Genomic DNA, 111,344 nt, shown 5'->3' with positions numbered 1-111,344 from the left:
TGGAGCTCCCCCAAACTCCCCCCAGAGGTTTTACCGTAACGGGTGCCGTAAACGTAGATGAGGTCTATGTCAGAAGCGTAGTTGAGCTCAAAACCTCCGGCCTTTCCCATATCAACGACAACGAACGTTGAAGTGGGCTCACCGTAGCGTTTAACCAGCTGGGAGTAGGCAAACTGGTAGGCAGCTCTTATACAGGCGTCGTGAACAAGAGTAACGTCCCTTACGAGTTCCTGAAAAGGTGCAAGGCCTAAAAGGTCTCTAAGAACAATTCTTGCCATGTAAAAGTGTTTAAAGACGCGGAGCTCCTCCATAAAGGACTTTTTACTCTCAGAGGAAAAAGAGAAGGAGAAGTCTTCAGGGTTCAGCCTTTCCCTGTAAACCTGCTGAAGGCTGGGAAGAAGTTCTGTGTGCCTTATAAGGAAGTCTGAGAGGAATCGGGAAGCAGAGAAGAGCTCAACAAGATGGTAGAGGAAATCCCTCTCAAGCTCTGCAGGGAGCTCCCCCTTCAAAGCGCCGTAGAGCTTTTCAAGGTAGATGAGAGCTCTCTTAGGGTTTGGTAACCTCTCTTCGTTTTCTTTAACGTAGGAGAGGAGCTCCCTCCACTCTCCAGAAAACTCAGAACTTAACTTGTCAAATAGGTATTTCACTATGCCTTCCTCAGCCTCCCTGTAACTTTGTAGAAGTAGAAGATAAGAACAAAGAATAGGGCAGAAGCGAACGTAAGAACAAAGATAAGGTGGGCATTTTCAGGCTCAGGAGTGAGGAGTATGAGCTTTCTCGTAACAACGATAAAGCCTATCTCAAGGAGGGATAGGACGTAGTGAATCCTCTTCTGGTAGAACATTGCCAGTATGAAATCAATAACGATTAGAACAAAGAGGGCATCTGTTAAAAAATCCCTCATCTGGGTAAACGTTAAGAAGAAAGAATCCCCTTTCACTATCAGAAAAAGGTCGTTTATAAGGCTCAGGAGACAAAAGAAGAGGTAAACTGTAAGGGTAAGTATGAAAACAAACCTCATAAGCTGAACTACTTTCTGGAGGAGCTTATAACTCCTCGTTCCTATCAGCTCCATCTTATCGGGAGTTTCCAATTTCACCTTACCCTCCTCTTGAATGCCCCGGGAATTCCCATCTCCTCCCTATACTTGGCAACTGTTCTCCTTGCAACCTTAAAACCTCTCTTTTCTAATAAAGCAGCAATTTTACTGTCGCTGTAAGGTTTCTTCTTATCCTCACTCTCAACTATTTCTCTTATAGCCCTCTTTATCTGCTCTTGAAGTGATGACGAAACCTGTCTACTGAGGAAGAAGCTAACAGGGTAAACTCCAAAAGGAGTCTCTACCATTTTATCCTTTAAAGCCCTGCTTACGGTTGACTCGTGGATAGAGAGGGAAGATGCGATGTCTGAAAGGGTAACGGGCTTTAAGGTCTTTCCATCTTTTAAGAACTCTTTCTGCCTCTCAAAGAGCTCTCTCAAAACCCTCTCTAAAGTTTCCCTTCTCTGGTCAACGGCCTTTTTAAGGTAGAGAGCTCTCTGATACTTCTCGTAGATAAACTTTTTCAACTCCTCTCTGGAAGCGTGTTTCAGGTAGTAGCTGTTTATCCGAAACTTAAACCAAGAAGGCTGGAGAACTTCTATCTTCAACTCCCCTTCTCTATCAAGCCAAACTCTCACGTCGGGCTTTACGAAGGTGTTAAACTCCCCACCCTCTCCGGGACGGGTATCGCACCGCCTTAAGTATGAGAGGAGCTCCTCAAGCTCCTCATCTGTCAAGCCGGCCTTAGCCTTAAAAGTTGACGGAGACGATATGAACTCTAAAAAGAGAAGCGAATCAATCAGTTTTGGGGGAGCTCCCATCTCCTCAAGCTGTACCTGAAGGAGCTCTTTTAGCGAGTAGGAACCGCAGCCAACGGGAGTGAGTTTTTTAAAGAGCTCCCTAACCTTTCTAACCTTTTCAACAGGAACACCAAAATGAGAAGCTATCTCCTCTTCGGAAAGAAGGAGAAATCCTCTACCGTCAAGGTTTTCAAGTATATACAGGGCAACTTCTCTGTCTAAACCTTCAAACTCCACCAGAATCTGTTTCTTCAGCTTATCGTAAACACTCTCTTTAGACGGGTAGGTGCTACTCTCTTCCTCTTCTGGAACAAAGACGTTTCCTCCCTCAAAGATGAAGTCAAAGTTCTCTGATGGCTCTGCTTTCAAATCGGAAGGCTCCTCTCCCTCCGGCTCTATGAGGGGGTTGGTCTCTACCTCGTTCTTCAGGAACTCCTCCAACGAGACGAGGGGAAGCTGAAGGAGGTGGAGGCTCAGAACAACCGACGACGTAAGTTTTAACTGCTGAGTTAGAATAAGGTTAAACTCAAACTGCTGCTTCAAAACTCTCCCCGTAGTAAAATTCTCCTGCTATGAGAAGAATATATGTTTTACCGCTACTTTTTGTTTTAACGCTCTTTTCTTTTGCCTGTGGCGTCGTCAGAACCTCTCCCTTTGGGGAGAGGTCCCTAATTCTCATTCCGACATCAGAGGAAGTTGCACTAGGTAGAGAGGCAGCGAAGCAGGTTGAAAGCCACTCGAAACTGTGTAAAGACCCTGTAGTAAACAGCTACGTTAACTGGGTTGGTCAGAAGATTGCTGCAGTCTCCGGAAGATACGACATAACATACCACTACAAAGTAATAGAGAGCCCGGAGCTTAACGCTTTTTCACTGCCGGGTGGTTGGGTTTACATATACACAGGCCTTCTGAAACACTTAAAGAACGAGGCCGACTTGGCCTTTGTCTTAGGCCACGAAACAGGCCACATAGTAGGGAGACACGCCATCAGAAGGCTTCAAGTAATCTACGGTATCAACTTCCTCTTATCCCTTACCTTAGGAGAAAAAGAGCTATCTCAAGCGGAAGTTCAGGTGTTAAAAGTCCTATACCAGATAGTCCTTGCCGGATACAGCAGACAAGAGGAGATGGAAGCAGACGAGATGGGAGCCTACTTTACGGGAAAAGCAGGCTGGAACCCCGTTGCCTCAATTGAGACACTGGAGATATTAGACAGTCTGATGAAGTTTAAACCTTCAGGGGTAACGGAGCTCTTCATGGACCACCCTACAAACAAGAAAAGGATAGAGAACCTTAACCGTTGGATAAGAACGTTTCCAAAGAGCTGGCTTACAAACCCCTTTAACGAGGAAAGGTATAGGGAGAAAGTCCTCAGGAGGCTTAATGGAGATCCTGAAAGAGGGAAAGAGGGTAATAGAGGAGGAAGCAAAAGCCCTTCAGAGACTCTCAGAGCTGCTTGATGAAAACTTCGTTAAGGCGGTGGAGCTCCTCTCCAAAACAAAGGGCAGAGTAGTTCTTACAGGAGTAGGGAAGTCTGGACTTATCTGTAAGAAAATCGCCGCAACCCTTTCAAGCACAGGAACTCCGGCTTTTTTCCTCCATCCTACAGACGCAGCCCACGGAGACCTCGGAATGGTAAAGGGAGAGGATACGGTAATAGCCGTTTCAAACAGCGGAGAGACACAGGAGCTCCTCTCCATAATCCCCACAATAAAGAGCTTTGGAATACCGGTAATCGCAATAACTAGCAAACCAAAATCTTCTCTTGCAAGGCTTTCAGATGTTGTATTAAACCTTCACGTTGAAAGAGAAGCCTGCCCACTGAACCTTGCTCCAACAACCTCAACAACTGCCACGTTAGCCCTTGGAGATGCCATTGCAGCTGCACTTATGAAGTTAAAAGGCTTTACAGAAAAGGACTTTAAGAGATTTCATCCCGGCGGGAAGTTGGGTATAAGACTTTCTAAAGTGAAAGAGTTAATGAGAAAGGGTGAAGAAATACCGAAGGTAAGCCCCAACTCTTCCGTAAAGGACGTTATTTACGAGATCTCGTCAAAAAAATTAGGAGCAACCCTCGTTATTGATGAAAAGGGTAAACTAAAGGGAATAATAACCGATGGAGACCTAAGAAGGGCCTTTGAAAGGGGATTTGACCTTGAGTCTAAAGCAAAGGAAATTATGACGAAAAATCCCAAAGTTATTGACGGTAATCTGTTTGCAGAGGAAGCATTAAAAATTATGGAAGAGAACAAAATAACCGTTCTACCAATAGTCAACAAAAAAGGAGAAGTAGAAGGTATTATCCATCTGCACGATATTTTGGGCAGAAGAATTCTGTAAGAAAATTAAATCTTCTGAACAAATTTCAGTTTTTGATAAAATGTTCAAAATAAACAGTATTTTTGGAGGATAAAATGGCAAGAGGAAGAAAAGCAGGAAAGAGGGCAAACAGGATCGTTCGTCTCTCAATACCTAAAAGACTCTACTTTATACTGTTAGGTGTTGCAGGAAACAACGAACAGAAGCTCAACAGACTCATAAGACTCATTATTGAGGAGAAGTTAGAGAACTCCACAGTTGCAGAGTTAACCCAGCTCCTTGAACCGACAAAGAGAAAAGAGGAAGAAGAAGAAAATATTGAGCAGTAGTTAAAAGGCTATTCCGAGGGATTCAAGAAGGGCCCTTCCTTTGTGGAGGGTCTCCTTAAACTCCCTCTCAGGGACAGAGTCCCAGACAATTCCCGCTCCTACCTGTAAAGTTCCAAGGTTTCCTTTAAAAAGCAGCGTTCTGATAACAATGTTAAAGTCCATATTTCCATTAAAAGCCATATAACCAACCGAACCTGTGTAGAGAGCTCTCCTCGTCGGCTCAAGCTCTGCAATAATCTCCATAGTCCTTACTTTTGGAGCTCCCGTAATCGTTCCGCCGGGAAAGAGAGCTCTCAAAACGTCAACGTTCCTTACCCTTTCCATCAAAACTCCCCTAACGTTTGAGACGATATGGATTACGTGGGAATACCTCTCAGGAACCATAAGTTCATCAACCTCAACAGTTCCGTAGCGACATATCCTTCCGAGGTCGTTCCTCTCAAGATCAACAAGCATCACGTGTTCAGCTCTCTCTTTTTCAGATAAGAAGAGTTCTCTCTCTAAACTCAAGTCCTCCTCTTTCGTCCTTCCTCTCCTTCTCGTTCCGGCTATGGGACGGGTTTCAACGACATTTCCCTCAACTTTAACGAGCCTCTCGGGAGAGCAAGAAACGGCAGTAAACTCCCCGAGCTGAAAGAAGAAAGAAAAGGGAGAAGGGTTTAAAAGCCTGAGGCGTCTGTAGAGCTCCACAAAACTTCCCTTAAAGAGAACGTCTATCCTCTGAGAGAAGTTAACCTGAAACGAGTCTCCCGAAGCTATGTATTCCTTTATTCTCTCAACGGCGTAGGTAAAGTAATCCCTTTCCATGTTCGTCCTATAGAAAACTGAAGAATAGTTTTTTGGCCTATACTCCGGCAGTTTGTCAAGGTTTAAATTCCCTTCAAGGGAAACTAAAAAGAGCTCCCTCTTTAGGTTGTCAAAAATCAGAGTCTGTTTAGGCAGGAAGAAGTGAACGTCAGCCATTTTAAGATCGTCAACCCAAGGGGACGGAACGTTCTCTATAAACCTATTTGAATCGTATGAAACGTAGCCGTAAATTCCAAAGGGCAGATTCTCAAATCTGTATTTTTCGGCATACTTTGAGTAAAAGAGGTAGAGCTCCTCAAAAACTAACGGGTTATCCCTTAGAACAATATCATCTTCAACCCCTATACAGATAACTGAAAACCTACCGGTTTTCCCGTTAACGTTGGCAGAGTCAAGGAAGAGCTTAACGGGATGACCATATTCAGAAAGGGAGAGGAAAACCGACAACGGGTCTCTGTAGGGCAAACGCTCAATCCTCAAGGGTTATCCCTCCTCTACTGAGAGTGAGACTCAATATAGGAGCTGAAGTTCCTTTGTGCTATTATTCCCATTTACACGAAGTAGGAGGAGCGTAATGAAACTTTCCGGTGCAGAGATTCTCCTCAGAGCCCTAGAGCTTGAAGGAGTTGAGAAGATATTTGGATACCCCGGCGGAGCAGTTTTAGACATCTACGACAGGCTCCCCTTCTCCCCGCTGAAACACTACCTAACCCGACACGAACAGGGAGCAGCCCACGCAGCAGACGGCTACGCAAGGGTAACGGGAAAGGTTGGAGTCTGCTTTGCAACTTCAGGCCCCGGAGCAACAAACCTCGTAACTGGGCTTGCAACGGCGCAGATAGACTCAGTTCCCGTAGTTGCCTTTACAGGAAATGTCCCAACTTACATGATAGGAAACGACGCGTTCCAGGAAGTTGACACAGTTGGAATAACGAGGCCAATAACGAAACACAACTTCCTCGTGAAAGACGTAAAAGACCTTGTAGATACGGTTAAAAAGGCGTTTCACATAGCAAAAACTGGAAGGCCTGGAGTGGTTTTAGTTGATCTTCCAAAGGACGTTACGAGAGAGCTCGCAGACTTCTTTGAAGAAGAGTATAAAACCCCCGTTCAGATAAGGAGTTATAAGCCGGTTTTAAAGGGACATCCGGGACAGATAAAGAGGGCTGCAAAGGCCATAGCTTCAGCAGAAAGGCCTGTCCTCTACATTGGAGGCGGAGTCGTCTCCTCCGGCGCTTCAGAGTTAGTTGTAAAGATGGCCGAAGTTGCAAACATCCCTATGGTTGCAACCCTTATGGGGCTCACTGCCGTTCCCGGAAACCATCCGTTCTTCCTCGGAATGTTAGGAATGCACGGAACCTACGCAGCAAACATGGCAGTTCAGGAGAGCGACCTCTTAATTGCCGTCGGAGCAAGGTTTGACGACAGGGTAACTGGGAAACTTTCTGAGTTTGCCCCAAACGCCAAAGTAATCCACATAGACGTTGACAGCGCAGAGATAGGAAAGAACAGGCCTGTTGACATTCCAATAGTTGGAGACGCAAAGCTCGTAATGGAGGAGCTCCTTCCAGAAGTTGAGAAGCAGGTAGCAAAGAACAGGGAGTTCTACGCTGCAAGGGAAAGGTGGATACTGAAAGTTAAAAGCTGGGCTGAAAGGTATCCTCTCTGGTATGAACCCAGCGACAGGGTCATCAAGCCCCAGTTCGTTATCCAGAAGATATGGGAAGCAACAAAGGGAGAGGCCATAATTACGACTGACGTAGGGCAGCACCAGATGTGGGTCGCCCAGTATTACAAGTTCAAGTTCCCGAGGCAGCTCGTAACCTCCGGCGGGCTGGGAACTATGGGTTTCGGCGTTCCAGCCGCGATAGGAGCAAAGGTCGGAAGGCCAGACAAAACGGTATTCTGCGTCTCCGGAGACGGCTCATTCCAGATGAACATGCAGGAGATCGTTACAGCCGTCCACTACAACATTCCGATAAAGGTTGCAATCATAAACAACGGCTTCCTTGGAATGGTTCGCCAGTGGCAGGGAATCTTCTACCAGAAGAACTACTCACAAGTTCACTTAGACGTTCAGCCGGACTTTGTGAAGTTAGTTGAGGCTATGGGAGGAGTAGGACTGAGGGCAACGAAACCTGCAGAGGTTGAAGCCGTTCTCAAAGAGGCAATGGCCATAAACGATAGGCCTGTTGTAATAGACTTTATCGTTGACAGGGAAGAGGACGTCTTCCCGATGGTTCCGCCCGGGGGAGCTCTCCACGAGATGATACTCCCAAGCTACGGAAAGAAGGCAGAGAAGAAAGCCGTTTAAGAGGTAGAGATGGATAGAGGCGAGTACAGGAAGCACGTAATAAGCGTTTTAGTAGAGAACCAGCCAGGAGCTCTGGCAAGGATAATAGAGCTCTTCAGCTCAAGGGGTTACAACATAGAGAGTCTAAACGTTGGACATACTGAAGACCCTACAATCTCCCGTATAACGATGGTAGCAAGGGGAGACGAGCACACAATTGAGCAGATAGTTAAGCAGCTCAGAAGAATAATTGACGTTTTCAAGGTAAGGGACTTAACCGACAAGAAGAAGCTTGACAGGGAGCTCCTCATTGTCCGGGTAAACGTTGAAAACTCTGAGAAGAAAGACGAGGTTCTGAGGCTGGTTAACATCTTCGGAGCTCAAGTCGTTGACGTCTCTAAAGACACATACACAGTTGAGCTAACCGGAGACGAAGACCAGATTGACGCCTTTTTAGAGCTCATAAAACCCATAGGAATAAGGGAGATGGCAAGAACTGGAAGGGTTGCAATGGTGAGAGCTCTCCAGGGAGAGACATTTGGAGAACAGAAAGAATAATTGAGATGAGATAGGAGGTCGCCATGGCAAAGGTTTACTACGATTCAGATGCAAGCCTTGACTACTTAAAGGGCAAAACTGTAGCAATCCTCGGTTATGGAAGCCAGGGACACGCCCACGCATTAAACTTGAGGGACAGCGGAATTGAGGTAGTTATCGGCCTAAGGTCGGGCAGGTCTGCCGAGAAGGCAAAGGCAGACGGATTTGAGGTTCTGACCCCTGAAGAAGCTGCAAAGAAGGGAGACGTAATAATGTTCCTCCTTCCAGATCCCGTTCAGAAGAAAGTTTATGAAGAGGCAGTAAAACCGAACCTTGAACCCGGAAAGGCTTTAGCCTTTGCCCACGGGTTCAACATCCACTTCAACCAGATAGTCCCTCCTGAAGACGTTGACGTCTGCATGGTAGCTCCAAAAGGACCCGGCCATTTAGTTCGCTGGACTTACCTGGAGGGAGCAGGAGTTCCAGCCCTTGTTGCGGTTCACCAAGACGCAACTGGAAAGGCCTTTGACATCGCCCTTGCCTACGCTAAAGGAATCGGAGCGACAAGGGCAGGAGTTATAGAGACAACGTTCAAAGAGGAGACAGAGACCGACCTCTTTGGAGAGCAGGCAGTTCTCTGCGGTGGAACGGCAGCCCTTATAAAGGCAGGGTTTGAGACCCTCGTAGAGGCCGGTTACCAGCCAGAGGTTGCATACTTTGAGTGTCTCCACGAGCTAAAGCTCATCGTTGACCTCATCTACCAGCACGGACTTGCAGGAATGAGATACTCAATTTCAGACACCGCCGAATACGGAGACTACACGAGAGGCCCAAGGGTAATTGACGAAAGGGTTAAGGAAAACATGAAGAAAATTCTGAAAGAAATTCAGACTGGGGAGTTTGCAAGAGAGTTTGTCCTTGAGGCTCAAGCTAACTACCCGGTTCTCAACGCCCACAGAAAGATGGAAGCTGAACATCCAATTGAGAAGGTAGGTAAGAAACTAAGGGAGATGATGCCGTTCCTTAAACAGCAGAAGAAAGAACTGAAGTAAACTCCGGAGGGGGCTATCCCCTCCTTTTAAACTCCCTACCGTAAACTTCTTCAGCCTTTCTCTTAAAATCCTCCGATAGAACAGAAAGGCCTTTTTTGTCAAGTATTTCGGCTATCTCCTCATAAAGAGATGCAGCTTCAAGGAACTTACCCTGTTTTATAAAGCAGTCTGCAACGGCCTTTCTAAGAAAAGTATTAGCCGGTTGAGAGGGGAGAAGGGGTAGAACGGTTTCAAGGAGCTCCTCACACCTTCCCCCTTTAAAGAGTTCTGCAGTCAGTTTTTCAAGGTCTTTTGGTGAAGTCCCCTTCCTTCTTTTTAAGCCTATAAATACGAGTATCAGAAAAAGACCAATTCCACTTAAGATTAAGAAAGGAGAAGAACTTTTATTTAAAAATTTCCTACTCTTTTCTTTCGCCTGATTTTTTACTTCTTTATTTTTATTATTTGAGAAATAGACATGCCTCTTTCCAAGCTCCGTTCTATTTTTTTCTTTCTTTTCTTCAACAGTTACATTGCTTTTATTAATCCTTGACTCTTTTTTCTTTTTCTCTTTACTCAAATCACTATTTATCAAAGTCTCCGTTTTTTTAAGCTCCTCTTGAGCTTTTTTCATCACCTGATAGTCCGATTTCCCAACAGTAAGGCCTTCTTTTTTAGGTTCACTATTATTTACTTTTCCCCTTTCTGAAGCTTTCTCTCTAACTTCGTGTGATAAAGAACCTTTAATATTGGTAGTAGAATTCTTTTGAGGAGCAGAAATTTTAGGTTTGAGAACAGCTTGCTTGTTAACAAAGAAAACACCTTCCGGAGAAAACTTAATTTTAGTTATGTAGTAATCACTAACTTTTCCCTTTAGCTTCTCTTTTACAAACTTTTGAGCTTCTGAAAAAGATTTAAAAAAACCTAATCTTACTTTATACCTTCCGTTGCGATAAGAAATTCTAGCGTATGGCAAATCTTTTACTTTCTCTAAAACCTGACGTGCCTTCGAAATATCCTTAAAAGAGGCAACTTGAACTGTAAAAAAGACCTTTCCCGCTTCAGGTTCAACTCCAAAAGCGTTCAAACTAAAAATTAGAAATAGAACAGCTAAAAATCTCTCCATCACTCTCCAACTTTCTTTTTCAAACTCTTAACCTCAAGCTCCAAATCGTGAATAATCGTAAGCATCTGCTTCAGAGTCTCCATAACTGGGTCTGGCAGTTGGCCGTGTTCAAGGTCAACCTTTGTTGGTTTTATACCGTCTCTCTTAACCACTTTACCCGGTATTCCAACGACTGTAGAGTTTGGAGGAACGTCCCTTATAACAACTGAGTTCGCCCCTATTTTACAGTTATCACCAACTCTTACAGGTCCCAAAACTTTCGCTCCAGCACCTATTACAACATTATTTCCTATTGTAGGGTGACGCTTTCCCTTCTTAGTGCTCGTTCCTCCTAAAGTAACTTGGTGATAGATGGTTACGTCGTTTCCAATTTCCGCCGTTTCCCCTATTACAACTCCCATGCCGTGGTCTATGAAGAAACGGCGTCCAATCTTTGCCCCCGGGTGGATCTCTATTCCCGTAAGCCAGCGAGAGATGTGTGAAACCAAACGGGCGAAGGTCTTGAGTTTATGGTTCCAGAGCCAGTGGGCAACTCTGTGAAACCAGATAGCATGAAGGCCTGGATAACAGAGTAGAACCTCTACAACGCTTCTTGCTGCAGGGTCTCTCTCAAATACTGTCTGAATGTCTTCCCTTAACCGTTTCAGCATCTGGACAAACTCCTGTGCTAAAATTGAGTCGCTGGAGATAGGAGGTGTCAATGTCTGAAGCTTGCGAAAAAAAGTATAAAAAATATGAAGAATTCGCAAAGCTTTTTGAAATACTATCTAATCCAATAAGAATAGGAATAGTTGTTTCACTTGCAGAAGGGCCAAAAAAACCAAAAGAGATAAGACAAGAGCTGGGAGTTCCACAACCTTTACTATCACAACACGCAACCATTTTAAGAGAGATGGGAATAATAGAGAAAGTTGACAGGTTCAACGTAAAATCTCCCTGTAAACTTAAGGATAGATCTATTATAAAAATTCTCAAGGCTGCAGGCGTTCCAATTAACGAATCTTCAACATACTTAGAGCAAGAAGAGCAAGAATAACTGAAATAACCCAGAAACGAACGGTAATCTTAGGCTCTTCCCACCCCATCTTCTCAAAGTGGTGATGGAGCGGAGCCATTCTAAAGATTCTTTTTCCCTCTCCGTACTTCCTCTTTGTATACTTGAAGTAATAACGCTGAATAATCACCGAAACGGTCTCTAAAACGAAAATTCCTCCGGCAATTGCAAGAATGAACTCCTGCTTCGTTAAAACGGCAACGGTTCCAAGGAGAGCTCCCAGCGACAGCGACCCAACGTCTCCCATAAAGACTTCTGCAGGATAAGCGTTAAACCACAGAAACGCAAGGGACGCCCCTATGAGGGCTGAACAGACAATCGCAAGCTCTCCTGCCCCGGGAACGTAAGGAAGGTGAAGGTAGGTGGCAAGCTTTACGTTCCCAGCAACGTAAGAAAAAACGGTAAAGACCAAGGAAGTAGTTATAACAGGCCCAATAGCAAGGCCGTCCAAACCGTCTGTTATGTTCACGGCGTTTGAGGCCCCAACGATGACAAAAACTGCCCACGGGATAAAGAACCAACCGAGGTCAAAGTGGATGTTTTTAAAGACGGGAAAGTAGAGCTCCGTTGAAAAACCGGAGTAGTAAAGGTAGAGAGCAACAACCGTAGCAACGGCAAGTTGAGATAGGAACTTCGCCTTTTCAGAAATTCCTTCAGGTTTCTTTAACTTTGCCTTAACGTAGTCGTCAACAAAGCCTATAACCCCAAAGCCTATAACTACAAAAATAACTAACCAGACAAATCTGTTAAAGAGATTGTTCCACAGTAAAACCGAAAAGAGGAGGGCTGTTATTATGAGGAGCCCTCCCATCGTGGGAACTTGCTTCTTCTTGTGGGTTTCAGGTAAATACTCTTTAATGGTCTGTTTAAACTGTAAATCCTTAAGCTTTCTCTCAAAGTAGGGGTAGAGTAAAAAGCCTACAAACATAGCAGTAAGTGCTGCGTATATGCTTCTAAAAGTTATGTACTTAAAAAGGGTTATTCCTAAAGTTTTGTAGAAGACCAGGTAGAGCATCTCACCTCTCTAACTTTACGTCAAAGTAGTCCCTCAAACCGTCTCCAAGTAGGTTAAAAGCAATAATAACCAGTGAAATTGCCACTCCCGGGATTAGAACCCAAGGATGGGCAGAGAGAACGTGAACGTTACTGGCCTCCGAGAGCATGTTTCCCCAAGAAGGAAACGGTTCCTGAACTCCGAGACCAATAAGGCTAAGGGCTGCCTCCCCTAAGATGTAACCAGGAATACTCAGTGTAGCAGCAATTATAACGTAGGAGTAGGTAGAAGGTATAACGTGCTTCAAGATAACGTAGAGGTGATTCCCCCCTAAAACCCTTGCCGCCTTAACGTAGTCAAGCTCTCTAATAGAGAGAACCATTCCTCTTATAACCCTTGAAAGGCCAGCCCAACCGATGAGTGAGAGGATGGCAACGATAACTATGAAAACTAAAACGCTTGGCATGTCAACGGGGAACATTGACCTTAAGGCCAACATTAAGTAGAAGGCTGGAAAGGCCATCAGTATCTCAATAAGTCTCATTATGAGAGTATCTACAGCTCCCCCAAAGTAGCCAGCGACTCCACCGATTAAAAGCCCCAAAGTAAAAGAGATGGCGACTCCGACTAATCCAACGGTCAGCGAAATCCTCGTTCCGTAAACAAGCCTTGAAAATATATCCCTACCGAGCCTGTCTGTTCCAAAAATAAAGATGTGGCCACCTTTAGAAACGCCAAAGAGGTGAACGTTGGTCTTTATGAAACCAAAAAGGTAGTGAGGGTATCCTTTAACGAAGAACTTAACGGGGTATCTCTTTGAGTAGTCAACAGTGTAGAGCTTGTTAACGGGATCAATTAACTTATGGCCGTAAACGAAAGGCCTCAGGTGAAAGTTTCCCTTTTCGTCAAAGAAGTGTATGGGAGTAGGGGGCTGATAGGGATGGTGGCGGAACTGAACATCATAAGGGTATGGGGCTATAAAGTCGGCAAATAGTGCAACGAGGTAGAGGAAGAGGAGAAAAACGAGGGAGTAGGCGGCGAGGGAGCTCTTCCTGTAAAGGGAAGTTAGAAAAAGGAGGAATCTAATTACCAACCCTACCCTCCACTTCCCTTTCTCTAACCCTCGGGTCGTTGAGGGCTAAGAGAACATCTGCAATCAGGTTTCCAAGGACAAGCATTATTCCACCGATGTAAAGAGATCCCATAACTACAAACAAGTCTTGAGACATAACGGCATCAAACATAAGCCTTCCCATCCCCGGCCAGGCCGTAACTATCTCAATAAGGGCAGCTCCCGAAAGAAGGTTGGCTATGTCAAAACCTATAAGTGTAAAGAAAGGGTTAAGTGCGTTCCTAAAGGCGTGTTTAAGGACTACCCATCTGTATGGAAGCCCCTTTGCTATGGCTACTTTCACGTAGTCTTTATTGAGCTCGTCTAAAACGGTTGACCTTACGAGGCGCAAGAGTCCTGCAATACTTCCAATAACCAAAACGGTAAGAGGAATCGCCATGTGCCACAACCTGTCAAGAATCTTCCCAAAGAAAGAAAGAGTCTCATAGTTCTGTGAAACAACTCCTCCAATCGGGAAGAGCCCCGTCTTTGCCGCAAGATACATGAGGATGAAAGCGAGGAAAAAGTTGGGAACTGAAATTCCAAAGAGAGAGAAGAGAACAATAAGCCTATCAAGGAGTTTTCCTCTGTAAACGGCTGCAACAATCCCTAAAGGAACAGCAATGAGCCACGAGAGGAGAAAGGAGGTAACGGTTAACTCTAAGGTGTTTAAAAGCCTTTCTTTTATAAGGTCTAAAACGGGTTTATGGTAGGCAAAGGAGTAACCAAGGTTAAAGGTTAAGGCGTTCTTTAACCAGTGGAGATATTGAACAAAAATGTTCTGGTCTAAACCGTAAAGTCTGCGTAGCTCTTCTATCGTCTCCTTTGAGATCGAAGGATTCAGCTCAAGCTGTGTCAAGTAGTCCCCGGGAGCAAGTTTAATGACAACAAAGGAGACGAAAGTCATTCCAATAACTATTGGAACCATCTGAAGCAGACGCTTCAGAACATACTTAAACATACTAACTTCTCAGGTATTCCGTAATTACCTGATTACCGCACTGAAAGATTCTCTTTATCTTGAATTTTTTAACGGCTTCAAGGGTTTTAAAGCCCTCTCCAGAAGTAAGGGAAGGGACGTCGTCTCCTCCAACGACAACCGGAAGGTGAATGAGCCTTATCTCGTCAACCAAGTCATTCTTTATGAGCTCCCAGTTAACAGAGCTCCCCCCCTCAACCATCAGTTTATCTATTCCCATCTCCTTGAGTTTCTTGAGGAGCTCCACAAAATCAACCTTTTCTCTCCCAGCAACGACAACCTCAGCTCCTCTCTCTCTGAATGCCTTTACTCTCTCGGCGGGAGCTCTCTCTGAAACTGCAATGACAGTTGGAGCAACATCAGTGTTTAAAACGTTTGAATCTAAAGGGATGTCTCCGGTTGAAGTTGGAATAACTCTAACTGGATTCTCACCCTCAACGTAACGAACTGTAAGGTTCGGGTTATCTATCCGAACGGTATTTGCCCCAACCATTATCCCGTCACACTCTGCCCTTATCTGGTGGAGGTATCTGTTTGCCTCCTCGTCCATCAGTTTCATTATCTCCTTACTTGAAACCCCTTTAGCAAGGGTAAGCTTACCGTCTATGGTAACCTCTGAAACTATTAAAACGTAAGGTTTTTCCATTCTAAACCTCATATTCTTTTCCGTATCGTTTATAGAGGTAGTAAAGCCTGTGGAAAAGAGAAAGGAGAGACATAACAGCTATAAACTCAACAGCGTAAGTAAGAATTCTGTGGTCAAAAGGATAGAGAATAGAAGCGGCAAAGAGAACTATAAACGTCTCCGGCCTTCCGAAAAATCCCGTATTCTCGAGGGGATCTTTGATTTTCCCCGTATCCCTCTGCTGATATCCGATCTCAGCGTAGGCTACAGGTTTTATAAAAGTGTGAAGCATAGTTGAAACTACGGCAAGAAGGGCAACCCAAGGGTTTGCATACTTTAGAGCAACAGCCCCTAAAACGAAACCATCTACCCACTTATCGGCAATCCAGTCAAATACAGCACCGAACTTTGTAGCATTTCTGTTGTTAACGGCAACGTACCCATCACACAGGTCAAGAACTCCAGAGATAAACAGGAGAAATGCTCCAATAACGGGATGGCCGGAAAAGTAGAGAACGGCCGAAAGCGTTCCAAAAATAACGGCCATAAGGGTAATCATGTTCGGTGAAACGTTAGCTTTTGCAAGAACCCAACCAAAGGGTGAGTATAGCTTCTTTAAGGTATCCCTTTTACTGGTTATGTTCATTACGGTCTCCCAATACTTTCATACGTGCAGAACTGTTTCATAATGGAAGGCTCCCACAGATTCCTTCCGTCAACGACAACTTTGCCTTTAAGTTTATCAAAATCAACACCCTTAAACTCAGACCATTCTGTAACAAGAATCAAGGCGTCAGCACCTTTAAGAGCGTCATACTTGTTTTCAACAAACTTTAACCTGTCTCCAAACCTCTCAATCTCTCTACCAAAAACCCTTTTTGCGTTCTCTGTTGCAACGGGATCGTAGGCCTTTACGGTTGCTCCAAGTTCCAAGAGTTTCCTGACAATCGGAATTGACGGGGCTTCCCTCATGTCGTCCGTTTCAGGCTTAAAGGCAAGTCCCCAAACTGCAACGGTTTTACCCTTTAGGTCTGGAATGTGATTTAAAAGCTTCTCAACTGGTCTTAACTTCTGTCTCTCGTTTACCTCTATCACAGACTCCAAGAGCTTAGGCTCTTCTCCGGCCTGTTTTCCCGTGTGTATAAGGGCTTTAACGTCTTTAGGAAAACAGCTCCCTCCAAATCCGCAGCCTGCCCTCAAGAAGTAGGGGCTTATCCTGTGGTCAAGCCCCATTCCACGGGCAACTACCGTAACATCAGCTCCGAACTTCTCACAGATGTTTGCCACTTCGTTTATGAAGGAGATTTTTGTAGCCAAGAAAGCGTTTGAGGCGTATTTAATCATCTCTGCCGTAGGAAGATCTGTTATTAGGATCGCCGGTTGGAGCTTTTCGTAGAGGGAGGCAACCATACCGGCAACGTCCCTGTTGTCAGCTCCAACAACTACCCTGTCGGGGTGCATAAAGTCCTCTACTGCCTTCCCTTCCCTTAAAAACTCCGGGTTTGAGACAACTTCAAAGCACTCTTCCGGATTTTCAATTCCCTTATCCCTTAAAAGGTTTCCAATAAACTCCTTTGCCCATCTACCTGTTCCAACGGGAACTGTTGACTTATTGACTATTACTTTAAAGTCTCCGGGGTTTATGTATTCGGCTATGCTCCTGTAAGCACTCTCAACGTAGGAGAGGTCTGCAGAGCCGTCCTCCTTAGAGGGCGTTCCAACTGCAATGAAGATGAAATCTGAGTTCTTAACGGCGTGTTCGTAGTCTGTTGTAAATTCAATGTTCCCGTCGGCTAAGGCCTTCTCCAAAATTCTGTCCAAGCCCGGTTCGTATATGGGAACTTCTCCCTTTTTGAGCCTCTCTATCTTCTCTCTGTCTACGTCAAGGCCGATTACCTTGTGGCCTAAATAGGCAAAACAGGCTCCGGAAACAAGCCCAACGTATCCCGTTCCAATTACAGCTATCCTTTTTGACATTGTGCCTCCTTAAGAGCTAAACCGTAAAGTAGTCCAAGTTCACTTACAGTCAAATAGTCTTTTTCAAAGACTTCACAGAAAACCTTAAAGAAAGAAAGCCCCGGAACGATAACATCTGCCCTATTTTCCTCAAGACCCTTTACTCTCTTCCTCTCGTTAACTGTAAGCTCCGTAAGTCTTTTATACCATTTCTCTATAATTTCCCGTGAAATCCTAAAACCGTGAACAACTTCAGGCTTGTAAACCTCCATTTCTTTTTCCATTGCAACCACAGAGGTTATCGTTCCTCCAACGGCGTAAACCTCAAATGGAGACTTAACATATGATTTAACTTTAAGGAGCTCTCCCCTTACAAACCCTTCAAGTGCAGAGAGCTCCTCCCTTTTTGGCGGGTCAGACTTTAGAAATCTCTCTGCTAAGAAAACAACTCCAAACTTTAAACTCTCAAGGTATTCAATTTTCTCTTTAGTTCCGTAAACTACCTCTGTGCTTCCCCCTCCGAGGTCAACTGTCATGGCAAAACCTTCAGGTTTAAAGGCGGAAACGTTTGCCCAGAAAACAAGCTCCGCTTCTTCCCTGTCTGAGAGAACTGTAAGCTCTATTCCAAGCTCCTTTACCTTCTCTAAGAACTCATCAGCGTTTTCAGCAAGCCTTGCAGCTTCCGTCGTTACTGCAACGACTTTCTCAACTCCGTATTTATCAATAAGCTCCTTAAACTCCTTTAAAACCCTCAAAGTCCTCTCAATACTCCCTTGAGAGAGTCTCTTTGTTTTCCTTACGCCTTCCCCTAACTTAGTAACCCTACCAACCTTTAAAACCTGTTTGACACTTCCATTCTCAACGTCAGAAATCAGAAGTCTTGTTGAGTTAGTTCCTATGTCAATGGTAGCTATCCGCAAGCTTCCCTCCCAGCTATAATTGGATAGAAATTCTACCAACCGGAGAAAAGGTGTTTACTGGACTCGTTGAAGAGGTAGGAGAGGTAAAGGAGATAAAGAGGAGTTCAAAGGGAGCTCTCCTAACTGTAAAGTGCAGAACAGTTTTAGAGGGAACGAAAGTTGGAGACAGTATTTCAGTAAACGGCGTGTGTCTCACAGTTACAGAAATTTCAGGAGAAAGCCTCTCCTTCTTCGTTTCAAATGAGACTCTAAAGAGGAGTAATTTGGGAGAGCTCCGCCAAAAACAGTTCGCAAACTTGGAGAGAGCTCTAAGAGTTGGAGACCGTTTGGGGGGACACATCGTTCAGGGACACGTCGACACTGTTACAAAGGTAACTGGAATAAAGAGGGAAGGAGAGAGCTTTATCTTCTCCTTTAAGCTCCCCAAGGAGTATTCTCACCTAATAGTTGAAAAAGGTTCAATAGCAATAGATGGAATCAGCCTTACCGTTGCAAGGTTAAATCCAGACTCTTTTTCAGTAGCCGTTATTCCCCATACTTATGAGAACACAAACCTAAGGTGGAAAAAACCAGGAAACACGGTCAACCTTGAATTTGATTTGATAGGAAAGTACGTAGAGAGAATGTTAAGGAGCGCCCCAGGAAGGGACGCCGGGAAGATTACTCCTCAACTTCTACTGTAACCTCTTCGCTGTGCCAGAGGCCGTGAAGGTTACAGTAAGCGTGGGCTGTAAGGGTCGTAGTTTTCTCAAGCTTAACCTTGAAGACAACCTCAGAAGCAGCCCTTTCAGGCTCAAGGTCAGCCCTTCCTGCCAAGAAGTCTCCAGCCCACAAGGAGATGTGTGAAATCCAGTGCTCCTTAGTGTTTGGGTGAGGGATGTCCTTACCGACAACTACCCTTACCTCAAACCACTCTCCCTTCTTAACTTTTGCTGGAGCTTCAACTACAGGTGTGTGCTTCCTCTTTCCTACCGGTTCTGGTCCGTGAACTTTCATCGTTCCTCCTCCTATTAAAGTTTTTATCTGAGCATTCCTTGAACTATCACGTCTACAGCTTCGTCTTCGGTTAATCCCCTTGCCATAAGGGTTTCAAGCTGCTTCTTATCTATGCTACCGATTGCAGCTTCGTGGGTAACCTTTGCAGTCTCGTCATTAACAACAACTACCGGAACGGCCTTAACGGTTACATCCTTACCCCTTATTACCTCAGAACAATCTATGTGTCCCCTACACCTTGGAGCGTTTCCGTAGGTCTCTCCAACAAAAGTGGCCTTCGTCTCGTCAACTGCGATGATACGGCTCTTTGAGATGCCCCTTGATTCCTCACCGTTTAGGTGGATAACATCCTCTACGTAAATCTCGTCGTCCTTCTTCCCTATCATCTTCGTTTCAAAAATGGCAACTCCCTTTTTGTCAACGTGAGCCTTAAGAACAATTCTAACCTTACCTGCCCTTCCTCTGGTCTGTTTAAAGACAGATCTGAAGTAGGCGTTTTCGCCTATGTAAGCGTCTGTTTCTGTTTCAAGCTCAACGAAGGTCTCCTCACCGTTGTAGTGAAGGTCTAAAAATTCAAAACGGGCGTTCTTTTCAATCCTAACTTTCAGCTTGTTCTTATGTTTTAGTTTAATACCCTCAGCCATTGCACCGTAGACCTGAAACTTTACGTCTGCTCCTTCCCCTACAACTATCTCACCTTCAGTTGTCTGAACTTCCGTCGTCTCTGCAGCGCCAAAACAGAGAGTTACAGGCTCTTCAAGCTTCGTTCCAGGCTCAATGTAGACCTTTGTCTTAACTCCCGTAGGAGTTTCAACTACCTCAGACCTTACACCTGGAGCCGGATAGCGGACGATAACCTTGTTCCTGTCAACCAGCAGGTTAAACCTGTTCTTGTCAAACAGGTCTTTCGGAAGGCCTATCTGAACGAACTTCTTTGCAACAGTATCCAAAACATTCTTTGTAGCCATTACTCACCTCCAACGAGCTCAGGGTTACGAACTTCACACTTGACGCACATCGTCTTGAACTTCTGACCGACCTCTTTAGGATTACCGGTTTGAACAACCTTACCGTCGCACATGAGAGTCGCCCTGTCGGCAATTTCAGCTATCTCTTCCCTGTGGGTAATCATGATAACTGTCGTTCCCCTTTCTCTCATCGTCTTTATCATGTTGGCAATGTCTTCCATTGATGCAAAGTCTATTCCGGAATCGGGCTCGTCTAAGACAGCAAGCTTCGGCCTCATTGCAAGGATTGACGCAAGTTCAACCCTTTTCCTCTCACCACCAGAGAGGGTGTCATCAACGAACCTGTTAAGGTAGGAACAGTCTAAACCTACCAAGTTTAAACACTCAACGACGTCTAAGTCCGGGTTGTTCCTACCTGAAATCTTTAAGTACTCCTCAACAGTTATTCCCTCAAAACGGGCAGGCTCTTGCCAGGCAAGGGTAACTCCAAGTTTTGCCCTTTCTGTTATTTCAAGCCCGTTCAAGAGCTTATCCTTAAAGATAATCTCTCCAGAGTCTGGAGACTTGAGGTCGTTTATTCCCATTATTAAACTTGCAAGTGTAGACTTTCCTGCACCATTTGGACCAAGGACAGCGTGAATTTCCCCCTCACTTACTACTAAGTTAACTCCCCTTAGAATAGGCCTTTCGTCTATGGTAAGCTTAACGTCGTTAACTGTTAAAAGTGGAGTCATAACATCCTCCTACGCCGTTTATTTGAATCTTAATTCTCATTTCAAAGGTTGTCAAGGTTTTTCCCAATCTTAATGAGAATTCTTATCAATAAATTGACTTGACTTAGAACATCCTTAAATTTCTGAAACAAGAAAATAATAGGAGAAGAGCTTGAAACTGATAATCGTTGGAGCTGGAGAGGTAGGAAGAGAGCTGATAAAGAGGCTTCAGAAGGAGTGGAGGTTGGTCGTAATAGACCAAGACGAGGAGAAACTCCAAAAGGTAGTGGAGCTCCTCAACTCCGAATCCCTCAACAGAGTTGTTCTCCTTCAGGGAGACGGAACAAGTAAACTGCTTCTGAAGAAAGCGGGAATAGAAGAAGCTACTGCCTTTACGGCCTGCACAGGAGACGACGAGGTTAACCTTGAAGCCTGCAGATTAGCAAAAGAGTTCGGCGTTCCGACGATATACGCGGTTTCAAACAGCACGGAGAACGACGAAAAGTATGAAAAAGCCGGAATTAACTACGTAAATAAAGCAATAGCAACGGCTTCACTACTTGAAAGGCAGATTGAGTCGGGAGTAGTAACTCCAACTAACATAGGACTCGGACAGGGAGAGATAGTTGAGGTTTCCATTATGCCTACCTCTATCTTGGCAGGTTATCCGGTTGGAAAGTTCACCTCCCGCCGGTGGAGAATCGTTGCCATTTTTAGAGGGGACAAGCTGATACTTCCAAGGCCTAAAACAGTAATAAAACCCGGAGATAGAATTCTTATAGTGGGAGACCCTAAGATTCTCAAGTATATAACTGGTCTTATAAAGTCTGGAGAACCTCAGTTTCCTCTCCAGTTCGGAACAGAAGAAGTAATTTTCCTACCGGAACTTTCAGAAAAGGTATTAAAGGATGCCAAGTTCTTTTACCAGAATACAAAACTCTCAAAGGTTTCCTTTTATACCTGTAAAGATACAAAAGGCTTATTAACCCACTCTTTTGAAGAAATAAAGAAGTCTGAAGAAATAAAGAAAGAGGACATTAAAGTAAAGAGGCTTAAAAACTGCGAGAAGGAATTTCTACAGGAAATAGAAGACGAGAACTTTGGCTTAATCGTTATGCCGGACAAATATAAAGAGTTTCCACTTTTTCTCGGAATGAAAACGTTACCCATCATAGTAGGAGAAGAAACCCTATCTCCCGTAGCAGTAGCCAGAGGAACTACTCCAGTTGAAAAGATATTGGTTCCAGTTTCAGGCTCTTTCAGTAGCATAAGAGCCCTTGAGGTAGGAATAGAACTCTCCCTGATGCTCGGAGCTCAACTTACTACCCTCTACGTATCTCCATTTGAGAACAGCAACAAAGTAGAGACATTAAGAGAAAAGACAACAAAGCTTTCTACTATGTATAAAGTCCCCATTGAGTTCAAAGTAAGGGTAGGAAACCCTGTGAGGGAGTTTGCAGACGAAAGTAAGGACTACAACTTGGCTGTAATAGGGGCAAGGAATGGAAGGAAGACGAACTGGTTTAATCCCTATCCCCCTTATCACATGCTCCACAGGGCAAAGTGCACTTCAATACTTATATGCGTAGGTGAGTAGATGAAAGGCTCTCTTCTGTCAATAATCCTTATCTCAATAGGAATTCTTTTTGTTCCGTTCTTTAGCAGACTCCTTAAAATTCCGGTATCGGTTGGAGAGATACTCTACGGAATCGTTATAGGAAAGTCGTGTCTCAACCTCATTGAGCCTTCCCAGTGGCTTGAATTCTTATCAAGCTTTGGTTTTCTCCTTCTAATGTTCATAGCCGGTCTTGAGGTGAAGATTAAGGAAATTGCTCAACTTTCTCTAAAGAGTAAGGCCATCTATCCCTTAATTCCCCTAATGGTTATACTCCTTACACTGTTTTTAGGAGGAAAACTCTCATTCCATCCGCTTGTCTCCATAGCCCTTGGAGTTATATCTGTTGGAATCGTCGTTACAGTTTTAAGGGAAAAGAATCTCCTCTCCACAAACTACGGAAAGACTGTTTTCTTAGTTGGAATAGTGGGAGAAGTTATCAGTATTGCCGCTCTAACCCTCTTTACGCTCTACAGTGAGTTTGGTTTCAGCCTCTCTTTCTGGAAGGGAATACTTGAGCTCTTTATATACCTCTTAGTAGCAAGAGTTTTGCTGGTATTCCTTAAAAGCTTTGTCTGGTGGTATCCCAATCGGTTTAAGTTCTTTTTTGAGAAGAACCCTTCAGAAATCGGAGTAAGGATAAGTCTTGCAGTTATGTTCGTTCTCTCTGTTGCAGCCTCACTTATAAACGTTGAACCCATAATTGGGGCGTTCCTTGCAGGAGTGATATTTGCCACAGTTTTTGAGGATACGGAAAACATAGAGGAGAAGTTATCAGGAATCAGTTTCGGATTTTTAATCCCGATATTCTTCATAAGTGTGGGAATTAACTTCCAAATGCCCCACGCCTCACTACACTTAGTTGAACTTCTAACGGTAATGGTTACATTAAGCTTTATCTCTAAGCTGATACCTTCCCTACTGCTAAAGCTTGAAGGGTTTACTTTGAGGGAGTCTCTCGCTGCCGGATTTCTACTCTCCGCTCCCCTTACTCTCGTCATCGTTACTGCAGAGCTGGGAGTGAAACTAAAAGTGATAGACCACCATACTGAGAGCTCCCTCATCCTGTTGGCAATAGTTACAGGGATCCTTGCCCCAACTCTATTTAACGTTATCTATGGAAAGAGAGATGAGAGTAGTAATACTTGACGGCTACGTTGACGAACCTACGTGTCTTGGAGTTCCTCCTTACGTTTCAACTTACGTAAGGTACGTTGCAGGAGCTTTAGTCTTATCAGGAATCCCGGAGGAGAGTATAAACTACGTTGCGGTAGACGACTACAGGAAAAAAGAGGAGAAGAGGGAGCTCCTAAAAGACGCAGACGTCATCTTCCTCATAACAGGAATGACAGTTCCGGGAAGGTATTTAGGGGGAGCGCCTATAACGAAGAGGGAGATTGAGGAAGTTGGAAAACTTCCTGCTTACAAGGTAGTTGGAGGCCCAGTAAAGTTCGGGTTTACCCTAAAAGGGGGAAGCTGGGCAGAGAAGCTTGACTTTTCAGGCTACGACTTAATCTGCTTAGGTGATGTTGAGCTTGCAGCCTACCACATCGGAAGGACTCTCGTTGAGGGAGTGGAGCTCCCAACCGGAACCTTTACCCTAAAGAGAACTGCAAAAGAGGTTGACAGGTTTGCCCCTTTAGGAGCCTTTATCGTTAAAGAGCACTTCTACTACCCTTACGTTATCTGTGAAATTGAGACCTTTAGAGGCTGCGAGAGGAGGCATCACTGTTCCTACTGCACAGAAGGACTCTACGGAAGGCCAGATGAGAGGGAGCCTGAGAAGATAGTTGAAGAGGTGAGGGCTCTCTACAGGGAAGGAGTTAGGTATTTTAGAGTCGGAAGACAGCCGAACATACTGGGATACAAGGCAGTAAAGATGGAAGGAGAGTTTCCGAAACCAAACCCTGAGGTAATCTGCAACCTATTCAGGGAAATTAAGGAAGTTGGAGACATAAAGACTCTTCACATAGACAACGTAAACGCAGGAACGATTGCAGCTCATACGGAGGAGTCAAAGGAAGCCCTAAGGTGCATAGCCACATACGACACAGAGGGAGACATTGCCCCCTTCGGGCTTGAAAGCGCAGACCCGGAGGTAATAAGAAAGAACTACTTGAAGGTTGACCCTGAAGGAGTTAAAACCGCTATAAGAGTGGTAAACGAAGTAGGAGCTTTTAAGGAGAGGGAGAAAGGCCTCTACAAGCTCCTTCCGGGAATAAACTTCTTGGTCGGCCTTCCAGGAGAGACAAAGGAAACTTTTAAGAAGAACGTTGAGTTCCTAAAGTCCATCTTAGACGAAGGACTTTTAGTAAGGAGGGTAAACATCAGGCAGGTTATGGTCTTTGAGGAGACTCCAATTGCTGAAATGGTTAAGAGGCCAAAGACCAAATATAGGAAGGAGTTTAAGAAGTTTAAGGAGTGGGTGAGGGAGAACTTTGACCTTCCGATGATGAAGAGGGTCTTTCCCGTTGGAACTGTAATTAAGGAAGTCCTCTTAGAGGCCTACGACGGAGCCCACACGTTGGGAAGACAGATAGGAACCTACCCAATTTTGGTCAGGATTCCTGAAAGGTTGGAGCTCTTTAGAACTGTTGACGTTGTAGTTGTAGGCCACAGGGAGAGGTCTGTAATAGGAATTCCCGTTCCTATAAAGGTTAATGAAATTTCTCATAAACTCCTTTCTTACCTTCCGGGAATCTCTAAGAACTTAGCGTCAGAGATTGTTCTCAAAAGACCCTTTAAGGATAAAGAAGAGCTCCTCTCACTCTTTCCGCAGCTTGAGATGTTTGCAGAGGAGATAGAGGTGTAGGAGGGGAACTCCCCCTACCCTTCAAGTAGCTTAGCTGCCTCTTTGGCAGTTTTTCCTTCGTGAACTATTGCAGCAATTGCCCTTACAATCTTCTCAGGGTTATCGTGCTGGAACGCGTTCCTACCTATTGAAACCCCCTTAGCTCCAGCCTTCATAGCCCCTTCAACCATTTCAAGAATCTCTACGTCGTTACTCATCTTCGGACCGCCGGCTATCACAACAGGAATGGGGCAGCCTTCCGTAACCTTCCTAAACGTTTCAGGGTCTCCGGTGTAAGCAACCTTAACGATGTCCGCTCCGAGCTCTGCAGCGACCCTTGCACAGTGGGCAACGACTTCAGGGTCAAAGGGATTCTCTATGTGCTCTCCCCTTGCGTACATCATCGCAATTAAAGGCATTCCCCACTCAAGGCACTTCTCTGAAACCTTTCCAAAGTCCTCAAGCATCTTATCTTCGTTCATGTCTCCAAGGTTAACGTGAATAGAAACTCCATCTGCTCCGAGCTTAATCGCCTCTTCAACAGTGCAGACAAGAACCTTAGAGTTTGGTTTGGGAGAGAGATTAGTGCTCGCAGATAGGTGAACTATAAGGCCGACGTCCTTTCCCCTTTTCCTGTGGCCGTGTCTAACAAGCCCTTTATGGATGATTACAGCGTTTGCTCCGCCGTTTGCAACTTTATCAATAGATTTCCTAATGTTTATGATACCGGGAATAGGTCCCATTGAAACGCCGTGATCCATCGGAATAATAACGGTGTTTCCAGTCTCCCTGTTAATAATCCTCTCCATCCTAATAGCTTTTCCTATTTTCATAACGGAAACCTCCGAAAATATTTTCAGGATTTAAGAAATATTCGTGTGGGATTTTACGATATTTTTAAGTGGACTACGCCCTTCCCTCCCCAAAGGGAGGGAAGTAACCTTCGTAGGAGAAGAGGAACTTTTCTATAAAATCACAGAGAACGTGACCTAAAGTTATGTGAACTTCCTGAATCCTTGGCGTTGAAAAGCTCTTAACGATTAAAGGATGGTCAACTAACCCTGCTAACTTACCCCCGTCCCTACCTAAGAAACCTACTGTTAAAACTCCCATTTCCTTTGCCTTCTCAACTGCCCTTACAACGTTTTCTGAGTTCCCGCTGGTGCTTATCCCTATCAGAACGTCTCCTTCTCTCCCGAGTGCCTCAACCTGCCTCTCAAAGATTCTATCAAAAGAGTAGTCGTTTGCAACGGCAGTTAGGATTGAGGTATCGGTAGTAAGGGCAATTGCAGGGAGAGCTCTCCTCTCCATACCAAACCTGCCTACAAGTTCAGCAGCTATGTGCTGACAGTCGGCTGCAGAACCCCCGTTTCCACAGAGGAGTATCTTGTTCCCCTCTTTAACTCTCTCTGCAATCTCCTTGAAGACGGTAAATATCCTTTCACTGTTCTCCTCTATAAATTCCCTCTTTAGATCTGCACTCTCTAAGAAGCTGTAGTAGATAAGCTCCCTCATGCGTTCATCGCCTTAAGGAAGTCTTCGTTTGTCTTATACTTCCTGAGCTTCTCCAAGAGAAACTCCATAGCCTCAACAGGAGACATTGAAGTTAGAAGCCTCCTCAGTATCCAGATCCTGTTGAGCTCCCACTCTGGAAGGAGTAGTTCCTCCTTTCTCGTTCCAGACTTGTGGATGTTTATAGCAGGGAAGATCCTCCTCTCAACTAAGGACCTATCCAAAACAATCTCCATGTTACCGGTCCCCTTAAACTCCTCAAAAATAACGTCATCCATACGGCTTCCAGTCTCAACGAGGGCAGTCGCAAGTATTGTAAGACTTCCACCCTCTTCTATGTTCCTTGCAGCTCCAAAGAACCTCTTAGGCTTGTGGAAGGCGTGGGCGTCAATTCCTCCAGAGAGGATCTTTCCGCTTGGAGGAGTAAGGGTGTTGTAGGCCCTTGCAAGCCTCGTTAGAGAGTCTAAGAGGATAACAACGTCTTTTTTGTGCTCAACGAGCCTCTTCGCCTTCTCAATAACTATCTCTGCAACCTGGGCGTGCCTCTCTGGCGGCTCGTCAAAGGTTGAGGAGATAACCTCGTCGGCCAGTGTGTTCCTCTTCATGTCTGTAACTTCTTCCGGCCTTTCATCTATCAAGAGGATAATTAGATAGGTATCTGGATAGTTTGTTTTTATCGCGTTTGCAATTTTCTGGAGAAGAACTGTTTTACCAGCCCTTGGAGGAGCAACGATAAGACCCCTCTGTCCCTTTCCAACAGGAGTGATGAGGTCAACAACGCGAGTAGATAGCTCTGACGGATCGTGCTCAAGCCTGAACCTCTCCATAGGATGGAGGGGGGTTAACTGGTCAAACTGGGGCCTACTCTTTGCAACCTCAGGAGGTTCCCAGTTTATCGCGTGAACCTTCAAGAGAGCGTAGTACTTTTCCCCCTCTTTAGGTGGCCTTACCTCCCCAGCTATTGTATCTCCAGTTCTTAAGCCAAATTTCCTTATCTGAGAGGGAGAAACGTAAATGTCGTTAGAACTCGGCAGATAGTTGTTCTCCGGAGAACGTAAGAACCCAAATCCGTCGGGAAGAACCTCAAGAACGCCAACCCTAAAGTTGGATCCCCTTCTCTCTGCGTCCTTCTCTAAAATCTTCTTTATCAGCTCCTGCTTCTTTACAGATTTCACCTCAAGTCCTAAAGATTTGGCAATCTTCCTCAGGTCAAAAATGCTCATTTTTTGAAGTTGTTCTAAAGAAAGACCCTCAGCTACATTTTCAGCCATGAACGGCTCCCTCCAAGTAATTTGTTAATATGAAATCTCCTCTCCTTCCCTTCCTCTTCCTGCAACCTTTGAAACCCAAATACTAAGCTCGTAAAGAGCTAAAAGGGGAAGCGCCATCATTACCTGGGAAAAGGCATCAGGAGGCGTAAGAAGTGCTGCTACTATAAATATAACAAGAACGGCAAACTTTCTGTTCCTCTCTAACATCCTGTAATTTATTATTCCGAGTTTTGAAAGCAACCAAACAACGACGGGGAGTAAAAAGACGAAACCAAAGGCAAGTATCATTTGAATAACAAAGGAAACGTAACTACCGATCGTTATCTGCGGTGTAAGTAAATCCCCCATAAAACCTAACAGGAATCTTAAACCAAAAGGAAGGATAACAAAGTAAGCAAAAGAAGCCCCTGAAAAGAAGAAAAGAATAGAAAAGAACATAAACGGGAGAATAAACTTCTTTTCGTGCTCGTAGAGCCCCGGCTCTATGAACTTCCAAACCTGATACAGAACGTATGGAAGGGCTATAAGTATTCCGGCAAAGAACGAGATTTTAAGGGCAGTGAAGAAAGCTTCGGGAGGAGAGAGGAATATGAGTTTACCCTGAAGGTTGGGGGGAAGTGGCCTTTCTAAGAATAGAAGTATTTTCTTCTTAAAAGGCCAAGCAATCAAGAAACCAACAATTATGGCAATAAACGACTTAAAGAGCCTCTGTCGGAGCTCCTCTATATGTTCGGTAACGGGGAACTCCTCTTCAGGGGTCTGATAATTCTTTTCCGGCATTGTTTACTCTTTTTCCTATTCCTTAACTTTTATTTTCTCTACCTTCTCCTCTTCCTTTTTGACCTCAGACTTTGCTACGTTCTCCGTTTTCTTTTCCTCTTTTGACTCCTTCTTCTCCTCTTCCTCGTCAATTATTCCGGCAGAGGCCTTCCTAAACTCGTTTATGGCCTTACCGGTAGAGCGGGCAAGCTCTGGAAGTTTCTTGGGGCCGAATATGAGGAGAGCAATTACTAAAATAATTATAAGCTCTTGAGTTCCGAGACCAAACATCTTTCCTCCGAAAATTTAGGATTTGGTAGCCTCTTTGAGACTTGAAAGGAGTTCTTTTAACTCTGAGAGGTTCCAAGACTCAATCCTCTTTACGAGAGCACTTCCTACAACAAACCCATCTGGACTATTATACATCCGCCTTATGTGTTCCGGTTTAGATATTCCGAAACCAACAACAGTCCTCTTACCTGTTACCCTTTTTACCCTTTCAATATCCTTCTCTATCTCGCTGTAGGCAAGCTTTTCCCTCTCCCCGGTAATTCCTGTAACGGAGACGTAGTAGATAAATTCCCCCGTAGCCTCTCCTATCAGCTTGAGCCTCTCGTCTGTGCTGGTGGGAGCTGCAAGGAAGACGGGAGAGAGCTTTAAAGACTTAACCTTTCTTGAAAAGTCCATTCCCTCTTCTGGGGGAAGGTCTGGAACAATGAAGCCATCTGCCCCTGCAGACTTTGCGTCCCTTATAAACTTCTCCTCCCCATATACAAAAATCGGGTTGTAGTATCCCATCAAAATAACAGGTTTGTCCGTAAACTGTCTCAGCTTTGAAACGAGCTCTAAAACTTTATAGGTATTTGCTCCTGAAAAAAGAGCTCTCTCGTGGGCTTTCTGAATCGTAGGACCGTCGGCCAAAGGGTCAGAGAAGGGCATTCCGACTTCAACCATGTCGGCGTATTCAAGGATCAGTTTAAAGACGTCTAAAGACTTCTCACAGTTAGGGTCGCAGGCAGTGGCGTAGACTATCAGGGGTTTCTCTCCCCTCTTTTCAAGTTCCTCAAAGGTTCTTCTTATCCTTTCCATACCTTCTCCATAGGTAGTAGCATAGGAGAGTTCCAAAGATTAAAAGCAAGGAGGCCAACTTATGGCTAATAATAATTGAAATAGCCTTCTCTATCAAGTTACCCAAAAAAAGGTAGGAAACAGCCCAGAGGAGAGCCCCAATGCCGTTGTAGAGCGTAAACTTTAAGTAATTAGGCTCAAAGGCACCTATTACAACCGGTAGGGTCGGCCTTACAACGGGAAGGAACCTTCCGAAAACGAGGGAGAAGTCCCCCTTCTCCTCAACAAACCTCTTAACCTTCAAAAAGTCTTCCTCCGAAACTCCAAACCTTGATAGAACCTTAGCCAAGTAGTGCTCTCCAAAGTAGTAGCCCATAAAGTATGAAAGCTGATAGCCTAAAAAAGTCCCCAAGGAAACGCAGATAACAAAAGAGAAAGGAGATACAATTCCCTTGGCTACTAAAACAGAGGAGAGTATTAAAACCTTCTCTGCCGGAAGGATTAAACCCAAAAGGAAAGCAGTTTCAAGGAAAGACCAGGCAAAGAGAACAAAACAGGTAAAGTTTGGATGCTCCTCAATAAAGTGAACACTTGAGGTTACAAAGTGGTAGAGGTTAGAGAGCTCCACTTGACACCTTAAGACCTCTAAATTAAACTTCTCAATCGCACAACGGTCAATTATATCAGGAGGTTAAGGTAATGAAAAAGGGAATTCACCCGGAATACAGGGAAACGAGGGTAATTTGTGCCTGTGGAAACACCTGGGTAACAAGGTCAACCAAGTTCCCCGAGATAAGAGTAGAGGTCTGCAACGCCTGCCATCCGTTCTTTACAGGAACCCAGAAGCAAAAAGTTGTAAGGGGTAGGGTAGAGAAGTTCATGGCTAAGTACCAAGGTAAGTACTAAGATGGCAGTGGAGCTCCTCTCAACAACAAAAGACTACCTTAAAGTGATTGCAACGGCGGCCAGGGTTTGCTACTCCGGTCTGCCAGTTGAGGAGCTCCTCTCCCGCTACTCAGAAGAAGATGACAGGGCCCTCATTGAGAGGGTTGTCAGAATGGGGCACCTCTCAGTAGTTGAACACGCTGTCTTTACCTTTAGGGTAGACAAGTCCTTTAAAGAGGAACTCTTTAAAATCCTAATGGAAAAACCCTTTATAAGGGTAAGTGAAAGAGAAAATTCGTTCATAGTTTCATTGAACCTGAGGACTGCGGCAGAGCTCCTTTCAGAGATGCCCCACCTTAAGTTTACAAAGGCGATAGAACCCTTTATTCCAGATTTCGTCAAACCGAAAGGTTAACCGAGATTCCCTCTCCCTTTAAAAGTTCCCTTTTAAAATTCTCTATATCCTCTTTTTTAACCCTTCCTACGAGAAGCGGATTTAAACCAACTGCTTTAAGCCTCTCCTTCAGTTCTGCCTCGTCTAACCTCTTTAGAATCTCTTCACTTGCCCAGTACTCAACAGAAACGTTCTTCCCAAGAAGCTTAAAGAGAGCTCTAAACTCCCCGAGTCCAGTTTCAACCTCAACGAAAGCGGTAGAAACGCCTTCCTTCTCGGCCTTGTAGAAAACTTTTCCCTTGAAGCCATCGTCTATGTAAACGGGAACCTCAAGAACTCCGAGCAGTGAGTAAAGGGAGTAAAGCCCAATTAGTTGGTTAATGAGAGTCTTTAACTCCTCAGCAGAAGGCAGTTTAACTCCTCTATTCTCAAGTTCTGAACGAACTTCAGGCTTTGTCAGCAGGAGAAGTGACAGGAGAAGGTATGGAGAGTAAACCCTTTCAGACGATAAAAAGAGCTTAAACCCCGGCAAGAGCTCCGGATACTCTCTCTCAACTATTGGAAGGAGAGCACTTAAAACATCTTTACTTGGAAACTTTAAGACCTTTGCAAGTAGAGTAGAGAGTTCCCCCTTTAAAACCTCAGAGAGCTTCTTCCCTACCGGATGGACAATTGAGAGCTCTATACTCTCTCCAACCCCCTTTAACCTTAAGAGAACCTCCTCTCCCGGAGTAAATTCCCTGTCAACTTCAAGCCTTGCGGTAAACTCAGAGTTCCCGAGCTTAAACCTTCCTCTTCTTTTCCCCTCGTACCCTAAGAAAACAGCCCTTAAGAGGGTCTCAAACTCTGTAGTGGCCTTTCCTTTTTGCTCTCCTCCGGCTATCTGGGAGAGGAGCTTTTTCATCTCGTAGTAGGAAAAGTTCTCAAGCTTAAGGGGAAGGTCTCTGTGAATCCCCTCTATGGGGATTATTCCCTCTACCCTCCTTATTTCCACAATCCACCTACTTAAAAAGGTCTGTTGAAAGGTAGCGCTCTCCAGTATCGGGAAGGACTGTTACAACTCTTTCTTTAATACCCGTTTCCTTGGCAACCCTTAATGCTACAGCGACGTTTGCACCGGAAGAGATTCCGCAGAGAACACCAAAATCTCTTGCTAAGAGTCTTGAGTAATGCTTTGCTTCCTCGTAGTTAACTTTCTCAACCCTGTCTATCAGTGAAGTGTCTAAAACCTTCGGAACAAACCCTGCCCCTATTCCTTGAATCTTGTGGGAACAGCCACTCTCCCCCAAAAGGACGGCACACCCCTCAGGCTCAACGGCTACGCAGAGACACCTGGGATTCTCCTCCTTAAACCTCTTTGAAATCCCAGTAAACGTTCCTCCCGTCCCGATGCCTGCAACGAAGAGGTTCGGGAGAGTTCCCATCTCCTCAAGTATCTCCCTTGAAGTGGTCTCGTAGTGGACTTTAGGGTTTACAGGGTTCTCAAACTGCCTTGCAGGGAAGAACCTATCGGGCTCGCTCTCAACTAGCTCTCTAACCTTCTCAACCGCCCCCTTCACGCCCTCTGATGCTGGAGTTAAGAGGAGCTCCGTCCCGTAAGCCCTCAAAATCCTCTTCCTCTCATCACTCATGTTCTCAGGCATGGCTATCAGGCACCTGTAACCCTTTGCTGCACAAACAAGTGCAAGGCCAATACCTGTATTTCCGCTGGTTGCCTCAACTACCGTCTTTTCGGGAGTGAGCTCTCCGCTTCTCTCTCCCTCCTCAATAATTGCAAAGGCAACCCTGTCCTTTATAGAACCTCCAGGGTTAAACATCTCAAGCTTTAAAAAGAGCTCCACTCCTTCAATCTCAACTCTTAAGAGGGGAGTGTTTCCAATTGAGCTAAGGATACTTCGCAACAACATCTTCATCTGAAAGCTCCTTTAAGATTAATACCCTCTTTTTCCTCTTCTCAGCCTCCCCTATAACTTTACCAAAGAGACTCTCCTTGAAAACAAAGAAGCCGCTAACGTGTTTTGCCGCCTTCCTAAAGAAAAATTCCGTTAAGCCAAACTCCTCCTTCAGCCAAAGGTATTTCCTCTCAGGAAGTCCCCTTAAAATTTCGTCCCTATACAGAAACCTGATGATGTTCTCCTCAAGGAACTCCCTCAAAAACCTGAGTTTTGAATCCCTCGTTAAGTTCCTTTTAACTGCTGTGTAGAGGTCGTCTGAAGAGGTTAAGTAGTCTGCAACTATCTTTATTATCTCGTTTATCCTGTCTGGAACAACGGAAACGATTCCCCTGTAGGTAATTTTCCTGTGCTTAAACTCAGTTAGGATTTCCCTGGTTGAGCCTTTTAACCGTTGAGAGGAGTCAACAATCCCGCCAACCACGATTAGAGTGTTCTCATCAACTTCCTCGTGGTCAAACTCCTCTTCACCGTTTGGGTCTAAAACTATTACCTGAGAATAAACCGAGATGTCCTCCCTTACGAGAAATGGAACCCTTGGAGAGAAGAAATCCTCAATGAACTTTTTGGCTTCTGAAGTGGCGCTAAAAACAAAGAAGTTTTCGGGAGTAAAGAAGTCCTTAACAACTCCGTAAGCTATCTCAAGCTGAACCATAAGCGATTTCCTTTCTGGCGGAAGGAGCTCTCTAAAAAGAGAAAGGTCAACGGCAAAGTCGGGATATTTCAGCTCAATACCTGAAAAGTCAACAGAGCCCGGTCTTCTAACGACTGCCCCATCGGCCTCAACCTCACCGTTAAAGGCAAGGAGCTCCACCCCGCAACACTCAGTTAGAACCTTCCCCGGTTTTATCGGCTCATCAAAGGCTGAAGAGGGAAAAACGCCGTACTCCCCTTTTACCAGCTTGTAGGAAATCCTGTTAAAGAAGTCTCCCCTTCCCGGGTTAAAGAGGAGTTTCGGCCTTTCTATTCCTTCACACTTTAACTTCTCTGCAACGAAACACTTGGGGCTCTTAAACTTCATAACTCTCCGATTTGATAGAATTTGCTAAGCCTTAGCAGGAGTTTTCCTTAGAGAGTATACTACCCAAAGATTCCCTTTTAGACTACAAAGAGAAGTTTGTAAAACAGAGTAAAGATTTGAAGGAGGAAAAATTGAATAAAGGAATAGCTGAAGTTCCAGGAGTAAAGTGTGGAACTGCTTTTGCAGGTATAAAGAGAACAGAGAAGAGGATAAACAGGCCAGACCTCTTAGTTGTAGTAACCGAAGAGCCCTGCGAGTTTGCTGCAGTCTTTACAAGAAACGACGTTAAAGCTGCTCCAATAAAGGTAAGCATGGAGGTTAAAGGGAAAGTCTCAGGAATAGTTGCAAACAGTGGAAATGCAAACGCCTGCACAGGAGAAAGGGGTATAGCCGACGCTTTAGAGATGGCAAAGCTAACCTCCCAGCTCACCGGAAAGGGAAAGTTCTTAGTGGCCTCAACGGGAGTTATAGGAGAGCCTATGCCTATGGAAAAGGTAAGAAAGGGGATAGCAGAGGCAGTTAAGAACCTTGGAAGTGCTAAAGGAGAAGAGCCTGCAAAAGCGATAATGACGACGGACACTTTCCCAAAGCTCTCCTTCAGAGAGGGAGAAGGATTTGTAGTTGGGGGAATAGCGAAGGGAGCAGGAATGATAGATCCAGCAATGGCTACGATGCTCTCTTTCGTTGCAACAGATGCAAAGGTTCCAAAGGAGCTCCTAGAGAGAGCTCTAAAAGAGGCGGTAGAGGTTTCCTTTAACGCAATAACCGTTGACGGAGATATGAGCACCAACGACTGCGTATTTCTGCTCTCTACCGGTAAGAGCTCTGTTGAGATAACCGAAGAGAACTACTGGGAGTTTAAGGGCGTTCTAACGGAAGTTCTAAAAGAGCTTGCATACCAAATAGTTAAAGACGGAGAAGGAGCGACAAAGGTAGCAAGAATTGTTGTAGAGAAGGCAATGAGTAAGGAGCAGGCAATAGCAGTTTCAAGGAAAATCGCTCTATCTCCGCTTGTAAAGACAGCCATTTTCGGCTGCGATCCCAACTGGGGAAGGATCGCAGCCGCAGCTGGAGCGGCAATGGTCGGAGTTGAAGAGGAGAAAATGGAGATATACATCGGAAACTACCTTCTCTTTAAAGGTAAAAGAGTGGACTACAGAGAAGATGAAGTGGCTAACTACATGAAGGAGAGCGAGGAAATCTTCATAAGAGTCGTTCTAAATCAGGGAGAGAGCTCTTTTGAATACCTAACCTGCGATCTAACCTACGACTACGTGAGGATAAATGCAGAGTACAGAACCTAAACTCTTACTAGTTGATGCTGGGAACACGAGAGTAAAGGGAGCTCTCTACAGTGGCAGAAAGATAGAACCGGTTTTCTCAGTGAAAACGGAAGAGTTTGAGAAAAGGGCTGAGGAACTCTTAACAAAATATAACTTTAGCGATTTAGCCGTAGCCTCCGTCGTTCCGAAAGTCTCAGGAAAGATTAAGGATATCTTCCCAGGAGCTCTCTTCGTCTCGGAAGTTAAAAAACTTCCCTTTAAACACTCTTACAGGGAAAAACCGGGAGAAGATAGGATAGCAAACATCTGCGGCGGTCTTAATTACTCAGAGAGCTTTATAGTTGTAAGCTGCGGAACTGCAACGGTTATTGACGTAGTAGTAGATAGAGAGTTTATTGGGGGATACATACTTCCGGGTATCCAAACGATGGCAGAGTGCCTCTCTGTAAAGGGAGCTCTACTTCCGAATGTCAATCTAACCGAACTCTCAGAAAAAGTTGGGAGTTCAACGGTTGACTGTATAGTTTCGGGAATTACCGTCTCAACAGTTGGAGCAGTGGAGAGGGTAAAGAACCGGTTTAAGTTGCCTCTCCTTATAACCGGAGGATTCGGAGAGTTAATCTCTAAATTAACCGAAGGAAGATTCATCAGAACACTAACTTTTGAGGGACTTCTTAAACTGTGGAAGGCTAAAAAGGGGGAGCTCCCCCCTTAAAGAACCTATTTACCGAAGATCTCCTTAGCAGCAGCTTTAAGTGCAGCGTCGTTGTTTTTAACAGCAGCCATCATCGGGTTTGTTGACTTCTTAGCAGCTTCAACTAAAGCTTTAGAGTTTTTAAACTTAGCCTTTAACTGTTCTTTAGAAGGGGCTAATGAACCGTTGTGACATCCAGCACACTGGGTCTGCCAAACTCCGGCTGAAGCGGAAGCTACCATGAGAGTTACAACTGCGAGAGCTCCGAAAACTCTCCTCATTCTCTACCTCCTTAGTAAAGTTTCATTGATATCAAACTATTTTGATTTAGAGCTGTTGGCAACAATTAGAAAATTTTAATCATATTTGCTTCTCCTTCAGAGGAGAAACTCTAAGAACCCCTTTATCTCTCCAGACGAAGTTAAGAGCATTTGTAGGACAGGCATTAACGCACTCAGCACAGTTCCAGCAGTAGATAGATTGGCTTTCACCGACGCTCGGTTTAATTCCCATAGGACACCTTGTATCACACACCTTACAGCCAACACATCTGCTGGCATCATAGTGAATAACAAGCTGTCTCTTTTTGGCAATTAAGGCGAGAGTAGCCCCAAGTGGGCAGAAGTAACGGCAGAACATCCTTCTTGTAGGAAGGTTCATAAGGAGAACCAAAACAACAATTAAAATCTCAACTGTTATATGTTTGTAGAAAACGTAGAACATCGTCTCCCTACCTACTAACCCCGGAGGAGACCACCAAACGAAAAGAGGGTAGCCGATAATCATCGTTAAGAGGAGCTCTGTAACGAGGGTAAACCAGAGAAGCCTTTTTGGAAGCTTTATCAGGTCTGGCCTGTACTCCAGTTTCGTTCCCCATTTAGGAATAAGACCCAAAATTTTGTCGGTAAGGAGGGAAAGAAACTCAATAGGGCACATCCAACTACAGAAAACCCTTCCCATGAGAAAAGCAAGTGTTACAGGGACTACCATTCCGACCAAAGAGGGCATGTAGAAGGCTTTAGCAGTTAGAATTGATTCTATTCCTTCAAGAGGAGAAACTACCCAGAGGTTTCCAACTCCAAGGGACTGAAACCAACCTTGAATGAAGTTAATATCCCAGTAATAGTTTGTAAAAGGGTTCCCAACAACCGTAATGAAGCAGGCAGTTAAGAAAAGGTAACGCCAGAAAGTTATTCTTTTCCAGAAACTTTTTTTCAAACCTTTACCTGCCAACTTACCACCTCTTTAGGATTTCTTGATGTCCTCAAGCTTAATTTCTTTAATTTTCTTCCACTTAATCGGCATTATTGTTATGGCTTTTTTACCTTTATTTTCATACCAGGTATCTGCAATACAAGAGTAAGCACAGATACCGCAACCGGTGCAATACTCTTCAACTATGTAAGGTCTAAAGTCGTGGTCAATCTTTATCGCAACTCCAGAAAAGGGACAGACCGAGAAGCAGGTCTTACACATAAGCCCCGTTTTATCCTGCTGCCAGGTAACGCAGATCTGCCTATTTATTACTGCAACTCCCATTCTAACGTCTTCTTTAGCACAAGGAACTAAAGAACCAGTAGGGCAGACGTAAACACACTTCATACAGAGGTAGCAGGGCTTTTCCATAACGTTTATGTAGGGAGTACCTGAAAACACTCCACCTTCTTTAACGTCAAAATACTTTATACAGTGGTAAGGGCAGACTTCTCCACACCTTCCACACCTAATACACTTCTGAGCAAAGTGGTCCTCTGGAACTGCTCCCGGAGGGCGAAGGATGTTAGGACCAATTGGGGATTTCACCATCGTTTTCGGGTTTTTCAGTTTTGAAAGGTCACAGGAGGAGGAGAGAGCTCCAGATAGAAAAGCCCCAAGGGTAACCTTTATAAAGTTTCTTCTACTTTCAGTGGCTCTCTTTTTCCCCATTTTCATCTTCTCCAAGCCAGGCTTTTTCTGCCTCTTTTTCAGCTTTTCTTAAACCTCTAAACGGATTGATAGGATAGATTTCCCCTTTTCCAATCTTTTCAAACTCATCCAAAAAGTGAGCCTCGACAACTGCCATCTGCAAAACACCATCTATAGCTTTAATTTGTCTTTCAATCTGCTCAAGCTCAGAGTAACGTTCTGCATCAAGAACAACGATTATGTGGTAGGCGTTTTCCTCCTCTTTTAGCCCCCCGCCGTAAACCTCAACACCTGGAATTGAGAGGAGTTCCTTCTCAACCTCTTTTCCCCTCTCAGGAAGGGCCGTAACAACGCAGCTGACTATCGGCATAAAACACCTCTCTTAAGCTTTCATTATATTCGGGAAGTTAAATGTAGTGTAGAAAATAATAAGGGAGGGGCCTTAAAACCCCTCCCTAAATGATTACTTCTGGTTCGGATCAAGCTCAGCGTTGTGGAGGTAACCACCTTTAACCTTAACGAGCTTAACAAGGTACTGCTTGAGAGGTTGAGCAGGAGCGTACTTCTTGATGCGGCAAGCACAGATCTTAAACTCAGGCTGCTTGGAGCCTGGGTCAAAGGCATCAAGAGTACAGAAGTTGATCATCCTGCTCTTATCCTGGTCGTACCAGTAGACGAAGACCATTCCCTCCATCGGACCTTCGTCTGTAGAAATTCTTGCAGGGAGAATGTTTTTACCGCGGCGTGTTTCTACAAGGACAAGGTCACCTGGATTGATTCCAAGACGCTGAGCGTCTTTCGGGTTGATCTCAACCCAAGCGTACGGGTAGTCGGAAGCAAGCTCTGGAATACGACCGGTCATTGAGCCGGTGTGCCACATGTCAATAACCCTACCTGTTGAGAGAACAAACGGATACTCAGCATCTGGTGGCTCGGCAGGACCCTTGTAAGGCCTGAGCCAGATCCAGAACTTGTGATCCTTGTGTAGGTGACCGTAGTCAACAACTTTCCAACCTTCAAGATGGTGCTTCTTAACAAACTCAGTAGCAAGTGGGTCTTTTCCTACAACAAACCTTCTAAGTATTCCGCCCTTCCTTGCAATCTCAACCGTTGGAGCAGGCCACTGAACACCGTCTGGCCTTTCAAGTAGAACTTCGTACGTAGCACCTGCAAGCGTAGAGTCTCTACCCTTAGTTACGTGCTGAGCGTATTCTGTCCAAACAGCCTTAGCGAGCTCCCACCAAGGATCCTTCTTAGCAGCCTCAATGAACGGAGCTACACACTGATAAACGGTATGAGCCCTTGCACGGAGTTTAGGATCACGTTCCTTCTTAAGCTTCTTAGAAAGAACTTGTGCAAACTCAACGATGATCTGGAGTTCCGGCTTAGTCATACCTGGAGCCTTAACTGCAACAGGAGTTAGCTGTGAACGACGCTCTGTACAACCGTAAACTCCAGTTTTCTCAAAGTGGAACGGTGTTGGAAGGATAAGGTTGGCAAACTCCGTTGTCCTTGTCGGGAATATCTCGTTAACAACTACGAATACGTCGTCTCTTGCAAACCCTTCCCTGAACCTTCTCATGTTTGGAAGGGACTGAAGCGGAGAGGTTTCCTCAATCCAAATGAAGTGGATAGGCTTAAGGCCCGGGAACCTCTTCCTGTCCTGCTCGGTGTAGGAGATAGCAGAGAACATCTTAACTGTGTGGTATCCGGGCTTTGGAGGGATAGTTCCCTTAGGAACTCCCCAAATCTTCTCAAGGCTTTCTCTGTCCTTCGGATTCTTAACAACTCTGTGTCCTGGGAGAATGTGACACAGTCCACCACCTTCACGAACACCACCACAAGCGTTTGGCTGACCTGTAAGCGAAAGGGCGTCTGCACCGTCTTTACAGACGTTTCCTGTTAAGAGGTGGAGGTTTGTAACGAGGTTGTTAACCCAAACTCCACGAGTCCTTTGGTTTAGACCCATCGTCCAAATAGAAACTGTTCTCGTTGTAGCAAAACGCCTTGCAACCTGACGAATCATATCTGGAGTAATGTTTCCACCACAGATCTGAGCTGCATACTCAGGAGTGTATTTCTCTAAGAACTTCTTATACTCCTCAAAGGAAACCTCATGACCAATGAGGGGAACTTTATCCTTTCCTTTCGTATAAATGTGGAAGGAACAATACTTGTTTACGAACTCTTTATCGTAAAGTCCTTCGTTAACAATTACATGAGCAATAGCATTCAAAAGAGCAAGGTCTGTTCCCGGTTTAAACTGCATGTGGATGTCTGCAATTTTAGAGGTTGGTGAAACCCTTGGGTCAACGTTTATAACCATATAACCATTCGGGTTCTTAAGCTTGTTATGCATAATACGGCGGTAGAGAATTGGGTGACACTCAGCAGTGTTTGAACCGATGATGAATACAGTTTGAGCCTTATCAAAATCGGCATATCCACCTGCCGGCTCGTCTGTTCCATAGGAAGTTAAGTAACCACCAACTGCAGATGCCATACAGAGCCTTGGGTTACCTTCCACGTGGTTTGTCCCAATACACCTAAAGAGCTTCTGGAACAGGTAAGTTTCCTCTGTTAGAGCTTGACCGGAACCGTAGTAGGCAATTCCAGACCAACCAAACGGTGTCCACTCTCCCTTCTTAATAGCTTTAATCATTTCATCAGCAATAATTTCATAAGCCTTCTCCCACGAGATCGGCTTGAAAGGCTCCTTCTTGCTCTTTCTGTAAAGAGGTTGAGTAAGCCTGTCCGGATGCCTAAAGATCTTGTAGAAGAGCATTCCTTTCATGCAGAGGAAACCAAAGTTGATGGCAGAGTCCTTCTCTCCCCTAATAACTGCAGGTTTCCCATTTTTAAAACCGAGCCATACTTTACAACCTGTTCCACAGAAACGGCAAACCCCTCTTACCCAAGTGTAACCCCCTTCTTCCTTATAAGCAGGAGACTTCTTAACCTCTTCGGGAATCCTCATTAAGTTTTCACCAGCAGAAGCAGACTCTCCAAGGGTAACCCCGTCTGGATTTATCCTAAGATTTATTCCAACAAGAGATGCTGCCGTTAGAGCAGCGCTCCTCTTGAGGAAATCCCTCCTTCTAATTCCCATCGTACCCTCCTTTAATTAATACTGTTGTGGGTTAAAGTCTTTTGCAGTTTTAATGTTCTTTACACCGTTACCGTGAAACTCAAAGATGTGAGCTTCGTGGCAGTCCCAGCACTTAGCACCTGGTTTCTTCTGCTGCATAGTAACAACTTCCTGGTAGTGACAAGCCATACACTTTGTAATTGGAGGAACCTTGTGGAAGTCGTCAAAAGTTCCGTGACACTGGAAGCAACGAACATGGTTAATTGCGTGCTTAGAGTGTGCCCATTGCTGGTAAACCTTAGGTGTTACTTTCTGGTGACACACTCTGCACTGTTGCTGTTGAGGTGGTAAATTTGCAATCACGTTTGGCGGAACTGGGTGCTGGTCTGCCATTGCCAGCCCGCTTCCAGCCATCATTAGGCCGGCTAGCAGTGATAGTGTTTTAACCTTCACTTTGCACCTCCCCTATTAGAAAGTTCTATTCGTGCCCCTCTTTACTATTTGATCCTACTCCTTTTTTACTGAAGAATTCTTTCAACTTCTCCTCAAAGTTAAATCCGTGACCGACATACCAGTGGCAAGTTAAGCAATCTCCCTTAATCCTTCCAGACTTGAGTTTTTCGTGCATAACGTTGTCGGGAAGGTTAGTGTGGCAACGTTCACAGTTAGAAACGAAAACGTAGTGTTCCCTTTCTTTTCTCTTTTCAAGCCAATGCTCAAGGTCATCGGCATACCCGCCTTTAAAGTAGTGCCCAATTGCATCGTTCGTTCCAAACTTTGTTTTGTTGATTAAATAAGCCAAAACGCTTGTGTGGGGTAAGTGGCAGTCTGCACATCCCGCCCTGATTGCCCCTCCCTTATTTCCAAGGGGACCGTGAGGGCCTGTTTCCCAAGCCTCAAACATTGGCTTCATCTCGTGGCAGGAGCCGCAGAACTCAGGTTCCGCCGTGTTCTCAATCATCTGGGCAGAAATGAGAGCCCCCACTCCAGCAACTACAATACCTACAATTCCTCCCACTATGAAGGCTTTAGTTTTCTCCGTCACTTCCACCCCCTTCTCTCATAGTTTATAAGGAATTTCTTATGAATCAATATAATTTTACCTGAATTCTATTCAACTTTCAATAGTTGTCATCTTCAAAGTAAGACTTAAGTTCCTTCACTTCCTTGCCGTTTGGGTTTATAGAAACCATTTCTGAATAACACTTAAATGCGCTATCAAAGTCCTTTTTACTGATGTAACCTTTAGCTGCCTCATAGTAAAGTTTGTAAGCTTTTTCCTTATTTTCTTCTATGTCTGATACAACAGCTTCCATATAAAGAAGTCGGGGATCGTTAGGTTTACAGTACTTCTTAGCCTCTTTTACCTCATCAACAGCCTCAGAGTAATCCGAGGCTGTTATGTACTGGTCGGCAAAGAGAAGGTGGCGGGTGCAGAGGTCAAGCTTTTTCGGGTCAGTAGGGGAGGAAAGTGGGAGCTCCTGTGAACCCCCTCCAGAAATTTTCTGTTCTAGAGGGGAAGGTTGAGGTTGAAATGGAGAATTAAGCGAAATTTCCCTTTGAGCTGTTCCACATGAAGCAAGAGTAGATACTAAAAACAGGGAAAGAATACTTTTACGCATCTTTTCTATTTTTTCCTTGCAGAAGTTTTAAATACTTTGATTTGGGATTGAGTAACTTTAATCTCTTTACAACTTCCCTATAACCTGAAATATCTCCCTGCTTTTTTAACAGTAAAGCAGCCTTGTAGTAAGCCTCTTCAGCTGCAGAAGAATCCTTTGAAGCTCCTTCACTTAGAACGCCACTGTATAAGTTCCCCAACTGATAGTAAGCTATAGCGTTGTTTGGATCAATTTTAACTGCTTCTTGAAACTCTTCCACTGCTTTTCTCAGGTAAGCCAACCTTTCTTTATCCAACTTCTCTGAAGCCTTTTGAGCTTCAGCAGTTAGTTTATCTAAGTCTTTCTCCTCTAATCCCATTTTTTTAATGAGACTTTCATAGTTCTTCCTATCTTTTTCAGAAAAGTCATCGGGAAATAGTTTTTTCTTACTATAGAGGTTCATTAACTCACTTATTTGAAAAAAATCAAATCCTCTTTTTTCAAGCTTTTCATAAAATTCCTTATAAACCTTTTTAACCGAATCGTCTTTTAAGTTCAGTGATTTCTTAAAGTAAAGCATACCCAAAAGAAGATGGAGGTCTGATGCAACGGACTTTACGCGAGGATCTCTTAACTTTGCATCTTTTTGAACAGCATTAGGTATTACAGCGTTAGGGTTTTTCTTTAAAAAAGGCTCTATTTCCTTTAAAGCTTTTTGTGCTTTTTCTATTCCTGCATCATACTTATGATTGTGGTACTCCCTATAAATACAGTAAAAATAAACAGGAGGATTTTTTAGAAAACTTGAGGGACAAGTAATTTTCTTTTCTATGTTCTGATCAAAAGTTACTTCTTTTGCTTTTATAGAAGGAGAAACTGAAAGAAGAGCTACTAAAAGAGTAATTAATGCTTTTCTCAAGATAACCTCCATGGGGGATATTGAAGGAATGGGGGAAATAAAACTCCCCCACTATTGAACACAAGATATTACTGAGCAGATTCACCATAGCGCTTAACGTAGAACTCAGCAATCTTCCTGAGCTCAGACTTTGGCATACCCTTGAACCACTTGTGCTCAGGAGTGTTGAAGAGCTTCTTCTTGAATTTAGACCAGTCTCTTTTATCCTTACTACTTCCCTTCTCAGCAACGATCTTGTCTGCTTCAGGAAGGATCTTAAAGTAGAAGTTGTAAGCAACTTCAAAGAGACCGTGCCAGTGTGTCCAGTCTGGAGCCATCATAGCAGCACCGTGACGTGCCCTACGACCTTCGTGGTGCCATAAGAGGAAGTAATCCCACTCAATCTTATCGTTAAATGGTGTCGGATCAATGAGGTGCCTGCTCTTGAGGAATTTCATAACTTCAGCTGCAGGCTTAGCAAACTTGTTGTTATAGAGGTTTACGAGATTATCAAACTGGTAGTAAAAACCTTCTACCCAAGCCCTTTGGTGGCAAGCAGCACAAACCTTCTTCATCTCAGCACGCTTAGCCTGCCAGTTAGGCTTGTGCTTGGAGATTGGTGGACGGAGTGTCCAGGAGAGCCTTGCTCCAACGTCGTGTGTAGCCTTAGCTCCAGTTACAGAAGCTCCCATGTGGCAAGTTACACAGTTTGGAGCTTGATAGTAGTCTTCTCCGAGAACCCACTTAGCCCTGTCAAGGGTTTGTTCAATTTCAGAGAGGTGAGCTTTGTAAGTAATACCGTGCTTGGAAAGTTCCCAGATCTCAATCTGCGGATGGTCAGGTCCTTGGTGACACTTACCGCAAGTGTCAGGCTCACGAACTTGCTTCAGGCTGAAGCTGTGCCTGAAGTGGCAAGCAGCACAGTTACCCTTGGAACCGTCTGGGTTAATCCTTCCAACACCTTCGTTTGGCCACGGACCAAGAACAGGCATTCCGTTCTTAACAGGAATAACCCTACCGTGACACTGCGCACAACCGAGGTTAAAGAGAGGCTCACCCTCAACGATCCTACCAAGGACATTGTCAAGAGAACCTACGAAGTGAGCTGCATCTGCGTGGTAGGACTGTGTAACCTCTTTTGCTTCTGTTGGGTGACACTTACCACAGTCAAGGGGAGATACGATAGTGGAGATTGTGAACCCAAAGTGTTGGAATGCGTCCTTGTCGCCCTTGTTGGCCGTGTGACACTCGTAACATCCAACTCCTGCATCGGCGTGCTTGCTCGTCGACCACTGCTGAACGAGAGCAGGGTTCATTCCCTTGTGACATCCAAGACACGCCTGAGACTCTTTAGAGATGTTTCTCAGGGCTGCTTGAGAATCGGTAGTATTAAGACCAATTACTGCTGCTGCAGCAAAGGTTACAGCAAGCAGCCCTGTGCGAAGCTTGCTGAGCTTCCCCTTCATGCTCCCCTCCTTTTGCAAGATTAGTGTTCCATTCATTTTAAGATTTTAGTCACTAATATTTTATATGTCAAGTCAATTATTTGTTTGAAATATTCAGGTTTTATTATCGTTTTAAACCACGGAACGAATTAGAGGAAGTGTTACATCATCAGTAGTTATGTTTAGGAAACCAAGGTCTATACAGGGTTTGTTACTGCCGTGGAAGTCTGAACCTCCGGTGGTGTAGAGGGAGAGCTCTTTTACCATCTCCCTAAAGGCCCTTACCTGAGAAGGTTTATGCTTGTAGTGGTAAACCTCCACTCCGGTCAAACCTTCCTCCTTTGCCTTTTTGAAAAAGCAGAAAACTTCCTGAAGGGTTAACTTCATCGTAACTGGATGTGCTACTACCGAAAGCCCTCCTGCCTCCCTAATTAAGGAAAAGATTTCTCTGTAGTCCATTTTCTCTCTTTTTACTTTAAAGGAAGAGAGGAAGTCTATGGCCGTTTCCCTATCGTTAAAGTAGCCTGCGTCAATTAGAACTTTCGCTACGTTGGGCTTCCCAAAGTTCTCCCCAAACCGCTTAACCATATTATCATAGTTAACAGCGTAGCCTGCCTCCTCTAACTTAGCGCAGAGCTCCCTGTTTCTCTTAATCCGGGAGTTCCTAAAAAACTCCGTCAACTGCCTTATTGAGTCAGACTCTGGATCAAAGTGGTAGCCTAAGATGTGGAGCTCCCTTTTACCCCCTCCTAAGAAAGAGGTATCTGCAGTAACTTCAATTCCAGGAATAACTGTAACTCCTAACTCTTTTCCCTTTGAAATGGCTTCTTTAAGGCCTGAAACCGTGTCGTGGTCTGTTAAGGCGAGGTAGGTTATTTCCTTCTCTTTCGCAAGCTCAACAATTTCTGAAGGAGTCAGAGTTCCGTCTGAAGCCGTTGAGTGGCAGTGTAGATCTACTTTCTGCAAAGGAAAGCTATCCATTCTCCTTCTCCCTTTTCAGAAACCGGTTTAAACCCCACCCTCTCAAGCTCCTTTAAGAACTCCTCCCTCTGACTCTTTAGAATACCTGAAAGTATTGCCGTATCTTTCGTTTTAACGTAAATACCTTCAAGCAGCGGAACCAACAGGTGTTTCTCTATGTTCGCAACAACGACGTCAAAGTCTCCGTTTACCCTATCAACACTTCCCTGAACGAACTCTATTCCGGAAACGCCGCTTAAAGATGCGTTTCTCTCAACTTCCTCCTCTACCCCTTCCTGAACGTCACAGGCTACAACCTTTTCTGCTCCGAGCTTTTTAGAAAGGATTGAGAGGATTCCGCTTCCCGTTCCCACGTCTAAAAGTGAAGTCCCCGGTCTAACGACGTCCTCCATAAAGTTCATAACAAGCCTGGTTGTTTCGTGAGTTCCGGTTCCAAATCCCCTTCCCGGGTAGATGTAGATAACTACTGCCCCTTCAGGCTCTTTGAACTTTCCCTTCTTCCAAGAGGGAACGACCCAGACTCTCTCAGAAACCTTTACGGGTTTGTAATACTTTTTCCACTCAGAGTTCCAGTCCTTCTCTCTTAGCCTCGTTTCTGAAACGAGAAACTGCCTTAAATCCTCTGGAAGTTCAAAACTGGAAGGAGAGTAAACCTTAAAGAGAACCTCTTTCCCCTCCTCCAAAACTTCCGTTCCCAGAGCTCCCTCACTAAAAAGCCTCTCAACTAAAACGTCAAACAGCTCAACCGGAACTTTCAGAGTAAACTCTCTATACTCCAACGTAGACCCTCTTTACCCTTGGACTTATTGAACACATAAGCTCATAGGGAATCTTCCCAAGCTTCTCAGAAACCGATTTAAAAGTAATTCCTTCTCCGTATAGAGTGGCAATATCTCCCTTCTCTACAGAAAGTCCTTCAACCGATACAACCGTCATATCCATACAGACCCTTCCCCTTACAGGACACCTCTTCTCCTTTATGAGGACTTCTCCCCTGTTTGAGAGCTCCCTCGGATAGCCGTCTGCGTAACCAAAGCTGATAACGGCAACCTTTTCCCTTCTCTTAGTCCTGTAGGTTTTTGAGTAGGAAACCGGGAAGTTAGGGGGGAGCTCCTTAACAGTCAAAACCTTTGCCTTTACCTCCATAACTTGACGAAGTTCAGGGTAGTTTTGAAAGGAAGAAGCTCCGTAGAGGGAAAGGCCAACTCTACAGTGAGTAAGAACATCGTTTAAGCCAAGTAGAATGGCGGCGCTGTTTTCGGCGTGAACTTGAAGGTTCGGAAAGAGTTTTTTCAGCTCAAGAACAAAGGACTTAAACTCTTTAAGCTGAAAGAGTGTGAACTCCTTGTCTTCGTCTGCAGAGGAAAAGTGAGTCATTACCCCTTTAACCGGAAGGCCTTTTGCTTCCGAATAAAGCCTTTCCCAGTCGCCTTTCAAAAATCCTAGCCTTCCCATTCCAGTATCAACCTTTAAGTGGAAGGGAACTTTTAGCTCTCTTGCAAGGAAGAGCTCCCCAAAGTCGTAAACAACCGGTGTTAAGTCATAATCTTTCAGGTAGTTTCTACCTTCCTCTAAGGTTGAGGACATAACTAAAATTGGCCTCTTTACTCCTGCCTCCCGGAGCTCTGCCCCCTCCTCGTAGGTTGCAACGGCAAAGCCGTAAACGTCTGTGTTCTTTTCAAGGAAGGTTGCAACTTCCCTACTTCCGTGGCCGTAGGCGTTTGCCTTGACAACTGCATAAACCTTTTTCTTACAGAGGGACTTTACGGTTCTATAGTTAAAGAGGAGCCTTTCAAGGTAAACTTCAGCCCACCTAAGCATTTACCACCTTTTTAACTAAGAGCTTGTTGCCCTTAACGTCAACAACCTTTACCCTGTCTCCGTAGTGGAGCTCCTCTTCCGCATAGGCGTTCCAGACCTCCTCACCGGCAGCTCCAAGGGGAAACCGGACTTCATACGTAAAGTCGTCAATTTTTTTTATTACGACTCCTTCCTGAGAGCGGAGCTCCGACAGAACGTCCCGGGCACCTTTAACTCCCTTTATATACTTGAAAGAGACCCAGTATAAAGCGGCAGAAATTAGCACAAAAGTAATAAACGAGGCCAAAAACGACGGATAAAAAATGTATAGAACTCCAGAAACTATAAGGGCAACCCCTAAGGGAAATATGTAGGCCGTAAAGGTAAAAGCCTCTAAAACGAGAAGGAGAACTCCGACGATAACCGAGAGAGCTCCCAGATTAAGACTCACGTTTCCTCCCAAGGAGCTCCAGCAAACTCTCTACAGACGGCGGAAGGAGAACAACCTTACTGTTCTGTGAGTTTGCCACCTTCTCAACAGACTTCACAAAGTCGTTTCCGATTAAGAGCTTTCCTGCAAGCTCAGGGCTTCCGACGGCTTCTGAAACGCTCCTAATGGCGTTTGCCTGAGCCTGACCTATCCTCTCTATAGCCTCAGCCTCCTGCCACTTTGCAAGTTTGTAACCTTCTGCCTCAAGCTCCGCAGCCTTTTTCTTACCTTCAGCTTCCGTAATCATTGCCCTCTTCTTCCTGTCTGCCTCTATCAGCATACTCATCGCTTGAACGATGTTTGCAGGAGGCTCAATCTCCTTCACCTCAACCCTGTTAATGAGAATTCCCCAGGTAGAGGAAGCTCCCTGAAGGACCTCTTTAATCCTTGCGTTTATCTTCTCTCGAGAGGAGAGAATCTCGTCAAGCTCCATACTTCCAACAATGTCCCTCAAGTTCGTCTGAACAGTTTGGACAATTGCGTATTCAAGGTTTTCAATGTTGTAAACGGCATCTTCGGGCTTTATAACGGTGAAGTAGCAGACTGCGTCAATTCTGACAACAACGTTGTCTTTTGTAATTACTTCCTGCTTAGGTATATCAAGAACCTGTTCTTTAAGGCTTACCTTTGCCCTTATTCTGTCTATAAAAGGAACGATAAAGTGAAGTCCTGCCGTCAGCGTCCTGTGGTATTTTCCAAGCCTTTCAACTATCCAGGCCTCTTTCTGGGGAACAATTTTTACAGACGAGGCTATCAGGATAACCAAAAGAACTAATAGAACTATCAGAAGAGGAACTAAGTTCTCCAAAGACCACCTCCTCTGACCGTATTATACAATTGCCCCAGCCAAAAAGGATTAAAGGAGGAAAAGAGTATGAGACCTGTTAGAGCTCTCATCTCAGTTTCGGATAAAACGGGAATTGTTGAATTCGCAAAGGCCCTTTCAGAACTTGGAGTTGAGATAGTTTCAACTGGAGGAACTGCAAAACTTTTAAAGGAAAACGGAATTCCTGTAAGGGAGATTTCAGACCTGACAGGCTTTCCGGAGATAATGGAGGGAAGGGTAAAAACGCTCCACCCGAAAGTTCACGGTGGAATACTTGCCGACAGGTCTAAAAATGAACATTTAAAGGCGATGAAAGAGCTTGAGATAGAGCCGATAGACATGGTCGTTGTTAACCTTTACCCGTTTAAGGAGACGGTTGCAAAGGGCGCAGACCTTGACGAGATAATTGAGAACATAGACATCGGCGGCCCGACGATGGTAAGGGCTGCAGCAAAGAACTTTAAACACGTCGCAATAGTTACAGACCCTTCAGACTACGATAAAATAATTAAAGAACTGAAGGAAACGGGAGAAATTTCCCTTAAAACCCGATTCCACCTTGCAAGGAAGGCCTTCAACTTAACAGCCCACTACGATGCCTTAATATCAGACTACCTCTTCAGCATTGACGAGGAAGGGAAGCCCGTTTCCTGCAGGGAGCTCCGAAACCCACTTACGATAACCTTTGAGAAGGTTCAAGACTTAAGATACGGAGAAAACCCACACCAGAGAGGAGCTTTCTACAGAGAAATCTTCGTAAAGGAACCCTGCGTAACGAGAGCAGAAAAGCTCCACGGAGAGAAGGAGCTCTCATTCAACAACATCTACGACTTAGACGGAGCTCTCAACTTAGTCCTTGAGTTTGATCCTGAAAAAGAGGGAACCGCCTGTGCAATCATAAAACACGCAAACCCCTGCGGAGTAGCCCTCGGAAAGACTCCGGAAGAGGCCTACGAGAAGGCTCTAAAAGTTGATCCGGTTTCGGCCTTCGGCGGAATAATAGCCTTCAACTCTAAAGTAACGTCTGAAGCAGCAAAGCTTATAACTGAAAGGTTCTACGAGTGCATAATTGCTCCGGACTACGACGAAGAAGCTCTTGAGATACTGAAAACCAAGAAAAACCTGAGAGTCTTGACTACAAAAGGTTTAGAGGGAATAGAAAGAAGAGGTCAAGACTCCCACTTTGACTACAGAAGAGTCGTTGGAGGGCTTTTAGTTCAGGACAGAGACCTTATAACAGTTGACCCGGAGAAGCTAAAGGTTGTAACCGATAGAGAGCCAACGGAAAAGGAGTGGGAGGACCTCCTCTTTGCATTTAAGGTTGTTAAGTGGGTCAAGTCAAACTCCGTCGTTTACGCTAAAGACAGAGTTGCAGTTGGAATTGGAGTTGGGCAGACATCAAGAGTAGATTCAGCCCGCTGTGCCGCCGAGAAGGCAAGGCTGATGGGCTTAGACCTTTCAGGCTCAGTCCTTGCATCAGAGGCTTTCTTCCCCTTCAGGGACAGTATAGACAAAGCGGCAAAGGTCGGAGTAACGGCAGTTATCCAACCGGGAGGCTCAATCAGAGACAAAGAAGTTATAGAGGCAGCAAACGAACACGGAATGGCAATGGTATTTACAGGAATAAGACACTTTAGACACTAAAATGTAACTGGGAGCTCCTTAAACTTTCAAAGTTAAAACTGTTAGTTCTCAAACTTAAAAGGCAGGAGCTCCCTCCTATTCTGTTCAAAAACACCGTTTTTAAATAGTGATACCTTGATGTTTTTTGGTTTGTTTTTGGTTGTGTCAATAATTTTGTGTAAGCCACTTAGGAATACCTCCTGAGGAACATTTCCTGAATCTCCTCATTGACTCTAAGGTTTGCTTTACCACTTCTTTAACGAGGTCTGATAAAATCTTCTGTAGTTCCATTTTTGCCTCCTGGGGTTGGTATTTGTGGGGTATTTCCCAGGAGGTTATCCCTTTTCTCAAGCTTACACAAAATATCACGCTGGGTGAGAAAATAAAATAGGATAAAAGCAAAACCTTTTTAATCACCAAACATCTCTTCAACACTCAAATCTTTATAGTATTTATAGTTGTTAAATTGTGGATCCTTTCCCCGTTTCCATTCATCCCGTAAAAGCATTAAGAGTTTTCCCAGGTGGTTTTCGCCTCTTCGTAAGTTGAGATCATACCCCCAGTAGGTATCCCGCCAAGTATTAAATTCTGCCAAAGGCCCCTCAATTTGTAAAAGTTTTTTGAGGAGATAAGGGTGTTGAGAAAACTTAAGTTTTAATACATCAAACATCACTTTGAGCTTTATTTCATCCCAATCTTCCCTTACTGGGAGTTTCCTTGTCATTTTTTTTGCTTTAAATGGGTGCATTTTAGCAAATCTATCTATATATTCTTCCCGCAAATTATGGGGGAGTTTAGAAAATTGATAAAGATTTTCGCTTGCTCGAAACATTCTATTAAAAGCAAAAATAGGATATTGGCGCATATTGCTTAAAAATTCCAATCCTTTCTGATGTGTAAAAATAGTATATGGCTTTTGGCGCATAAAAAACCTCCTAAATGTATTTTTTAAATATAAAAATTACTCTGGGTGAGAAATTAGAGGTTAGCATAGGAAGCGACCCCCAAAGCGGTAAGAATAGTAAGCTTCTTTCTCCAACCGCTTAGCTCCATACATATACCTTACCTTTGCAAATAACCCCTCTATTACCTATCGTTTCTTCTTTTCCTCTTCCGTTGGCTTACAAGTATCAGCATTCCAAGTTAAATCTACTATTAATTGGAATAACTCTCCCTCCATTTTGGAGGGAGAAGTGCTTAATCCGGTAATTTATCTAACCCGGAAAGCTTCATTTCAAGCTCTTTTACGCCAATAGGAACGATTTTTCTAAAGGATTCCAAGAGAGCTCTATTCTCAAGAACCCTTGCTGCCGTGGAGCTCCTCGTAAACTTGTAGTGTTTTGAAAGTAGAGACTTGAGAACGTCGTAGTCCCTCGGCTCAAGCCTTCTAACCTCTACGTAGTCTCTGTTTATCTTCTCCTCAATCTCAGGGTCTAAAACGAAGGCCGTTCCGCCGGTCATTCCTGCACCGAAGTTCTTCCCTACTATTCCAAGGATTACAACGATTCCCCGAACCATGTATTCGCAGGCGTGCTGGCCTGCTCCCTCAACAACGGCTATGGCTCCGCTGTTCCTTACGGCAAACCTCTCCCCAACTACGCCGCTTGCAAAGAGAGCTCCGCCGGTAGCACCGTAGAGAATCGTATTTCCGGCAATGACGTTCTCCGTCGGCTTCCCTTTAAACTCTTCCGGGAATTTGAGAACTATCGTCCCGCCGCCTAAACCTTTTCCTACGTAGTCGTTTGCCTCTCCTACAACCTCAAGAAGGACTCCACTTGGTAGAAATGCCCCAAAGCTCTGACCGGCAACTCCTCTAAACTTTAAGTGAACGAGGTTTTCAGGAAGGCCATCCTTACCGAAGAGGTTAACGATGTGGTAGGCAAGGGAAACTCCAACGCTCCTGTCTGTGTTCTTAATCGGATATTCCTTAAAGAACTTTTCCCCTTTTTTGAGGTGTGGAAGAACATCTTTAACTATCTGCTCGTTCAGTTTAGATTCAACTGGATTGTAAGGGAGCTCCACCCTATTTAACCTGTAAACCGGATTTTTAACTATAGAGGAGAGGGCAAGCTTCCTTGCAAGGGGAAACTTATCTAAAACTTCTCTGTTCTCCTCCAAAAGGTCGTAGCGACCGATTATCTCTTCTAAACTCCTGTAGCCCATTTGTGCAAGTATTCTCCTAACGTCTTCTGCCACAAGCTTAAAGTAGTTAACGACGGTCTCAACAGCTCCTCTGAAACGCTTAATCCGGTTTTCATCTTGAGTTGCAATTCCTACAGGGCAGCGGTTGGTGTGGCAGTCCCTGTCCATAACGCAGCCTTCGGCAATCATTGCGGCAGTACCAAAACCAAACTCCTCAGCTCCCATAAGGGCCGCAATAACAACGTCTCTACCGACTTTAAACCCGCCGTCTACCCTTAGGGCAACCCTGTCTCTCAAGCCGTTGTTTATCAGTTCCCTCTGAGTTTCCGACAGACCAACCTCCCAAGGAAGGCCTGCCCCCTTTATAGAAGAGAGGGGAGAAGCTCCCGTTCCTCCAGATGCTCCACTTACCTGAACTATGTCTGCTTTTGCTTTTGCAACTCCACAGGCAACAGTTCCAATACCAACCTCAGAAACCAGTTTTACGGCAATTCTGGCCTTTGGATTGGCGAGCTTAAGGTCGTAGATGAGCTGGGCAAGGTCTTCTATTGAGTAGATGTCGTGGTGGGGAGGCGGGGAGATGAGGGCAACTCCGGGAACTGAAAACCTTAGGGAAGCAATGTAAGGAGTAACTTTGTGGCCGGGAAGGTGACCTCCCTCTCCGGGCTTTGCTCCTTGGGCGATTTTTATCTCTATCTCCTCGGCAGATGCAAGGTAGGCCGGAGTTACGCCAAACCTACCGGAAGCCACCTGCTTAATCTTACTGTTCCTTATGGTTCCATACCTCTCAGGGTCTTCTCCACCCTCACCGGAACAGCTCTTACTTCCGAGTATGTTCATGGCCTCGGCTATGACCTCGTGGGCAACTTTTGAGAGAGCTCCGACAGACATACCCGGAACCATCAGCCTCTTAACGATTGACTCAACAGGTTCAACCTCTTCAACGGGAATCGGTTCTCTGTCAGACTTTATCTTCAGTAAATCCCTTATGTAAACAGGTCTTGACTCTACGGCTTCAACAACCTCTTTAAAGTCTTCATACTTTCCGCTCCTTGCAGCCTTGAAGATTCCACGGACGACTTGAGGGCTCCAGGAGTGGTAGATACCTCCAGGGCGGAAGCGGAGCTCTCCGGAAGGCTCAGGCTCGCTTTTCTCCTTAGAGAGCTCTACCCTCTTTTTAACAATCTCTTCTATCTCCTCAAGGTCGATTCCTCCAACTGGAGAAGCTGTATGGGGAAAGAACTCCTCAATAACCTCTCTTCCTATTCCAACAACATCAAAGAGGTGTGAACGGTGGTAAGAGGAAATTACAGAAATTCCCATCTTTGACATTATCTTTAAAAGACCGGCGTTTATAGCCTCTTTATAGTTCCTCTCAAGCTCCTTATAGGGTTTGTTGAGCTCAACCTCGTTTGCCTTCAGGTACTCAAAAACCAAATACGGGTAAACCCCAGAAGCTCCAAAGGCTACTAGGGCGGCAGTTTGGTGTGTATCTCTAACCTCTCCCGTCTCTACGATAATTGAAACCCTGTGAAGGAGCTGCTCCCTCTCCAAAAAGGTACAGAGGCCTGAAACTGCAAGAAGCGAGGGAATAGGATACTCAACGTCTCTGTCTGAGAGAATAATTATCTCAACCCCTTCTTCCTCTATTGCCCTTTTAACTGAAGAAAAGAGTCTATTAAGGCCTTCTCTGAGGGAGCTCTCAAACTCCATCTTAAAAGACTTAACCCTAACAAAAGAGGTATTTTTAATCTCCTCAAACTCAGTGGGAGTAAGAAGGGGAGAGTCTATCTCTATCCTGCGCCTCAGTTTCCCTGAAAGGTCTAAGAAATTCACCTTTGAGCCGAGCCTCAGCTTGAGGCTCATTACGGCCTTTTCCCTTATCGGGTCAATAGGCGGGTTTGTAACCTGGGCAAACCTCTGTTTAAAGTGGCGGAAGAGAAGGTAAGGCCTATCTAAAAGGTTGGGAAGAGGAGTATCGTCTCCCATGGAGAAGACGGGCTCTTTTCCCATCTCTGCCATGTATTCAACAACTTCCTCTAAGTCCTCTTTTGAGTAGCAGAACTTAACCAGCTCTTTCAAAAGGTTCTCAGAAGGCTTTGGCTCTACAAATCTTTCCCTCTTCAGTCTGTAGATTTTTCTCCTTACCTCTCTCTCAACTAAGAACTTGTCTGCCATTTCCCTGAGAACTTCTGAGTTCTCCTTTATCTCTCCACTTTCAGTATCAACGACGAATATCTCTCCCGGCATCAGCCTTCCGAACCGGGAAACCTCACTCTCAGGAACGTCAACCATTCCAACTTCTGAACCGAAAATTACTAAACCGGTTTCTGTAATAACGTATCTGGCGGGGCGAAGGCCATTCCTGTCAAGTTTCCCACCTACCACCTTACCGTCTGTAAAGGCAACGGCGGCAGGGCCATCCCAAGGCTTCATTAAGAGGGATGTATACTCAAAGAAAGCCTTCTCTTCGTCGGTTATGCCGTCTAAAAGCTCGTAGGCCGGTGGAATCAGAAGGGTTATGGCGGTTGCCGGGTCAACGCCGCAAACCACCAAGAGTTCAAAGACCCTGTCTAAAGAGGCCGAGTCACTCTCGTTAAATTCAACGAGTGGAAGAACCTCTTTTATTTTTTCACCTAAAACGGGAGAAGAGAGTATGGGCTCAATGGCCTTTATAAAGTTCCTGTTTGCAGTTATCGTGTTGATTTCTCCGTTGTGAGCAATGAGCCTCAAAGGTTGAGCCAGCCTCCACTCGGGGTTTGTATTCGTTGAGTAGCGCTGGTGGAATATGACGATTGAAGAGGAGAGCTCTTCGTTCTGAAGGTCTAAGAAGAACCGTTTTAAATCTGGAGCCAAGAGCATTCCCTTGTAGGCTACAAGGTCAGATGAGAGGGAAACCACGTAGTTTTCCGGGTGGAACTCCGAGAGCTTCTTCTCAAGCCTTCTCCTTAAAAGGTAGGTTTCAACCCTGTCTCCCTCTGGAGCAATCACCTGATAGAAAACGGGCATTGACCTCCTTGCAATCTCACCGCACTGGGTAAGGTCAACAGGAACTTCCCTTAAAATGGCATCTCCCAAAGTCTCTTTAACCTCTTTTTCTATTAGGGAGAGAGACCCCTCAACGTTTCCTTTTAAAAAGAAAGAGCCAACTGCAACCCTTTCTGCCTCAAAATCTCCCCTTATCTTTTTTGCCTCTTTAATAAAGAAGGAATAGGGAACCTGAAAGAGAATTCCGGAACCGTCTCCGGTTCTGCCGTCTGAAAGGGCAGCTCCTCTGTGGGTGAGGTTTGAAACCGCCTTTAACCCTCTATCTATTATTTCGTAGCTCTTTTCTCCGTTAACAGAGGCTATAAAACCAACTCCGCAGGAATCCTTGTACTTATAAGCCATTGTCTCTCCTCTCTTAAAACTTGGTTATTGAGAACCAATTCTATCAAACCTGAAAACGTATTTACCTTTTGGAGAGGTTACGTCCTCAAGGCCTACAAAAACCGTATCCCCTACCTTCTCTTTCCTATACTCTAAAGAGGGGTAGAAAAGATAGCGGGGCTTCATTACCTCAAGAACCTCTTTAAAAACAGGCCTGTCTGGAAAGTCTGCAATAACGAGGAAATCAAGCCTATCTAAATCCAACCGTTTAAAGAGCTCCACTAAAGCCTCTACATCTTCCCTGAATATGGCGTTCTGCTTACTCTTGCCGATTTTTCCTCTAATCTTTAACCACTCAGCCCTCGTAAACTTGGACGTTGAAGGGTTGTAAACTCCGCTTATTCCGCTAAAGGTAAGTCCTTCTTTAGTCCTAAAGAGGCGAGAGAGGAAGTCGGTGCCGGAGCTCCTTCCCAAAACGTCTAAGTTATCAGAAGCTCCCCGACAGTAAAACCAAGTTTTCTCTATCTTTACAGGCTTTTCAAATCCGTGCGGTCCAATAGTTATAACGAGGTCCGGCTCAGAAACCTCAATAAGCCCCTTAAACCTTTCAACTGCACCTTTAATGGAACCTAAAATCAGTATCTCCATAATTTCTCCCTCTATTGGTTAGGGTGGAGAATTATATATGAACCACTTGACACCAATTCTTCGTCTCCTATATTATTCAACGTCCACGATGTGCCGGCTTAGCTCAGCTGGCTAGAGCGGGTGACTTGTAATCACCAGGTCGGGGGTTCGACTCCCTCAGCCGGCACCATACGTGGAGGGGTGGCCGAGTGGTCAAAGGCAGCGGACTGTAAATCCGCCGGCTTACGCCTACGCAGGTTCGAATCCTGCCCCCTCCACCACTGACGCGGGGTAGAGCAGTCTGGTAGCTCGCCGGGCTCATAACCCGGAGGTCGCGGGTTCAAATCCCGCCCCCGCAACCAATAATCCATTTTCGGAACAGTTGACATCTTTCTCAGATTGACTATATTTCCTATGCAACAAGGGCGGGCGTAGCTCAGCTGGCTAGAGCATCAGCCTTCCAAGCTGAGGGTCGCGGGTTCGAATCCCGTCGCCCGCTCCATTTTATTTTTTTCCACTAAACTTTTAATTCCGGCATTTCATTTAAAAAGCTTTCCTCCCTTCCCTTGAATAGCCCTTCCTAAGGATTTACAATTCCAGCAAACAAGTTTTCTACAAGGAGGAAGAATGGCAGAAGTGTTTAAAGGAAGGGCTTTCAAGTTTGGAGACGACATCAACACAGATGAGATAATTCCTGCAAGGTATCTTAATACGTCAGACCCGAAAGAGCTTGCAAAACACGTTATGGAAGATGCAGACCCCGAATTCCCTCAAAAAGTTAAACCCGGAGACATAATCGTTGCCGGTAAAAACTTCGGATGCGGTTCTTCAAGAGAGCACGCTCCAATAGCAATAAAAGCAGCAGGGGTTTCAGCCGTAATTGCAAAGTCCTTTGCGAGGATCTTCTACAGAAACGCAATAAACATAGGCCTTCCGATTTTTGAGTCTCCTGAAGCTGTTGAGGGAATTGAAGAGGGGGACATCGTTGAGATAAACCCCGAAACGGGAGTAATTAAGAATGTAACAAAAGGGAAAGAGTTTAAAGCGAACCCAATCCCTGAAGATATAAGGCAAATAATGGAAGCCGGCGGACTTATGGAATACGCAAAGAAGAAGTTGGGACTAAAGGAGGGTTAAAGTGAAAGAGTTTACGATAGCAGTCCTTCCCGGAGACGGAATAGGACCAGAAATAGTAAAGCAGGCAGTTAAGGTTTTAGACGCCGTTTCAGAAAAGTTCAACGTTAAGCTCAACTACAAATACGGGCTTATCGGCGGAGCCGCAATAGATGAGTTTGGAGTGCCTTTCCCAGATGAGACAAAAGAGATAATCCTCTCATCTGACGCCGTTCTCCTTGGAGCAGTTGGAGGACCTAAGTGGGACAATCTGCCTTTTGAGATAAGGCCGGAGAGAGCTCTCCTCGGAATGAGAAAACTCCTCAACGCCTTCGCAAACCTAAGGCCTGCAAAGCTCTACGATGAGCTGATTGACGCTTCAACCTTAAAGGCGGAAGTTGTTAAAGGCGTTGACATTATGGTTGTAAGGGAGCTTACAAGCGGAATCTACTTTGGAATTCCAAGAGGAATCTTCGTTGACGGAGACGAAAGGGTAGGAATAAACACTCTTCGCTACTACGAACACGAGGTTGAAAGAATTGCAAGGGTAGCCTTTGAAGTTGCAAGGAAGAGAAACAAGAAAGTTACAAGTGTAGATAAGGCAAACGTTTTAGAGGCAACAGTCCTCTGGAGAGAGGTAGTAGAGAAGGTTCACAAAGAGTATGAAGACGTTGAGCTTAACCACATGTATGTTGATAATGCAGCAATGCAGATAATTAGGTGGCCAAAGCAATTTGACGTTATAGTTACTACCAACATCTTTGGAGACATTCTCTCAGACGCCTGTGCAATGCTTACAGGCTCTTTAGGAATGCTTCCGTCTGCCTCAATCGGAGGGAAGATAGGGCTTTACGAACCTATCCACGGCTCTGCCCCAGACATTGCCGGGCAGAACATTGCCAACCCGATAGCAACAATAAACTCTGCTGCAATGATGTTTACATACTCCTTCAACATGCCTGAAGTTGAAGAAGCCATAGACAGAGCAGTTAGAAGCGTTCTTGCAAAGGGATACAGAACTAAAGACATCTACTCCGAAGGTTGTAAGTTGGTCTCAACGGAAGAGATGGGAGATCTGATAGCTGAAGAAATTAAGTCTATGTGAGGGAAGGTATGAAGGGCTACACAGTTGCCGTTGTAGGTGCTACAGGTGCAGTCGGTCAGGAGATGATGAAAGTTCTGGAACAGAGGAACTTTCCCGTTAAAAAACTTATTCCCCTTGCATCTAAAAGGTCTGCAGGGAAGAAGGTAAAGTTCAAAGGAGAGGAAATAACTGTAGAAGAACTGAAGCCTGAAAGTTTTGAGGGAGTTGACATAGCCCTCTTCTCTGCAGGGGGAGACAGGAGCAAACAGTTTGCTCCGGAAGCTGTTAAAAGAGGAGCAGTTGTTATTGACAACAGCTCTGCATTCAGAATGGAGCCTGACGTTCCTTTGGTAGTTCCCGAAGTAAACCCTGAAGACGTTGACTGGCACAAGGGAATTATTGCAAACCCAAACTGCTCAACGATTCAGATGGTTGTCGTTTTAAAACCCCTCCACGACATTGCAAAAATAAAGAGGGTTGTTGTTTCAACGTATCAGGCGGTTTCTGGAGCCGGAGCTCAGGCTATAGAGGAGTTAAAAGAACAGACAAAAGCAGTCCTTGAAGGTAAACCTGTTCCACCGCCTAAGAAGATTCCTAAGCAGATAGCATTTAACTGCGTTCCCCACATAGACAAGTTTTTTGACAGCGGCTACACGAGAGAAGAGATAAAGATGATTAACGAGACGAAGAAGATAATGCACGACGACTCTATAAAGGTTTCTCCAACCTGTGTTCGGGTTCCCGTTTTCATAGGGCACTCCGAGTCTGTTAACCTTGAATTTGAAAAGCCTATAACTGTTGAAGAGGCTAAGAGGGCTTTGGAAAAGGCCCCCGGCGTAACTGTAATGGACGACTTTGAGAACTTTATCTACCCGACTCCAATTGACGTTGCAGGGAAAGACGACGTTTTGGTAGGCAGAATAAGAAAAGATGATACAATAGAAAACGGTCTGAACCTTTGGATAGTTGGAGACAACTTAAGGAAGGGAGCGGCATTAAACGCCGTTCAAATAGCGGAGCTCCTCATTGAAAGGGGACTTATTTAGGAGGATATATGAGCGAGGAGATACTGAAATCCTTAGTTGAAGAGATTCCTGAACTTGAGTCTGCATTAATTATTGATGAAGATGGAATAGTCGTTTACAGGTATGATGGACAGGATGCATCCCTTGATTCAGAAGAACTTGCAACGCAGCTTGTAAACCCCGTAAAGAGCTGCGATGAAACTCTTCAAGACTTAACAGGAGAAAGTGAAAGTCTTGAAGAAACAGTAATTTTCTCTAAAAACTACGCAATATTTGTGTATAAGCTCGTAAACGACACGTTCCTGATAGCCGTTGCAAGGAAAACTCCCCTTTACGGTAGAACAAGGTTTAAGTTAAGGTCAAGGATTCCTAAACTGATAAAAGCTCTGTAGGAGGGGAGAGATGGCAAAGCTTTGGTATTTAGGTCATTCTGCATTCTACGTTGAAGGCGAAGGGATAAGAGCCCTTATTGACCCGTTTTTAAGCGGAAACCCGTGGAAGATAGCAAAACCCGAAGACTTTACAGACCTTAACTACATCTTCGTTACCCATGGCCACGGGGATCACTTGGGAGATGCTATAGAGATATCAAAGAGAACGGGAGCTACCGTCGTCAGCATCTTTGAGGTATGCCAGTACTGTAACCTCAAGGGAGTTGAAAACATCCACGCAATGCACATAGGAGGAAGCTACCATTTCCCCTTCGGAAGGGTAAAGTTGGTTCCGGCTGCCCACGGGAGCTCCGTCATAGAAAACGACCAAGTAGTAACCCTCGGAACCCCTTGCGGAATGCTGATTGAGGTTGAGGGAAGAACTATTTACCATGCAGGCGATACAGGCCTCATAGCAGACATGGAGTTCCTTGGAAGGTACGAGAAAGTCTTTGCAGCCCTTCTCCCCATAGGTGGAAACTTTACAATGGACGTAAGGGACGCAGCAATAGCTGCTGAGCTCATAAAACCACAAATCGCAATTCCAATGCACTTTAAAACGTGGCCCATAATTGACGCCGAGCCTGAAGAGTTCAAGAGGCTTGCAGAAGCAAGGGGAGTAAACGTTCAGATTCTCAACCCGGGAGACGAGTTAGAATTCTAAATGAAAAGAGTCGGAGTTACACTTTCGGGTGGCTTCGTAAAGGGAGCCGCCCACATCGGTTTTCTTAAAGCTCTTGAGTATAAAGGAATTAGCCCGTCGTTCATAGCCGGCTCAAGTGTGGGAGCTCTCATCGGTTTCCTCTACGCCTACGGACTCTCTCTCAAGGAAATTACAGAAATAGGAAAAACGCTCTCCTGGAGGAAACTGGCCAAACCCTGCTTTAAAGGGGGACTTTTCAAGCTTGAAGGACTCTACTCGCTCTTAGTAGAACTTACAGGAAACCCAGACCTTACAGAGCTTAAAATTCCCTTTGCTCCAGCAGTTGTTAACCTAAAAACTTTAAAGCTTGAAATAAAAAGAGAAGGACCATCTGCAGACTGGGTAGTAGCTTCCTGTTCTATTCCTCCTCTTTTCGCCCCCTGGAAAGTTGGAAACAACTCCTACATAGACGGCGGAGTTAGAAACTGCCTACCTGCTGAAGTAACAAAATCTTCCGGAGTTGAAGTTAACATCTGCTCAAACGTTAACACACTTCCAAGCGAGTTTAATCCCTCTTCTATAACCGACGTCCTTGAAAGGTCTTCAGTAGCCAGCATAATAGAAAATCAAAGCTGGAGGCTCCACTACTGTGATATCATAGTTAACCATCAAGTTCCGTTTAGTCCTTTTGATTTCTCCAAGCTTGAAGACTTAATAGATTTGGGGTTCAAGAAAACTCTTGAGGAGCTTGAGAAGTGGCTATAAAGGGCTTACACACGTTTGTATCCGGCAGAGTTCAAGGAGTAGGTTACAGAGCTTTTACGAAAAATATCGCCAACAAGTTAGGGCTTAGAGGTTTTGTTAGAAACCTACCCGATGGAAGGGTTGAAGTTTACGCTGAAGGCGAAGAAGAACTTTTAAAGGAGTTCCTCTCAAAACTCTGGGAGGGTCCTTTCTTCGCAAAGGTAACAGACATTGATTACAAGTTTACTGAACCACGGGGAGAGTATGAGAGCTTTACTATTCTTTATTAGCTTACTTCTAATCACGTATTCAGCAAACGCTGAAGTTTACTACAGGGTTAAAAAGGGAGATTCTCTCATTAAAATAGCGAAGAAGTTCAACGTATCTGTTAATGAGATAAAAAAGGCCAACAGGTTAAGAGGAAGCAGAATATACGTCGGCCAGAAGTTAAAAATTCCTGTAAAAACTAAAAGAAAAAGGAAAATAACAAGAAATTATACTATTTATAGAGTTAAGAGAGGAGACACTTTAGCAAAAATAGCAAAAAAATTCAAAACAACCGTCTCTGAAATAAAAAGGTTAAACAGATTAAAGAAAAACATTATCTATCCCGGTCAAAAGCTCAAAATACCGGTTAAAGGAAAGCTTACAACAAACAGAACCAACTATCAGAAAAAGAACAACCCGGTTTTTGTGCCTAACGGTTTAACAAAAGTTCCCGTCTACAAATACTACAGGGTAAGACGGGGAGACTCTGTCATAAAAATAGCGAAGAAGTTTAAAGTTTCACCGAGAACAATTATAAGGGTAAACGGACTAAAGAGACCCTACATACTCAGACCTGGAGAGAGACTCAAAATACTGGTTGGCTACAAAGACGTTCTAAAGCTTAACAGACCGATACAGTTTAAGTTTCCATTAGACGGAAAAGTAGACCCAACAATTAGAGAAGACGGATATCCGGGAATCTTTATAGTGAGCAGTCCGGGAGCTCCCGTAAAAGCCGCCGAAACGGGAATCGTAAAGTTCGCTGGAAAAGACAGCAAACTTCTAAAAGCCTTTGGAAACATGGTAATTATTCAGCATCCTAAAGGATACAGAACCGTTTACGGAAACCTTGACAAGTTATTTGTAAAGCCCAACCAGCTAGTAAAGAGAGGAGAAGTAATTGGAACTGCCGGGACTTCTGGCATTTGGGGAAAGAGCGGCCTCTATTTTGACATAAGCAGAGTTTACAACGGGAAAACTTACCACATTCAGCCCCTTGAAGTTCTTAAATAGTTGTTAACAATGGTTTATAATAAAACATTAAAAGTTTCAAAGGGGGGGTGTTAATTGTTCAGAATAGTAAAAAAGAGAGAACTTGCAGAGAACGTTGACGAGTTTGTCGTTGAAGCTCCTCTAATAGCTAAAAAGGCAAAACCGGGGCAGTTTGTAATAATCAGAATAAACGCAAAAGGTGAAAGAATTCCCCTAACAATAGCAGATAAAGACCCTGAAGCGGGAACCATAACTTTAATGGTTCAGAGGGTAGGAAAGAGCACTTACCACCTTTCCTGTTTTGACGAAGGAAATTCTATAAGAGACGTTGTAGGCCCCTTAGGAAAACCTACCCACATAAAGAAGTGGGGACACGTTGTTGCAGTGGGAGGAGGGTTAGGCCTTGCCCCCATTCACCACATAGCTCAAGGGGTTAAAGAGGTCGGTAACGAGCTAACAGTAATTATGGGTTTTAGAAGAAAGGAGCTGATATTTTGGGAAGATAGGATGGAGCTCCTTGCCGACAGGGTAATAGTAACAACAAATGACGGTTCATACGGAATGAAAGGTTTGGTTACAGATGCCCTTAAAAACCTTTTAGACTCTAAAACGAAAGTTGACATGGTTATCTGTGCCGGCCCTGTTCCTATGATGAAAGCAGTTGCAGACCTTACCAGAGAATACGGAATACCAACCGTAGCCTCACTAAACCCCATAATGGTCGACGGAACCGGAATGTGTGGAGCATGTAGAGTAACAGTCGGAGGGGAGGTAAAGTTTGCCTGTGTTGATGGACCGGAGTTTGATGCCCATCAGGTTAACTTTGAGGAGCTTATGAACAGGCTCAGAATGTTTAAAGAAAAAGAAGAAGAAGCTATGAGGGAATTCCAGAGAAAACACTGCAGCTGTCACGGGAGATAGGTATGGCAAAGAGGGAGATAATCAAAAAACGGGTCCCTGTTCCTGAAAGAGACCCGAAGGAGAGAGTAAAAGACTTTAAAGAGGTTAAGTTAGGGTATACACCTCAGCTGGCTATGGAAGAAGCGAAAAGGTGCCTTCAGTGTCCACACTCCCCGTGCGTTAAAGCGTGCCCCGTTAACGTTCCTATACCTCAGTTCATAAAACTGATAGAAGAAGGGAAGTTCGTTGAAGCTGCAAGGAAGATAAAAGAGGAGAACATTCTCCCTTCTGTCTGCGGAAGGGTTTGTCCACAGGAAATTCAGTGTGAGGGAGCCTGTGTCGTTGGAAAGGTAGGAGACCCGGTAGCAATCGGAGCTCTTGAAGCCTTTGCCGGCGACCACGAGGCTTCTGTTGGTTACGAGAAAATAGTTATAACGGAGAAGAGAAACAAAAAGGTTGCCATTGTAGGCTCTGGGCCGGCTGGAATAGCCTGTGCAGCCGATTTACTGAAGATGGGATACGAGGTAACGATATTTGAAGCTCTCCACGAACCTGGTGGAGTTTTAGTCTACGGAATACCTGAATTCAGGCTTCCTAACGAGATAGTGGAGAGGGAGCTCTCCTTCCTTAAAGACATGGGAGCCAAAATAGAGTTAAACTTCATAGTAGGAAAAACAAAAACAATCTACGAGCTTTTAGAGGAGTTTGACGCAGTTTTCATCGGCTCAGGGGCTGGACTTCCCTACATGCTAAACATAGAAGGCCTTAACTTAAACGGCGTCTACTCGGCAAACGAGTTCCTAACAAGGGTTCTGTTTATGGCAGCTTACAAATTCCCTGAATCGGATACTCCGGTATTTACCGGAAAACGTTTAGCCGTAATAGGGGGCGGAAACACTGCTATGGACGTGGCAAGAACAGCCCTTAGGCTTAAAGACGTTGAAGAAGTAATAGTTATCTACAGGCGTTCAAAAGAGGAGATGCCTGCAAGGGTTGAGGAGGTAAGACACGCAGAAGAGGAAGGAGTAATCTTTAAAACGCTAACCAATCCTGTAAGGTTTGTAGGTGAAAACGGCTGGATAAAGGCAGTTGAGTGTGTGAAGATGGAGTTAGGAGAGCCCGACGAGTCTGGAAGGAGAAAACCGATTCCCGTTCCCGGTTCAGAGTTCCTCATGGAAGTTGACTCTGTAGTAATGGCAATTGGACAGGGACCAAATCCGGTAGTTGTAGATGGAGTTAAAGAGATAAAGAGGGGTAAGAAGGGAGAAATAGTTGTTGATCCGGAAACCTTAATGACAGACCTTCCTGGAGTTTTCGCAGGAGGAGACGTTATAAGGGGAGGTTCTACCGTAATTGTTGCAATGGGAGACGGAAGAAGAGCAGCTAAAGGAATTCACAAGTACCTAAGTATGAAGAATTAAATTAAGCCGGCCCTTGGCCGGCTCAACTACTGGGCGTAACTGTGAAGACCGGGAATAATCAGGTTTACACCGTAATAGGTAAAGATAACGCTCAAGAAGCCAACTATTGTAAAGTAGGCAAGGGGTTTTCCTCTAAGCCCCTTAATGTAGCGGGCATGAAGGTATGCTGCATAAACGAGCCACGTAATTAAAGACCAAGTTTCCTTCGGATCCCAAGACCAATAACCACCCCAGGCGTACTTAGCCCAAACTGCCCCAAGGATGATTCCTATAGTCAGGAAAACAAAACCTACGGCAACAGACTGATACATCATCTGTTCCATAGCCTCAACTGAAGGGAGTATGTTTGCAATCCCTGTTCTTTTTATTACGTAAAGGAAGAGACAGAACAGAGCTGCCACTACAGCTGAAACGCCTAGGTAGAGAAGGAAGTTCTCTCTGAAGGCTGAATAGATGATAAAGAAGAAGATAAACCAAGTGGTTAAGAAGATAACTATCCAGTCTTTGGTGGTTGTATCGTCTCTCTTTGCAAAGTAAGCATAAGCAATCCCTGCACTCACAGCAGCCGCTGCATAGCCTATGAAGGTTGTTACAACGTGGAAGAGGAGCCAGTTACTCTGGAGAGCCGGAACTAAAGGCTGGGCTTCTTCGCTAAATCCTAAAATTTGGGTGGAGAGCTCTCCAACAAGGGCCAAGGGAACTACAAACATTCCAAAGGCTTTGTTTTTGTATTTCCACTCAAAAATAAGGTAGATAAGCACAGCCATCCATCCAAAGAGCATTAGGGATTCATACATGTTTGTAAATGGAGCATACTTGTAAAAAGCCGTCCAGTCAGAAACCATGTTTACTTTGGCCTTCTCTATTCCCCTAACGATGAACCCTGCTCCCTGAACAATAACTCCGAGCCAGGCGAAAAAGGTAGCAAGCTTTGAAGACCAGCTGCTCTTTGAAAACGTGTAAATGGTGTAGAAAAGGAACGCAAGGAAGTATGCAACCATTCCTGCGTTAAAGAGCGTTACAGAGTGAATCATGACTTTTCCTCCTTAGGGGTATTCTGACAGTATGAAGACTTAAGCACCCCTAAGACCTCCTCAAGCTCCCTGGCAAGGCTCTCTATTCCTTTGTTTGCAAGACCTCCTATTACGAGCCTTGTCTTATCCTCCCCTTTCTTCTCAAGCCTTGCCCATACCCGCTTATGGGGAATAAAGAAGGCAACTATAAGACCACCAATAAGAACTATACTTCCCAGCCAAACGATCCAAGTTCCGGGATCTTTTGAAACCTGAAGGCCGGTATAGAAGACAGGCTTAAAGTCAACCATAGCAAAGGACTTGTCCGTTCCCGGAACTTTGTAGAGAACAAAAGGTTTTATAGCTCCCTCTTGAACTTTTCCGTTCTGGATAAACTCTATTCCTACTGTCATAGTGTTTCCGTCAATGCTGACAATCCGAAGATAGGTACCTCTGCCGAGTTTTATAGGCTGACCGAAGGCGACTCCAACTATCTCCTCTCCTTTGGGAGAAACTACCCTGAGAAACGCCTCTCCCTGGCCGTAACTGGCCTGATAAAAGTAGATGCCTTCATACTTTAAGGGGTGGTTAACCTTAATCGTTCTCCTTAAAACCTCTTTGCCGTTCTCAATAATTGAAAGGTCTGAGATGTAAGCCTTAGGCATTCCTGACGGGTAGAAGTCTATCTTGAACTTGTTGCACTTTACGTAGAACGGAAGCTCTACTATTTTAGGCCCTGAGAAGAAACTTACTAAATTGCTGGAAGTTCCTTCAGCCAAGTTCATGTAACCCCTAAAACCGAAAATGGCTGTTGTAAGCCCTCCTATTAGAACGATTAAAACACCGAGGTGAACTATGTAAACGCCAAATCTCGCGAAGACGTTCTTGTCTGCAAAAATGTGAATTTCCAACTCTTCCTGTTTTGAAACCTCTACTTTATACCTAAGCTTTTTAAGAGCTTCTACTAATTTCTCTTTTATATCCCCAAGTTGTGCTTGAAGTGTTATTGAGTTAGAAATCCTAAGTCCTTTCTCATAACCCGGAGGAAGAGTTTTCCGAGGTTCCATTGCAACTTTCCAGATCTTCGGAAGGCGCTTAATTGAACAGACTATCAGGTTAAGAGCAAGGAGTGTTAAGAGGGCAATATACCACCAGGAGTGATAAACGTCTGTGAAACCTAAAAACTTGAGAATTTTATAGCTCGTTTCGCCATACTCTCTCAGATACTTTTCTGGATCCTGCTGCTGTTCAATAATCGTTCCTACGATTGAAGTTACAGCCAAGGTAAGAAGGAGAACGATGGCAAGTTTTACTGAACTGAAAATGTCGTAGAGGACTTTAAACATTGTGTCTCCTTGCTGTCTGTGTTTTTCGCACTCAAGTAATTAAATCAAAGGGCCCCTGTATAGTCAAGGAGTTTAAAACTTTTGGCTTTAAGAAGAGCAGAAAACGGGTCCAACTCCGGAGTTTCAGAAGGTAAGAAAGAGAAGAGAGCTTCTCTGCCGTAGTCTTCAAGCCCAAGAGCTTTTGCAGCAGAGGTAGTTATCAGGGGAAAGAGCTCCCTCACACTCACCTTTCCATGGAGTGAATAGTAAACAGCTTTAAGTTCATCAACGACAGAGAGATTTAGGTTTGAGCTCAGTCCGTCTGTTGCTAAAGAGAGCTTCTCGTAGCCTAAAAGGTGTTCAACCTTAGGAAAACCGACCTTCAGGTGGACGTTACTGCGGGGGCAGAGAACGATGGAAGCTCCGGCCTCTGTTAGTGAGTCAAGCTCTCTCTCTGAAAGGTTCGTACAATGAACAGCTATTAGGTTTTCGTTAAGAGCTCCCGTCTTTCTCAGGTAGTCAATCAAGTCCTCAGAGCAGACTCTGTCGTAGCGCTTCCTTCCTATAAACGGGTAGATAATATCCTCAAAAAGGTTCTGTTTACACCTAACAAAGAGCTGTTCCTGATAGGTCTCTCCAAGGTGGATCTGAAACTTGTATCCTCTTCTAAGGCTGTCTTCGGCTATTGTTTTTAAAGCCTCAAAGGAGACGGAGTAAACGGAGTGAGCCGAAACAGGTGGATTAAAGTCTTCTGGGTTGAAACTCTTTCCTATAAACTCTCTGAAGGCTTTTACTCTAACCTTTTTAAACTGAAAGTTTGAAGATAGACCGAAAGAGGATATATCACCTACGTAACCAACTCCTGAGGAGTTAAGTTCACTTTCAGCGACAGAGAGGGCTTTAACTACCTCATTTTCAGTAAAAAGGCCTCTCTTACCTATTATCCAAAGGAGCCAGTCAAAGAAAGAAGGGAAGGAGTCTGGGTTAAACGAAAGGAGGGACAGTTCAAGGTGAGTATGGGCATTTACAAAAGGCGGATACAGGTAACCGGAAAGGTATTCAACTCTGTTGAAGTTCCCTTCCGGAAGTTTCCTGTAGTAGCCTGAAACTAAACCGTTCTCAACTACAACCCAGCAGTTTTTTAAGACCTCCCCGTTAGGCTTAACAACCCAACTACTGTTTATGACTATTCTCACAACTGAAACCTCTAACGGCCTTTAAGGCCTCTTCTTTTGTCCTTATCTTACCGAGGGCCTGGAGCTCCAAAAGTTTCTCTTTGAAAACTCCCACGCATCGGTTGGGTTTCTTTATACCCTTTACTTCCATTATCTCCTCTCCTGTAAGAAGGGGCTTTAGGTTCTCAAGCCTTTCCCTGTAAAAGGAAACAAGTTTTCTCAGGAAAACCTCGTAAGAGGGGAGCTCCCTGTAACACTCATCAGAAGTCGCCCCAAAGTCTGCTACAGAGAGGAGTAGAAGGTGAAAGGCGTATGTCCCTACATCTTTAAAAAACCTGTAAACTGCCCTGTCTGAAAGCTCCCCCTTCTTAAACAGGTCGTAGAGGAAAAAGGGTCTCAAGTGGTGCCTCACGCAGGTGTAGGCCATTTTGGAAGCCTTTTTCCCGAAAGAGAGCCTTAAGAGAGCTCCCTTAACAATTTCTGCTCCTAACTTATCGTGACCGTAGAACGTGAGCTTACCATTCTTCTCCTCTACAGTCCCGGGTTTTCCAACGTCGTGGTAAAGGGCAGAAAGCTTTAAGCACTCCCTGTCAGTAAACCCCGGAAAAAACTCCTCACTTCCGACTTTTTCTCCATACTCTTCCAAAATCTCTTCTCTCTTAGGAAGAGCGTAGGTCTCAAGGAGTTCTACACACCTTAAAGTGTGCTCTTTAAGGTTAAACTGATGAAATCCTGAAGGAGGAATTTTCTCTACACCTTCAACCTCCTTAAAAACGGGGTAAAGGGCTCCCAAAGAGTCAAGCTCCCTGAGAAATACGTAAAAGTCGTCCCTTTTTAAAACTTCAACGAGCTCGTCCCTTACCCTTTCGGCGGGAGCTCCCTCTAAAAGCCGGCTACACTCTACAGCCTGAGCGACGAAAGAGGAGTGGTATTCAAACTCAAGCTCTAACTTAAACCTTGCCCCCCTTAAAATCCTTACAGGGTCGTCTGAGAGAGCTCTACTGTAAACAGGCCTGATAATTCCCTTCTGGAGGTCCTCAAAACCTCCGGTTGGGTCTATAAGGAGGGCATCGTCGTTGAAGGGTAGGAAGAGCTCCCTAACATCTACGGCAATGGCGTTTATAGTGAAGTCCCTCTTTTTCAGGTCTTCCTCTATGGAGCTCCCTGAAATTCCGGAGATATCAACCCTAAACCCCTTTCCAACAAAAGAATAAACCGTCTTTACCCTTTCAAAGGAGAAGGGTTTTACAGAGAGCTCCCTCTCTACGCACTCCACAACGGATTTAGGCTCTGGAACGGCAACATCTATATCAACGCTCTCCTTCCTAACACCTAAAAGCCTGTCTCTAACGAAGCCCCCTACAACGTATCCCCCTTCTAAACAGTCCGATATCCTCTCAAGCTTAGGATGGTAAAAGGTTAGCTTGTGAACCCTCTTTTCCATATTTTTCTCTCCAAAGGAGGTGGCATTTGGAAATCCTCAGGGCAGAAAAGGTAGTTAAAGTTTACAAAACTGAAAGCGACGAAGTTGTAGCCCTTAAAGGAGTTGACCTATCACTAAAGCAGGGCGAGTTCTCCCTCTTGATGGGAGCTTCAGGCTCTGGAAAGTCAACCCTCCTCCACATACTGGGAACCCTTGACAGACCTACAGAAGGAAGAGTTTTATACAGGGGAGAAGACGTTTTCAAGCTTAACGATAAGGAGTTGGCCATCCTTAGGAACAGGAAAGTTGGATTTGTCTTCCAGTTTCACTACCTTATAAACGAGTTAACAGTTGTTGAAAACGTGATGGTCCCCCTACTTATAAGGGGAACTCCTGAAAGAAAGGCAAGGAAAAGAGCCGAAAGGGTGTTGAAATCCGTCGGCTTAGAACATAGATTATCTCACAGACCGTTTGAGATTTCAGGAGGTGAGAAGCAGAGAACTGCAATCGCCAGAGCTCTTGTAACCGAACCTGAGATTGTCCTTGCAGATGAGCCTACCGGAAACCTGGATTCACAGAGCTCCCACTCAGTCATCTCAACGATGAAACGGCTAAACCGGGAAACCGGAACCACATTCCTGATAGCCACCCACAACAGCGAGCTGGAAACTTATGCAGATAACGTATACTTTATAAAGGACGGAGTTATCTTAAACAAAACCCAATAGAAGGAGCGTGTATGTTTGAAAGGTTTACCCAAAAGGCAAGACAAGTAATTATAAAGGCCAAAGAACAGGCAGTAGCACTGAGGTGTGAAAAGCTTGGAACGGAGCACATTCTCCTCTCACTCCTTAAAGAGGACGAAATTACTAACCAGATACTCTCAAAATACAACATTTCGAAACCGAGAATTCAAGAAATAATCATTTCCCAAGTTCAGCCTGCCCCTTACGAGGTTGACATAAACACAATTACGTTCTCTACAGAGGCAAGAAGAGTTCTTGAACACGCCCTTGAGGAGTCAAAGATATTAGGACACGCCTACGTTGGTCCTGAGCACCTGTTTATAGCACTTGCAAAGGAAAAACTCGGTCTTGCCGGCAGAATCCTCAGGAGCTACGGACTTGACCACTACACGCTTCGTAGAGAAGTTGCAAACCTCCTCAAAGGTATAAACAGCGAGAGAAAGTCTTCTAAGAAGAGCTCCACTCCCAACCTTGACAAGTTTGGCCGCGACCTAACGGAACTTGCAAGGGAAGAAAAGCTTGACCCGGTTATTGGAAGGGAGAAGGAGATAGAGAGGGTTACCCACATCCTCGCAAGGCGCAGGAAGAACAACCCAGTGCTGATTGGAGAGCCGGGAGTCGGAAAAACGGCAATCGTTGAGGGACTTGCTCTGAAAATAGCAAAAGGGGAAGTTCCTGAAAAGCTCAAGAACAAGAGAATCGTCTCCTTAGACATGGCGTCACTCATAGCTGGAACGAAGTATAGAGGTCAGTTTGAGGAGAGGTTAAAGGCCATAGTTAAAGAGCTTGAGAACAATAAAGACGTTATTCTGTTTATTGACGAAATACATACCCTCGTTGGAGCAGGAGCGGCAGAGGGCTCAATGGACGCTTCAAACATTCTTAAACCTTCCCTCTCAAGGGGAGAAATTCAGGTAATTGGAGCAACAACCATAGAGGAGTACAGGAAGTACATAGAAAAAGATGGAGCTCTTGAGAGGAGGTTTCAGCCTGTAATGGTTGAAGAGCCCTCCATTGAGGATACGATAGAGATCCTTAAAGGGCTCAAGAGCAAGTTTGAGGAGTTCCACAACGTTATTATCACAGACGAGGCCATAGAAAGGGCAGTAAAGCTTGCCGTAAGGTATATCAACGACAGGAAACTGCCAGACAAGGCCATAGACATAATAGACGAGGCTGGAGCAAAGGCTCAGCTCCAGTCTGCAGAGAAGAACGACAAGGTTAAAGCCCTTGAGGAAGAGATAGAGAAAGTTAAGGCTATGAAAGAAGAAGCCCTTGCAATGGCAGAATACGAAAAAGCCCACGAGTATAAGCAGAAAGAGCTGAGGCTGTTGACAGAGCTTGAGGAAATCCGTCGTCAGGAGAAGTTAAAACAGTCTTCAGAGAAGATAGTTATTGACGAAAAAAGAGTAGAAGAGATCGTAGCCCTCTGGACGGGCATTCCTGTTCAACAGCTTCAGGAGAAAGAGGCTGAGAAACTATTAAAGCTTGAAACGGAACTCCACAGAAGGGTTGTAGGTCAGGAAGAGGCCGTTAAAGCCGTTGCCAAGGCCATTAAGAGGTCAAGGCTCGGAATCAGGGCAAATGTAAATAGGCCTATAGGCAGCTTCCTCTTCTTGGGACCTACAGGAGTAGGTAAAACGGAACTTGCAAAAGCCCTTGCCGAATACCTGTTCGGCGACGAGAAGGCGATGGTAAGGCTTGACATGTCTGAGTACATGGAGAAACATGCCGTTTCAAGGCTGATTGGAGCTCCTCCAGGATACGTCGGATACGACGAAGGTGGACAACTCACAGAGGCCGTGAGGAGAAGGCCTTACACCGTTATCCTCCTTGACGAGATAGAAAAGGCTCACCCCGACGTTTTAAACATCCTCCTCCAAATAATGGAGGACGGAAGGCTTACAGATGGGCAGGGAAGAACTGTCTCATTTACAAACACAATCCTGATAATGACCAGCAACTTAGGTGCTAAACACCTACTCTCAGCCCAGAGGGGAATGGGATTTGAAGTCTCAGACGGAAAAGAGGAAGAGCGCTCCTTTGAAAGGATGAAGTCCCACGTTTTAGACGAGGTTAAGAGGTTCTTCAAACCTGAATTCCTCAACAGGTTAGATGGAATAATCGTCTTTCACCCACTTACAAAAGAGGACGTTAAAGAAATTGTCAGGAAACAGGTTGAAAGGCTTAACCAGGAGCTTAAAGAGAGAAACCTCAAAGTTCACGTTACAAACAAGTTCGTTGAATACGTTGTAGAGAAAGAGTTTAAGAAAGAGTACGGAGCAAGAACGATAAGGAGAGCTCTCCAGTCCCTCATAGAAGACAGACTGACAGACGAGATACTCATGGGACGCTTTACAGAAGGTGGAGAAGTCGTCTTTGACATAACTCCTAAAGGGAAAATCTCTGTTCGCGAGAAGAGGAAAAGGAAGAACAAGGAAACAACCGGAGTTAAGTAAATGAGGCGCTTCAAGATAGACGGCGTAAAGAACGGCGAGGCCTTCCTGAGGGGTCAGGAGGCCCGCCACGCCCTTAAAGTTCTTAGGCTCAAAAAGGGGGACGAGATAATCGTCTTTGACGGAGAAGGGAAGGAGTATTTAGCCGTTATAGACGCTGCCTCTCCCACCTCCGTTAAGGTAAAAATCTTAGAGGAGATAAACGTAAACAGGGACAGCCCTCTCCACTCAACCCTCTTTATGGGAATAACGAACAAACTCCAGAAGTTTGAGCTGGCACTCCAAAAGGCTACTGAGTTAGGAGTTACAGAAATCGTTCCCGTTATCTGTAACAGGTCTTCAAACGCCCAACTTGTAAAGAACTGGGAAGGAAAACTGAGGCGCTGGAGAGAGATAACTGTTAACGCAGCAAAACAGTGTGGAAGAAACGTTCTGCCTTACATTAAAGAACCTATAAAACTCCCTGAAATAGAGACCAACGCCGACCTTTCCTTCGTTCTGTGGGAAAAGGGAGGGAAATCCCTGAAAGACTACCAGAGCTACTCGGCAAACTCGGTATCTTTCGTCGTAGGCCCAGAAGGGGGACTTGAAAAGGAAGAGATAGAGCTCCTAAAAGAGAAAGGATTCAAGCCGATATACTTGGGAAAGAGGATCTTAAGGGCTGAAACGGCTGCAATAGCAGGAATGGCACTTATACAGTTCATCTGGGGAGATTTGGGGTAAGAAAGTCTCCGGGAAGAGTTCCCGGAGGGATGGGGAGGTGCCGAATTAGGAATTACTAATAATCTAATTCCCCATTGAAAGGAATTCAAGGAGGAGAGGGTGAAAATCCTTGCCGAACTGAAAATAAACGGAAAAACGGTTAAGGTTGTTCAGGAAGACATAACAGAAGAAGACACGGAAGCGATAGTAAACGCAGCGAACAGCCTCCTTAAACACGGTGGAGGAGTTGCAGGAGCGATAGTTAGGAAAGGGGGAAAGGTAATTCAAGAAGAGAGTGACAGGATAGTAAAGGAAAGGGGAGCCATCCCCGTTGGAAGTGCCGTGTGGACAACCGGAGGTAATCTTAAAGCCAAGTTCGTAATTCACGCCGTTGGTCCTGTTTGGGGAGAGAGAGACGAAGAGAGAAAACTGAGAAGTGCCGTAAGGTCGGCACTAAAAGTTGCAGAAGAGTTAGGCGTCAGTTCTGTTTCCTTGCCGGCAATAAGCACGGGCATATTCGGTTATCCGAAGGATGAAGGAACGAAAGTTATAGTTGACGAAGTGATTAATTTCTTGAAAGAGAGAGAAAAAACACCTCTTAAAGAGGTTCACCTAACGGCAATAGATGATGAGACAACGAATCTTTTTAAAAAACACTTGTTGAAGTTTCAGGAGGATTAGATGGCAACGCTTGTAACTGGAGGAGCTGGATTTATCGGGTCCCACCTTGTAGAGGAGCTCCTGAAAGAGGGAAGAAAAGTTATCGTAGTAGATGACCTCTCTACGGGAAAGGTTGAAAACCTGCCAGAGAGTGAGAACTTGACCTTTATAAAAGGCTCAATAACTGACAGGGAGCTCCTTAAAAACCTGTTTGACTCTTACAAGTTTGATACAGTTTTCCACCTTGCAGCCGTAGCCTCGGTATTTAAATCTGTAGAGGAGCCTGAAGCGACCCACAAAGTTAACTTTGACGGGACTCTATACCTTTTGGAGGAGTCAAAGAGAGCAAGAGTAGGTAAGTTTGTCTTCGCCTCGTCTGCCGCCGTTTACGGGGATCTGCCGGAGCTCCCCAAAAAAGAGGAGATGGCAGTTAAACCCTTAACGCCATACGGCGTTGACAAATACGCATCTGAACGCTACGTAGTCAACAGCTTTCACCTTTACGGTCTAAAAGCAACAGCCTTAAGGTTTTTCAACGTCTACGGAGAGAGACAAGACCCTTCATCTCCCTACTCCGGAGTGATATCTATCTTTATGGATAGGACTGCCCGTTACCTTAAAGGAGAGAAGGTAACCATAGACATATTTGGCGACGGGAGACAGACCAGAGACTTTGTCTATGTAAAAGACGTAGTTAAAGCCCTCCTCATCGCAGAGAAAGATGAAAGAACAAACGGAGAGGTATTCAACGTAGGAACAGGGAAAGAGACCTCCCTTTTAGATCTACTTAAAACACTAAAAGAGGTAGCCGGAAAAATACCGCCGGTTAGATACCTACCTTCCCGTGAGGGAGACATCAGAAGGTCTGTAGCGGACATATCAAAGATAGAGCAGTTAGGCTATTTTTCCGTCTTTTCCTTAAAGAAAGGCATTGAAAGAACATTCTATTGGTTTGTAAATTGCTACAATTCAGTGAATTAAAATTTCGTTTTTTTAGCAACCCAAGGAGGAACATAACTGGTCCTCCTGTGAGCATCAAAGAATATTTCATCTACATAGGCATAAAGAGCGTTCATCCTCAGAACAAATCCATAAATTGGGTAGAGAAGTGTGTAGGGAAGAAGTTTTACATCCCACTTTTTCCTTTCAGAAACTACAACAACAAAGAATAACATTAAGACAAAGGTATGAAGTGCGTATATAAGGTAGATAAAAGTGACTATTACTGAAACTTCAATGATGGTGAACTTCATAAAGAGAGCAGCGTAGTAGAGTATGACAAAGACAGGCAGTATGAACTGTTGGAAGATAGTTACGTAATAAAGGTAGATAGCCTCTTTCCATCCGGTAATTAGTGGATTAAAGACAAATGTATGCTTCTTGAAAAACAGGTAGACTAAATCCCCATCCCACCTTTGCCTCTGTTTAAGAATTCCTTTCCATGTCTCTGGGCCGTCTGTTAGCCCTATTGCATCCTCAGCAAATCCGAACCTTACCTTGGGATACACTGATTTATACTTCTTTATTCTAAGTGTAAGGTCTAAGTCCTCGGCAGTTCCAGCATCCCAACCGCCTATAGACTTTAAGAAGTCGGTTCTAAAGATACCAAATGCTCCGGAAACGTTGTTTAATAGACCAAATATATCCAGCAGCTGCTTAGCCATATATATAGATATAGCATACTCTATAGCCTGAAATCTCGTAACTAAGGTCTTGTTCCAGTTCCTTATTCTCAGGTTTCCAGACACAGCAACCACGTTCTTATTCCAAAAGTGAGAAACGGCCTTTCGGACCATATCAGTATCGTAGGAAGTATCTCCGTCTAAGGCCATTACAATCTCTCCTTCAGCATATTTAAGACCCAGGTTTAAAGAAGAAGCGCGTCCTCCTCTTTCCCACTTTGGAATTATTAGAACTTTCCTTCTTTTTTCTGGATAAACTCCCTCATATCTTTTTGCATATTCATAAGTTTCCTTATTCCTTTTTGCGCCGTCAACAACAATTATAATATCAATTTGCCCTTTGTAATCCTGATTAAGAATTGATTCTACAGACTTTCTTATATCCCTTCCCTCGGAGTAGGCAGTGATTATAGTTGTCACTCGCGGTATATAATTAGCAGTTCTCTTTTTAAAAAAACCAAAATAATACTTAAGAGTTAAAAAAACCACTATCCCTATAGCAAATGGAAAATCAAAAGTTAAGTAAGGTAAAACTAGTATTATTTTTTCAAGTAGAGTTGTGTTGTTAATAATGTTACTTAAATAGACATAAACTGCATGAAAATAAGATACTAAAATTCCCAACTTAAACCTCTAATTCCTCAACTAATGCCTTTAAGAGTTCCTGAGCAGTTGAGAACTTTTCTCCTGAAGGAACACATTTCAAATTCAAATTAAATTTAACAAAATCCGTAAGCTTATTCTTCTTTAGGAGGTTAGTTATCTGACTATAAATTCTATCTTTGACCTTCTCAGCCCCTTCTGGAGGAGTTTCTGGAAGAAGAATGAAGATATACTTTTCTTCAGAAGCTCCCAATATATCAGAACGCCTTATATTATCCTTAATAATAGATATTAAATCTTTCAGGAAAACTCTAACCTTAAGGGGAAGTTCTGTAATTGCTTCACTTGAAACGGAGAAAAATATACCGAGAACGCAGAAATTACTATTGTATCTTCCCGCAATATTCAAAAACTTATCAAGTACGTAGGTAAAAGCGTTGTAGTTTATAACTCCTAAAGAAACAGTTACTTCCTCAAATACGTTAAGGGGCAGTTTACCCTCAAAGGCTACAAGTTTTCCGAAAGAAGTTAAGAAAAACTTGTGAATAAACTCAGACTTTACTTCCTCCGGCGTAAAGTTCCTTTTGCAGTTGGCACAGAGAACGTCAATGTCTGGTTCAAGGAAGCGAGCCTTACAGTCTTCACATAAATACTTCTCCAAAGGTTTATCGTAGTCTACGCCTATATGCTTGAGTTCCTCGTGGCATTTTGGACAGACAAATTTATCTCCCTTTATAAACTCATCTACAGGACCTATGTAACCACACGAGTAGTGGTGAATAAACTCAACCAATTTAATCCTAACGGAGCCACAGGAAGGGCAAACTTCCCTAAATATTATGTTGTAGTGTTCACAGAAAGGACATAGTGAAGTCTTATTTGAAATCTCAGAGGTTAATATCTTATGGAGTTTCAAGTTTTCAAGTTCATCAAGCTCCATTCCCTTCTCTGCCGAAGAAAAGAGGTAAAAAGCCTTTGGATAGAAGAAACCTTTGATAGAATCTTTATGTAGAACTGGTCTTTCTTCCTCCCATTTCCTTGATACTAAGAATCTAATATAGTTTATCCTCTTGTTCTCTGGCAAGGTAAAAGCATAGGGATTGGGGTCAAACCTATTGAGGATTTCCCAGATTTCCAAACTCTTATTAACCATAACTTCTGAGAAACCCTTGAAGACACCATCAACAACTTCCGCAACATCGGTATAAAGATTAACATTGATAAAAAGAGGCGAAAGAACAGAAGAGGGATTTTTTCTCACCGATAAAACTTGCTCTTGTAAAAACTTGTCATTATCTGAAAATATGTAAAAAAAATGAGGTTTAGTAAACAAATCTTCCTTATCCATAGTGATTAACGCTTCTTCTACTGAAGGAGACAGAATTAGTTCGTCAAAGTTTTTAAAAAAGCCCTGAAGCTCAAATGGAGATTCTAAAATATTAAAAGATTCTTTAACTATCATACAGCTTGGAAAGCCATCATAAACTATTACAGGTAACATTTCTCCCATTTACTACCTCTCCAAGTAATTTTTCACGGCCATTGCCCTCAACTTAGCAAGAATTTCATTTGAAGAAACTTTTGATTTAACGATAGCTGTACCATCTGCATAACCGATAACCTTTACAGAGCAGTACCCACTCTTTAAAAAGTTCTTCAACTCATTTAAAACTAGTTTTTCCTTTTCTGACAGGGAGTATGAACCGGAGGAAAAAAATACAGGAATCTTTATTTTTAAGACCTTATGTTCTTTTTTTTCCTCAGCTTCAGATGAACCTATCAGTTCCACTTGAGGAGGAATCAACCTTTTCACAGCTGAGCCGTCTAAAACAGTGTATGAAAGCCGGTAAACGAACCTATCGTCTAAAGAGTTTACATATATTTTACCATTCCTAAACTTAATAGGTTGGTTCTCAACGGTTTCTCCCGTAAGGATATTTACCTTACTCAGCATTGCAGAATCAAGACTTTGTCCCTTCTTTAGCGGTTGATAAAGATGAATTCCTTTTCCACGGAAAGAGACGGTAACGTTTACTCCCTGTCCAGATCTGCTAACTTCTAATGTGTAGTTATTTATTTTTCTACTTCCCTCTACTGGGAAGTTACAGGAAACAACAACATCTGCCCTCCTGTAAATAGCTCCTTTATTTGGAATCAGTTTGTATGAAACCTCCACTTCTTGAGCAAAAGAACTACTTACCAAAAACAACAGTAACAGGCATATCCTCATAAACAAGTTTTCTCACCTCCTTTTCAGAAGAAATCCTTATCCGAACGGGAAGAACAAGTGTTCTCTTTTCTAATGGACCAACTAAAACAGCCGGTTTTAAGACCAATGTTGGTTCAAAGGACTCTACAGTTCCTTTCAGTTTGGCTCCGTTAGGAAGGACGATCTTAACTTCCTACCCTCTATACACACTCTTAGCTTCATCTGGCGGAAGGTAAGCAACAACGTAGAATTTTTCCATGTCCAATACCGACAGGAGCTGTGTACCCTTAACTACACGGGTTCCAGAGGGAAGAATTGAGGCGATCTTTACTCTGTGAGGGAAAGAAATAAACTCACTGGAAACCTTAGACTCTAAGACCTCTAACCTTGATTTAATAGATGCTATCTCACTGTCAATAGAAGCAATGTTTGGAAGCATAGGGTTAACGCCAGTAGATTCTTTAACCTTTCTTTCAAGAAGCTTGAACTCCTCTGCCTTCTTCAGCTTTTCTCTAAGTTCATTGATCTTAAAGTTTACAGCAGACAGGGAACTCTGAAGGCTGGCAAGCTTTGACTTGATTGAATCAACCTCCAGTTGGGTAGCTGCACCAACGCTTAAGAGCTCTTTAACCTGGTTCAACCTATGCGATAGGTTGGCAATGTTCTCCAAAATAACCGCTCTTTCCCTATATAGTGCTTTAAGCTGTTTCCTTATCGTTTCTGTATCAGAAAAGGTTAGGGAAGTTGATAACGTTGAAAGCTCCTGATTAAACTCTGTTAGCTCCTTACGGGCAAGATTTTCCTTTTTAAGTTTATCTCTCCAGGAAATCAAGAGCTCCAAAGTCTGTTTAAGCGATTTTATCTCGGCTTCTAAGTCTGGATTGTAGACCTTTGCAATTAGTCGGTTAGGCTCAACGATATCGCCTACTGAAACCATAGATATGAAGATACCGTCTGTATTGGACTGAACTACTATTTTCTCCGGCTTTACAAGTCCTTTTACTTCTGTAAACAAAATGTCTTTGAAAACGAAATAGGCCAACGCTATAACCAAGGCTACTAAAAAACCCCTTAAGACCCACTTCCTTAAAACAGGCTCCTTTTCCTGAACTGGCCTTTCAATCTCTGTAGGAACTGGAGCTTTAGCTTTCTGTTTTAACTTATTTGAAAAAGAGAACCTCTTCATATCCCCCTTACCTTAAAACGATCTCTTTTGGAGCAGTTGATAAAGAGTTAAATATAAGTTTATAACTTGGATTACCTATTGGAGGAATAGAAACTCGGTTTTCCCTTGCAGAAAAGCTTGCCAACCTCCTTATGCTGGAGGGAGAGACTTTACTGGCATAGTCAACAAGGTTCCTAAAGTCCTGAAAGGCTACAGAGCTAATTCCAGATTCTTTTACAACATCCATAGCTTTCAGGAGTTCTGACATAGGTTTCCTGTAGAAGGTCTCAAGATCTGAAAGGTCTTTCTCCACAGAGAAGGCTACAGTTACCGGTTTCCCGTAGTTTAAACCAAGCTTTGAAAAGAACAGTGCTACTTTTCTTATGTAGTTAAGGTTCGTTGAGTAGGCCATAACATTTACGCCATCTACTACTTGAAGAACTTTTTCAGCAAGACTTGCTCCCTGGAAGGGAGTCTTTAAATAAACAGGAGAAACATCTACGATTACCGGTTTATTAGAAAGTTTTTTAACTTCGTTCAATGTCTCAACGTAGAAAAACTCCAGTTTCTCTCGCTGATATTTCCAATCTGGTAGAGAGTGTGGTTCTACATCAAGGTGGAGACCGTCAAATCCACTGTTACCGGCAATTAGGTTGAACCTGTTAAAGAGTTTAACGATGGCTAATAGTTTCTCTCTGTTCTCAGGGTATACCCACGTATTCTCCCCTAAGAGGAGCTGAACAGTTAATCCTTGAGACTTCATAAAAGAGAGAAACTTCATCAGCTGTTGGTTTCCATTGAAAGTTCCAAGGAAATAGCGTATCTGGTCACCGTCTAAAGAAATGTAAACTCCAACTAGACCTAAAGACTTACAAGTTTCTACAAACCTACTCTGAACTGCCGGATTTGAAAGAAGATCTTTAGTATCCCATACATAAGAGAAGAGTAGTAAACCTGTTGAACCAAAGATCTCTCTTCCAACAGGTTCTCTGAGGGTTAAAGTAGGTTCAACTGTTGCTGTTCTCACTATCCAAGGTAGTTCCCGAACTCCCATAGCGTTTAGGAGAGAAAAATATTGGGTTAACATATTCTTAAAGCTCAACATCATAAGCTGATAACTTCCAACTTCCTGGTTAATTAGAGAGGCCAACTCCATAAGGCCATCTCCTCCTCCAACTATACCAGACGCAAACCTTTCCTCAAACACTTTCCTACTCTGCTCTGCTGTCTGGTATTCTCTTTTGTAAGCCAAATACTTGTTCTTGTAGATCTGGAAGTTACTAACGGCATTTTGAACGGCAGTAATAAGTTCAGTAGTCAGTAGAGAAACCCTAACAGAAGCCCTTTTAGCCCTCAAGAACCTCTCTTTTTCCAGAGCTCTTTCCGCCTGTCTCTTCTTCCAGGGAAACGTAAAGTCTAAAGCTATTCCCACTCCAGAGTCTACCCCATCCCTTTCGTAAGAGGTAGCAGAACCTATTAAGTTGACCCAAGCTTTTGGATACGTATCACCGTAGTTCTCAGCTGCCTTTGAAAACAAAGAGTAGGCTTTTTTCAAGAACTCAACGTCTTTCCTGTGCTCCTTTGCAAACTCTACTAACTCGTTAGATGGTGGAAGGTATAGATGTGTAAGTTCAGTTCCATAGTTTAACTGAGGAGAAAACTCTGGGAGGTAGGGATCTGAAACTAAAGACCTGATATTAGCAAGACTCTTTAACCTTTCTTCGTATATAGAGGCCAGAGAAGCCCTAAGTTTTGTTATCAGGGTATCTACAGTCAAAACATCAGTCCACAGTGAGTATTTCTTAATATAGCGCTGTTTTAATCGGGCTTTAATATCTTGGAGCTTAAGAATGGCATCTTTTATCTTATTCTCAACTAAGAAACTATAGTAGTAATCAACGTAAGCACTTCTAAGCTTGAAAAGAAGGCTATTTTTTAGTTGTTGAAGTTCTGCACTTTTGACCTCAATCAAGGCCTTAAGCTGATACTTCTTATACTGAACATCTCCGTACTCTCCCAAAATTGGATATCTGAACCTTCCAGAAATTCCATACGTATAGCCCATTATCTTCTCTGCATAGTAAGAAGAAGGATAATATTCTAAGCCAACAGTAAATGTTCCAGAGTTCTCTCCTTTAAAATTCTCAAGGCTTTTCTTTAGTATTTCAATTTCGGTCTCTTTCTCCTTTATTAATGGATTATTCTTTAGTAAACGCTCCTCCAAGTAGTAAAGTGAAACCTTGCCAAATCCGTAAGGCTGCCAGCGGGGATAAGGTGAGCTTCTGTATAAATCAGAAGCCAGTACACTTTTAACGGTAAATAACAAGAGGAAAAATAGTAGAACGAAATAACTTCTATTAATACGCATTATCCTTCCGGATCCCTCCGGCGCTGAGCATCCATCAGGACTTCTGGACAGATTGAAATAAAAAGTCTCCAGAGCGATAATATTCACAAAAACCCTCGAGACAAAATGTTTAACAAAACAATTGTATCAATACGGAGGGTTGCGTCAATAACTTTTTGTAAGCCGTTCAGGAATATCTCCTGAGGAACATTTCCTGAACCTCCTCTCTGGCTTCTAAAAAGCCATTCACTACTCTGTTAGACCATCTATCTTAGCGTTGCCACTCTTAAGTAAACAAACTTACATTACATAAAATAATCTATATTATTATATTACCTATAGGAAAGGAATTCAAGTGCAAGCTTTACAGCCTCTTTAAAGCTCCCCGTATCTGCCACTCCTTTGCCAGCTATGTCGTATGCTGTTCCGTGGTCAACTGAAGTTCTAACTATAGGCAAACCTAAAGTAACGTTGACGCTCTCTCCAAAACCGGTTAGCTTAACTGGGATTAATCCTTGGTCGTGATACATGGCAAGAACAACGTCAAACTGATCGGAGAGAGCTCTGTTAAAAACGGTATCGGCCGGGTAGGGACCGGAAGCTTTTATACCGAGCTCTTTCGCCTTCTCTACGGCAGGAGCTATCTCCTCTATCTCCTCTCTACCGAATAGGCCTCCTTCCCCTGCGTGGGGGTTAAGTCCACAAACGGCGATTCTGCTTCCGGGGAGAGCTCTCTCTATCAGAAGAAGCTTCTCCAAGACTGCATCCCTTTTTACCTCTTTAGGAACTTGGCTCAAGGGAAGGTGAGTAGTAAGGAGAACAACCTTCAACCTTATGTTTGCAAGCATCATTCCGAAACTGCTAACGCCGAAACTGTGGGCAAGGAACTCTGTATGACCGGGAAACTGAAAGCCGGCAAGCCTTATGGCTTCCTTGTTTATGGGAAGGGTGACTATTGCGTCTAACTTTCCCTCTTTGGCGTCTTTTACTGCCGACTTGAGGAACTCAAACTGAGCTTTCCCCGAAGGTTTTGAAACCCTGCCAACTTCAAATTCAACTTCTGGAACTACATCTTTAAGGTAAACCCCGGGCTTTTCCGGAACGGACTCAACGGTGGGTAAAGAGTAGGGGAGGTTGAGGAGTTCCCCGTAAAATCGAAGAACTCCCGACGAACCGTAAACGACAAACACCTTCTTTAAAGAACGGAGGTAGGGCAGGGACTTAAGGAGAACTTCAGCCCCTATACCTGCCGGGTCTCCTAAGGTTATACCTACTGCTGGTTCTCCTTTCTCCTTAATTCCTCACCCCCCTCAAAAACTGCTTCTGCCCGCTTTAGGAACTCTGAAGCTATCCTCTCACTAAGGTTCTTCAGGTCGTTGCTGAGCTGCCTCAGTTTATACTTCAGCTCAATGTTCTCCTGCTCAAGCTCTTCAATCCTCTGTTCAAGCTGAGAAATCCTCTCCTCATACTCCTTTACAGTTTCCTCAAAAAGGGAGCTAATTTGAGCCGTCAGCCCCATTATCCGGTTTTTTAGCTCCTGAGGAATCTCAAACTCTCTGTTCTCCATTTTCCTCCTCCAGGTCAATCAAGTGCCCCATTTTCTCTTTCTTCGTCCGAAGGTAGCCGATATTATACTCGCAAACCCCAGTAATAATTGGAACTCTCTCTACGATTTCAAGGTCATAACCTTCAAGGCCGATAAGCTTTTTCGGGTTATTAGTCATAAGGCGCATCTTCTTAACGCCTAAATCCCTCAAAATTTGAGCACCTATACCGAAATCTCTCATGTCTGGTGGAAGTCCAAGCTTTTTATTGGCCTCAACGGTATCAAAACCGTGGTCTTGAAGGTGGTAGGCTTTTATCTTGTTCACAAGACCAATACCTCTACCTTCCTGACGTAGGTAAACGATTACCCCTTTCCCTTCCTTAGCTATCATCTCCATCGCCCTGTGGAGCTGGGAGCGGCAGTCACACTTTAGCGAGCCAAACACGTCTCCCGTTAAGCACTCTGAGTGAACCCTAACTAAAACAGGCTCGTTCTCGTCTATATCTCCCATAACGAGGGCAACGTGTTCTTTGTTGTCAACTAAAGATGTATAGGCGTATATCTTCCAGTTTCCGTAAACAGTCGGAAGGTTCGCAACGGCCTCACGCCTTATTAGACTCTCACTCTTCATTCTATACTCAATAAGATCAGCTATGTTGATTACTTTAAGGCCGTGCTTTTTGGCATAGTCAAGGAGTTTTGGGAGTCGCATCATAGTTCCGTCTTCGTCCATAATCTCACATATAACCCCTGCTGGGTAGAGGCCTGCAAGCCTTGCAAGGTCAACGGCAGCTTCGGTGTGGCCAGACCTTTTAAGAACGCCTCCCTTTCTTGCCCTTAAGGGAAAAACGTGTCCCGGCTTTACAAAATCTTCAGGTTTTGCGTCGGGAGAGACTGCCCTTTTTATCGTTATGGCTCTGTCGTAGGCAGAGATTCCCGTAGTCGTTCCAAACCTCGGTTGGGCATCAACGGAGACGCAGAATGCGGTCTCTTTTGGGTCTGTAGGTTTCACCGTCATAGGCTCAAAGCCCAACTCTTCGCACCTTTCCTCAGGCAGGGCAAGGCATATTAACCCTCTTCCATACTTTGCCATGAAATTAATGGCCTCGGGAGTAACCTTTTCAGCTGCAATAACCAAGTCCCCCTCGTTCTCCCTGTTCGGATCGTCAACGACAATAACCATTTTCCCCTGTTTTATGTCCTCAATAGCCTCCTCTACCCTGTTAAGGGGGAACCTGCCTTTAACCAACTATTCGCCCCTCCTTGTAAGGACTTTGTCTATAAGGCCGTATTCCTTGGCCTCTTCTGCACTCATAAAGTAGTCTCTCTCCGTGTCCTGTTCAATCTTCCTTAGGGACTGACCTGTATGCTTGGAAAGTATTTCATTAAGCATCTGTTTGAGACGAAGTATCTCTTTTGCGTGTATCTCTATGTCTGTCGCCTGTCCTTGAAATCCTCCGAGGGGTTGGTGAATCATTATCCTTGCGTGGGGAAGGGCAAAGCGCTTGCCGGGAGCTCCTGCCGCCAGCAGAACCGCACCCATACTGGCCGCCTGTCCCATACAGATTGTTACAACGTCAGGCTTTATATACTGCATCGTGTCGTAGATGGCCAAGCCGGCGGTAACCACTCCTCCGGGGCTGTTTATGTAGAGGTAGATGTCTTTTTCAGGATCTTCAGCCTCTAAGAAGAGGAGCTGGGCAACTATGAGGTTTGCAATGTGGTCGTCTATGGGAGTTCCAAGCATTACAATTCTGTCTTTTAAAAGCCTTGAGTAGATGTCGTAAGCCCTTTCACCCCTTCCCGTTTGTTCAATAACTATGGGAACGTACTGGTTGAGAATTTCTTCCATTCCTTACCTCCTTTTGGTTTGCTAAATGAAAAGATATGCCTAACCGGTGAGCTGTTTTACCCTTTCCCTCTGTATCCTCTTTGCGGCAATTACCCCTTTAACGCCTCTTATTGCGTTGAGGAGGGACTGGAGCTCCTCCCTACTCCTAACCTCAACGATAAAGTCAAGGACTGCCCTTCCATTAACAGATCGTGTAGTTACAGACTTTATGTTTATATTCTGTTTAGAAATTACAGCTGAAACTTGTGCAAGCATTCCCGGCTGATCAACGGTAGAAACCCTTATTTTCGCAGGGTAAACCACCTCTGATGGAACGAAGTTGACTTTTACCAACTTACCGGGGGAGCTCTCCCTTATTTGCCTAACGACGACACAGTTGGCCGAGTGGATTATTACTCCCTTTCCGGTGTTTATAACTCCAACGACCCTGTCTCCGGGAAGGGGATGGCAGCAGGTAGCCAGTGAAACTGCTATGTTGTCAATCCCGTCAACGGTTATTGCAACCGCTCCCTTTTTAGGCTGTCTTTTCTTTTTCTTCTTTGCTTCAACGGGAAGGCCTAAAAGTTTCCTTGCGGCAACATCCGGATCAACCTTTCCAAAACCTACATCAACTAAAAGGGAATCAAGCTTTGAGTAGCCTAAACCCTTTATCCGCTCAAGGGCTTCACTATCTTCCTCTACAGAGCTCAGTGTTGAACCTATCTTTCTGAGAGCTTTATCAAGGAGACTCTCACCGAGCTTTTTAGCCCTCTCGTTCTCCTCCTTCCTGAGGAAGCTCTTAATGGCCTGCCGGGCTTTTGAGGTCTTTACAAAGTTAAGCCAATCCCTGTTAGGTTTTTCTTCATTTCCGGTTATGATTTCAACCCTGTCTCCGCTCTTTAGGACGTAGTTGAGAGGAACCAACTTACCGTTAACCTTTGCAGCCCTACACCTGTGACCAACTGAGGTGTGAATAGAGTAGGCAAAGTCAACGGGAGTTGCTCCAACAGGAAGAGTTTTAATGTCTCCTTTAGGGGTAAAAACATAGATGTCTTCGTTGTAGAGGTCTTTCCTTACAGAGTCTATAAACTCTCCCGGATCTTTCTCCTCTTTAACCCAATCCAACAGATTTCTGAGCCACAGGAACCTCTCTTTTTCAGACTCGGAGAGAACTCCCCCGCCCTCCTTATACTTCCAGTGGGCAGCTATACCTAACTCTGCAACCTGGTGCATCTCCCAAGTCCTAATCTGGAACTCAATGAACTGCCCCTTTGGGCCTACAACTGTCGTGTGGAGGGACTGATACATGTTGGGCTTTGGAACGGCTATGTAGTCCTTTATCCTTCCCGGAACGGGAGTCCAGAGGCCGTGGATTATCCCGAGTATCTGGTAACAGTTTCCAACGGTATCTGTTATCACTCTAATTCCCGCTACGTCGTAAACCTCTTCAAAAGGAATTCCCTTTGTAACCATCTTCCTGTATATTCCGTAGATGTGCTTTATCCTCCACTGAATGTCGACGTTTATACCGTTCTTCTGGAGCTCCTTCTTAACGGTCTCAATTACCTTTTCCAAATAGGGAAGGATTTTCTTCTTCTTTTCCCTGACCTTTTTCTCAATTGAGTAGTAAGATTCTGGGTCAAGGTATTTCAGAGAGAGGTCTTCAAGCTCGTTCTTTATCCTATACATACCCAGCCTGTTCGCCAGAGGGGCGTATATCGTAAGGGTCTCTTTTGCGTTTCTCAGCTGACTCTCCCGTTTCATATGCTCAAGTGTCCTCATATTGTGGAGCCTGTCGGCAAGCTTAACTATGAGAACCCTAATGTCCTCTGCCAGGGAAATGAGTAAGTTCCTGAAGCTTTCGGCCTCTTTCTCCTCTTTACTCTGAAAGGAGTAACCTTCAAGCTTTGTAACTCCTTTAACTATAAAGGCTATCTCCTTCCCGAACCCTTTCTCAATTTCCTCAATTGTAGTGTCTGTATCCTCAACGGTATCGTGGAGAAGCCCGGCAACTATGGTAGGAGTGTCCATTCGGAGCTCCGCCAGTATGTAGGCAACCTCAGCCGGATGGACGAAGTAAGGCTCACCAGACTTCCTAAACTGACCCTCATGTTTCTCCTTGGCAAACTCGTAGGCCTTCCTTATAAGCTCCTCGTCAAAGTTTGTTCTATACTCCTTTATTTTGTCTATAATTTCTTGGCAGCTCCTCATTTAGCTCACCTTCACCCAAGAAAAATTTTGCCTAACCTAATTAAATTAAATAGGACAAGACAGGAGATGCAATGCCGGAAAGCCCGATAGGCATATTTGACTCTGGGGTGGGAGGGCTTACAGTTCTGAAAGCTCTAAGGGAGCTCCTGCCTTCAGAGAACCTCATCTACTTCGGAGACACAGCCAGAGTTCCCTACGGGACTAAGTCCCACAGAACAATAATCAGGTATAGCCTTCAAAATACAAGACTCCTTGAAAGATTCAAGGTCAAATTAGTGGTTGTAGCCTGCAACACCTCGTCTGCCCACGCTCTGAAAATACTAAAGGAGGAGTTCCCTTTCCCAGTAATAGGAGTTGTTGAGCCAGGAGCCAGAGAGGCCGTAAAGAGCAGCAAAAAGGGAAAAATCGGGGTTATAGGAACAGAAGCAACAGTTAAAAGTGAAGCCTACAGGAAGGCTATAGTTTCCTTAGACCCGTTCTGTCAAGTATACCAGAAGGCCTGCCCTCTATTTGTTCCACTGATAGAAGAAGGGTGGCTTGACGACGAGATAACTGAAATGGTTGCGAAAAGATACCTAGGTGAGCTTCTCTCTAAAGGAATAGACACTTTGGTTTTAGGATGCACACACTACCCGTTAATCAAAAACGTCCTCTCTCGGGTCTGCCGAGGCGTTAAGCTCGTAGACTCGGCAGGGGTAGTTGCAAAAGAGGTTGAAAGGTTCCTTCCGGCAAGGAACAGAAGCAGTAGAGGAAGCGTTAGAATCTTGGTTAGCGACAAAACGGAACGGTTTGAGAGAATAGCTAAAATGATAATGGAAGAGGAAGTTGAAATAGAGGAGGTTGAGATTGACAAGGAGTGACGGGAGAGCTCCCGACCAGCTGAGAGAAGTCAAAATAACACTTGATTTCATAAAACACGCAGAGGGTTCATGCTTTATAGAGTTTGGAAACACGAAAGTTATCTGCACGGCTTCAGTTGAGGAGAAAGTTCCACCCTTTCTAAAGGGAACTGGACAGGGCTGGGTAACTGCCGAATATTCAATGCTTCCGAGGGCAACAGCCCAGAGAACAGTTAGAGAGGCTGCAAAGGGAAAGTTGACGGGAAGGACACAGGAAATCCAAAGGCTCATAGGCAGGTCTTTAAGGAGCGCAGTTGACCTTACTCAGCTCGGAGAAATGACCCTTTGGATAGACTGCGACGTAATTCAGGCAGACGGAGGAACAAGAACTGCCTCTATTACGGGAGCTTTTGTAGCCCTCTACAGGGCTTTAGAAAAAATAGAGAAGTTAAACGCCGTCAAGAACTTTGTCGCAGCAGTCAGTGTTGGAATAGTGGACAGGGAGCTCCTTTTAGACCTCAACTACCAAGAGGACTCTATGGCAGAAGTTGACATGAACGTAGTTATGAACGACAGCGGACTGCTGGTTGAAGTTCAGGGAACTGCAGAGGGCGCGCCTTTCTCAAGGGAGGAACTGAACAGACTGTTAGACCTCGGGGAGAAAGGGATAAGGGAACTCATATCTATTCAGAAGCAGGCTTTAGGAGTAAAGGGGTGAGAATAGTTTTCGCAACAAAAAATAGGGGAAAGGTAAAAGAAGCACAGGAGAAACTGAAAGAGTTCGGAATAGAGGTTGTCCCCCTTAATGGTGTGGCAGACTTAGAGTCTCCTGAAGAGACGGGAGAAACCTTCTGTGAGAACGCATACCAGAAGGCGACATACTACGCAGAGAAACTTAACCTGCCGGTTTTAGCCGAAGATTCAGGCCTTGAGGTTGAGGCCTTAGGGGGAAAGCCCGGAGTCTACTCCTCCCGCTTTGCAGGAGAGAATGCAACAGACGAGGAGAACAACAGAAAGTTAATAGAGGAGCTAAAGAGGAGAGGCCTTGAGAGCTCCCCCGCAAGATACGTCTCTTTCGTTTTTGTCGCCTTCCCCGAAGGCTTTGGGCTGTGGAGTGAAGGAGAGGTAAAGGGCAGAGTGATAACAGAGTCCCGGGGAACGGAAGGATTCGGATACGACCCTCTCTTTATTCCGGAGGGATACAGTGAAACTATGGCGGAGCTCCCGTTAAAAGAGAAAAACAGAATAAGCCACAGAGGAAAAGCTTTAGAGAAACTGATAAAGGTAATCAAAGAGGTTAAAAAACTCTAAAAGTTTAAGCAATTCTGCTGCTATAATCTAAGCTGAACACGAGCTTTAAGAGGACGAGAATGAAGAAAGAGAACAAAAGAAGACTCACTCCTCAGGAGATAAAGAACCAAGAGTTCAGCAAGAAGTTCTTCGGATACGATCCTGATGAGGTTGAGATATTCCTCTCAACGGTTGCAGGAGCATACGAGGAGCTCCTTAAAGAGGTTGAAAGGCTGAAGGCCAAAACCCCCGAGTATAAGGCCGAAGAGGTAATGGAAAAAGCCAGGAAAGAGATTGAGAAGTTGGTTGAGTTAAAGAAGAAGGAGCTTAAAGAGTTAGAGAAAAGGAAAGAAGAGGTTGAGCTTGAGTTAGAAAAGCTCAAGTTTACTCAGAAGAAGATGACAAACCGTTTAAAACTTGCACTCCTTGAGATGACGAGAATACTAAAGGAGCTTGAGGAAGATGTTAAAGGTAAGGCAGAGAGAGGGAGCTCTGGAGATAGAGGTGAAAGTCCAGCCGAAAGCATCAAGGAACAGGATAGATAAGGTGGAGGAAGGGAGGCTGAAGATAAAGGTAACAGTCCCTCCTGAAGGGGGAAAGGCTAACAAGGCAGTTGTTGAGCTCCTCTCAAAAACCTTAAAAGTTCCAAAGAGTTCCATTCAGATAACGAGAGGGGAAACCAGCAGGATTAAAACTGTTAGAATAGAGGGGATAACTTTGGCAAAATTGCAAGAAAAACTTGGGGTAGAAGAGGTAGAACTATCTTGACAAGATATCGGAATAATAGTATTTTCATTTTAAAGCCTTGAAATACTTAGTTTAAACAAACTTAATTAAGGAGGGAGCGGCATGACAAAGAGCGATTTGGTAGCCGCAATGGCCGAAAAGGCGGGAATCAGGAAAAAAGATGCAGAAGCAGCTCTCAACGCCTTCATTGAGGTGGTAACCGAAGCCCTTCAGAAAGGAGACAAGGTAGAGATAAGGGGCTTTGGAACCTTCCTCATGAAGGAAAGGGCTGCAAGGGTTGCAAGGAACCCCAAAACTGGAGAGAAGGTGGAAGTTCCTCCAAAACTCGTTCCTGCCTTCAAGCCAGGAAAAGACCTTAAGGAAGCTACAGAGAAAGAGCTTAAGAAGAAAAGGAAGAAGTAACCTTTCGGTTGGGGGAGGAGCTCCCTCCCCCTTTTGAACCGTCAGTTAATAAGCTTGAAAAACCTGTTAAACCTCGGCATGTGCTTCCCTGAATCCCAAGAGAAAAATATAATTCTGGCAATTCCGACTATTTTCTTTCTGTCAACAAATCCCCAGTAACGGCTATCGTAACTGTTGTTCCTGTTGTCCCCCATCATAAAGTATTTCCCTTTCGGAACTACAAAAACAGGAGTGTTATCTCCCTGAATCCCCGTCTTCAGGACGTAGTGCCTCTTAACCCCTCCTCTCTTTTTAGGAAGGAACTCGTAGTAGAGTTCCCCCGTATGCTCCGTCCCTTTTTCGTAGTAGGTATATTTACCAAGGGGCTGATACTTGCACGGCTTTCCGTTGACGTAGAGAACTCCATCCTTTACCTGAACCCTATCTCCTGGAAGGCCAATAACCCTCTTTATGTAGTAAACATCCTCGTTAAGGGGAAAGTGAAAAACTACAACGTCTCCCCTCTCTATTGGCCTAAAGTGGTATGTAACCTTATCGACGAGAATAAAGTCTCCTACTAAAAGAGTAGGAATCATTGAACCAGAAGGTATGTGGAAAGATTGAACGATAAACGCTCTTATAATTAGAGCAAGAACAAGAGCAATCGCTAAAGACTTAAGGTTTTCAACCAACTTCTCTCCCATTAAATTACTCCTGCGCAGTTTTCGGCAAATTATACTCCCGGAGAGGACTCAATGAGGAAACTCTCTCCTACCAGAAGGGTTGAATACCACACAGACAAACTCTTCTTAACGGGAGTGAGCTATAACTTCTAAAAAACCCTTCTACAGATCCTCATAGAGGTTGGAAAGAGAAAAGAGTTAATTGGCTACGGAGAGCTTGTAAAAGAGGTAAACAGAAGGTTAGGGATGAGAGTTCTTCCAGAAAGGCAGTTGGAAGAGCTCTCTCCATCCTCTACTTCTACTCCCACTTTAAAGTCTTCCCTGGCTCTGTTGTGTTCTTAAAGAATAGCAAAATTCCCTCAGAGGGCTATTTTAAGTTTTTAGAGACCTTAGGGTTTTCAGCTAAAGACAGGAGAGCCCTCTGGCTGAAGCTCCTTGAAGAGTTCTACTCTTTCTCGGATGTGTTAGATGGGAGTAATGGGTTTTCTGTTTATCTTCTTGATACTGATTCTCCTAGTATTTCCCCTACTGACTAAGAGAGGAACGATTTCAAGGGGAACGGCACTTGAAGTTAAAGGAGCTGACGGAACCGTTTTGGTCTTCTCAGACGAGGGAGTATCGGTCTTTAGAAACGGAGAGTTTCACTTTTTTAAGAAGGAAGAGATTACGGAGCTCTCTATAAAAAGGAAAGGTAAAATTTACCTGATAACCCTGAAGGCGGGGCAGAAATCCTTTGAAATTCCGGCAAAGCAGGAAGAGGTAGAGAAGCTCTTTGTAAGGAGAGGAGATAGTTTTGACTTTGCAGTTCCGTGGCTTCCGCTGATAGTCGGAACAACACTTCCCCTTCTTCTATTTGAGGAACTTGAGCATCTAAACGACAGAGAAGTAAGGGAATTAGACCTTGGAAACCCTCCAGAGAGTTCCCACGACTACTTTGACACGGGAGACTGGCCTGATGACGACGTTGAAGTCTAAGCTTTTTGGTAGGGAGCTCCTAAGGGAGTTGAACCGGATAAAGAAACCTGCTTCCTACCTCCCGCTGGAGTTAAACCTGAGAGCTCCCAAGTTCTCAAAGAGGGAGGTCAAGTTCGTCCTCTCATATCCAGATCTCTACGAGGTGGGCTCCTCACACATCGGAGGAAAAAACCTCTACTACGTAATAAACCAGCTAACAGACTTTGCCCTTATCCACAGGGCTTACCTTCCCCGACCGGACATGCAGGAACTTATGAAAGAGAGGGGTATTCCCCTCTACACGATAGAGGAACAGAGGCCTGTTAAAGATTACCACCTGTGGGGGCTTTCGTTCTCATCTGAACTTACCTACACAAACGCCCTTAAAATTTTAGAGTTGGCAGGCTTACCGGTTAAGTCGGAAGAGAGATTAGAGAGGGAAGATTTCCCTGTAGTTTTTGCTGGAGGCCCCTGCGTCTACAACCCAGTTCCCCTCTCCCCTTTCGTTGATTTCTTTTCAATAGGAGACGGAGAGGAGACCCTCGTTGAAGTTGCAAAGGTCTTCAGAGAGGTGAAGAGGCATGGAGGAAGCAAGTTTGACTTCCTCTCTGAAGTGAGGAGGGTTGAAGGAGTTTGGGTTCCCCTTTTCGGAAAGTATCCGGTTAAAAAGGCGGTATTTGTAGGAGTTTCCGAGGGTTTTTTCCCAACATCTCCACCTGTTCCGACGGTGGAAACCTCTCAGGACAGAATAGCCGTTGAGGCAGCAAGGGGATGTTTAAGAGGGTGTAGGTTTTGTCAGGCAGGATACATCTACAGACCTTACAGGGAGAGGAACGAGAAACTGATAAAGGGAATTGTTGAAGAGACTTTTAAAAATACAGGCTACGAGGAAGCTTCCCTCTCTGCCCTTTCAATCTCAGACCACAGCCGATTCAACTACTTAGTTCCAGAAGTTATGGAAGTGTGCCACAGGGAGCTCATATCCCTGTCCCTTCCGTCAATGAGGGTAAAGGGGTTTAACCCGGAACTTGCCTCTCAGATAATGCAGGTGAAAAAGACCGGATTCACCTTAGCGCCAGAGGTCGGTTCAGATAGGCTCAGGAGGATAATAAACAAGGACTTAACCAACGAAGACCTGTTTAAAGCAGTTGAGGGACTGTTTGAAAGGGGCTGGAACAGGCTAAAGCTCTACTTTATGATAGGTCTACCATTTGAGGTTCAGGAAGACGTAGATGCCCTTATTGAGATGCTCTGGACTGTCTACAGAATAGGAAAAATGTTCAAAGGGAAGAAACACCTTGCAGCCGGAATCTCAATATTCGTTCCAAAACCCTTTACCCCTTTCCAGTGGGAACCCTTTGCTGAAGAAAAGGAAGTTTCAGAGAAAGTAAACTACATAAAGAGGAAGTCTCCCAAAAGCTTTAAGCTGAGGTTCCACGACTACAGGCAGTCTTTAATAGAGGCGCTTCTAACACGGGGAGACGAGAAGGTATCAGAAGTTCTACTTGCAGCCTACAAAGAGGGGTGTCAGCTTGACGGCTGGGACGAGTTCTTCAACTACGAGGGCTGGCTCAAGGCATTTGAGAAAACCGGAATTGACCTTAAAGAGGCGCTCGGAAGGAGGAGTTTAGACCAGGAACTCCCCTGGGATTTCATAAAAGGAGTAGTTACAAAAGAGTTCTTAATAAGGGAGTTAAAAAAGGCGGAGAATCAGCAGTGGACTCCCGACTGCCGAATAGTAGGCTGCCACGCCTGTGGAGTCTGCACTCCCCAGCAGATAAAAGACCTTAAAAACTACCCCATCCCCGAAAAGATAGAGTTTAATGTCCCGCCAAAGCCGAAAAGGGAGTTTCCACTTAAAAGGAAAGTAGCACTTACTTTTAAAAAGGTTGGCTACGCCCGTTTCCTCTCCCTCTTAGACCTTACACGGGCTTTTACAAGAACGTTCAGGCGCTTCGGAGTTCCTCTAAGGTATTCCCAGGGCTTCAATCCCCACCCAAAGGTAAACATCGTTTTAGGCCTTCCCGTAGGAGTTGAGGGGTTGGGAGAGGTTGTTGAGGTAGAGCTCTCAGAAGAAAGTTTTGACTTTGACAAGTTCTTGAAAGAGTCAAAAGAGTTCCTACCGGAGGGGATTGAGTTTACAGGCTGGTTGGAGCTTGACCTAAAGGAAAAAGTTTTAGAGAGAATAAAGAGTTTAACATACAGGATAAGACCCTTTGCAGACTACACTCTTGAAAGGTTGAAAGGAGAGAGTGCAGTAGATAGAAAGGGAAGGGAAGTAAACCTTAAAGAGGAGATACTTGACTTAAGAGAGGAAAATGGAGAAGTTATACTAACTCTAAAGGTTAAAAACGGAAAAGCTTTAAACGTCGGAGACCTCCTTAACTGGATGGAATTAAACCTTGAGAGGGCAGAAGTTGTCAGAGAGGAGCTCCTTGGGTAAAAAACAGATCCTCATAAACGCCCTTACGAAAGAGGTAAGAATAGCCGTTTTAGAGGAGGGAGAGTTAGTTGAGTTCTACGTTGAAAGAAAAGAGAATAGGGGAATAGTAGGGAACATCTACAAAGGGAAAATCCTGAAAATCGTTCCGGCAGTTCAAGCAGCCTTCGTTGACATAGGAGAGGAGAGGAAGGCCTTCCTTTACGTAAAAGACGCTGTGAACTTGGAATTTGACGAGGACGAGTTCTTAGATGACGAGCCGCCGGAGGTAGAGCTCCCTTCCATAGAAGAAGTTCTGTCGGAAGGTCAGGAAATCTTAGTACAAGTCGCAAAGGAACCGATAGGAACTAAAGGACCAAGGGTTACAACAAACCTGACAATTCCCGGCCACTACTTAGTTCTCCTTCCTACGATAAACAAAGTAGGACTTTCAAGGCGAATAACAGACCAGGAGGAGAGGGAAAGGCTAAAGGAGATAGCAAAGAGGATAAAGCCTGAAAACTACGGGATAATCGTCAGGACTGCCGCAGAAAGAGCGAGGGAGGAAGATTTAAAGAGGGACTTAGACTACCTTCTAAAGGTGTGGGAAGGCCTCGTTGAAAAGGCTGAGAAGAAGCCCCCACCGTCGTGCCTCTACAGAGACCTTGAGATAGTTCCTAAAACGCTGAGAGACCTACTAACAGAAGAGGTTTCAGAAGTCCTCATAGACTCTCAGAGGGAGTTTGAGAGGGCCCTCTCGTTTGCTAAGGCCTTCATTCCAAAGCTCGTTCCCAGAATCAAGCTCTATAAAGGAGAAGTTCCTCTCTTTGAAAAGTTTCAGGTTGAAAGGGCTATAGAGAGAGCTCTCTCAAGGAAAGTCTACCTTCCCGGCGGCGGATACATTGTAATAGACGAAACGGAAGCTTTAGTGTCAATAGACGTGAACAGTGGAAAGTTTAAGAAGGCAAAAACCTTAGAGGAGACAGCCCTTGAAATAAACCTAAAAGCTGCCAAAGAGATAGCCCGCCAGCTGAGGCTCAGAGACATAGGCGGAATAATCGTAATTGACTTTATAGACATGAAACAGGATGAAAACAAGAGAAAGCTCCTTGAAACCTTAGAGGAAGAGCTGAAGAAGGACAGGGCGAAAACAAAGGTCGTCAGTATGTCTGACTTAGGCCTCGTTGAGATGACGAGGAAAAGGGTAAAGATGAGCTTGGGAAAGACGCTAACCACAACTTGTCCCTACTGTGAGGGAAGGGGAAGAGTAAAGTCTCCAGAAACCGTAGCATTTGAGATAGAGAGGGAGATACTCTCAAAGCTAAAGAAACAGAGGGTTAACACCTTAAGAGTTTACGCCAACCCCTTTGTAGCAGGGAAGTTGACAAACGAGGAGAAAGAGGTAATAGACCGAATCTCAGAAACCTTCGGAGTAGAGATAAAAGTTGTTCCCGTTGAACACTACCACATAGAGAAGTTTACACTCTCTCACGGCTGATATAATCGGTTTTGATAATCTGGAGGTGATATGAAAAAGCTGATTGCAGCCGTTTCCTTTATGGTTTTTATAACTTCCTGTGAAAAAATACCCCAAACGGCTCAGGAACAGTATAGAAAAGGAATAGAGGCAGCCGTTGAGGAAGACTGGGGAAAAAGCTCGTTCCTTTTAAAGAAGGCGTTAGAAGGGGAGCTCCCCCCTAAAGAGCAGGAGATAGCAAAGATAACCCTTGCAGACGCCTACTTTAACGACGGAAACTTTGAAGACGCCGCCCTCAACTACGAGGAGTTTTTGGAGCTCTACCCAGCATCTCAAAAGGCTAAAGACGCCTTCTTTAGGCTCGGAGTCTGTTACCTAAACTTGGTTAAAGGTCCACAGTGGGACGTTACCTTCGCAGAAAGGGCTTACAAAGACTTCTCAGAGTTCATCAAGAGATATCCAAACGACCCGAGAGTAGACAAAGCGAAGGAGTATATGAAAATAGCAAGGAAAATACTGGCAGAACACGAAGTTTACATAGCCGGAACCTACGACATGCTGAGAAAGTTCACCGCCTCAATTCACCGTTACAAAGAAATAGAGAAGAATTTCTCAGACGTTGAATCTCCGGACAGGCTCCAATACCTGTTGGGAAGGGCCTACTACTACACGCCCCTCCAGTCAAGAGACGAAATAGACAGGTTAAAGAGGGAGCTCTCTAAAGAGAGAGACAAGCTCCACTCAAAAGACCCTGAGGAAAGGAGAGTAGCAAAGAACAGGATTTCCCTAATAGAGTCGGATATAGAAAAGTGGAAAAAGACTGCAAAGGAAAACAGAAAGATAGGAAGAGAGATACTTGGAAAAGTGGCGAAAGAGTATCCAAACTCACCCTACGGAAGGAAGGCTGAAGAGATCCTGAAAGGGGAAAGACACCTTGAAGTTGAACCTGTTGAGAACCCGATTAAACGCTCAATCTGGTGGAAAATTAAAGAAACCCTTTAGGAGGAGGAAATTTGGATAGTAGCGAGAAGTTGAAAGTCATACTTACAAGTGCATTAAACAAAAAGGCAGAAGAACCGGTAATTTTAGACCTCAGAGGTTTGACTTCACTTGCAGACTACTTTGTAATACTAACGGCAACGTCAGAAACCCACGCAAGGACGATAGCAGACGAAATAAAGAAGAAGCTCAAAGAAAAAGGCGTTGTTCCCGTAAGCACGGAAGGTTACGACACGGCCAACTGGATACTCCTTGACTACGGAGACGTAATAGTTCACATCTTTAAGCCAGAAGTGAGGGAACTCTACAACCTTGAATCCCTCTGGATGGACGCCCCAAAACTGAGCGTTGAAGAGATAGTTAAAGAAACAGTTCAATGAAGCTGAAGTTAGTTGCAGTAGGGAAAATTGCTCCCTTCCTGAAAGAGGCTCAAGAGCACTACTTAAAGAGAATCCGAAACTTGGAGTTGATTGAAGTAAAAAAGGGAAAAAGCCTAAAAGAGGAGGGGGAAAAGTTACTCTCTAAAGCAAAAGGGACAGTCGTCGTTTTAGACGAGAGGGGAAGGGAGCTCTCCTCAAAGGAGTTTACCTCATTTATATCAAAACACCCCTTTATAACCTTCATAGTAGGGGGAGCCGACGGACTTGACGAAGAAGTTAAAAAGCAGGGAGACTTTATCCTTTCACTCTCAAAGATGACACTTCAACACGATGTTGCCAGAATCGTCCTGTTAGAACAGCTCTTCAGAGCTCAAGAGATTCTACGAGGTTCTCCATACCACAGAGATTAAAAGGAAAAATAGTAGATCAACCAAGGTTAAGTGTAATTTTAAGAAGTGGCGGGGACGACGGGACTCGAACCCGCGACCTCCGGCGTGACAGGCCGGCGTTCTAACCAGAGCTGAACTACGTCCCCGTAAGTGGTGGGCGGAACAGGGATCGAACCTGTGACCTCCAGCTTGTAAGGCTGGCGCTCTCCCAGCTGAGCTATCCGCCCAACCTGACGGGTGAAAATATAGGAAACGGTCAACTTGTTGTCAATAGAATGGCAGGAAAATCCCCACTTGACAAACAAAAAAGGTGAATGTAAATATTGGCTTGCTTTCCCGCAAAAAACTTTAGGAGGTAAAGATGAAGGTAGTAGAAGTAGAGGCTACCAAGAGGGAAAAGACTGGCAAACAGGTAGCCAAGAAGCTACGCAGGGAAGGCCTTCTACCTGCCGTTATCTACGGAGGTGGAAGACCAGAGGCGACACCTATCGCCATCCCTGCCAAAGAGGTGAGAAGGCTCAAGCACCACCACGGCCTTATCAAGGTTAAACTGGAAAACGAGGAGAGGATGTGTATTCTCAAGGACATCCAGTATAACTGGTTAGGGGATGTCCCTATCCACGTTGATTTCCAAGAGGTAACCTTCGGCGAAACCATTGAGGTAGTTGTGGAACTTGAGTTCGTAGGAACTCCCGTAGGAGTTACAGAAGAAGGAGGAGTACTTGAAATCCTCAAAAGGGAAGTAGCCATTGAGACTCTTCCAAGGGCTATTCCAGAGAAGATCGTTGTTGACATCTCAAACCTACATGCCGGAGACGCGCTACACGTTGGAGACCTTCCTCTACCTGAAGGGGCTAAGTTGGTTGACAGCCCAGAGGAAACTATTGCGGTTGTAGCTGAACCGGAGGAAACAGCAACAGAAGAAGGCGAAGAAACGGGAGAAGAGGAGAAGTAATTGATAAGGCTGGTCATTGGTCTGGGGAACCCGGGGAAAGAGTACGAGAAGACTCGCCACAACGTCGGCTGGTGGGTTCTTGACGAGCTCTCCAACAGTCTCGGCTTCTCCTTTAACAGGGAGAAGTTCAAGGGGCTTTATGGGGAAGCTTACATCAACGACCAAAAAGTGTTTTTCTTAAAGCCTTTAACCTATATGAACAGGAGCGGAGAGAGCGTCTCTCAGTTTGTAAGGTTCTTTAAGTTAAAGCCCTCTAAAGTTCTTCTCATCTACGACGATTTAGACCTTCCTTTAGGGAAGGTAAGGTTCAGGGAGAAGGGGAGCTCCGCCGGCCACAGAGGCGTCCAGTCTGTTATAGATGCCCTTGGAACTCAAGAGATACCGAGGATAAAGGTAGGCATCGGCAGGCCGGCAACGAAAGAGGAGGTTGTTGACTACGTTTTATCTCCCTTTAGGAAAGAGGAGCTCCCGGTAGTTGAAGAGGCAGTAAAGAGAGCTGCAAACTGTGTTGAGACCCTTTTAAGAGAGGGAACCTCACAGAAAACCACAAGTAAATGCAGTTAACGGAGGTAGAAATGAGGGAGTATTACTACGAGATGGTTTACATACTCAGGCCTACAATGTCTGACGATGAAACAAAGGCTGCAATTGAAAAGGTTAACTCCTACGTTGAAAGGTTCGGCGGAGAAGTTCTTTTAGTAGACAAGTGGGGTAAGAGGCAGCTTGCCTACCCCATAAACGACTACGACAAGGGCTATTACGTCCTTGAATACATAAGAACAAACGACAGGAACTTCGTAAAGAACATGGAAAACTTCTTCAGAATCAACGAAGATGTTATCAGGTTCCTCCTCTTTAGACTAAAACCATCTGAAGTAAAAGAACTGAAAGAGAAGCTCTCTCAGAAAAGTGAGGAAAAGGAACCTGTAACTACCGCTGAAGAAAATAAGGGAGAAGAGTAATGGCCAACCTTAACAAGGTTTTCCTGATTGGAAGGTTAGTTGCTGACCCTCAACTCCAGCATACAAATGACGGAATTCCCTTTACCCGTTTTAGGATTGCGGTAAACAGGCCTTACAAGGACAGGAACGGCAACTGGCAGGAGGATACGCTGTTTATAGATGTTGTTGTTTGGGGTAAAGCTGCCGACAGGGCAGTGAGCAGGTTCAACAAGGGAACCCGGATTTTGGTTGAAGGAAGTTTGAGACAGTCCAGCTGGGAAACCGAGTCTGGAGAGAGGAGAAGCCGGATTGAAGTTAGGGCAGAAAGGGTTGCTGCCCTTGACCCAAGAAGGGAAATTGAAGAACCTGAAGAAATTGACGACATAGAATTTTAAGGAGGTAGAAGATGGCTAATCCAATTCCTCAGAGAAGGTTTATAAGAAGGAAGAAATACTGTAAGTTCTGTGCAGAAAAGATAGAGAGAATTGACTATAAGAACGTTGACCTACTTAAGTCCTTTATCTCTGAAAGGGGAAGGATAATCCCAAGGAGAATATCTGGAGTCTGCTCAAAACACCAGAGACAGCTCGCAAGAGCAGTAAAAAGGGCAAGACACTTAGCCCTCTTACCTTTCGTTAAGATGGACTAAAGAGAATGAGAAACCTTAAGCCGCCTGTAGCACTGTTTTTTTTAACGGTAGCTTCCGGATTAATGATGGGGAGCTCCAGCCTCCTACCTTTAGGGCTGGGGCTTTCTCTGTTTATTCCTGCCCTCTTTATCTACAGCTACACAAACGGTGGAGCTCCGGTTACACTCCTTCTCTCGGTACTTGCAGTCTTAACCGTTTTTGTTCTGAGCAAAAGTGCCGTTTTAGACGTAATCTCTATGATACTGCTGGCTCCCGTTTACCTTCTCCTTAAAAGAACGGGGGCTTCGGCAGCCGTTTTAGGCGGAGCTCTCCTACTTACGCTATTTACCGCATTAGAGGAGACGCTAATCGGCCTCCCACCAGAGGTAAAGAGGGAGTTTGCGGAGGTATCAAAATACAGATACTCCATTTACTTTCTCTCTTCTACAATCTATTCAACCTTTACCTACGGGGTAGCAAACTGGATTGTAAAGGAGCTCCCCCCGGTTACGGAGATAAGGTTCGGTTTCTGGAACGTTCTCCTCTTCACCATATCAGCAATAGCCACCCTGTTAGGTAAAGGTGACCTAAAAGTAGCAGCTGTGAACGTTTTAGTTGTATCAATTACGCTCTTTATAGTTCAAGGAATATCGGTCTTTCTTTGGTTCTTCCCGAAACTATCAACAACCTGGAAGTTGATAACTGGACTTCTCATATTTATCTTTCCACCCGGCTTTTTTTTAACAACTCTCTTTTTGGGACTGCTTGACCAGAAACTAAACTTTAGAAAACTGAAAGGAGGTAAGGAAGATGGAAGTAATCCTTCTTAGGGATATGGAAAACCTCGGAAAGGTTGGAGACATTGTAAAGGTAAAGGACGGTTATGCAAGAAACTACCTGATACCTTCAGGCTTTGCCCTCCCGGCAACAGAGTCAAACATAAGAAGAGTTAAGAACGAGCTTCAGTCACTTAAGAAGAAGGCTGAAAGGCAACTCCAAAGGTTTAAAGAGCTTGCCGAGAAACTCAACGTCACAAGGATTACGATTGAGCACGAGGCCGGAGAAGAAGGAAAGCTCTTTGGTTCCGTTACGACTTCACAGATTGAGAAGGCACTTCACAAGGCAGGATTTGAAGACGTAGAGAAGAAGCAGATAATACTTGAAAAACCCATAAGGGAAACAGGGACTTACGAGGTTAAAGTTCACCTCTTTAAAGATATTGAAGCAACTGTAACAGTAGATGTTGTTCCTCTTAAAAAGTAATCCTTCTTTTAAGGAGGCCGCCATGGAATTTGTTGGAAGACACATTATGATGGACGCAGTTGTTTTAGACATAACAAGAATAAACACGATTCAACCTATTTACGACTACATGGAGGAACTCTCCCGGAAGATAGACATGACCCTTGTTTACCCTCCTATAGTTGCCCGTTTCCCTTTTGCCCAGTCAGAGCTTGAACAGTTTGTTAAGAGACTGTCTGAGGAAAACGTTAAGAGCAGGACTCTTGAGATTATGGAAGAGGTTTTAAAGAGAAGGGCAACGGAAGACAGCGGGGTTTCAGGCGTCTCTATCTGGCTTGAGAGCCACTGCACGATCCACACCTGGCCGGAAGAGAAATTCTTCAGCTTAGACGCTTACAGCTGTAAAGACTTTGACCCAATGGTAGCCTTTGAATTTACCGTCAAGTGGTTTAAAGTTAAGTATGCCTCCTTCGTTGACGTTGAACGCTACATAGGAGGTCCTTGTAAAATAAAGGCCTACGAGTATAAGGACGGAGAGCTAATTCCTTGTAAACCTTCAATTGCCGTTACCCAGTAGCTCAAGTGCCTTTCTGTATATTTCCCGCTTTGGGAGGCCTGTCTTTCTGGCGGCCTCCTTAGAGGCCTCCTTTACTGACAAACCTTGAGAGAGGAGCTCCCTTAAAATCCCCTTTAAATCAACCTCACCTTCAGGCTCGCTTTCAGAGGGAGGAATCAGAAGAACAAACTCCCCCTTAACCTTCCCCTCCGAAACGAGGTAATTGAGGAGCTTTCCTGCTTTTCCTTTTAAAAACTCCTCGTTAACTTTGGTAATCTCTCTGTAAACTCCCACCTCCCTGTCGGGGTATAGCTCTGAGATAACCTTCAGAGTTCTCTCAACCCTGTGGGGAGACTCGTAGTAAACGGAAGTATAAGGTCTTGTAAACGCTTCAGAAAGCTCTTGTTTAAGTGCCTTCTCCTTCCTTGGAAGAAACCCACCGAAGAAAAACCGGTCTGTAGGAAAGCCTGATCCGGAAAGAGCAGTAACGACGGCAGACGGGCCGGGAACGGGAACGACAGGGATCCCTTCCCCCCTTGCTAAACTGACGAGCCTGTAACCGGGGTCGCTAATGCAGGGAGTCCCGGCATCTGAAACCAGGGCAACGGAGCTCCCCTTCTTAATCAGAGAAATGAGTCTTTCAGCCTGTTTTCTCTCATTGTGCTCGTGGTAGGGAAGCAGTTTTTTACCCTCTACTCCCAAGTGCGAAAGGAGTTTTTTCGTTCTCCTTGTATCCTCACAGGCTATAAGGTCGGCCTCTTTGAGAACCCTAACGGCTCTGTAGGTTATGTCCTCAAGGTTCCCTATGGGAGTTGCAACAACGTAAAGGGTTCCTACCCCCTTATTGCTATACATTCCACCTCCACCTGAGCACCCAGAGGGAGCTCCTTAACTCCAACTGCAGATCTACACGGTTTAACGGGGCAGTCTTTAAAAAACCTACCGTAAACCTTGTTAAAAACGGAAAACTTAGAGATGTCTGTAAGGTAAACGGTAACTTTAACGATACTGCACCTGCTACCTCCTGCCGACTCAACGACGGCAACAAGGTTCTTAAGAGCCTGAAGGGATTGGTCTTCAAAGTCCTTTAAGAGTTCCCCAGTTTTGGGGTCAATGCCAAGCTGGCCGGAAGTAAATATGAAGTTTCCGTAGAGAATTCCCTGTGAATAGGGAGCTACCGGGAAGGGAGCTCTATCCGTCTTAAGTTCTTTCATTCACTACCTCCTAATTAATTAAATTACTTGAAAGTATAGGGCAATAATTCTATATTAAGCGCTAAACAATTTTAAGTTTCCATTCTATTTGTTTTATATTTTAAATTGTGTAAAATAGACATAAATACATTCCTTGGGAGGAGATATGGCCAAGCAGGAAAGAGAGAATATCATCCTTAACGACGAGAGAATTGAAGAAGGGGCAGAGAGCCTCAAAGCCCTTGCCTCACCGGTAAGGCTAAAGATACTCTTTACGTTGAAGGACAAGCCTATGTGCGTTACAGACCTTGAGCAGGAGCTGGGCATTTCTCAGTCCTCTCTGTCACAACACCTAAGAACCCTCAGGTATAAAGGAATAGTTGCAAAAACGAGGAAAGGGAACAAGGTTTACTATACAATATCCTCAGAGGCGTTCAGGGAGCTCCTGAACTTGCTCCCAGAAATTGCCTGCTTTAGAGGTTAATAGATGTTAGAAAAGCTCTTTAAGAGGAAAAAGACCCCTCAGGAGAAGGGCCAGCTGCAGCTTCCCAGCGGGCTGTGGCTCAAGTGTGAAGAGTGTAAAGCCTTTCTCTTTAGGGGGGAGCTTGAGAGCAACAGCTGGGTCTGTCCCAAGTGTGGATACCACTTCCCCGTCCCTGCCAAAGAAAGGCTATACATGCTCTTTGACAACGGAGATTATCAGGAGCTTGACGGGGAGCTCTCCCCAAAAGACCTTTTGGGTTTCAAGGACAGGAAAACTTACACCCAGAGGATTGAGGAAGCCCAGAAGAAGACAGGACTTAAAGACTCAGTTGTAAACGCAAAGGGAAGGATAGAGAGAAAAGAGGTTTTAGTTAGCTGTTTTGACTTTAGGTTCATGGGTGGAAGTATGGGCTCGGTGGCCGGCGAGAAGGTAACGCGGAACGCCGAAAGGGCTGCCGAGGAAGGTATCCCCTTCATCTGTATAACCGCTTCCGGCGGCGCCAGAATGCAGGAAGGGGTAGTTTCTCTAATGCAGATGGCAAAAACTTCGGCAGCCCTTGCACGCCTTGAGGAAAGGGGGGTGCCGTTTATTACAGTTTTGACCCACCCAACGATGGGTGGAGTGTCGGCAAGCTTCGCCTTTCTTGGAGACGTGATAATTGCAGAGCCCAAGGCTCTGATCGGTTTCGCCGGCCCCCGAGTCATTGAACAGACAATAAGGCAGAAACTTCCTAAAGGTTTTCAAAGGTCTGAGTTCTTAGTTGAACACGGCCTTATAGACATGGTCGTTGACAGGAGGAACTTAAAGAGCGTTCTCTCAAAGCTTCTATCCCACTTTGGAGGATAAGATGGCAACAGAGTCTAAGGTTGAAAGGCTTGCAAGAACCATCGTTGCAGACTTTTTCCTCTATAACCAAGATAAGATAGACAGAGGTCTTCTAAACGACGACCTCTTTGAGAGGTTTGAAGGGGAAATAGAGGACTCTATAGCCTTTTTCAGAGAGCACGCCGGCGGCAAGATGGAGGTCTTCTGGGATACACTCTTTAACAGGCTAATGCAAAGGGAAGCAAAGCTCCTTGAAATGAAAGAGAGTTAATGTTTGAGAGGAACGTTAAGCTAATCTCATCTCAGCTTAAAAAGGGTCAAGCAAAGGTAAGAGGAGCTCCCGGCGGCTCCAAAGCAATCCTTCTAAAAGAGCTCTTTAAACTCCTCTACCCTGCCGTCGTCGTCGTTCCTACCGAACAGCTGGGAGAAGGTTTAACAGAAGACTTAAAAAGGGTAGGGCTTAAAGCCCTATACCTTCCAAGGTGGGATACTCCACCCCTTGACATCTCGTCTCCCCTTTCAACTCTCCAGTATAAAAGGCTCAAAACGCTCTTTAAACTCATAGAAGAGGAGATTCACTACCTTATTGTAACCCCACAAGCCCTTCTTCAGAGGGTAATCTTTCCCGAAATACTGATAGAACTCTCTCTAACCTTAAAGAGAGGAAAAGAGGTAGAGAACCTTCCTGAAAGACTTACAGAGCTTGGGTACAGAAGAGTTGAGAGTGAACCTGAAAGGGGAGAGTTCTCCCTAAAGGGAAGCTACCTTGAGGTGGTAACTCCGGAGGACGAAAGGGTAGAGGCAGAACTCTTTGGAGACGAAGTTGAAACCCTAAAAGTGAACGGAAAGGAAACGGAGGAGTTTACGCTGGTTCCTACGCTGGAGCTCCCTCCAACAAAAGAAGTCCTAAAGAAACTCTCTGAGATAGACGAAGAACTGGCAGAGAGGCACGCCCTTTTGGGGGAGCTAAGCGGAGCTGACAAGTTCCTTCCGGAAGTTTTAGAGACCGTTTCGGTATCTGCCTACTTGGGAAAGTTTAAAGCCGTTTTTGTTGAGCCCGATCAGGTAAGGGCATCTGCCGAATCCTTCTTAAAACAGGTAGAGGAAAACTACCGGCTTTTAAGGCGGGAAGGTATAGACTCCTCAAGGCCGGAAAAATTTGTTGATAGGGAGCTCCCCCAACCCAAACTGCTCATATACGAAAAGCCCGTAAAAGACACTATAGACCTCTCAATATCTCCACTTCCATACGTTTCAGAGGAAAACATAAAAGAGATAGCAAAGACCCTTCAGGGGAAGAAAGTAAGGCTCATCTACACAAGCGAAACCTTCAGAGAAGAAGCAGAAAAGCTTTTCAAAGTTCTGGGAATTGAGTTTACACCTGAAAAGGGAAAGTCGTCTGGCGGATTTAGGTTCGATGAGAAGAAACTGGCGTGGGTAGTTGAAGGTGACGTTGAAATTCCTGTAGTAAAGAGAGAGGACATAACCACCTTTGAACCGGGAACGTTAGTCGTTCACAGAGACTACGGAATAGGAATATTTCAGGGAATTGTAAGCAGAGAGATAGGAGGAAAAACTTACGACTTCATTGAAATAGAGTATGCAGGTGGGGAGAAGCTATACGCTCCCTTTACGCAGATAGACAGGATATACAGATACTCAGGCTACAGGGGTAAAAAACCTAAACTTGACAAACTCGGTGGAACATCCTGGAAGAACCTTGAGAGGAGAATAAGGGCATCACTAATTAAGTTTGCAAAAGAGCTTGCGGAACTCTACAGGAAGAGAAAGAGCTCAAGAAAAGAGAAACTGATCGGAGATCCGCAACTTTTAAAGCTCTTTGAGAAAAAGTTTCCGTATAGGCTAACTTCCGACCAGCAGAGGGCAATAAAGGAAGTTTACAGGGACATGGAGTCTGAAAAACCTATGGACAGGCTCATCTGTGGAGACGTAGGGTTTGGAAAAACAGAAGTTGCAATGAGAGCTGCTATGAAGGCGGTCTCTGCAGGAAAGCAGGTTGCCCTTATAGCTCCAACAACAGTTTTGGCAGACCAACACTATAGAACCTTTAAAAAGCGGTTTGCCGGATTTCCCGTCAGGATAGAGCTCCTGTCCCGTTTCAAAACAAAGAGAGAGCAGATCGAAATTCTAAAAAGGTTGAAAAACGGAGAAATTGACATAGTAATCGGAACCCATAGGCTCACCCAAGACGACGTTGAGTTTAAAGATTTAGGCCTTCTAATAATTGACGAGGAGCACAGGTTTGGCGTTAAAACAAAAGAGAAACTGACAAAGATGAAGACAAACATAGACGTTCTTTACCTCTCTGCAACTCCCATTCCCAGAACCCTCTACTCGGCACTTTCAGGTTTCAGGGATATCTCACTCATAGAGACGCCTCCGGCAGGTAGAAGGGGAACAAAGGTCGTTGTAGGTAAGTTCTCAGACTCAATACTGAAGGCGGCAGTTGAGAGGGAGCTCTCCAGAAAGGGCCAGGTCTTTATAGTTCACAACGACATAGAAGAACTTCCACTTATAAAGGAGAAAATTGAAAGCTTCTTCCCGGAGGTAAAGGCTGAAGTAGTTCACGGCCAGATGAAACCTTCCCAGATAGAGAAGGTTATGCACCAGTTCTTTGAGGGAAAAGTTCAGGTTTTAGTTGCGACCTCAATCGTTGAGTCGGGACTTGACGTTCCGTCTGCAAACACGCTGATAGTTATAGGGGCAGAGAGGTTCGGACTATCCCAACTCTACCAGCTTAAAGGAAGGGTAGGAAGGGGAGTTGAGAAGGGATACTGCTACCTACTGACTACTCCGGGAGTAAAACTGAATCCAGAAGCGGCAAAGAGACTTGAAGCTATGAAGAAGCTCTCTCCTTTAGGAGGGGGATTCCAGCTTGCTCTGAAAGACCTTGAAATAAGAGGTGCCGGAACACTCTTAGGGCCAAAACAGAGCGGGTTTGTGGAGTCTGTAGGTTTGGATCTCTACATGAAGCTCTTTGAGGAGGTCATTAAAGAAAAGGAAGAGGAGGAAGACGTTAAACTGAACCTTCCATACGAAGCCTTCATACCGGAGGATTTCGTAGAGGACCCGAAAGAGAAAGTAAAGCTCTACTCACAGATAGCTTCATCAGAAAACCCACAGGAGCTTATGGAGAAACTAAAAGAGATAAGGGGCTACCTGCCAGACCCGATAATCAACATGTTTAAAGTGATGAGGGTTAAGAAACTCTCAAGGGAGTTGGGTATTAAGGAGATAACCGTTTCCCCTTCAGGAAAGGCTATGATCTCTTTCGGAAATGAGACTGCAGTTTCTCCCGAGAGGTTAGTTAAGTTTGTAAAAGAGAAAAACACAGTATTTACCCCGGAAAGGAAACTATACGTAGAAGTTAAAGACCTTGACGGCCTTGTATCAACACTTGAAGAGCTGAAGGAGAGAGAAGATGAGAAGAGCAGCACTTCTAACACTGGCACTGCTTCTAACCGCACCGACCCTAAATAGCTTCGCCGGTCAGACAACCGTTCAGATTGACAAAAAAACCGTCAGGGAGTTTTTCCTATCACTAAGGATTAACAACTTCAAAAAGGCCGAAGAGCTTATATCTTCGGGAAAAGTTCCCGTTGACTTTAGGAACAAGTTTGATCAGACTCCCCTCTACTACGCAGTTGATGCCAACAACACGGAGTTTGCAAAGTTCCTCATAGAGCACGGAGCAAAGGTAAACGCAAAGGATTACTTCGGGTTTACTCCCCTTCACGAGGCAGTCGTAAGGGGAAGCTACAACGTTGCAAAGCTCTTAATTGAGAAAGGAGCAGACGTTAACGCAAAGGATAAATACGGATACACACCTCTTCACCTTACGGCTATCTACAACAGACCTAAAATGGCAGAGCTCCTCATAAAACACGGAGCTCTCATCAACGCAAAAGACAACTACGGAAATACACCTCTTCACTACTGCGGAACAACACCGGGAACCGTTAGAGTTGCAAAAGTCCTGCTAGAAAACGGCGCCGACCCGACAGTTAAGAACGACAGAGGGAAAACGCCCTTAAACCTTGCCAACGAGACCAAGAACTTCCCTGTTTCAAGGTTAATAGCGAAATACCTATCCAAGAAGAAGTAGAGACTGATTTATAGTTAAACTCGTGCTCTTTGTTGTCTTCTTCTTCCCCCTCCGCCGTCCTTGAGCCTTCCAACTTTATTGAGAAGAAATTGGGAGAAACCATTTCAAAGCTGCTATTCAGCTTTTTTGAAGTAGTGGGTTTCTTCTTAACGGTTTCTACCCTCTACTTCCTTTCAGAGTCGGTCAAACTCCCAGCCTGACAACTACCTTCCCCTTTTCAATTTTAACGTCTTTTATGAGTTTTGCCTTCCCGCCTTCAAACCGGTAAACGGGAACTTTATTGAGAACGCTTCTGAAGATGAGTGAAAGGAGCTCTCCGGTATCCTTAGTTAAAAGGGGCTTGCCGTTAACGGTAACGCTCTTGGTTTCAAGGTTAACGAGGTAGAGTGTTTTTGTCTTTCTATCAAAAGTAAAGCTGCCTACAGCGTCAACCTTTCCCTTAATCTCTTTCCCTATCGGTGGGATAACGTCTAAGTCAAAAACAATTTCACCTTCGTTCTTGCCTATCAGCCTTAGCTTTGGGTTGTCAAGGATAACCCGGCTCAGGTATACCTCTTTTTTAATAGGAAAGGCCTCCTGAAGCCTCTTGTTAAGCTCAGACTCAGGAACGGTAAGTGTATAGGCACACGAAAAGAGAAAGAGCATCAGGGTAAGAATGAACTTCCTCAAAGTTAATACCCCCGAAATTTTTCATAGTTTAACACTTTCTTAACACTTTATGAAATAAACTCTCTTCGAACAAGGAGTTAAAGGAGGTAAGTATGAAGATAAGGAAAGCGATTTCTGTTGCCGCACTAACCGTCGTAGCAGCAGTTGGGAGCTCTAAGGCTGATACGATACTTATAAACGGAGCTCCTGTCAGCCACCTCTACGTAGACGATAAGGGTAGGCTCTACCTGACCCCCGGCCCCGGAAGAAAACCTGTAGAGATTAAAATCCCTGAAAGCAGGACAGAGGCAACCCCTGTAGTAAGTAAAGATAAGAAAATAAAGGTGGAAGGAACGGCCTACATACACTACGACGCCGACCTAAAGAACCCTAACCACAAAAATGCCTTCAAAGTCACGAGGAACTACGTGGAACTCCGAGGATATTTCAACGACAAAGACTACTTCAGAACAACATTAGACGTTCATCAAGTAAAAGACAAAAATGGAGATAAGGCTGGTGATTTAGACGGTTCATACGTTACAAGACTTAAGTACGCCTACGTTTACTTCCACAACGTGCTACCTTACACCGGAGTTGAGTTGGGACTTGCCCACAGGCCTTGGATAGACTGGGAAGAACACCACGGGTGGCTCCACAGGGACGTAGAGGAAACTCTCATTGAGAACCACGAAGGTGCAGGGCTTATCAACTCTGCAGATTTAGGAGCAAACTTTAAAGGGAAGTATGGAATAGCATCCTGGAGCTTTGGAATCTTCAACGGAGAGGGCTACCACGGAGAGGAGAACAGCAACCACTTCGGAAAGTCTTTAGAG

General features: G+C 44.6%; 120 protein-coding genes and 6 tRNA genes (2 of these 126 cut by a window edge). 61 read left to right on the top strand and 65 right to left on the bottom strand.

Annotated features, from left to right (window positions below):
- The 3 genes in view from ACZ424_RS07925 to rpoN are tightly spaced (each overlapping or abutting the next) and all read right to left on the bottom strand, a layout consistent with a single transcriptional unit that may run on beyond the window.
- A protein-coding gene (locus ACZ424_RS07925; protein ID WP_464904438.1) for a [protein-PII] uridylyltransferase family protein crosses the window boundary here: on the bottom strand, positions 1 to 647 show its start. 2,011 nt of this gene lie to the left of the window's left edge; the window shows 647 of its 2,658 coding nt (coding positions 1-647); the start codon lies at positions 645 to 647; its stop codon lies beyond the left edge, outside the window.
- Entirely contained in the window at positions 647 to 1,099 is a 453-nt protein-coding gene (locus ACZ424_RS07920) for a hypothetical protein (RefSeq protein ID WP_464904437.1), read from the bottom strand. Before ACZ424_RS07920 ends, ACZ424_RS07925 begins: the two co-directional genes overlap by 1 nt.
- Positions 1,096 to 2,382 carry an RNA polymerase factor sigma-54 gene (rpoN, locus tag ACZ424_RS07915; protein ID WP_464904436.1) on the bottom strand — a complete coding sequence of 429 codons (1,287 nt, stop codon included), beginning with the start codon at positions 2,380 to 2,382 and terminating at the stop codon, positions 1,096 to 1,098. Before rpoN ends, ACZ424_RS07920 begins: the two co-directional genes overlap by 4 nt.
- A 29-nt stretch (positions 2,383 to 2,411) precedes the next feature.
- Here rpoN and ACZ424_RS07910 point away from each other — a divergent pair, with 29 nt between their 5' ends.
- From ACZ424_RS07910 to ACZ424_RS07900, 3 genes are all read left to right on the top strand, one after another.
- A complete protein-coding gene (locus ACZ424_RS07910; protein WP_464904435.1) occupies positions 2,412 to 3,299 on the top strand; it encodes a M48 family metallopeptidase in 888 nt (295 codons plus the stop codon).
- Entirely contained in the window at positions 3,223 to 4,179 is a 957-nt protein-coding gene (locus ACZ424_RS07905; protein WP_464904434.1) for a KpsF/GutQ family sugar-phosphate isomerase, read from the top strand. The genes ACZ424_RS07910 and ACZ424_RS07905 overlap by 77 nt, the downstream gene beginning before the upstream one ends.
- Before the next feature lie 74 nt (positions 4,180 to 4,253).
- A complete protein-coding gene (locus tag ACZ424_RS07900; protein ID WP_464904433.1) occupies positions 4,254 to 4,487 on the top strand; it encodes a hypothetical protein in 234 nt (77 codons plus the stop codon).
- Here ACZ424_RS07900 and ACZ424_RS07895 read toward each other — a convergent pair whose 3' ends face one another.
- Positions 4,488 to 5,774, bottom strand: coding sequence for an anthranilate synthase component I family protein (locus tag ACZ424_RS07895; RefSeq protein ID WP_464904432.1), 1,287 nt, complete (start codon positions 5,772 to 5,774; stop codon positions 4,488 to 4,490).
- Positions 5,775 to 5,868: 94 nt separating this feature from the next.
- Between ACZ424_RS07895 and ilvB the strand changes: the two genes are divergently transcribed.
- Genes ilvB through ilvC form a run of 3 tightly spaced genes read left to right on the top strand, consistent with a single transcriptional unit; the run spans position 5,869 to position 9,176 of the window.
- On the top strand, positions 5,869 to 7,608 hold the full coding sequence (ilvB, locus tag ACZ424_RS07890) for a biosynthetic-type acetolactate synthase large subunit (protein WP_464904431.1): 1,740 nt from the start codon (positions 5,869 to 5,871) through the stop codon (positions 7,606 to 7,608).
- 9 nt (positions 7,609 to 7,617) lie between these two features.
- The gene (gene ilvN / locus ACZ424_RS07885; RefSeq protein WP_464904430.1) at positions 7,618 to 8,145 is read left to right on the top strand and encodes an acetolactate synthase small subunit; all 528 of its coding nucleotides are present in this window, start codon (positions 7,618 to 7,620) and stop codon (positions 8,143 to 8,145) included.
- Between the two features lie 23 nt (positions 8,146 to 8,168).
- The gene (gene ilvC / locus ACZ424_RS07880) at positions 8,169 to 9,176 is read left to right on the top strand and encodes a ketol-acid reductoisomerase (RefSeq protein ID WP_464904429.1); all 1,008 of its coding nucleotides are present in this window, start codon (positions 8,169 to 8,171) and stop codon (positions 9,174 to 9,176) included.
- Positions 9,177 to 9,189: 13 nt separating this feature from the next.
- On the opposite strand, the gene ACZ424_RS07875 is transcribed toward ilvC, so the two are convergent.
- Positions 9,190 to 10,281 carry an SPOR domain-containing protein gene (locus ACZ424_RS07875; RefSeq protein ID WP_464904428.1) on the bottom strand — a complete coding sequence of 364 codons (1,092 nt, stop codon included), beginning with the start codon at positions 10,279 to 10,281 and terminating at the stop codon, positions 9,190 to 9,192.
- Positions 10,281 to 10,931 (bottom strand): serine O-acetyltransferase, encoded by a 651-nt coding sequence (gene cysE / locus ACZ424_RS07870; RefSeq protein WP_464904427.1) that lies wholly within the window; start codon positions 10,929 to 10,931, stop codon positions 10,281 to 10,283. The genes ACZ424_RS07875 and cysE overlap by 1 nt, the downstream gene beginning before the upstream one ends.
- 50 nt (positions 10,932 to 10,981) lie before the next feature.
- Here cysE and ACZ424_RS07865 point away from each other — a divergent pair, with 50 nt between their 5' ends.
- Positions 10,982 to 11,317, top strand: coding sequence for an ArsR/SmtB family transcription factor (locus ACZ424_RS07865; protein WP_464904426.1), 336 nt, complete (start codon positions 10,982 to 10,984; stop codon positions 11,315 to 11,317).
- Here the strand turns inward: ACZ424_RS07865 and mraY are convergent.
- The 7 genes from mraY to ACZ424_RS07830 are packed head-to-tail and all read right to left on the bottom strand — an operon-like array spanning position 11,274 to position 17,920.
- Positions 11,274 to 12,350 (bottom strand): phospho-N-acetylmuramoyl-pentapeptide-transferase, encoded by a 1,077-nt coding sequence (mraY, locus tag ACZ424_RS07860; protein ID WP_464904425.1) that lies wholly within the window; start codon positions 12,348 to 12,350, stop codon positions 11,274 to 11,276. The genes ACZ424_RS07865 and mraY overlap by 44 nt on opposite strands.
- Position 12,351: 1 nt before the next feature.
- The gene (locus ACZ424_RS07855) at positions 12,352 to 13,422 is read right to left on the bottom strand and encodes an ABC transporter permease (RefSeq protein ID WP_464904424.1); all 1,071 of its coding nucleotides are present in this window, start codon (positions 13,420 to 13,422) and stop codon (positions 12,352 to 12,354) included.
- Entirely contained in the window at positions 13,412 to 14,401 is a 990-nt protein-coding gene (locus ACZ424_RS07850) for an ABC transporter permease (protein WP_464904423.1), read from the bottom strand. The genes ACZ424_RS07855 and ACZ424_RS07850 overlap by 11 nt, the downstream gene beginning before the upstream one ends.
- 1 nt (position 14,402) lies before the next feature.
- On the bottom strand, positions 14,403 to 15,065 hold the full coding sequence (locus tag ACZ424_RS07845) for a 2,5-diamino-6-(ribosylamino)-4(3H)-pyrimidinone 5'-phosphate reductase (RefSeq protein ID WP_464904422.1): 663 nt from the start codon (positions 15,063 to 15,065) through the stop codon (positions 14,403 to 14,405).
- A 1-nt stretch (position 15,066) separates the two neighbouring features.
- Entirely contained in the window at positions 15,067 to 15,690 is a 624-nt protein-coding gene (locus ACZ424_RS07840) for a CDP-alcohol phosphatidyltransferase family protein (protein WP_464904421.1), read from the bottom strand.
- Positions 15,690 to 17,021: a UDP-glucose dehydrogenase family protein gene (locus ACZ424_RS07835; RefSeq protein WP_464904420.1), complete on the bottom strand. Its 1,332-nt coding sequence runs from the start codon at positions 17,019 to 17,021 to the stop codon at positions 15,690 to 15,692. The genes ACZ424_RS07840 and ACZ424_RS07835 overlap by 1 nt, the downstream gene beginning before the upstream one ends.
- Positions 17,006 to 17,920, bottom strand: a complete 915-nt coding sequence (locus ACZ424_RS07830; RefSeq protein ID WP_464904419.1) for a Ppx/GppA phosphatase family protein — start codon at positions 17,918 to 17,920, stop codon at positions 17,006 to 17,008. Before ACZ424_RS07830 ends, ACZ424_RS07835 begins: the two co-directional genes overlap by 16 nt.
- 50 nt (positions 17,921 to 17,970) lie before the next feature.
- On the opposite strand from ACZ424_RS07830, the gene ACZ424_RS07825 reads away from it, so the two are divergent.
- Positions 17,971 to 18,603: a riboflavin synthase gene (locus ACZ424_RS07825; RefSeq protein WP_464904418.1), complete on the top strand. Its 633-nt coding sequence runs from the start codon at positions 17,971 to 17,973 to the stop codon at positions 18,601 to 18,603.
- Here the strand turns inward: ACZ424_RS07825 and ACZ424_RS07820 are convergent.
- From ACZ424_RS07820 to ACZ424_RS07810, 3 genes are read right to left on the bottom strand one after another with little or no spacing between them, the layout of a single operon-like run.
- Positions 18,581 to 18,916, bottom strand: a complete 336-nt coding sequence (locus ACZ424_RS07820; protein WP_464904417.1) for a class II SORL domain-containing protein — start codon at positions 18,914 to 18,916, stop codon at positions 18,581 to 18,583. The two genes, ACZ424_RS07825 and ACZ424_RS07820, sit on opposite strands and share 23 nt — an antisense overlap.
- A gap of 23 nt (positions 18,917 to 18,939) precedes the next feature.
- Entirely contained in the window at positions 18,940 to 19,884 is a 945-nt protein-coding gene (locus ACZ424_RS07815; protein WP_464904416.1) for a SufB/SufD family protein, read from the bottom strand.
- Entirely contained in the window at positions 19,884 to 20,618 is a 735-nt protein-coding gene (locus tag ACZ424_RS07810) for an ATP-binding cassette domain-containing protein (RefSeq protein WP_464904415.1), read from the bottom strand. The genes ACZ424_RS07815 and ACZ424_RS07810 overlap by 1 nt, the downstream gene beginning before the upstream one ends.
- 151 nt (positions 20,619 to 20,769) lie before the next feature.
- Here ACZ424_RS07810 and ACZ424_RS07805 point away from each other — a divergent pair, with 151 nt between their 5' ends.
- Genes ACZ424_RS07805 through ACZ424_RS07795 form a run of 3 tightly spaced genes read left to right on the top strand, consistent with a single transcriptional unit; the run spans position 20,770 to position 25,024 of the window.
- Complete coding sequence (locus ACZ424_RS07805; RefSeq protein WP_464904414.1) at positions 20,770 to 22,194, top strand: NAD-binding protein; 1,425 nt, start codon at positions 20,770 to 20,772, stop codon at positions 22,192 to 22,194.
- A complete protein-coding gene (locus ACZ424_RS07800) occupies positions 22,195 to 23,361 on the top strand; it encodes a cation:proton antiporter (protein WP_464904413.1) in 1,167 nt (388 codons plus the stop codon).
- A complete protein-coding gene (locus ACZ424_RS07795) occupies positions 23,342 to 25,024 on the top strand; it encodes a radical SAM protein (protein ID WP_464904412.1) in 1,683 nt (560 codons plus the stop codon). Before ACZ424_RS07800 ends, ACZ424_RS07795 begins: the two co-directional genes overlap by 20 nt.
- A gap of 14 nt (positions 25,025 to 25,038) precedes the next feature.
- On the opposite strand, the gene ACZ424_RS07790 is transcribed toward ACZ424_RS07795, so the two are convergent.
- The 7 genes from ACZ424_RS07790 to ACZ424_RS07760 all read right to left on the bottom strand — a co-directional run bounded on the left by ACZ424_RS07790 (position 25,039) and on the right by ACZ424_RS07760 (position 30,241).
- Positions 25,039 to 25,836 carry a 2-amino-3,7-dideoxy-D-threo-hept-6-ulosonate synthase gene (locus ACZ424_RS07790; protein ID WP_464904411.1) on the bottom strand — a complete coding sequence of 266 codons (798 nt, stop codon included), beginning with the start codon at positions 25,834 to 25,836 and terminating at the stop codon, positions 25,039 to 25,041.
- Between the two features lie 73 nt (positions 25,837 to 25,909).
- Positions 25,910 to 26,518, bottom strand: coding sequence for a D-sedoheptulose 7-phosphate isomerase (gene gmhA, locus ACZ424_RS07785; RefSeq protein ID WP_464904410.1), 609 nt, complete (start codon positions 26,516 to 26,518; stop codon positions 25,910 to 25,912).
- Entirely contained in the window at positions 26,515 to 27,786 is a 1,272-nt protein-coding gene (gene rho / locus ACZ424_RS07780) for a transcription termination factor Rho (protein WP_464904409.1), read from the bottom strand. The genes gmhA and rho overlap by 4 nt, the downstream gene beginning before the upstream one ends.
- Positions 27,787 to 27,810: 24 nt before the next feature.
- Positions 27,811 to 28,566: a twin-arginine translocase subunit TatC gene (gene tatC, locus ACZ424_RS07775; RefSeq protein WP_464904408.1), complete on the bottom strand. Its 756-nt coding sequence runs from the start codon at positions 28,564 to 28,566 to the stop codon at positions 27,811 to 27,813.
- Between the two features lie 15 nt (positions 28,567 to 28,581).
- A complete protein-coding gene (gene tatA, locus ACZ424_RS07770; RefSeq protein ID WP_464904407.1) occupies positions 28,582 to 28,836 on the bottom strand; it encodes a twin-arginine translocase TatA/TatE family subunit in 255 nt (84 codons plus the stop codon).
- Between the two features lie 15 nt (positions 28,837 to 28,851).
- A complete protein-coding gene (trpA, locus tag ACZ424_RS07765) occupies positions 28,852 to 29,634 on the bottom strand; it encodes a tryptophan synthase subunit alpha (RefSeq protein ID WP_464904406.1) in 783 nt (260 codons plus the stop codon).
- Entirely contained in the window at positions 29,609 to 30,241 is a 633-nt protein-coding gene (locus ACZ424_RS07760; RefSeq protein ID WP_464904405.1) for a DedA family protein, read from the bottom strand. Before ACZ424_RS07760 ends, trpA begins: the two co-directional genes overlap by 26 nt.
- Positions 30,242 to 30,312: 71 nt before the next feature.
- On the opposite strand from ACZ424_RS07760, the gene rpmE reads away from it, so the two are divergent.
- On the top strand, positions 30,313 to 30,519 hold the full coding sequence (rpmE, locus tag ACZ424_RS07755) for a 50S ribosomal protein L31 (RefSeq protein WP_464904404.1): 207 nt from the start codon (positions 30,313 to 30,315) through the stop codon (positions 30,517 to 30,519).
- A 1-nt stretch (position 30,520) separates the two neighbouring features.
- Entirely contained in the window at positions 30,521 to 30,913 is a 393-nt protein-coding gene (locus tag ACZ424_RS07750) for an FAD-dependent thymidylate synthase (protein ID WP_464904403.1), read from the top strand.
- Here ACZ424_RS07750 and ACZ424_RS07745 read toward each other — a convergent pair.
- Genes ACZ424_RS07745 through ACZ424_RS07735 form a run of 3 tightly spaced genes read right to left on the bottom strand, consistent with a single transcriptional unit; the run spans position 30,897 to position 33,865 of the window.
- Complete coding sequence (locus ACZ424_RS07745) at positions 30,897 to 31,886, bottom strand: hypothetical protein (protein WP_464904402.1); 990 nt, start codon at positions 31,884 to 31,886, stop codon at positions 30,897 to 30,899. The genes ACZ424_RS07750 and ACZ424_RS07745 overlap by 17 nt on opposite strands.
- A 7-nt stretch (positions 31,887 to 31,893) precedes the next feature.
- A complete protein-coding gene (gene cysK, locus ACZ424_RS07740; protein ID WP_464904401.1) occupies positions 31,894 to 32,805 on the bottom strand; it encodes a cysteine synthase A in 912 nt (303 codons plus the stop codon).
- Positions 32,777 to 33,865 (bottom strand): tRNA (guanine-N1)-methyltransferase, encoded by a 1,089-nt coding sequence (locus ACZ424_RS07735; protein ID WP_464904400.1) that lies wholly within the window; start codon positions 33,863 to 33,865, stop codon positions 32,777 to 32,779. Before ACZ424_RS07735 ends, cysK begins: the two co-directional genes overlap by 29 nt.
- Positions 33,866 to 33,996: 131 nt before the next feature.
- Here ACZ424_RS07735 and argJ point away from each other — a divergent pair, with 131 nt between their 5' ends.
- On the top strand, positions 33,997 to 35,169 hold the full coding sequence (gene argJ, locus ACZ424_RS07730; RefSeq protein ID WP_464904399.1) for a bifunctional glutamate N-acetyltransferase/amino-acid acetyltransferase ArgJ: 1,173 nt from the start codon (positions 33,997 to 33,999) through the stop codon (positions 35,167 to 35,169).
- The gene (locus tag ACZ424_RS07725; protein ID WP_464904398.1) at positions 35,150 to 35,863 is read left to right on the top strand and encodes a type III pantothenate kinase; all 714 of its coding nucleotides are present in this window, start codon (positions 35,150 to 35,152) and stop codon (positions 35,861 to 35,863) included. The genes argJ and ACZ424_RS07725 overlap by 20 nt, the downstream gene beginning before the upstream one ends.
- A 5-nt stretch (positions 35,864 to 35,868) precedes the next feature.
- Here the strand turns inward: ACZ424_RS07725 and ACZ424_RS07720 are convergent, their stop codons facing one another.
- The 15 genes from ACZ424_RS07720 to ACZ424_RS07650 form a co-directional block, all read right to left on the bottom strand.
- Positions 35,869 to 36,123 (bottom strand): hypothetical protein, encoded by a 255-nt coding sequence (locus ACZ424_RS07720; RefSeq protein WP_464904397.1) that lies wholly within the window; start codon positions 36,121 to 36,123, stop codon positions 35,869 to 35,871.
- A 79-nt stretch (positions 36,124 to 36,202) separates the two neighbouring features.
- Positions 36,203 to 37,075 (bottom strand): 4Fe-4S binding protein, encoded by an 873-nt coding sequence (locus tag ACZ424_RS07715; RefSeq protein WP_464904396.1) that lies wholly within the window; start codon positions 37,073 to 37,075, stop codon positions 36,203 to 36,205.
- 12 nt (positions 37,076 to 37,087) lie between these two features.
- Positions 37,088 to 37,768 (bottom strand): 4Fe-4S dicluster domain-containing protein, encoded by a 681-nt coding sequence (locus ACZ424_RS07710; RefSeq protein ID WP_464904395.1) that lies wholly within the window; start codon positions 37,766 to 37,768, stop codon positions 37,088 to 37,090.
- Positions 37,746 to 38,117, bottom strand: coding sequence for a chaperone NapD (locus ACZ424_RS07705; protein WP_464904394.1), 372 nt, complete (start codon positions 38,115 to 38,117; stop codon positions 37,746 to 37,748). Before ACZ424_RS07705 ends, ACZ424_RS07710 begins: the two co-directional genes overlap by 23 nt.
- A gap of 93 nt (positions 38,118 to 38,210) precedes the next feature.
- The gene (locus ACZ424_RS07700; protein WP_464904393.1) at positions 38,211 to 40,856 is read right to left on the bottom strand and encodes a molybdopterin oxidoreductase family protein; all 2,646 of its coding nucleotides are present in this window, start codon (positions 40,854 to 40,856) and stop codon (positions 38,211 to 38,213) included.
- Between the two features lie 15 nt (positions 40,857 to 40,871).
- Complete coding sequence (locus tag ACZ424_RS07695; RefSeq protein ID WP_464904392.1) at positions 40,872 to 41,288, bottom strand: hypothetical protein; 417 nt, start codon at positions 41,286 to 41,288, stop codon at positions 40,872 to 40,874.
- A gap of 25 nt (positions 41,289 to 41,313) precedes the next feature.
- On the bottom strand, positions 41,314 to 41,880 hold the full coding sequence (locus ACZ424_RS07690; RefSeq protein ID WP_464904391.1) for a cytochrome c3 family protein: 567 nt from the start codon (positions 41,878 to 41,880) through the stop codon (positions 41,314 to 41,316).
- 76 nt (positions 41,881 to 41,956) lie between these two features.
- Positions 41,957 to 42,457 (bottom strand): hypothetical protein, encoded by a 501-nt coding sequence (locus ACZ424_RS07685; RefSeq protein WP_464904390.1) that lies wholly within the window; start codon positions 42,455 to 42,457, stop codon positions 41,957 to 41,959.
- The gene (locus ACZ424_RS07680; protein ID WP_464904389.1) at positions 42,450 to 43,355 is read right to left on the bottom strand and encodes a tetratricopeptide repeat protein; all 906 of its coding nucleotides are present in this window, start codon (positions 43,353 to 43,355) and stop codon (positions 42,450 to 42,452) included. Before ACZ424_RS07680 ends, ACZ424_RS07685 begins: the two co-directional genes overlap by 8 nt.
- Positions 43,356 to 43,423: 68 nt before the next feature.
- The gene (locus ACZ424_RS07675; protein ID WP_464904388.1) at positions 43,424 to 44,800 is read right to left on the bottom strand and encodes a multiheme c-type cytochrome; all 1,377 of its coding nucleotides are present in this window, start codon (positions 44,798 to 44,800) and stop codon (positions 43,424 to 43,426) included.
- Positions 44,801 to 44,911: 111 nt separating this feature from the next.
- On the bottom strand, positions 44,912 to 45,760 hold the full coding sequence (locus tag ACZ424_RS07670; RefSeq protein WP_464904387.1) for a PHP domain-containing protein: 849 nt from the start codon (positions 45,758 to 45,760) through the stop codon (positions 44,912 to 44,914).
- Complete coding sequence (locus ACZ424_RS07665) at positions 45,733 to 46,539, bottom strand: 50S ribosomal protein L11 methyltransferase (RefSeq protein WP_464904386.1); 807 nt, start codon at positions 46,537 to 46,539, stop codon at positions 45,733 to 45,735. Before ACZ424_RS07665 ends, ACZ424_RS07670 begins: the two co-directional genes overlap by 28 nt.
- Entirely contained in the window at positions 46,529 to 47,581 is a 1,053-nt protein-coding gene (gene alr / locus ACZ424_RS07660) for an alanine racemase (RefSeq protein ID WP_464904385.1), read from the bottom strand. Before alr ends, ACZ424_RS07665 begins: the two co-directional genes overlap by 11 nt.
- Positions 47,574 to 48,011 carry an NfeD family protein gene (locus ACZ424_RS07655; RefSeq protein WP_464904384.1) on the bottom strand — a complete coding sequence of 146 codons (438 nt, stop codon included), beginning with the start codon at positions 48,009 to 48,011 and terminating at the stop codon, positions 47,574 to 47,576. The genes alr and ACZ424_RS07655 overlap by 8 nt, the downstream gene beginning before the upstream one ends.
- Positions 48,001 to 48,858 carry an SPFH domain-containing protein gene (locus ACZ424_RS07650; protein ID WP_464904383.1) on the bottom strand — a complete coding sequence of 286 codons (858 nt, stop codon included), beginning with the start codon at positions 48,856 to 48,858 and terminating at the stop codon, positions 48,001 to 48,003. The genes ACZ424_RS07655 and ACZ424_RS07650 overlap by 11 nt, the downstream gene beginning before the upstream one ends.
- Before the next feature lie 66 nt (positions 48,859 to 48,924).
- On the opposite strand from ACZ424_RS07650, the gene purH reads away from it, so the two are divergent.
- Complete coding sequence (purH, locus tag ACZ424_RS07645; RefSeq protein ID WP_464904382.1) at positions 48,925 to 50,520, top strand: bifunctional phosphoribosylaminoimidazolecarboxamide formyltransferase/IMP cyclohydrolase; 1,596 nt, start codon at positions 48,925 to 48,927, stop codon at positions 50,518 to 50,520.
- 144 nt (positions 50,521 to 50,664) lie between these two features.
- On the opposite strand, the gene ACZ424_RS07640 is transcribed toward purH, so the two are convergent.
- From ACZ424_RS07640 to ACZ424_RS07625, 4 genes are all read right to left on the bottom strand, one after another.
- Positions 50,665 to 50,790 carry a hypothetical protein gene (locus tag ACZ424_RS07640; RefSeq protein WP_464904381.1) on the bottom strand — a complete coding sequence of 42 codons (126 nt, stop codon included), beginning with the start codon at positions 50,788 to 50,790 and terminating at the stop codon, positions 50,665 to 50,667.
- A gap of 118 nt (positions 50,791 to 50,908) precedes the next feature.
- The gene (locus tag ACZ424_RS07635) at positions 50,909 to 51,424 is read right to left on the bottom strand and encodes an NADAR family protein (RefSeq protein ID WP_464904380.1); all 516 of its coding nucleotides are present in this window, start codon (positions 51,422 to 51,424) and stop codon (positions 50,909 to 50,911) included.
- A 272-nt stretch (positions 51,425 to 51,696) separates the two neighbouring features.
- Entirely contained in the window at positions 51,697 to 56,031 is a 4,335-nt protein-coding gene (gltB, locus tag ACZ424_RS07630; RefSeq protein ID WP_464904379.1) for a glutamate synthase large subunit, read from the bottom strand.
- A gap of 24 nt (positions 56,032 to 56,055) precedes the next feature.
- The gene (locus ACZ424_RS07625; RefSeq protein ID WP_464904378.1) at positions 56,056 to 56,658 is read right to left on the bottom strand and encodes a hypothetical protein; all 603 of its coding nucleotides are present in this window, start codon (positions 56,656 to 56,658) and stop codon (positions 56,056 to 56,058) included.
- A gap of 92 nt (positions 56,659 to 56,750) precedes the next feature.
- Here ACZ424_RS07625 and ACZ424_RS07620 point away from each other — a divergent pair.
- The 14 genes from ACZ424_RS07620 (at position 56,751) to gltA (ending at position 65,258) form a co-directional block, all read left to right on the top strand.
- Positions 56,751 to 56,827 (top strand) — tRNA-Thr (locus tag ACZ424_RS07620).
- A gap of 5 nt (positions 56,828 to 56,832) precedes the next feature.
- A tRNA-Tyr gene (locus ACZ424_RS07615) sits at positions 56,833 to 56,918 on the top strand.
- 4 nt (positions 56,919 to 56,922) lie between these two features.
- A tRNA-Met gene (locus ACZ424_RS07610) sits at positions 56,923 to 56,999 on the top strand.
- Positions 57,000 to 57,062: 63 nt separating this feature from the next.
- Positions 57,063 to 57,139, top strand: a tRNA-Gly gene (locus ACZ424_RS07605).
- A gap of 125 nt (positions 57,140 to 57,264) precedes the next feature.
- A complete protein-coding gene (leuD, locus tag ACZ424_RS07600) occupies positions 57,265 to 57,774 on the top strand; it encodes a 3-isopropylmalate dehydratase small subunit (protein WP_464904377.1) in 510 nt (169 codons plus the stop codon).
- Position 57,775: 1 nt separating this feature from the next.
- Positions 57,776 to 58,855, top strand: a complete 1,080-nt coding sequence (gene leuB / locus ACZ424_RS07595) for a 3-isopropylmalate dehydrogenase (protein ID WP_464904376.1) — start codon at positions 57,776 to 57,778, stop codon at positions 58,853 to 58,855.
- 8 nt (positions 58,856 to 58,863) lie between these two features.
- Positions 58,864 to 59,880 (top strand): aspartate-semialdehyde dehydrogenase, encoded by a 1,017-nt coding sequence (locus ACZ424_RS07590; protein WP_464904375.1) that lies wholly within the window; start codon positions 58,864 to 58,866, stop codon positions 59,878 to 59,880.
- An 8-nt stretch (positions 59,881 to 59,888) separates the two neighbouring features.
- Entirely contained in the window at positions 59,889 to 60,251 is a 363-nt protein-coding gene (locus tag ACZ424_RS07585) for a roadblock/LC7 domain-containing protein (RefSeq protein ID WP_464904374.1), read from the top strand.
- A 10-nt stretch (positions 60,252 to 60,261) separates the two neighbouring features.
- The gene (locus ACZ424_RS07580) at positions 60,262 to 60,954 is read left to right on the top strand and encodes a metal-dependent hydrolase (protein WP_464904373.1); all 693 of its coding nucleotides are present in this window, start codon (positions 60,262 to 60,264) and stop codon (positions 60,952 to 60,954) included.
- Positions 60,955 to 61,698: a patatin-like phospholipase family protein gene (locus tag ACZ424_RS07575; protein ID WP_464904372.1), complete on the top strand. Its 744-nt coding sequence runs from the start codon at positions 60,955 to 60,957 to the stop codon at positions 61,696 to 61,698.
- Positions 61,689 to 61,967, top strand: coding sequence for an acylphosphatase (locus ACZ424_RS07570; RefSeq protein ID WP_464904371.1), 279 nt, complete (start codon positions 61,689 to 61,691; stop codon positions 61,965 to 61,967). Before ACZ424_RS07575 ends, ACZ424_RS07570 begins: the two co-directional genes overlap by 10 nt.
- Positions 61,942 to 62,958, top strand: a complete 1,017-nt coding sequence (locus tag ACZ424_RS07565) for a murein hydrolase activator EnvC family protein (RefSeq protein ID WP_464904370.1) — start codon at positions 61,942 to 61,944, stop codon at positions 62,956 to 62,958. The genes ACZ424_RS07570 and ACZ424_RS07565 overlap by 26 nt, the downstream gene beginning before the upstream one ends.
- 54 nt (positions 62,959 to 63,012) lie before the next feature.
- Positions 63,013 to 63,858, top strand: a complete 846-nt coding sequence (locus ACZ424_RS07560; protein WP_464904369.1) for a sulfide/dihydroorotate dehydrogenase-like FAD/NAD-binding protein — start codon at positions 63,013 to 63,015, stop codon at positions 63,856 to 63,858.
- 2 nt (positions 63,859 to 63,860) lie between these two features.
- Positions 63,861 to 65,258 carry an NADPH-dependent glutamate synthase gene (gltA, locus tag ACZ424_RS07555; RefSeq protein WP_464904368.1) on the top strand — a complete coding sequence of 466 codons (1,398 nt, stop codon included), beginning with the start codon at positions 63,861 to 63,863 and terminating at the stop codon, positions 65,256 to 65,258.
- A 26-nt stretch (positions 65,259 to 65,284) separates the two neighbouring features.
- Here gltA and ccsB read toward each other — a convergent pair whose 3' ends face one another.
- Genes ccsB through ACZ424_RS07535 form a run of 4 tightly spaced genes read right to left on the bottom strand, consistent with a single transcriptional unit; the run spans position 65,285 to position 70,215 of the window.
- Positions 65,285 to 66,292: a c-type cytochrome biogenesis protein CcsB gene (gene ccsB, locus ACZ424_RS07550; RefSeq protein WP_464904367.1), complete on the bottom strand. Its 1,008-nt coding sequence runs from the start codon at positions 66,290 to 66,292 to the stop codon at positions 65,285 to 65,287.
- Positions 66,289 to 67,617, bottom strand: a complete 1,329-nt coding sequence (gene resB, locus ACZ424_RS07545) for a cytochrome c biogenesis protein ResB (protein ID WP_464904366.1) — start codon at positions 67,615 to 67,617, stop codon at positions 66,289 to 66,291. Before resB ends, ccsB begins: the two co-directional genes overlap by 4 nt.
- A 44-nt stretch (positions 67,618 to 67,661) precedes the next feature.
- A complete protein-coding gene (locus ACZ424_RS07540; protein ID WP_464904365.1) occupies positions 67,662 to 68,792 on the bottom strand; it encodes an amidohydrolase family protein in 1,131 nt (376 codons plus the stop codon).
- The gene (locus ACZ424_RS07535) at positions 68,770 to 70,215 is read right to left on the bottom strand and encodes an HD domain-containing protein (RefSeq protein WP_464904364.1); all 1,446 of its coding nucleotides are present in this window, start codon (positions 70,213 to 70,215) and stop codon (positions 68,770 to 68,772) included. Before ACZ424_RS07535 ends, ACZ424_RS07540 begins: the two co-directional genes overlap by 23 nt.
- A gap of 26 nt (positions 70,216 to 70,241) precedes the next feature.
- On the opposite strand from ACZ424_RS07535, the gene ACZ424_RS07530 reads away from it, so the two are divergent.
- From ACZ424_RS07530 to ACZ424_RS07510, 5 genes are all read left to right on the top strand, one after another.
- Positions 70,242 to 70,922: an ABC transporter ATP-binding protein gene (locus ACZ424_RS07530; protein WP_464904363.1), complete on the top strand. Its 681-nt coding sequence runs from the start codon at positions 70,242 to 70,244 to the stop codon at positions 70,920 to 70,922.
- Between the two features lie 11 nt (positions 70,923 to 70,933).
- On the top strand, positions 70,934 to 73,399 hold the full coding sequence (locus tag ACZ424_RS07525; RefSeq protein ID WP_464904362.1) for an ATP-dependent Clp protease ATP-binding subunit: 2,466 nt from the start codon (positions 70,934 to 70,936) through the stop codon (positions 73,397 to 73,399).
- Positions 73,400 to 74,119: a 16S rRNA (uracil(1498)-N(3))-methyltransferase gene (locus ACZ424_RS07520; protein ID WP_464904361.1), complete on the top strand. Its 720-nt coding sequence runs from the start codon at positions 73,400 to 73,402 to the stop codon at positions 74,117 to 74,119. It abuts the gene before it with no gap.
- Between the two features lie 99 nt (positions 74,120 to 74,218).
- On the top strand, positions 74,219 to 74,779 hold the full coding sequence (locus ACZ424_RS07515) for a macro domain-containing protein (RefSeq protein ID WP_464904360.1): 561 nt from the start codon (positions 74,219 to 74,221) through the stop codon (positions 74,777 to 74,779).
- A complete protein-coding gene (locus tag ACZ424_RS07510) occupies positions 74,780 to 75,739 on the top strand; it encodes an SDR family NAD(P)-dependent oxidoreductase (protein WP_464904359.1) in 960 nt (319 codons plus the stop codon).
- On the opposite strand, the gene ACZ424_RS07505 is transcribed toward ACZ424_RS07510, so the two are convergent.
- The 10 genes from ACZ424_RS07505 to ACZ424_RS07460 all read right to left on the bottom strand — a co-directional run bounded on the left by ACZ424_RS07505 (position 75,736) and on the right by ACZ424_RS07460 (position 88,352).
- A complete protein-coding gene (locus tag ACZ424_RS07505) occupies positions 75,736 to 77,064 on the bottom strand; it encodes a glycosyltransferase family 2 protein (protein ID WP_464904358.1) in 1,329 nt (442 codons plus the stop codon). The two genes, ACZ424_RS07510 and ACZ424_RS07505, sit on opposite strands and share 4 nt — an antisense overlap.
- A 1-nt stretch (position 77,065) precedes the next feature.
- A complete protein-coding gene (locus tag ACZ424_RS07500; RefSeq protein ID WP_464904357.1) occupies positions 77,066 to 78,553 on the bottom strand; it encodes a TackOD1 domain-containing metal-binding protein in 1,488 nt (495 codons plus the stop codon).
- A 3-nt stretch (positions 78,554 to 78,556) separates the two neighbouring features.
- Positions 78,557 to 79,273, bottom strand: coding sequence for an OmpA family protein (locus ACZ424_RS07495; RefSeq protein WP_464905226.1), 717 nt, complete (start codon positions 79,271 to 79,273; stop codon positions 78,557 to 78,559).
- 172 nt (positions 79,274 to 79,445) lie between these two features.
- Entirely contained in the window at positions 79,446 to 80,438 is a 993-nt protein-coding gene (locus ACZ424_RS07490) for an HlyD family secretion protein (RefSeq protein ID WP_464904356.1), read from the bottom strand.
- 7 nt (positions 80,439 to 80,445) lie between these two features.
- A complete protein-coding gene (locus ACZ424_RS07485) occupies positions 80,446 to 82,785 on the bottom strand; it encodes a TolC family protein (protein ID WP_464904355.1) in 2,340 nt (779 codons plus the stop codon).
- 311 nt (positions 82,786 to 83,096) lie between these two features.
- Entirely contained in the window at positions 83,097 to 84,008 is a 912-nt protein-coding gene (pdxA, locus tag ACZ424_RS07480) for a 4-hydroxythreonine-4-phosphate dehydrogenase PdxA (RefSeq protein ID WP_464905225.1), read from the bottom strand.
- Between the two features lie 26 nt (positions 84,009 to 84,034).
- A complete protein-coding gene (locus ACZ424_RS07475; RefSeq protein ID WP_464904354.1) occupies positions 84,035 to 84,331 on the bottom strand; it encodes a hypothetical protein in 297 nt (98 codons plus the stop codon).
- Entirely contained in the window at positions 84,312 to 85,493 is a 1,182-nt protein-coding gene (locus ACZ424_RS07470; RefSeq protein ID WP_464905224.1) for a bifunctional 3,4-dihydroxy-2-butanone-4-phosphate synthase/GTP cyclohydrolase II, read from the bottom strand. Before ACZ424_RS07470 ends, ACZ424_RS07475 begins: the two co-directional genes overlap by 20 nt.
- A 66-nt stretch (positions 85,494 to 85,559) precedes the next feature.
- On the bottom strand, positions 85,560 to 86,162 hold the full coding sequence (gene clpP, locus ACZ424_RS07465; protein ID WP_464904353.1) for an ATP-dependent Clp endopeptidase proteolytic subunit ClpP: 603 nt from the start codon (positions 86,160 to 86,162) through the stop codon (positions 85,560 to 85,562).
- A 39-nt stretch (positions 86,163 to 86,201) separates the two neighbouring features.
- Entirely contained in the window at positions 86,202 to 88,352 is a 2,151-nt protein-coding gene (locus ACZ424_RS07460) for a RelA/SpoT family protein (protein WP_464904352.1), read from the bottom strand.
- Between the two features lie 71 nt (positions 88,353 to 88,423).
- Between ACZ424_RS07460 and murI the strand changes: the two genes are divergently transcribed.
- From murI to ACZ424_RS07430, 6 genes are all read left to right on the top strand, one after another.
- Positions 88,424 to 89,212 (top strand): glutamate racemase, encoded by a 789-nt coding sequence (gene murI / locus ACZ424_RS07455; RefSeq protein WP_464904351.1) that lies wholly within the window; start codon positions 88,424 to 88,426, stop codon positions 89,210 to 89,212.
- Positions 89,199 to 89,909 (top strand): ribonuclease PH, encoded by a 711-nt coding sequence (gene rph, locus ACZ424_RS07450; protein WP_464904350.1) that lies wholly within the window; start codon positions 89,199 to 89,201, stop codon positions 89,907 to 89,909. Before murI ends, rph begins: the two co-directional genes overlap by 14 nt.
- Positions 89,906 to 90,502: an RdgB/HAM1 family non-canonical purine NTP pyrophosphatase gene (gene rdgB / locus ACZ424_RS07445; protein WP_464904349.1), complete on the top strand. Its 597-nt coding sequence runs from the start codon at positions 89,906 to 89,908 to the stop codon at positions 90,500 to 90,502. The genes rph and rdgB overlap by 4 nt, the downstream gene beginning before the upstream one ends.
- A gap of 59 nt (positions 90,503 to 90,561) precedes the next feature.
- Positions 90,562 to 91,026, top strand: a complete 465-nt coding sequence (locus ACZ424_RS07440) for a DivIVA domain-containing protein (RefSeq protein WP_464904348.1) — start codon at positions 90,562 to 90,564, stop codon at positions 91,024 to 91,026.
- A complete protein-coding gene (locus ACZ424_RS07435; RefSeq protein WP_464904347.1) occupies positions 90,986 to 91,249 on the top strand; it encodes a DUF167 domain-containing protein in 264 nt (87 codons plus the stop codon). The genes ACZ424_RS07440 and ACZ424_RS07435 overlap by 41 nt, the downstream gene beginning before the upstream one ends.
- 81 nt (positions 91,250 to 91,330) lie before the next feature.
- Positions 91,331 to 91,630, top strand: a complete 300-nt coding sequence (locus ACZ424_RS07430) for an HU family DNA-binding protein (protein WP_464904346.1) — start codon at positions 91,331 to 91,333, stop codon at positions 91,628 to 91,630.
- 41 nt (positions 91,631 to 91,671) lie between these two features.
- Here the strand turns inward: ACZ424_RS07430 and lepB are convergent, their stop codons facing one another.
- Positions 91,672 to 92,313, bottom strand: a complete 642-nt coding sequence (gene lepB, locus ACZ424_RS07425) for a signal peptidase I (RefSeq protein WP_464904345.1) — start codon at positions 92,311 to 92,313, stop codon at positions 91,672 to 91,674.
- A gap of 447 nt (positions 92,314 to 92,760) precedes the next feature.
- Between lepB and ACZ424_RS07420 the strand changes: the two genes are divergently transcribed.
- The 6 genes from ACZ424_RS07420 to ACZ424_RS07395 are packed head-to-tail and all read left to right on the top strand — an operon-like array spanning position 92,761 to position 98,931.
- On the top strand, positions 92,761 to 93,267 hold the full coding sequence (locus tag ACZ424_RS07420) for a hypothetical protein (RefSeq protein WP_464904344.1): 507 nt from the start codon (positions 92,761 to 92,763) through the stop codon (positions 93,265 to 93,267).
- Complete coding sequence (locus ACZ424_RS07415) at positions 93,248 to 95,689, top strand: TIGR03936 family radical SAM-associated protein (protein WP_464904343.1); 2,442 nt, start codon at positions 93,248 to 93,250, stop codon at positions 95,687 to 95,689. Before ACZ424_RS07420 ends, ACZ424_RS07415 begins: the two co-directional genes overlap by 20 nt.
- A complete protein-coding gene (locus ACZ424_RS07410; protein WP_464904342.1) occupies positions 95,682 to 97,163 on the top strand; it encodes an Rne/Rng family ribonuclease in 1,482 nt (493 codons plus the stop codon). The genes ACZ424_RS07415 and ACZ424_RS07410 overlap by 8 nt, the downstream gene beginning before the upstream one ends.
- A gap of 30 nt (positions 97,164 to 97,193) precedes the next feature.
- Positions 97,194 to 98,144 carry an outer membrane protein assembly factor BamD gene (locus ACZ424_RS07405; protein ID WP_464904341.1) on the top strand — a complete coding sequence of 317 codons (951 nt, stop codon included), beginning with the start codon at positions 97,194 to 97,196 and terminating at the stop codon, positions 98,142 to 98,144.
- 11 nt (positions 98,145 to 98,155) lie between these two features.
- Positions 98,156 to 98,521, top strand: a complete 366-nt coding sequence (gene rsfS / locus ACZ424_RS07400) for a ribosome silencing factor (RefSeq protein ID WP_464904340.1) — start codon at positions 98,156 to 98,158, stop codon at positions 98,519 to 98,521.
- Positions 98,518 to 98,931, top strand: a complete 414-nt coding sequence (locus ACZ424_RS07395; protein ID WP_464904339.1) for a 23S rRNA (pseudouridine(1915)-N(3))-methyltransferase RlmH — start codon at positions 98,518 to 98,520, stop codon at positions 98,929 to 98,931. Before rsfS ends, ACZ424_RS07395 begins: the two co-directional genes overlap by 4 nt.
- A 46-nt stretch (positions 98,932 to 98,977) precedes the next feature.
- Here the strand turns inward: ACZ424_RS07395 and ACZ424_RS07390 are convergent.
- Positions 98,978 to 99,056, bottom strand: a tRNA-Asp gene (locus ACZ424_RS07390).
- A 5-nt stretch (positions 99,057 to 99,061) separates the two neighbouring features.
- Positions 99,062 to 99,137 (bottom strand) — tRNA-Val (locus ACZ424_RS07385).
- Between the two features lie 134 nt (positions 99,138 to 99,271).
- Between ACZ424_RS07385 and ACZ424_RS07380 the strand changes: the two genes are divergently transcribed.
- The 8 genes from ACZ424_RS07380 to ACZ424_RS07345 are packed head-to-tail and all read left to right on the top strand — an operon-like array spanning position 99,272 to position 103,253.
- On the top strand, positions 99,272 to 99,865 hold the full coding sequence (locus tag ACZ424_RS07380) for a 50S ribosomal protein L25 (protein ID WP_464904338.1): 594 nt from the start codon (positions 99,272 to 99,274) through the stop codon (positions 99,863 to 99,865).
- A gap of 3 nt (positions 99,866 to 99,868) precedes the next feature.
- Positions 99,869 to 100,429 carry an aminoacyl-tRNA hydrolase gene (gene pth, locus ACZ424_RS07375; protein WP_464905223.1) on the top strand — a complete coding sequence of 187 codons (561 nt, stop codon included), beginning with the start codon at positions 99,869 to 99,871 and terminating at the stop codon, positions 100,427 to 100,429.
- Positions 100,430 to 100,440: 11 nt separating this feature from the next.
- Complete coding sequence (gene rpsF / locus ACZ424_RS07370) at positions 100,441 to 100,827, top strand: 30S ribosomal protein S6 (RefSeq protein WP_464904337.1); 387 nt, start codon at positions 100,441 to 100,443, stop codon at positions 100,825 to 100,827.
- Positions 100,827 to 101,201, top strand: a complete 375-nt coding sequence (locus ACZ424_RS07365; protein WP_464904336.1) for a single-stranded DNA-binding protein — start codon at positions 100,827 to 100,829, stop codon at positions 101,199 to 101,201. Before rpsF ends, ACZ424_RS07365 begins: the two co-directional genes overlap by 1 nt.
- Positions 101,202 to 101,212: 11 nt before the next feature.
- Positions 101,213 to 101,455: a 30S ribosomal protein S18 gene (gene rpsR, locus ACZ424_RS07360; RefSeq protein WP_464904335.1), complete on the top strand. Its 243-nt coding sequence runs from the start codon at positions 101,213 to 101,215 to the stop codon at positions 101,453 to 101,455.
- A gap of 5 nt (positions 101,456 to 101,460) precedes the next feature.
- The gene (locus tag ACZ424_RS07355; RefSeq protein WP_464904334.1) at positions 101,461 to 102,264 is read left to right on the top strand and encodes a YybS family protein; all 804 of its coding nucleotides are present in this window, start codon (positions 101,461 to 101,463) and stop codon (positions 102,262 to 102,264) included.
- On the top strand, positions 102,245 to 102,697 hold the full coding sequence (gene rplI, locus ACZ424_RS07350; protein WP_464904333.1) for a 50S ribosomal protein L9: 453 nt from the start codon (positions 102,245 to 102,247) through the stop codon (positions 102,695 to 102,697). The genes ACZ424_RS07355 and rplI overlap by 20 nt, the downstream gene beginning before the upstream one ends.
- 22 nt (positions 102,698 to 102,719) lie before the next feature.
- Positions 102,720 to 103,253, top strand: coding sequence for an S-adenosylmethionine decarboxylase family protein (locus ACZ424_RS07345; RefSeq protein WP_464904332.1), 534 nt, complete (start codon positions 102,720 to 102,722; stop codon positions 103,251 to 103,253).
- On the opposite strand, the gene rsmI is transcribed toward ACZ424_RS07345, so the two are convergent.
- The gene (gene rsmI, locus ACZ424_RS07340) at positions 103,233 to 104,087 is read right to left on the bottom strand and encodes a 16S rRNA (cytidine(1402)-2'-O)-methyltransferase (protein ID WP_464904331.1); all 855 of its coding nucleotides are present in this window, start codon (positions 104,085 to 104,087) and stop codon (positions 103,233 to 103,235) included. The genes ACZ424_RS07345 and rsmI overlap by 21 nt on opposite strands.
- Positions 104,066 to 104,446, bottom strand: a complete 381-nt coding sequence (locus tag ACZ424_RS07335) for a Rid family detoxifying hydrolase (protein WP_464904330.1) — start codon at positions 104,444 to 104,446, stop codon at positions 104,066 to 104,068. The genes rsmI and ACZ424_RS07335 overlap by 22 nt, the downstream gene beginning before the upstream one ends.
- Before the next feature lie 145 nt (positions 104,447 to 104,591).
- Between ACZ424_RS07335 and ACZ424_RS07330 the strand changes: the two genes are divergently transcribed.
- Genes ACZ424_RS07330 through ACZ424_RS07310 form a run of 5 tightly spaced genes read left to right on the top strand, consistent with a single transcriptional unit; the run spans position 104,592 to position 109,860 of the window.
- Positions 104,592 to 104,909 carry an ArsR/SmtB family transcription factor gene (locus ACZ424_RS07330; protein ID WP_464904329.1) on the top strand — a complete coding sequence of 106 codons (318 nt, stop codon included), beginning with the start codon at positions 104,592 to 104,594 and terminating at the stop codon, positions 104,907 to 104,909.
- Between the two features lie 3 nt (positions 104,910 to 104,912).
- Positions 104,913 to 105,755 (top strand): acetyl-CoA carboxylase, carboxyltransferase subunit beta, encoded by an 843-nt coding sequence (accD, locus tag ACZ424_RS07325; protein WP_464904328.1) that lies wholly within the window; start codon positions 104,913 to 104,915, stop codon positions 105,753 to 105,755.
- 1 nt (position 105,756) lies between these two features.
- Positions 105,757 to 106,005: a hypothetical protein gene (locus ACZ424_RS07320; RefSeq protein WP_464904327.1), complete on the top strand. Its 249-nt coding sequence runs from the start codon at positions 105,757 to 105,759 to the stop codon at positions 106,003 to 106,005.
- Complete coding sequence (gene mfd / locus ACZ424_RS07315; protein WP_464904326.1) at positions 106,005 to 109,235, top strand: transcription-repair coupling factor; 3,231 nt, start codon at positions 106,005 to 106,007, stop codon at positions 109,233 to 109,235. Before ACZ424_RS07320 ends, mfd begins: the two co-directional genes overlap by 1 nt.
- The gene (locus tag ACZ424_RS07310) at positions 109,177 to 109,860 is read left to right on the top strand and encodes an ankyrin repeat domain-containing protein (protein WP_464904325.1); all 684 of its coding nucleotides are present in this window, start codon (positions 109,177 to 109,179) and stop codon (positions 109,858 to 109,860) included. The genes mfd and ACZ424_RS07310 overlap by 59 nt, the downstream gene beginning before the upstream one ends.
- A 183-nt stretch (positions 109,861 to 110,043) precedes the next feature.
- On the opposite strand, the gene ACZ424_RS07305 is transcribed toward ACZ424_RS07310, so the two are convergent.
- Positions 110,044 to 110,529, bottom strand: a complete 486-nt coding sequence (locus tag ACZ424_RS07305) for a DUF1439 domain-containing protein (RefSeq protein ID WP_464904324.1) — start codon at positions 110,527 to 110,529, stop codon at positions 110,044 to 110,046.
- 92 nt (positions 110,530 to 110,621) lie between these two features.
- On the opposite strand from ACZ424_RS07305, the gene ACZ424_RS07300 reads away from it, so the two are divergent.
- Positions 110,622 to 111,344, top strand: the 5' portion of a protein-coding gene (locus ACZ424_RS07300; protein WP_464904323.1) for a hypothetical protein. It continues 444 nt past the right edge of the window; 723 of the gene's 1,167 nt are visible here — the first part of the coding sequence; the start codon lies at positions 110,622 to 110,624; its stop codon lies off the right edge, out of view.

This window comes from Thermovibrio ruber (genome assembly GCF_055380895.1).
The sequence above is the reverse complement of the archived record's forward strand: the minus strand, read 5'-3'. Positions and strand labels throughout refer to the sequence as shown.

Bases quoted from the DNA above. Each gene is read 5' to 3' on its own strand.
- ACZ424_RS07910 (WP_464904435.1), top strand. From the start codon at position 2,412: ATGAGAAGAATATATGTTTTACCGCTACTTTTTGTTTTAACGCTCTTT.
- ACZ424_RS07905 (WP_464904434.1), top strand. From the start codon at position 3,223: ATGGAGATCCTGAAAGAGGGAAAGAGGGTAATAGAGGAGGAAGCAAAA.
- ACZ424_RS07900 (WP_464904433.1), top strand. From the start codon at position 4,254: ATGGCAAGAGGAAGAAAAGCAGGAAAGAGGGCAAACAGGATCGTTCGT.
- ilvB (WP_464904431.1), top strand. From the start codon at position 5,869: ATGAAACTTTCCGGTGCAGAGATTCTCCTCAGAGCCCTAGAGCTTGAA.
- ilvN (WP_464904430.1), top strand. From the start codon at position 7,618: ATGGATAGAGGCGAGTACAGGAAGCACGTAATAAGCGTTTTAGTAGAG.
- ilvC (WP_464904429.1), top strand. From the start codon at position 8,169: ATGGCAAAGGTTTACTACGATTCAGATGCAAGCCTTGACTACTTAAAG.
- ACZ424_RS07875 (WP_464904428.1), bottom strand. From the start codon at position 10,281: ATGGAGAGATTTTTAGCTGTTCTATTTCTAATTTTTAGTTTGAACGCT.
- cysE (WP_464904427.1), bottom strand. From the start codon at position 10,931: ATGCTGAAACGGTTAAGGGAAGACATTCAGACAGTATTTGAGAGAGAC.
- ACZ424_RS07865 (WP_464904426.1), top strand. From the start codon at position 10,982: ATGTCTGAAGCTTGCGAAAAAAAGTATAAAAAATATGAAGAATTCGCA.
- mraY (WP_464904425.1), bottom strand. From the start codon at position 12,350: ATGCTCTACCTGGTCTTCTACAAAACTTTAGGAATAACCCTTTTTAAG.
- ACZ424_RS07850 (WP_464904423.1), bottom strand. From the start codon at position 14,401: ATGTTTAAGTATGTTCTGAAGCGTCTGCTTCAGATGGTTCCAATAGTT.
- ACZ424_RS07845 (WP_464904422.1), bottom strand. From the start codon at position 15,065: ATGGAAAAACCTTACGTTTTAATAGTTTCAGAGGTTACCATAGACGGT.
- ACZ424_RS07840 (WP_464904421.1), bottom strand. From the start codon at position 15,690: ATGAACATAACCAGTAAAAGGGATACCTTAAAGAAGCTATACTCACCC.
- ACZ424_RS07835 (WP_464904420.1), bottom strand. From the start codon at position 17,021: ATGTCAAAAAGGATAGCTGTAATTGGAACGGGATACGTTGGGCTTGTT.
- ACZ424_RS07820 (WP_464904417.1), bottom strand. From the start codon at position 18,916: ATGAAAGTTCACGGACCAGAACCGGTAGGAAAGAGGAAGCACACACCT.
- ACZ424_RS07815 (WP_464904416.1), bottom strand. From the start codon at position 19,884: ATGGCTACAAAGAATGTTTTGGATACTGTTGCAAAGAAGTTCGTTCAG.
- ACZ424_RS07810 (WP_464904415.1), bottom strand. From the start codon at position 20,618: ATGACTCCACTTTTAACAGTTAACGACGTTAAGCTTACCATAGACGAA.
- ACZ424_RS07800 (WP_464904413.1), top strand. From the start codon at position 22,195: ATGAAAGGCTCTCTTCTGTCAATAATCCTTATCTCAATAGGAATTCTT.
- ACZ424_RS07795 (WP_464904412.1), top strand. From the start codon at position 23,342: ATGAGAGTAGTAATACTTGACGGCTACGTTGACGAACCTACGTGTCTT.
- ACZ424_RS07790 (WP_464904411.1), bottom strand. From the start codon at position 25,836: ATGAAAATAGGAAAAGCTATTAGGATGGAGAGGATTATTAACAGGGAG.
- gmhA (WP_464904410.1), bottom strand. From the start codon at position 26,518: ATGAGGGAGCTTATCTACTACAGCTTCTTAGAGAGTGCAGATCTAAAG.
- rho (WP_464904409.1), bottom strand. From the start codon at position 27,786: ATGGCTGAAAATGTAGCTGAGGGTCTTTCTTTAGAACAACTTCAAAAA.
- tatC (WP_464904408.1), bottom strand. From the start codon at position 28,566: ATGCCGGAAAAGAATTATCAGACCCCTGAAGAGGAGTTCCCCGTTACC.
- tatA (WP_464904407.1), bottom strand. From the start codon at position 28,836: ATGTTTGGTCTCGGAACTCAAGAGCTTATAATTATTTTAGTAATTGCT.
- trpA (WP_464904406.1), bottom strand. From the start codon at position 29,634: ATGGAAAGGATAAGAAGAACCTTTGAGGAACTTGAAAAGAGGGGAGAG.
- rpmE (WP_464904404.1), top strand. From the start codon at position 30,313: ATGAAAAAGGGAATTCACCCGGAATACAGGGAAACGAGGGTAATTTGT.
- ACZ424_RS07750 (WP_464904403.1), top strand. From the start codon at position 30,521: ATGGCAGTGGAGCTCCTCTCAACAACAAAAGACTACCTTAAAGTGATT.
- cysK (WP_464904401.1), bottom strand. From the start codon at position 32,805: ATGAAGATGTTGTTGCGAAGTATCCTTAGCTCAATTGGAAACACTCCC.
- ACZ424_RS07735 (WP_464904400.1), bottom strand. From the start codon at position 33,865: ATGAAGTTTAAGAGCCCCAAGTGTTTCGTTGCAGAGAAGTTAAAGTGT.
- ACZ424_RS07725 (WP_464904398.1), top strand. From the start codon at position 35,150: ATGCAGAGTACAGAACCTAAACTCTTACTAGTTGATGCTGGGAACACG.
- ACZ424_RS07720 (WP_464904397.1), bottom strand. From the start codon at position 36,123: ATGAGGAGAGTTTTCGGAGCTCTCGCAGTTGTAACTCTCATGGTAGCT.
- ACZ424_RS07710 (WP_464904395.1), bottom strand. From the start codon at position 37,768: ATGGGGAAAAAGAGAGCCACTGAAAGTAGAAGAAACTTTATAAAGGTT.
- ACZ424_RS07705 (WP_464904394.1), bottom strand. From the start codon at position 38,117: ATGCCGATAGTCAGCTGCGTTGTTACGGCCCTTCCTGAGAGGGGAAAA.
- ACZ424_RS07700 (WP_464904393.1), bottom strand. From the start codon at position 40,856: ATGGGAATTAGAAGGAGGGATTTCCTCAAGAGGAGCGCTGCTCTAACG.
- ACZ424_RS07685 (WP_464904390.1), bottom strand. From the start codon at position 42,457: ATGCGTAAAAGTATTCTTTCCCTGTTTTTAGTATCTACTCTTGCTTCA.
- ACZ424_RS07675 (WP_464904388.1), bottom strand. From the start codon at position 44,800: ATGAAGGGGAAGCTCAGCAAGCTTCGCACAGGGCTGCTTGCTGTAACC.
- ACZ424_RS07670 (WP_464904387.1), bottom strand. From the start codon at position 45,760: ATGGATAGCTTTCCTTTGCAGAAAGTAGATCTACACTGCCACTCAACG.
- alr (WP_464904385.1), bottom strand. From the start codon at position 47,581: ATGCTTAGGTGGGCTGAAGTTTACCTTGAAAGGCTCCTCTTTAACTAT.
- purH (WP_464904382.1), top strand. From the start codon at position 48,925: ATGAGACCTGTTAGAGCTCTCATCTCAGTTTCGGATAAAACGGGAATT.
- ACZ424_RS07640 (WP_464904381.1), bottom strand. From the start codon at position 50,790: ATGGAACTACAGAAGATTTTATCAGACCTCGTTAAAGAAGTGGTAAAG.
- ACZ424_RS07635 (WP_464904380.1), bottom strand. From the start codon at position 51,424: ATGCGCCAAAAGCCATATACTATTTTTACACATCAGAAAGGATTGGAA.
- gltB (WP_464904379.1), bottom strand. From the start codon at position 56,031: ATGGCTTATAAGTACAAGGATTCCTGCGGAGTTGGTTTTATAGCCTCT.
- ACZ424_RS07625 (WP_464904378.1), bottom strand. From the start codon at position 56,658: ATGGAGATACTGATTTTAGGTTCCATTAAAGGTGCAGTTGAAAGGTTT.
- leuD (WP_464904377.1), top strand. From the start codon at position 57,265: ATGGCAGAAGTGTTTAAAGGAAGGGCTTTCAAGTTTGGAGACGACATC.
- ACZ424_RS07590 (WP_464904375.1), top strand. From the start codon at position 58,864: ATGAAGGGCTACACAGTTGCCGTTGTAGGTGCTACAGGTGCAGTCGGT.
- ACZ424_RS07585 (WP_464904374.1), top strand. From the start codon at position 59,889: ATGAGCGAGGAGATACTGAAATCCTTAGTTGAAGAGATTCCTGAACTT.
- ACZ424_RS07580 (WP_464904373.1), top strand. From the start codon at position 60,262: ATGGCAAAGCTTTGGTATTTAGGTCATTCTGCATTCTACGTTGAAGGC.
- ACZ424_RS07575 (WP_464904372.1), top strand. From the start codon at position 60,955: ATGAAAAGAGTCGGAGTTACACTTTCGGGTGGCTTCGTAAAGGGAGCC.
- ACZ424_RS07565 (WP_464904370.1), top strand. From the start codon at position 61,942: ATGAGAGCTTTACTATTCTTTATTAGCTTACTTCTAATCACGTATTCA.
- gltA (WP_464904368.1), top strand. From the start codon at position 63,861: ATGGCAAAGAGGGAGATAATCAAAAAACGGGTCCCTGTTCCTGAAAGA.
- ccsB (WP_464904367.1), bottom strand. From the start codon at position 66,292: ATGATTCACTCTGTAACGCTCTTTAACGCAGGAATGGTTGCATACTTC.
- resB (WP_464904366.1), bottom strand. From the start codon at position 67,617: ATGTTTAAAGTCCTCTACGACATTTTCAGTTCAGTAAAACTTGCCATC.
- ACZ424_RS07535 (WP_464904364.1), bottom strand. From the start codon at position 70,215: ATGGAAAAGAGGGTTCACAAGCTAACCTTTTACCATCCTAAGCTTGAG.
- ACZ424_RS07525 (WP_464904362.1), top strand. From the start codon at position 70,934: ATGTTTGAAAGGTTTACCCAAAAGGCAAGACAAGTAATTATAAAGGCC.
- ACZ424_RS07520 (WP_464904361.1), top strand. From the start codon at position 73,400: ATGAGGCGCTTCAAGATAGACGGCGTAAAGAACGGCGAGGCCTTCCTG.
- ACZ424_RS07510 (WP_464904359.1), top strand. From the start codon at position 74,780: ATGGCAACGCTTGTAACTGGAGGAGCTGGATTTATCGGGTCCCACCTT.
- ACZ424_RS07500 (WP_464904357.1), bottom strand. From the start codon at position 78,553: ATGGGAGAAATGTTACCTGTAATAGTTTATGATGGCTTTCCAAGCTGT.
- ACZ424_RS07495 (WP_464905226.1), bottom strand. From the start codon at position 79,273: ATGAGGATATGCCTGTTACTGTTGTTTTTGGTAAGTAGTTCTTTTGCT.
- ACZ424_RS07490 (WP_464904356.1), bottom strand. From the start codon at position 80,438: ATGAAGAGGTTCTCTTTTTCAAATAAGTTAAAACAGAAAGCTAAAGCT.
- ACZ424_RS07485 (WP_464904355.1), bottom strand. From the start codon at position 82,785: ATGCGTATTAATAGAAGTTATTTCGTTCTACTATTTTTCCTCTTGTTA.
- ACZ424_RS07475 (WP_464904354.1), bottom strand. From the start codon at position 84,331: ATGGAGAACAGAGAGTTTGAGATTCCTCAGGAGCTAAAAAACCGGATA.
- ACZ424_RS07470 (WP_464905224.1), bottom strand. From the start codon at position 85,493: ATGGTTATTGTCGTTGACGATCCGAACAGGGAGAACGAGGGGGACTTG.
- clpP (WP_464904353.1), bottom strand. From the start codon at position 86,162: ATGGAAGAAATTCTCAACCAGTACGTTCCCATAGTTATTGAACAAACG.
- ACZ424_RS07460 (WP_464904352.1), bottom strand. From the start codon at position 88,352: ATGAGGAGCTGCCAAGAAATTATAGACAAAATAAAGGAGTATAGAACA.
- murI (WP_464904351.1), top strand. From the start codon at position 88,424: ATGCCGGAAAGCCCGATAGGCATATTTGACTCTGGGGTGGGAGGGCTT.
- ACZ424_RS07440 (WP_464904348.1), top strand. From the start codon at position 90,562: ATGAAGAAAGAGAACAAAAGAAGACTCACTCCTCAGGAGATAAAGAAC.
- ACZ424_RS07430 (WP_464904346.1), top strand. From the start codon at position 91,331: ATGACAAAGAGCGATTTGGTAGCCGCAATGGCCGAAAAGGCGGGAATC.
- lepB (WP_464904345.1), bottom strand. From the start codon at position 92,313: ATGGGAGAGAAGTTGGTTGAAAACCTTAAGTCTTTAGCGATTGCTCTT.
- ACZ424_RS07420 (WP_464904344.1), top strand. From the start codon at position 92,761: ATGGGAGTAATGGGTTTTCTGTTTATCTTCTTGATACTGATTCTCCTA.
- ACZ424_RS07415 (WP_464904343.1), top strand. From the start codon at position 93,248: ATGACGACGTTGAAGTCTAAGCTTTTTGGTAGGGAGCTCCTAAGGGAG.
- ACZ424_RS07405 (WP_464904341.1), top strand. From the start codon at position 97,194: ATGAAAAAGCTGATTGCAGCCGTTTCCTTTATGGTTTTTATAACTTCC.
- ACZ424_RS07395 (WP_464904339.1), top strand. From the start codon at position 98,518: ATGAAGCTGAAGTTAGTTGCAGTAGGGAAAATTGCTCCCTTCCTGAAA.
- ACZ424_RS07380 (WP_464904338.1), top strand. From the start codon at position 99,272: ATGAAGGTAGTAGAAGTAGAGGCTACCAAGAGGGAAAAGACTGGCAAA.
- rpsF (WP_464904337.1), top strand. From the start codon at position 100,441: ATGAGGGAGTATTACTACGAGATGGTTTACATACTCAGGCCTACAATG.
- ACZ424_RS07365 (WP_464904336.1), top strand. From the start codon at position 100,827: ATGGCCAACCTTAACAAGGTTTTCCTGATTGGAAGGTTAGTTGCTGAC.
- rpsR (WP_464904335.1), top strand. From the start codon at position 101,213: ATGGCTAATCCAATTCCTCAGAGAAGGTTTATAAGAAGGAAGAAATAC.
- ACZ424_RS07355 (WP_464904334.1), top strand. From the start codon at position 101,461: ATGAGAAACCTTAAGCCGCCTGTAGCACTGTTTTTTTTAACGGTAGCT.
- rplI (WP_464904333.1), top strand. From the start codon at position 102,245: ATGGAAGTAATCCTTCTTAGGGATATGGAAAACCTCGGAAAGGTTGGA.
- ACZ424_RS07345 (WP_464904332.1), top strand. From the start codon at position 102,720: ATGGAATTTGTTGGAAGACACATTATGATGGACGCAGTTGTTTTAGAC.
- rsmI (WP_464904331.1), bottom strand. From the start codon at position 104,087: ATGTATAGCAATAAGGGGGTAGGAACCCTTTACGTTGTTGCAACTCCC.
- ACZ424_RS07335 (WP_464904330.1), bottom strand. From the start codon at position 104,446: ATGAAAGAACTTAAGACGGATAGAGCTCCCTTCCCGGTAGCTCCCTAT.
- ACZ424_RS07330 (WP_464904329.1), top strand. From the start codon at position 104,592: ATGGCCAAGCAGGAAAGAGAGAATATCATCCTTAACGACGAGAGAATT.
- accD (WP_464904328.1), top strand. From the start codon at position 104,913: ATGTTAGAAAAGCTCTTTAAGAGGAAAAAGACCCCTCAGGAGAAGGGC.
- ACZ424_RS07320 (WP_464904327.1), top strand. From the start codon at position 105,757: ATGGCAACAGAGTCTAAGGTTGAAAGGCTTGCAAGAACCATCGTTGCA.
- mfd (WP_464904326.1), top strand. From the start codon at position 106,005: ATGTTTGAGAGGAACGTTAAGCTAATCTCATCTCAGCTTAAAAAGGGT.
- ACZ424_RS07310 (WP_464904325.1), top strand. From the start codon at position 109,177: ATGAGAAGAGCAGCACTTCTAACACTGGCACTGCTTCTAACCGCACCG.